The 115,343-nt window shown below is 54.0% G+C and carries 107 protein-coding genes, 1 tRNA gene and 1 riboswitch (2 of these 109 running past the window's edge); of the genes, 61 read left to right on the top strand and 47 right to left on the bottom strand.

The window, feature by feature from the left end:
• The 4 genes from CAP48_RS19380 to CAP48_RS19365 form a co-directional block, all read left to right on the top strand.
• Positions 1-1,161: the 3' portion of a mannose-1-phosphate guanylyltransferase/mannose-6-phosphate isomerase gene (locus CAP48_RS19380; RefSeq protein ID WP_100699505.1), read on the top strand. Its footprint begins 258 nt before the window's first position; 1,161 of the gene's 1,419 nt are visible here — the last part of the coding sequence; the start codon falls outside the window, past its left edge; it ends in the stop codon at positions 1,159-1,161.
• Positions 1,162-1,571: 410 nt separating this feature from the next.
• Positions 1,572-3,203, top strand: a complete 1,632-nt coding sequence (locus CAP48_RS19375; RefSeq protein WP_100699504.1) for a Hint domain-containing protein — start codon at positions 1,572-1,574, stop codon at positions 3,201-3,203.
• Between the two features lie 527 nt (positions 3,204-3,730).
• Entirely contained in the window at positions 3,731-4,651 is a 921-nt protein-coding gene (locus tag CAP48_RS19370) for a glycosyltransferase (protein ID WP_242444568.1), read from the top strand.
• Complete coding sequence (locus tag CAP48_RS19365) at positions 4,648-6,672, top strand: capsular polysaccharide biosynthesis protein (protein WP_100699503.1); 2,025 nt, start codon at positions 4,648-4,650, stop codon at positions 6,670-6,672. The genes CAP48_RS19370 and CAP48_RS19365 overlap by 4 nt, the downstream gene beginning before the upstream one ends.
• A 62-nt stretch (positions 6,673-6,734) precedes the next feature.
• On the opposite strand, the gene CAP48_RS19360 is transcribed toward CAP48_RS19365, so the two are convergent.
• The 5 genes from CAP48_RS19360 to CAP48_RS19340 all read right to left on the bottom strand — a co-directional run bounded on the left by CAP48_RS19360 (position 6,735) and on the right by CAP48_RS19340 (position 10,662).
• On the bottom strand, positions 6,735-6,959 hold the full coding sequence (locus CAP48_RS19360) for a hypothetical protein (protein ID WP_100699502.1): 225 nt from the start codon (positions 6,957-6,959) through the stop codon (positions 6,735-6,737).
• A gap of 160 nt (positions 6,960-7,119) precedes the next feature.
• Positions 7,120-8,055 carry a hydroxyacid dehydrogenase gene (locus CAP48_RS19355; RefSeq protein ID WP_100699501.1) on the bottom strand — a complete coding sequence of 312 codons (936 nt, stop codon included), beginning with the start codon at positions 8,053-8,055 and terminating at the stop codon, positions 7,120-7,122.
• Between the two features lie 26 nt (positions 8,056-8,081).
• Positions 8,082-9,080: a tripartite tricarboxylate transporter substrate binding protein gene (locus CAP48_RS19350; protein ID WP_100699500.1), complete on the bottom strand. Its 999-nt coding sequence runs from the start codon at positions 9,078-9,080 to the stop codon at positions 8,082-8,084.
• A gap of 64 nt (positions 9,081-9,144) precedes the next feature.
• A complete protein-coding gene (locus CAP48_RS19345; protein ID WP_100699499.1) occupies positions 9,145-10,320 on the bottom strand; it encodes a UxaA family hydrolase in 1,176 nt (391 codons plus the stop codon).
• A 60-nt stretch (positions 10,321-10,380) separates the two neighbouring features.
• Complete coding sequence (locus CAP48_RS19340) at positions 10,381-10,662, bottom strand: UxaA family hydrolase (protein ID WP_014752347.1); 282 nt, start codon at positions 10,660-10,662, stop codon at positions 10,381-10,383.
• Between the two features lie 195 nt (positions 10,663-10,857).
• On the opposite strand from CAP48_RS19340, the gene CAP48_RS19335 reads away from it, so the two are divergent.
• Positions 10,858-11,589, top strand: coding sequence for a GntR family transcriptional regulator (locus tag CAP48_RS19335; protein ID WP_100699498.1), 732 nt, complete (start codon positions 10,858-10,860; stop codon positions 11,587-11,589).
• Between the two features lie 491 nt (positions 11,590-12,080).
• Here the strand turns inward: CAP48_RS19335 and CAP48_RS19330 are convergent, their stop codons facing one another.
• From CAP48_RS19330 to CAP48_RS19310, 5 genes are all read right to left on the bottom strand, one after another.
• The gene (locus CAP48_RS19330; RefSeq protein WP_100699497.1) at positions 12,081-12,809 is read right to left on the bottom strand and encodes an enoyl-CoA hydratase/isomerase family protein; all 729 of its coding nucleotides are present in this window, start codon (positions 12,807-12,809) and stop codon (positions 12,081-12,083) included.
• Between the two features lie 118 nt (positions 12,810-12,927).
• Entirely contained in the window at positions 12,928-13,722 is a 795-nt protein-coding gene (locus tag CAP48_RS19325) for an IclR family transcriptional regulator (RefSeq protein WP_100699496.1), read from the bottom strand.
• A 203-nt stretch (positions 13,723-13,925) separates the two neighbouring features.
• The gene (locus CAP48_RS19320) at positions 13,926-15,122 is read right to left on the bottom strand and encodes a CaiB/BaiF CoA-transferase family protein (RefSeq protein ID WP_100699495.1); all 1,197 of its coding nucleotides are present in this window, start codon (positions 15,120-15,122) and stop codon (positions 13,926-13,928) included.
• A 15-nt stretch (positions 15,123-15,137) separates the two neighbouring features.
• Complete coding sequence (locus tag CAP48_RS19315; protein ID WP_100699494.1) at positions 15,138-16,145, bottom strand: tripartite tricarboxylate transporter substrate binding protein; 1,008 nt, start codon at positions 16,143-16,145, stop codon at positions 15,138-15,140.
• A 20-nt stretch (positions 16,146-16,165) separates the two neighbouring features.
• Positions 16,166-17,005, bottom strand: coding sequence for a CoA ester lyase (locus CAP48_RS19310; protein ID WP_100699493.1), 840 nt, complete (start codon positions 17,003-17,005; stop codon positions 16,166-16,168).
• A 198-nt stretch (positions 17,006-17,203) separates the two neighbouring features.
• On the opposite strand from CAP48_RS19310, the gene CAP48_RS19305 reads away from it, so the two are divergent.
• From CAP48_RS19305 to CAP48_RS19290, 4 genes are all read left to right on the top strand, one after another.
• Positions 17,204-17,401 (top strand): heavy-metal-associated domain-containing protein, encoded by a 198-nt coding sequence (locus tag CAP48_RS19305; RefSeq protein WP_100699492.1) that lies wholly within the window; start codon positions 17,204-17,206, stop codon positions 17,399-17,401.
• Positions 17,402-17,523: 122 nt separating this feature from the next.
• A complete protein-coding gene (locus tag CAP48_RS19300) occupies positions 17,524-17,940 on the top strand; it encodes a DUF411 domain-containing protein (RefSeq protein WP_100699491.1) in 417 nt (138 codons plus the stop codon).
• A gap of 159 nt (positions 17,941-18,099) precedes the next feature.
• Complete coding sequence (locus tag CAP48_RS19295) at positions 18,100-18,501, top strand: DUF305 domain-containing protein (RefSeq protein WP_242444567.1); 402 nt, start codon at positions 18,100-18,102, stop codon at positions 18,499-18,501.
• Positions 18,502-18,617: 116 nt separating this feature from the next.
• Complete coding sequence (locus CAP48_RS19290; RefSeq protein WP_100699490.1) at positions 18,618-19,508, top strand: LysR substrate-binding domain-containing protein; 891 nt, start codon at positions 18,618-18,620, stop codon at positions 19,506-19,508.
• Between the two features lie 77 nt (positions 19,509-19,585).
• Here CAP48_RS19290 and CAP48_RS19285 read toward each other — a convergent pair whose 3' ends face one another.
• From CAP48_RS19285 to CAP48_RS19255, 7 genes are all read right to left on the bottom strand, one after another.
• Entirely contained in the window at positions 19,586-20,311 is a 726-nt protein-coding gene (locus tag CAP48_RS19285) for an amino acid ABC transporter ATP-binding protein (protein ID WP_100699489.1), read from the bottom strand.
• Positions 20,312-20,332: 21 nt separating this feature from the next.
• Positions 20,333-21,028 (bottom strand): amino acid ABC transporter permease, encoded by a 696-nt coding sequence (locus CAP48_RS19280; protein ID WP_100699488.1) that lies wholly within the window; start codon positions 21,026-21,028, stop codon positions 20,333-20,335.
• Between the two features lie 12 nt (positions 21,029-21,040).
• Entirely contained in the window at positions 21,041-21,757 is a 717-nt protein-coding gene (locus CAP48_RS19275) for an amino acid ABC transporter permease (RefSeq protein WP_242444566.1), read from the bottom strand.
• A gap of 77 nt (positions 21,758-21,834) precedes the next feature.
• Entirely contained in the window at positions 21,835-22,716 is an 882-nt protein-coding gene (locus CAP48_RS19270; protein WP_100699487.1) for an ABC transporter substrate-binding protein, read from the bottom strand.
• A gap of 19 nt (positions 22,717-22,735) precedes the next feature.
• Entirely contained in the window at positions 22,736-24,322 is a 1,587-nt protein-coding gene (locus tag CAP48_RS19265; protein ID WP_100699486.1) for a rhodanese-like domain-containing protein, read from the bottom strand.
• Between the two features lie 68 nt (positions 24,323-24,390).
• Positions 24,391-25,551 carry a cystathionine beta-lyase gene (gene metC / locus CAP48_RS19260; RefSeq protein ID WP_100699485.1) on the bottom strand — a complete coding sequence of 387 codons (1,161 nt, stop codon included), beginning with the start codon at positions 25,549-25,551 and terminating at the stop codon, positions 24,391-24,393.
• Complete coding sequence (locus CAP48_RS19255) at positions 25,551-26,141, bottom strand: hypothetical protein (protein ID WP_100699484.1); 591 nt, start codon at positions 26,139-26,141, stop codon at positions 25,551-25,553. Before CAP48_RS19255 ends, metC begins: the two co-directional genes overlap by 1 nt.
• 142 nt (positions 26,142-26,283) lie before the next feature.
• On the opposite strand from CAP48_RS19255, the gene CAP48_RS19250 reads away from it, so the two are divergent.
• The 3 genes from CAP48_RS19250 to CAP48_RS19240 all read left to right on the top strand — a co-directional run bounded on the left by CAP48_RS19250 (position 26,284) and on the right by CAP48_RS19240 (position 29,150).
• Positions 26,284-27,144: a LysR substrate-binding domain-containing protein gene (locus CAP48_RS19250; protein WP_100699483.1), complete on the top strand. Its 861-nt coding sequence runs from the start codon at positions 26,284-26,286 to the stop codon at positions 27,142-27,144.
• A gap of 110 nt (positions 27,145-27,254) precedes the next feature.
• Positions 27,255-28,640 carry an MATE family efflux transporter gene (locus tag CAP48_RS19245; RefSeq protein ID WP_153045726.1) on the top strand — a complete coding sequence of 462 codons (1,386 nt, stop codon included), beginning with the start codon at positions 27,255-27,257 and terminating at the stop codon, positions 28,638-28,640.
• A gap of 57 nt (positions 28,641-28,697) precedes the next feature.
• A complete protein-coding gene (locus tag CAP48_RS19240; RefSeq protein WP_100699481.1) occupies positions 28,698-29,150 on the top strand; it encodes a PaaI family thioesterase in 453 nt (150 codons plus the stop codon).
• 24 nt (positions 29,151-29,174) lie between these two features.
• Here CAP48_RS19240 and CAP48_RS19235 read toward each other — a convergent pair whose 3' ends face one another.
• The 3 genes from CAP48_RS19235 to CAP48_RS19225 all read right to left on the bottom strand — a co-directional run bounded on the left by CAP48_RS19235 (position 29,175) and on the right by CAP48_RS19225 (position 32,035).
• Positions 29,175-29,573 (bottom strand): VOC family protein, encoded by a 399-nt coding sequence (locus CAP48_RS19235; RefSeq protein WP_161495310.1) that lies wholly within the window; start codon positions 29,571-29,573, stop codon positions 29,175-29,177.
• 155 nt (positions 29,574-29,728) lie between these two features.
• Positions 29,729-30,472: an AraC family transcriptional regulator gene (locus CAP48_RS19230; RefSeq protein ID WP_100699479.1), complete on the bottom strand. Its 744-nt coding sequence runs from the start codon at positions 30,470-30,472 to the stop codon at positions 29,729-29,731.
• A gap of 36 nt (positions 30,473-30,508) precedes the next feature.
• Positions 30,509-32,035 (bottom strand): CoA-acylating methylmalonate-semialdehyde dehydrogenase, encoded by a 1,527-nt coding sequence (locus CAP48_RS19225; protein WP_100699478.1) that lies wholly within the window; start codon positions 32,033-32,035, stop codon positions 30,509-30,511.
• A 100-nt stretch (positions 32,036-32,135) separates the two neighbouring features.
• Between CAP48_RS19225 and CAP48_RS19220 the strand changes: the two genes are divergently transcribed.
• The 7 genes from CAP48_RS19220 (at position 32,136) to CAP48_RS19190 (ending at position 38,424) form a co-directional block, all read left to right on the top strand.
• Positions 32,136-33,068 carry a LysR family transcriptional regulator gene (locus tag CAP48_RS19220; RefSeq protein ID WP_100699477.1) on the top strand — a complete coding sequence of 311 codons (933 nt, stop codon included), beginning with the start codon at positions 32,136-32,138 and terminating at the stop codon, positions 33,066-33,068.
• Between the two features lie 287 nt (positions 33,069-33,355).
• Positions 33,356-34,327 carry a tripartite tricarboxylate transporter substrate binding protein gene (locus tag CAP48_RS19215; protein ID WP_161495309.1) on the top strand — a complete coding sequence of 324 codons (972 nt, stop codon included), beginning with the start codon at positions 33,356-33,358 and terminating at the stop codon, positions 34,325-34,327.
• Positions 34,328-34,346: 19 nt separating this feature from the next.
• Positions 34,347-35,033, top strand: a complete 687-nt coding sequence (locus CAP48_RS19210; protein WP_100699475.1) for a methyltransferase — start codon at positions 34,347-34,349, stop codon at positions 35,031-35,033.
• Positions 35,030-35,983: an NAD(P)-dependent oxidoreductase gene (locus CAP48_RS19205; RefSeq protein WP_100699474.1), complete on the top strand. Its 954-nt coding sequence runs from the start codon at positions 35,030-35,032 to the stop codon at positions 35,981-35,983. Before CAP48_RS19210 ends, CAP48_RS19205 begins: the two co-directional genes overlap by 4 nt.
• Positions 35,984-36,210: 227 nt before the next feature.
• Complete coding sequence (locus CAP48_RS19200) at positions 36,211-36,963, top strand: IclR family transcriptional regulator (RefSeq protein WP_100699473.1); 753 nt, start codon at positions 36,211-36,213, stop codon at positions 36,961-36,963.
• A gap of 181 nt (positions 36,964-37,144) precedes the next feature.
• Positions 37,145-38,095, top strand: a complete 951-nt coding sequence (locus CAP48_RS19195; RefSeq protein WP_100699472.1) for a DnaJ C-terminal domain-containing protein — start codon at positions 37,145-37,147, stop codon at positions 38,093-38,095.
• Positions 38,092-38,424, top strand: a complete 333-nt coding sequence (locus tag CAP48_RS19190) for a chaperone modulator CbpM (protein WP_100699471.1) — start codon at positions 38,092-38,094, stop codon at positions 38,422-38,424. Before CAP48_RS19195 ends, CAP48_RS19190 begins: the two co-directional genes overlap by 4 nt.
• A 47-nt stretch (positions 38,425-38,471) precedes the next feature.
• Here CAP48_RS19190 and CAP48_RS19185 read toward each other — a convergent pair whose 3' ends face one another.
• Positions 38,472-39,404, bottom strand: coding sequence for a LysR family transcriptional regulator (locus CAP48_RS19185; RefSeq protein ID WP_242444572.1), 933 nt, complete (start codon positions 39,402-39,404; stop codon positions 38,472-38,474).
• A 166-nt stretch (positions 39,405-39,570) separates the two neighbouring features.
• On the opposite strand from CAP48_RS19185, the gene CAP48_RS19180 reads away from it, so the two are divergent.
• The 14 genes from CAP48_RS19180 to CAP48_RS19115 all read left to right on the top strand — a co-directional run bounded on the left by CAP48_RS19180 (position 39,571) and on the right by CAP48_RS19115 (position 58,015).
• A complete protein-coding gene (locus CAP48_RS19180; RefSeq protein WP_100699469.1) occupies positions 39,571-41,862 on the top strand; it encodes an NADP-dependent malic enzyme in 2,292 nt (763 codons plus the stop codon).
• A 345-nt stretch (positions 41,863-42,207) separates the two neighbouring features.
• On the top strand, positions 42,208-45,591 hold the full coding sequence (locus CAP48_RS19175) for a toll/interleukin-1 receptor domain-containing protein (RefSeq protein WP_100699468.1): 3,384 nt from the start codon (positions 42,208-42,210) through the stop codon (positions 45,589-45,591).
• Positions 45,592-47,334: an NAD-binding protein gene (locus CAP48_RS19170; RefSeq protein WP_100699467.1), complete on the top strand. Its 1,743-nt coding sequence runs from the start codon at positions 45,592-45,594 to the stop codon at positions 47,332-47,334.
• Positions 47,335-47,498: 164 nt separating this feature from the next.
• The gene (locus CAP48_RS19165) at positions 47,499-48,218 is read left to right on the top strand and encodes an ATP-binding cassette domain-containing protein (RefSeq protein WP_161495308.1); all 720 of its coding nucleotides are present in this window, start codon (positions 47,499-47,501) and stop codon (positions 48,216-48,218) included.
• A complete protein-coding gene (gene fetB / locus CAP48_RS19160) occupies positions 48,215-49,015 on the top strand; it encodes an iron export ABC transporter permease subunit FetB (protein ID WP_100699465.1) in 801 nt (266 codons plus the stop codon). Before CAP48_RS19165 ends, fetB begins: the two co-directional genes overlap by 4 nt.
• Before the next feature lie 516 nt (positions 49,016-49,531).
• Positions 49,532-50,500, top strand: a complete 969-nt coding sequence (locus tag CAP48_RS19155) for a tripartite tricarboxylate transporter substrate binding protein (protein ID WP_242444564.1) — start codon at positions 49,532-49,534, stop codon at positions 50,498-50,500.
• Positions 50,501-50,565: 65 nt separating this feature from the next.
• Entirely contained in the window at positions 50,566-51,072 is a 507-nt protein-coding gene (locus tag CAP48_RS19150) for a 2,4'-dihydroxyacetophenone dioxygenase family protein (protein WP_100699464.1), read from the top strand.
• Positions 51,073-51,074: 2 nt separating this feature from the next.
• A complete protein-coding gene (locus tag CAP48_RS19145) occupies positions 51,075-51,818 on the top strand; it encodes an SDR family NAD(P)-dependent oxidoreductase (protein ID WP_100699463.1) in 744 nt (247 codons plus the stop codon).
• Between the two features lie 23 nt (positions 51,819-51,841).
• The gene (locus CAP48_RS19140) at positions 51,842-52,567 is read left to right on the top strand and encodes an SDR family NAD(P)-dependent oxidoreductase (RefSeq protein WP_100699462.1); all 726 of its coding nucleotides are present in this window, start codon (positions 51,842-51,844) and stop codon (positions 52,565-52,567) included.
• 10 nt (positions 52,568-52,577) lie between these two features.
• Positions 52,578-53,390, top strand: coding sequence for an IclR family transcriptional regulator (locus tag CAP48_RS19135; protein ID WP_100699461.1), 813 nt, complete (start codon positions 52,578-52,580; stop codon positions 53,388-53,390).
• 544 nt (positions 53,391-53,934) lie between these two features.
• On the top strand, positions 53,935-54,957 hold the full coding sequence (locus tag CAP48_RS19130; RefSeq protein ID WP_100699533.1) for a 2-keto-3-deoxygluconate permease: 1,023 nt from the start codon (positions 53,935-53,937) through the stop codon (positions 54,955-54,957).
• A complete protein-coding gene (locus tag CAP48_RS19125) occupies positions 54,954-56,168 on the top strand; it encodes a four-carbon acid sugar kinase family protein (RefSeq protein WP_100699460.1) in 1,215 nt (404 codons plus the stop codon). The genes CAP48_RS19130 and CAP48_RS19125 overlap by 4 nt, the downstream gene beginning before the upstream one ends.
• Positions 56,165-57,208, top strand: a complete 1,044-nt coding sequence (gene pdxA / locus CAP48_RS19120) for a 4-hydroxythreonine-4-phosphate dehydrogenase PdxA (protein WP_100699459.1) — start codon at positions 56,165-56,167, stop codon at positions 57,206-57,208. Before CAP48_RS19125 ends, pdxA begins: the two co-directional genes overlap by 4 nt.
• Positions 57,209-57,229: 21 nt before the next feature.
• A complete protein-coding gene (locus CAP48_RS19115) occupies positions 57,230-58,015 on the top strand; it encodes a GntR family transcriptional regulator (protein WP_100699458.1) in 786 nt (261 codons plus the stop codon).
• Between the two features lie 278 nt (positions 58,016-58,293).
• Here CAP48_RS19115 and CAP48_RS19110 read toward each other — a convergent pair whose 3' ends face one another.
• Positions 58,294-59,148: a Sir2 family NAD-dependent protein deacetylase gene (locus CAP48_RS19110; protein ID WP_100699457.1), complete on the bottom strand. Its 855-nt coding sequence runs from the start codon at positions 59,146-59,148 to the stop codon at positions 58,294-58,296.
• 120 nt (positions 59,149-59,268) lie between these two features.
• Positions 59,269-60,159, bottom strand: a complete 891-nt coding sequence (locus CAP48_RS19105; protein ID WP_100699456.1) for a LysR substrate-binding domain-containing protein — start codon at positions 60,157-60,159, stop codon at positions 59,269-59,271.
• 168 nt (positions 60,160-60,327) lie between these two features.
• On the opposite strand from CAP48_RS19105, the gene CAP48_RS19100 reads away from it, so the two are divergent.
• Positions 60,328-61,869 carry an acetolactate synthase large subunit gene (locus tag CAP48_RS19100; protein WP_100699455.1) on the top strand — a complete coding sequence of 514 codons (1,542 nt, stop codon included), beginning with the start codon at positions 60,328-60,330 and terminating at the stop codon, positions 61,867-61,869.
• A 125-nt stretch (positions 61,870-61,994) separates the two neighbouring features.
• Here CAP48_RS19100 and CAP48_RS19095 read toward each other — a convergent pair whose 3' ends face one another.
• The 8 genes from CAP48_RS19095 to CAP48_RS19060 form a co-directional block, all read right to left on the bottom strand.
• Positions 61,995-63,200 carry a porin gene (locus CAP48_RS19095; protein ID WP_100699454.1) on the bottom strand — a complete coding sequence of 402 codons (1,206 nt, stop codon included), beginning with the start codon at positions 63,198-63,200 and terminating at the stop codon, positions 61,995-61,997.
• Between the two features lie 157 nt (positions 63,201-63,357).
• Entirely contained in the window at positions 63,358-64,593 is a 1,236-nt protein-coding gene (locus CAP48_RS19090) for a Rieske 2Fe-2S domain-containing protein (protein ID WP_242444563.1), read from the bottom strand.
• Between the two features lie 52 nt (positions 64,594-64,645).
• Positions 64,646-65,638 carry a tripartite tricarboxylate transporter substrate binding protein gene (locus CAP48_RS19085; protein ID WP_100699453.1) on the bottom strand — a complete coding sequence of 331 codons (993 nt, stop codon included), beginning with the start codon at positions 65,636-65,638 and terminating at the stop codon, positions 64,646-64,648.
• 18 nt (positions 65,639-65,656) lie between these two features.
• Entirely contained in the window at positions 65,657-66,520 is an 864-nt protein-coding gene (locus CAP48_RS19080; protein WP_161495307.1) for a fumarylacetoacetate hydrolase family protein, read from the bottom strand.
• Positions 66,521-66,735: 215 nt separating this feature from the next.
• Positions 66,736-67,713, bottom strand: coding sequence for a PDR/VanB family oxidoreductase (locus CAP48_RS19075; RefSeq protein WP_100699451.1), 978 nt, complete (start codon positions 67,711-67,713; stop codon positions 66,736-66,738).
• 109 nt (positions 67,714-67,822) lie between these two features.
• Positions 67,823-68,248 (bottom strand): bacteriohemerythrin, encoded by a 426-nt coding sequence (locus tag CAP48_RS19070; protein ID WP_100699450.1) that lies wholly within the window; start codon positions 68,246-68,248, stop codon positions 67,823-67,825.
• Between the two features lie 55 nt (positions 68,249-68,303).
• Positions 68,304-69,338 (bottom strand): tripartite tricarboxylate transporter substrate binding protein, encoded by a 1,035-nt coding sequence (locus tag CAP48_RS19065; protein WP_100699449.1) that lies wholly within the window; start codon positions 69,336-69,338, stop codon positions 68,304-68,306.
• A 90-nt stretch (positions 69,339-69,428) separates the two neighbouring features.
• Positions 69,429-70,181: an SDR family NAD(P)-dependent oxidoreductase gene (locus CAP48_RS19060; protein WP_100699448.1), complete on the bottom strand. Its 753-nt coding sequence runs from the start codon at positions 70,179-70,181 to the stop codon at positions 69,429-69,431.
• A 322-nt stretch (positions 70,182-70,503) separates the two neighbouring features.
• On the opposite strand from CAP48_RS19060, the gene CAP48_RS19055 reads away from it, so the two are divergent.
• The 4 genes from CAP48_RS19055 to CAP48_RS19040 all read left to right on the top strand — a co-directional run bounded on the left by CAP48_RS19055 (position 70,504) and on the right by CAP48_RS19040 (position 74,915).
• Positions 70,504-71,982: an NAD-dependent succinate-semialdehyde dehydrogenase gene (locus CAP48_RS19055; RefSeq protein ID WP_100699447.1), complete on the top strand. Its 1,479-nt coding sequence runs from the start codon at positions 70,504-70,506 to the stop codon at positions 71,980-71,982.
• 64 nt (positions 71,983-72,046) lie between these two features.
• Positions 72,047-73,288, top strand: a complete 1,242-nt coding sequence (locus CAP48_RS19050; protein ID WP_161495306.1) for a cytochrome P450 — start codon at positions 72,047-72,049, stop codon at positions 73,286-73,288.
• Positions 73,289-73,341: 53 nt separating this feature from the next.
• Positions 73,342-73,665 carry a 2Fe-2S iron-sulfur cluster-binding protein gene (locus tag CAP48_RS19045; protein ID WP_100699445.1) on the top strand — a complete coding sequence of 108 codons (324 nt, stop codon included), beginning with the start codon at positions 73,342-73,344 and terminating at the stop codon, positions 73,663-73,665.
• Complete coding sequence (locus tag CAP48_RS19040; protein WP_100699444.1) at positions 73,662-74,915, top strand: NAD(P)/FAD-dependent oxidoreductase; 1,254 nt, start codon at positions 73,662-73,664, stop codon at positions 74,913-74,915. Before CAP48_RS19045 ends, CAP48_RS19040 begins: the two co-directional genes overlap by 4 nt.
• 11 nt (positions 74,916-74,926) lie before the next feature.
• Here CAP48_RS19040 and CAP48_RS19035 read toward each other — a convergent pair whose 3' ends face one another.
• Positions 74,927-75,616, bottom strand: a complete 690-nt coding sequence (locus tag CAP48_RS19035; protein ID WP_100699443.1) for a Crp/Fnr family transcriptional regulator — start codon at positions 75,614-75,616, stop codon at positions 74,927-74,929.
• A gap of 289 nt (positions 75,617-75,905) precedes the next feature.
• Here CAP48_RS19035 and CAP48_RS19030 point away from each other — a divergent pair, with 289 nt between their 5' ends.
• Positions 75,906-76,457 carry a tyrosine-type recombinase/integrase gene (locus CAP48_RS19030; RefSeq protein WP_100699442.1) on the top strand — a complete coding sequence of 184 codons (552 nt, stop codon included), beginning with the start codon at positions 75,906-75,908 and terminating at the stop codon, positions 76,455-76,457.
• 100 nt (positions 76,458-76,557) lie between these two features.
• Here the strand turns inward: CAP48_RS19030 and CAP48_RS19025 are convergent.
• A tRNA-Phe gene (locus CAP48_RS19025) sits at positions 76,558-76,633 on the bottom strand.
• Positions 76,634-76,777: 144 nt separating this feature from the next.
• On the opposite strand from CAP48_RS19025, the gene hemA reads away from it, so the two are divergent.
• The 4 genes from hemA (at position 76,778) to grxD (ending at position 80,524) form a co-directional block, all read left to right on the top strand.
• The gene (gene hemA, locus CAP48_RS19020) at positions 76,778-78,052 is read left to right on the top strand and encodes a glutamyl-tRNA reductase (protein ID WP_100699441.1); all 1,275 of its coding nucleotides are present in this window, start codon (positions 76,778-76,780) and stop codon (positions 78,050-78,052) included.
• An 86-nt stretch (positions 78,053-78,138) separates the two neighbouring features.
• Complete coding sequence (gene prfA / locus CAP48_RS19015) at positions 78,139-79,224, top strand: peptide chain release factor 1 (RefSeq protein ID WP_100699440.1); 1,086 nt, start codon at positions 78,139-78,141, stop codon at positions 79,222-79,224.
• A 72-nt stretch (positions 79,225-79,296) separates the two neighbouring features.
• Positions 79,297-80,124: a peptide chain release factor N(5)-glutamine methyltransferase gene (gene prmC, locus CAP48_RS19010; protein ID WP_100699439.1), complete on the top strand. Its 828-nt coding sequence runs from the start codon at positions 79,297-79,299 to the stop codon at positions 80,122-80,124.
• Positions 80,125-80,194: 70 nt separating this feature from the next.
• Positions 80,195-80,524 carry a Grx4 family monothiol glutaredoxin gene (grxD, locus tag CAP48_RS19005; protein WP_100699531.1) on the top strand — a complete coding sequence of 110 codons (330 nt, stop codon included), beginning with the start codon at positions 80,195-80,197 and terminating at the stop codon, positions 80,522-80,524.
• Positions 80,525-80,534: 10 nt separating this feature from the next.
• Here grxD and CAP48_RS19000 read toward each other — a convergent pair whose 3' ends face one another.
• The 4 genes from CAP48_RS19000 to folB are packed head-to-tail and all read right to left on the bottom strand — an operon-like array spanning position 80,535 to position 83,653.
• Positions 80,535-81,326 (bottom strand): EI24 domain-containing protein, encoded by a 792-nt coding sequence (locus CAP48_RS19000; RefSeq protein WP_100699438.1) that lies wholly within the window; start codon positions 81,324-81,326, stop codon positions 80,535-80,537.
• Between the two features lie 30 nt (positions 81,327-81,356).
• A complete protein-coding gene (gene queF, locus CAP48_RS18995; protein WP_100699437.1) occupies positions 81,357-82,187 on the bottom strand; it encodes an NADPH-dependent 7-cyano-7-deazaguanine reductase QueF in 831 nt (276 codons plus the stop codon).
• Positions 82,188-82,195: 8 nt separating this feature from the next.
• Positions 82,196-83,248 carry a tRNA 2-thiocytidine(32) synthetase TtcA gene (gene ttcA, locus CAP48_RS18990; RefSeq protein WP_100699436.1) on the bottom strand — a complete coding sequence of 351 codons (1,053 nt, stop codon included), beginning with the start codon at positions 83,246-83,248 and terminating at the stop codon, positions 82,196-82,198.
• 24 nt (positions 83,249-83,272) lie between these two features.
• On the bottom strand, positions 83,273-83,653 hold the full coding sequence (folB, locus tag CAP48_RS18985; RefSeq protein WP_100699435.1) for a dihydroneopterin aldolase: 381 nt from the start codon (positions 83,651-83,653) through the stop codon (positions 83,273-83,275).
• A gap of 134 nt (positions 83,654-83,787) precedes the next feature.
• On the opposite strand from folB, the gene CAP48_RS18980 reads away from it, so the two are divergent.
• Entirely contained in the window at positions 83,788-84,693 is a 906-nt protein-coding gene (locus CAP48_RS18980) for an NAD(P)/FAD-dependent oxidoreductase (RefSeq protein WP_100699434.1), read from the top strand.
• Here CAP48_RS18980 and CAP48_RS18975 read toward each other — a convergent pair.
• Both CAP48_RS18975 and CAP48_RS18970 read right to left on the bottom strand, forming a co-directional pair.
• Positions 84,629-85,609 (bottom strand): helical backbone metal receptor, encoded by a 981-nt coding sequence (locus tag CAP48_RS18975; protein ID WP_100699433.1) that lies wholly within the window; start codon positions 85,607-85,609, stop codon positions 84,629-84,631. The genes CAP48_RS18980 and CAP48_RS18975 overlap by 65 nt on opposite strands.
• Before the next feature lie 3 nt (positions 85,610-85,612).
• Positions 85,613-87,490 carry a TonB-dependent receptor domain-containing protein gene (locus tag CAP48_RS18970; protein WP_100699432.1) on the bottom strand — a complete coding sequence of 626 codons (1,878 nt, stop codon included), beginning with the start codon at positions 87,488-87,490 and terminating at the stop codon, positions 85,613-85,615.
• A 66-nt stretch (positions 87,491-87,556) separates the two neighbouring features.
• Positions 87,557-87,717, bottom strand: a riboswitch (cobalamin riboswitch).
• Between the two features lie 148 nt (positions 87,718-87,865).
• On the opposite strand from CAP48_RS18970, the gene metH reads away from it, so the two are divergent.
• The 3 genes from metH (at position 87,866) to CAP48_RS18955 (ending at position 93,366) form a co-directional block, all read left to right on the top strand.
• Complete coding sequence (gene metH, locus CAP48_RS18965) at positions 87,866-91,642, top strand: methionine synthase (protein WP_100699431.1); 3,777 nt, start codon at positions 87,866-87,868, stop codon at positions 91,640-91,642.
• 35 nt (positions 91,643-91,677) lie between these two features.
• Complete coding sequence (locus CAP48_RS18960; RefSeq protein WP_100699430.1) at positions 91,678-92,496, top strand: helix-turn-helix transcriptional regulator; 819 nt, start codon at positions 91,678-91,680, stop codon at positions 92,494-92,496.
• 231 nt (positions 92,497-92,727) lie between these two features.
• Complete coding sequence (locus tag CAP48_RS18955) at positions 92,728-93,366, top strand: OmpA family protein (RefSeq protein ID WP_100699429.1); 639 nt, start codon at positions 92,728-92,730, stop codon at positions 93,364-93,366.
• A 122-nt stretch (positions 93,367-93,488) separates the two neighbouring features.
• Here CAP48_RS18955 and CAP48_RS20275 read toward each other — a convergent pair whose 3' ends face one another.
• Both CAP48_RS20275 and CAP48_RS18945 read right to left on the bottom strand, forming a co-directional pair.
• Entirely contained in the window at positions 93,489-93,644 is a 156-nt protein-coding gene (locus CAP48_RS20275) for a hypothetical protein (RefSeq protein ID WP_161495305.1), read from the bottom strand.
• Between the two features lie 579 nt (positions 93,645-94,223).
• Positions 94,224-94,712 (bottom strand): acyl-CoA thioesterase, encoded by a 489-nt coding sequence (locus tag CAP48_RS18945; RefSeq protein ID WP_100699427.1) that lies wholly within the window; start codon positions 94,710-94,712, stop codon positions 94,224-94,226.
• A gap of 318 nt (positions 94,713-95,030) precedes the next feature.
• On the opposite strand from CAP48_RS18945, the gene CAP48_RS18935 reads away from it, so the two are divergent.
• From CAP48_RS18935 to CAP48_RS18925, 3 genes are all read left to right on the top strand, one after another.
• On the top strand, positions 95,031-97,334 hold the full coding sequence (locus CAP48_RS18935) for a heavy metal translocating P-type ATPase (RefSeq protein WP_100699425.1): 2,304 nt from the start codon (positions 95,031-95,033) through the stop codon (positions 97,332-97,334).
• A gap of 24 nt (positions 97,335-97,358) precedes the next feature.
• Positions 97,359-97,751 (top strand): Cu(I)-responsive transcriptional regulator, encoded by a 393-nt coding sequence (cueR, locus tag CAP48_RS18930; protein WP_100699424.1) that lies wholly within the window; start codon positions 97,359-97,361, stop codon positions 97,749-97,751.
• A gap of 137 nt (positions 97,752-97,888) precedes the next feature.
• Entirely contained in the window at positions 97,889-99,514 is a 1,626-nt protein-coding gene (locus CAP48_RS18925) for an acyl-CoA dehydrogenase family protein (RefSeq protein ID WP_100699423.1), read from the top strand.
• Positions 99,515-99,552: 38 nt separating this feature from the next.
• On the opposite strand, the gene CAP48_RS18920 is transcribed toward CAP48_RS18925, so the two are convergent.
• The 3 genes from CAP48_RS18920 to CAP48_RS18910 all read right to left on the bottom strand — a co-directional run bounded on the left by CAP48_RS18920 (position 99,553) and on the right by CAP48_RS18910 (position 103,578).
• The gene (locus tag CAP48_RS18920) at positions 99,553-100,854 is read right to left on the bottom strand and encodes an NAD(P)/FAD-dependent oxidoreductase (RefSeq protein ID WP_100699422.1); all 1,302 of its coding nucleotides are present in this window, start codon (positions 100,852-100,854) and stop codon (positions 99,553-99,555) included.
• Positions 100,855-100,983: 129 nt separating this feature from the next.
• The gene (locus CAP48_RS18915) at positions 100,984-102,345 is read right to left on the bottom strand and encodes an esterase-like activity of phytase family protein (protein WP_100699421.1); all 1,362 of its coding nucleotides are present in this window, start codon (positions 102,343-102,345) and stop codon (positions 100,984-100,986) included.
• Between the two features lie 222 nt (positions 102,346-102,567).
• A complete protein-coding gene (locus CAP48_RS18910; protein WP_100699420.1) occupies positions 102,568-103,578 on the bottom strand; it encodes a tripartite tricarboxylate transporter substrate binding protein in 1,011 nt (336 codons plus the stop codon).
• A gap of 473 nt (positions 103,579-104,051) precedes the next feature.
• Here CAP48_RS18910 and CAP48_RS18905 point away from each other — a divergent pair, with 473 nt between their 5' ends.
• Together CAP48_RS18905 and CAP48_RS18900 are read left to right on the top strand one after the other, a co-directional pair.
• The gene (locus tag CAP48_RS18905) at positions 104,052-104,876 is read left to right on the top strand and encodes a sulfite exporter TauE/SafE family protein (protein ID WP_100699530.1); all 825 of its coding nucleotides are present in this window, start codon (positions 104,052-104,054) and stop codon (positions 104,874-104,876) included.
• Positions 104,877-104,904: 28 nt separating this feature from the next.
• On the top strand, positions 104,905-105,621 hold the full coding sequence (locus tag CAP48_RS18900; RefSeq protein ID WP_100699419.1) for a FadR/GntR family transcriptional regulator: 717 nt from the start codon (positions 104,905-104,907) through the stop codon (positions 105,619-105,621).
• A gap of 81 nt (positions 105,622-105,702) precedes the next feature.
• On the opposite strand, the gene CAP48_RS18895 is transcribed toward CAP48_RS18900, so the two are convergent.
• Together CAP48_RS18895 and CAP48_RS18890 are read right to left on the bottom strand one after the other, a co-directional pair.
• Positions 105,703-106,143, bottom strand: coding sequence for a T6SS amidase immunity protein Tai4 family protein (locus CAP48_RS18895; RefSeq protein WP_100699418.1), 441 nt, complete (start codon positions 106,141-106,143; stop codon positions 105,703-105,705).
• Complete coding sequence (locus CAP48_RS18890; protein ID WP_100699417.1) at positions 106,140-106,634, bottom strand: type VI secretion system amidase effector protein Tae4; 495 nt, start codon at positions 106,632-106,634, stop codon at positions 106,140-106,142. Before CAP48_RS18890 ends, CAP48_RS18895 begins: the two co-directional genes overlap by 4 nt.
• A gap of 137 nt (positions 106,635-106,771) precedes the next feature.
• Here CAP48_RS18890 and CAP48_RS18885 point away from each other — a divergent pair, with 137 nt between their 5' ends.
• Positions 106,772-107,701 carry a ZIP family metal transporter gene (locus CAP48_RS18885; RefSeq protein WP_100699416.1) on the top strand — a complete coding sequence of 310 codons (930 nt, stop codon included), beginning with the start codon at positions 106,772-106,774 and terminating at the stop codon, positions 107,699-107,701.
• Between the two features lie 34 nt (positions 107,702-107,735).
• Here the strand turns inward: CAP48_RS18885 and CAP48_RS18880 are convergent, their stop codons facing one another.
• Entirely contained in the window at positions 107,736-108,119 is a 384-nt protein-coding gene (locus CAP48_RS18880; RefSeq protein WP_100699415.1) for a hypothetical protein, read from the bottom strand.
• A gap of 272 nt (positions 108,120-108,391) precedes the next feature.
• Between CAP48_RS18880 and CAP48_RS18875 the strand changes: the two genes are divergently transcribed.
• The 8 genes from CAP48_RS18875 to CAP48_RS18840 all read left to right on the top strand — a co-directional run.
• Complete coding sequence (locus tag CAP48_RS18875) at positions 108,392-109,018, top strand: pyridoxamine 5'-phosphate oxidase family protein (protein ID WP_100699414.1); 627 nt, start codon at positions 108,392-108,394, stop codon at positions 109,016-109,018.
• A 315-nt stretch (positions 109,019-109,333) separates the two neighbouring features.
• Positions 109,334-109,807, top strand: coding sequence for a hypothetical protein (locus tag CAP48_RS18870; RefSeq protein WP_369806376.1), 474 nt, complete (start codon positions 109,334-109,336; stop codon positions 109,805-109,807).
• Positions 109,807-110,313, top strand: coding sequence for a hypothetical protein (locus CAP48_RS18865; RefSeq protein ID WP_100699413.1), 507 nt, complete (start codon positions 109,807-109,809; stop codon positions 110,311-110,313). Before CAP48_RS18870 ends, CAP48_RS18865 begins: the two co-directional genes overlap by 1 nt.
• Positions 110,314-110,722: 409 nt before the next feature.
• The gene (locus tag CAP48_RS18860) at positions 110,723-111,115 is read left to right on the top strand and encodes a nuclear transport factor 2 family protein (protein ID WP_100699412.1); all 393 of its coding nucleotides are present in this window, start codon (positions 110,723-110,725) and stop codon (positions 111,113-111,115) included.
• Between the two features lie 14 nt (positions 111,116-111,129).
• A complete protein-coding gene (locus CAP48_RS18855) occupies positions 111,130-112,500 on the top strand; it encodes an FAD-binding oxidoreductase (protein WP_100699411.1) in 1,371 nt (456 codons plus the stop codon).
• Complete coding sequence (locus tag CAP48_RS18850) at positions 112,500-113,312, top strand: transporter substrate-binding domain-containing protein (protein ID WP_100699410.1); 813 nt, start codon at positions 112,500-112,502, stop codon at positions 113,310-113,312. The genes CAP48_RS18855 and CAP48_RS18850 overlap by 1 nt, the downstream gene beginning before the upstream one ends.
• Before the next feature lie 398 nt (positions 113,313-113,710).
• Entirely contained in the window at positions 113,711-114,745 is a 1,035-nt protein-coding gene (gene tauA, locus CAP48_RS18845; protein WP_100699409.1) for a taurine ABC transporter substrate-binding protein, read from the top strand.
• Positions 114,746-114,819: 74 nt separating this feature from the next.
• Positions 114,820-115,343, top strand: partial view of a taurine ABC transporter ATP-binding protein gene (locus tag CAP48_RS18840; RefSeq protein ID WP_100699408.1) — the 5' portion only. Its footprint extends 292 nt past the window's final position; the window shows 524 of its 816 coding nt (coding positions 1-524); its start codon is at positions 114,820-114,822; its stop codon lies beyond the right edge, outside the window.

The raw sequence follows: 115,343 nt of genomic DNA, 5'->3' as shown, positions 1-115,343 counted from the left end.
CGCAATACGGCGCCGGCAGTTGCAGTAGCGGCACTGCAGGCGTATGAAATGGGGCTTGATCCACTATTGCTCGTCTTGCCATCAGATCACGTCATTGCGGACGCCGATCAATTTACCTTAGCGGTCAAGCTTGCTGCCGACGCGGCCGAGCAGGGCAAGCTCGTCACTTTCGGGATCAAGCCTACGCATCCGGAAACGGGTTATGGATATATCAAGCGGCATCCGGGAAGTGGTATTCAGCCAGTAGAGCAGTTTGTTGAAAAGCCTGGCCTGGCGGTCGCGCAAGAATATGTACACAGCGGGCGTTACGTCTGGAATAGCGGGATATTTTTGTTCAAGGCCAGTATCTATCTGGCCGAATTAAGAACGTATCGTCCCGATATTCTGTCGCTGTGTTATGAGGCGCTTAAGCAGTCCAGTGTGGATCTGGATTTTATAAGGCTGAACCGCGAGCTGTTTGAAAAAATCCCCGCAATATCCGTCGATTATGCAGTGATGGAAAAAACCACAAAAGCAGTGGTGCTGGAACTTGACGCTGGCTGGAGCGATATCGGCTCCTGGGATTCGCTGTGGGAGGCATCGCATCCAGATGCAAACGGGAATGTGAATGTTGGGGAGGTCATTTCCAGAGATTGTACGAACATGCTTACTCTATCGGAATCAAGACTCGTTGCAACGCTGGGCCTGGACGATATTATTGTTGTGGATACGGTAGATGCACTGTTGGTTGCGCATCGCAGCCGCTCGCAAGACATAAAGCAAATCGTCGCTGATTTGAAAAAACAGGGACATGTCGAGGCGACAGCTCATCGCAAAGTTTACCGGCCCTGGGGCACTTATGAGCTGATCACCGAGGGTGCGAACTTTAGCGTTAAGAAAATCATGGTCAAGCCGGGCGCAGCACTTAGTATGCAGACGCACCAGCATCGTTCGGAGCACTGGGTGGTCGTGGTTGGTACCGCTCAGATCACGAGGGACAATACGCTGCAGGTGCTTCATGCAAACGAAAGCGCATATATCCCGGTGGGCGTTCGCCATCGCCTGGCAAATATTGGCGAATCGCCTCTGGAGGTGATAGAGGTGCAGTCGGGAACCTACCTGGGGGAAGATGATATCGTGCGGTATGACGATGATTACGGCAGAGTGCCCGATCAGGTCTGAAAGGCCGGCCATCGTATGGCCTGGAGTGCCGAGTTAGTGACGTTGGCAAATCGTTGTTTTGTGAGCAGCCTGCCCATCGAAAAGTCATTTGACAGTCCTCGCAATGACAATTTTATTAGGTGTTTACCCTTGGAATATCCCTGAAAACAAGTAATTGTCGCAATAAGTAAAAATTCGAGACTATGGTAACTTGTTTCATTCAATTTCCCATGTAATAATCACATACGAAATATTTCAATTGGACTATCTTTGTCCTGGATATTTCCGCTCTACGGCAAATAGGGACGTTGTCTGAACCAAAGTCTGCTCCCAGCTTGCCGAGATATATCTGTATAAGCTAGTTGATGTGCTTCGAGTTGCAATTCATGCAACCAAAATTAATAAATTCAACTTTTATGGATAGGTGAATAATGGCTACAGTAAATTTAGATATTGGTGGAGTGTTACAACCCACTACAGCAACCGTTGATCAAAGTGATTACGATGGCGATACGCTGCTTAATGCACGAGCATTAAGCCCGACTACTACGTTGAACGTCAACAATTCAACAGGCAGCGATGATGTCCTCGAATTGCAGCAGACGATCTCAGTTGGTTTGCTTTCAACCAGCACAGTGAATTTGGGTGACGATGCGAATGTGAAACTGACCGGCCTGGCTGGCGTTAACGTTGGTTCTACGTTCAATTACAACCTTTCTGAGGGCTCAACCCTCGAAATGACATCGGACTTTCTGTCTCTGGGATTGGGAAATTCAATCAATGTAGACTTGGGTGAAGACGCCACATCGACTTTTATCTATGATTCTACTGGCATCAATGTCGAGCTCTCTGGATATCCTAACATCTCCGGTGTGACGGCAGGCGACCAGATTCAGGTTGTTGGCGCGACTAGCGGTGAGTATGTTAACGGCGATCTGATCTTTAAAAATGATCAGGGCGTTACGGTCGGCCGTTTCAATGCCGATGACCTGGACCCTGATTTGGTCAGATTTGAAGGCGGTAACATGACTTATGCTTGCTTCCTCAAAGGCACGCATATCGCGACACCAGAAGGCGACGTTCAGGTTGAAACGTTGAAAGCCGGCGACAAAGTGCTGACTGCTTCTGGCGGTGTTGCTACGGTGAAATGGCTGGGTCATCGTACGCTGTACAAAAGCCGTATTCCTGCCAAGGATGCGGTACGTGCATTTCCTATCCTGATCAAAAAAGACGCCATTGCAGACAATGTGCCACACGCTGATTTGATTGTTTCTCCTGGCCACCACCTGGAGTTCAACGGCGCGCTGGTTCCTGCCATGATGCTGGTCAATGGCCAGACAATCGTTCAGCAGTTTGAGCGTCGCTCGTTCGAATACTTCCACGTTGAGCTGGAGCAGTTCGATATTATCCTGGCCGAAGGCGTGCCTGCAGAGTCTTACGTAGATATGGGTAACCGTTCTATGTTCCAGAATGCAGACGAAGTTGCCATGAATCCGGATTTTGGACCATCAGAAGGCCGTCCGAACATCGAAGGTATTGTGATTGCACGTGAGGGCGCGATCGTTGAAGCCATTCGCAAGCAATTGCTGGCGCGTGCAGAACAGCTGACAGGTGCACAGCGCACGACAGATGCAGCCCTGTGCGTCGAAGTTGATGGTCACATTATCCAGGCAACGCCAGAGTTCGTCAAAGAAGGTGTATACCGCTTTGAACTGCCTGAAAATGCCGGTGACGTGCGTATCGTTTCGCGCTCTTCCCTGGTGCGTGACGTAACGCATCTGGCCCGCCGTGATATCCGTCGCGTCGGTGTTGGCCTCTCGGCAATTGCCTTCACAGACAGCAACGGTCGTCACGATATTGACCTGATGGACAGCCGTATCAGTGGCATGAACAAAGCCCAGGACGTTAAGGGGACTGCCATGCGCTGGACAACAGGCTCTGCAGTAATTCCAGCTGGCGTTATTCAGTCAGCCGGCAAAGCCACACTGGAGTTGACTGTGCTGCGTACGTACACGTACTGGTTGGACAACGCTTCTGAACAGGCAGCTGTAAAAGCGGCTTAAGACGAAGTTCCAGTCCGATTTGCGGGTTTAGTCGCTTTTTAACCAGGTCCGCTTTTCAGGCGCAGACAAATGGGCATGCAGAGTTTTCGGCATGCCCATTTTTTATGGTGTCCGTCACGGCGCCCATCATGGGAAATTCCTGCGGGCAACTTGCGGCGTACGTGGCTTGGCAGAACCGGCCTGGGCTGGCTCGCATGCCAGTGGTTTGGCAGGGTAGCGAAGGAACGAACTGGCGCTTATCCCGATTGTTGTTTGTCGTTGTCTATCTTTGCAATCATTGTACTGAGCAGTAAGAATAAACGTTACAATTATGACGTGCAAAAGAACAGGCGAATTGCCCGGTTCGTCGTCTAAAATAGCCCGTTGTCATAAATACTACATACGTGATAAGTTTTCTGAACTCTCTAAAGTCTCCGCTGGGAGGATCGCCAGTCCTTCCTGGCGGTTGCTTTGCCCATTTGAAAATCGCGTTGATCTCTGATGAATTTACGCGCGTATGTATCAGCCAAAACGCCCGTGTAAAGAACTTGTCGCCCCTCAACTACAAGCATTTGCTCAAATTCTGGAAACCCGATCTGGTTTTAGTGGAATCGGCCTGGAAGGGAATCGACGAATCGTGGAAATTTCAAGTCGCCAGCTATCCGGATCATCCCGAAAGAAATAATAAGTCTTTGAAAAAGCTGGTGAAATACGCCAGAAGCCGTGGTGTTCCGACGGTTTTCTGGAATAAGGAAGATGGCGTGCATTTCGAGCGGTTTATCGACTCGGCCCGCTTATGTGATTATATTTTTACCGTCGATGAGACTTGCGTGCCCCGTTACCGAGAGCAAGTGGCCGATAGCGTGTACGTGGGTACGCTGCCGTTCCCGGTTCAGCCGCTTTTTCACCGGTTTACCGGGTTTGATTTCAAATATCATACCGCGAACTTCGTGGGCAGTTACAGCCGTCATATGCACGATAATCGCCGGTATTGGCAGGATAATGCCTTTCAGGCATGTTCAGATTCCGGCCTGGGACTAATCGTTTACGATCGTAATTCGGACCGGAAAGCGGCGCATTACCGTTATCCAGCACTGCCTTGCGTGCAGGTGCGCCATGTCATCAAGCACGAAGCAACGGCCATGGTGTACAAGGACAACCTTGTCACGTTGAACGTCAATACGATCGTGGATTCACCCAGCATGTATTCGCGCCGCTTGATAGAGGCGCTGGCTTGCGGCGCAATCATTGTTTCCAACCCCAGCCTCTCAATGGAGCGCATGTTCAGCCAGTTCTGTCATATAGTCAATACCCGCGAGGAAATGATGGCTACGTTCGAGCGGCTCAAGCATGGTCCTTCGCCAGACGACCTGGAACGCGCCCGCGCCGGTGCTCATTTTGTGCTGGCCAATCACACCTGGGAAGATCGCTTGCGTCAGCTCGTGCAAACGCTGGGTTTGAGCGCATGACAGACAGGCAGCAGGTGATCTCTGGCAAAAGGGTGTCATTCTATGCTGTCAGTGCGCTGGACATCGGCCTTTGGCGCAATCGCAAGTTACCTGCATTTCTGGATGCTCCACTCAAAATCGCTTGCTTTGGAACGCCCAACGGGGCAGTGCGTCTGGGTTGGGGGCGCAAAAAGAGCGGCCTGAGGGCCGTGCGTATGGCCGCTGCGGCCGGGACGCAATGCTGTTTGCTCGAAGACGGGTTTTTGCGTTCTGTCGGCCTTGGTGTTGACGAACCTGCCTTGTCCCTCTTGTTTGATCACCAGGGGATCTATTACGATGCAGGCTGCCCGTCCTGGCTTGAGCATCTGGTTGCGCAACCGCTGGACGTGGCTGCTATTGCCCGAACCCAATCGCTTATTTCACTATGGCGTCGGCATCGCGTATCCAAATATAACCATTTACCCGAATTTGACGGTCCGTTGCCCGCCCGGTATGTATTGCTGGCAGACCAGACATTTGGTGATGCGTCGTTGCGTTATGGCCAGGCTTCGGCGCAAGACTTTACCGCAATGCTAGAGAGCGCGTTGCAGCAGCATGTCGATTGCAGCGTCCTGATCAAGGTCCATCCCGATGTGTTCGCAGGCCATAAAACAGGGCACTTTGATCTGGCATCGCTACAGAATCATCCTCGTGTCACGATTCTGGCGGATAACGTTCATCCGGTCCGGCTTATCGAACAGGCGCAGGCAGTGTATACCGTGACTTCGCAAATTGGGTTTGAGGCACTGCTTTGGGACACGCCGGTATTCACGTTTGGCATGCCGTTCTATGCAGGCTACGGGCTGACGACGGACGCGAAGGTTGCGCCGGCACGTCGCCAGCGCGCCTCACGCGAGCAATTGGTGCACGCCGCACTGGTTCGCTATGCGCGCTACCTGGATCCGGAAACCGGCGCATTGTGCGAGCCCGAGAGGCTGATCGAATGGATGGGATTGCAACGGCGCATGCGTCATCGTTTTGCCGCGCCCGTCTATGCGCCGAATTTTTCGCGTTGGAAAAAACCTATTGTGCAGCGGTTTTTTCAGGGTGCAGAGGTGCAGTTTTTGGAAAAGGCCAGTGATTTTCCCGGCGAAGGCACCTTGGCGGTCTGGGGGCGAGCTGCCGACACGCAGCAATTTGCCGACCAACGCGTGTTTCTAGAAGACGGGTTCCTGCGCTCGGTCGGTCTGGGCGCCGATCTGGTGCAGCCGCTGTCGTGGGTGATTGATCGCTCTGGCATTTATTATGATTCGGGCAGCACCTCGGATCTGGAAAATATTCTTCAGGCCTCAATCTTTGACGACGCGCTGCGTCAGCGTGCCAGGGCGCTTCGCGAACGGATTGTGGCGGCGAACCTGACCAAGTACAACGTCGGGTCCGGGCGATGGCAGCGTCCGGCCAGCGCCACGCGTGTGATTCTGGTGCCGGGTCAGGTGGAAACGGATGCGTCCATCAAGTATGGATCTCCCGTGGTTCGGCGCAATATGGATTTGCTCAAGGCGGTGCGTAATGCCAATCCGGATGCCTACGTCGTTTATAAGCCGCATCCGGATGTCGTGGCCGGCCTGCGTGATGCAGGGCAGAATGAGCAGCAGGCGTTGCAATGGTGCGATGAGGTGGTAGTAGATTGCCCGATTGGCGAGCTGTTCGCATTGGTGGATGAGGTGCATGTGCTGACCTCACTGGCGGGTTTCGAGGCATTGCTGCGCGGGCGCCGGGTGGTCACCTTTGGGCAGCCATTCTATGCCGGCTGGGGGTTAACACAGGACCAGTATCCGGTTGCACGCCGTACCCGCACATTGACGCTGGACGAATTGGTGGCAGGCGTTCTGATTCTGTACCCAGCCTACGTGAGCCGACGTTCAGCCCGTTACACCACGCCGGAAAACGCACTGGACGAATTGCTGGACTGGAAGGCGTCAGGAGTAAGCGCCATGCCGCCATGGCGCAAGGCGCTACGCCCTGTATTGGGGTTTATTGCCTGGCTCCGCGGCAAACGCTAGACCAGCCCACGCGCGTCTATCCGGTTGGCACAAGGCTTCGCGAGCGTGATTAATTCCCGTACTTAGCCGGGTCTGAGAGCCCGCTCTTCTATTTCCTGTTCGAACGATTTACCGCAGAGTTTGCAACGGTCTTCATAACTCGGATCGCAGGAGATCTCTATCATTTCATCGGCGTCTTCGAACGCGCTCATTTCAGAAACAGCACAGGCGTTGCATACCAGGACATTCGTATGTACTGCATTCAATTCTTCGGGTTCCTGACCTGAGTAGACAGAAAACATTTTCATATCGTCTCCATTATAACGAATTGAATTTCTTAGTATTTCTGTCATTATAGCGGCTTGGTCGGTATTTGAGTTATTGGTATTTTTGCCGTTGTCTGTGATTTCTGGCCTGCCTAATTCACATGAGTGGCGGCGCAACAGACCGTCAGTACAACTGTTTTCGTTATTTACCCTTCAAATACGCCATCACCTTCTCCGCAATCACACTCGACACCCGCTCATTAGCTTCTTCTGTCAAGCCGGCAATATGCGGCGTCAACATCAGGTTTGGCATATCGGGCAGGTTATTGTCCGCTTTGACCGGCTCATCTTCGAACACATCCAGGGCCGCGCCGCGTAGTTTGCCCGCCTGCAGGGCAGCCACCAGCGCCTGTTCATCCACAATCCCTCCACGCGAGGTGTTAATCAGGACTGCGTTCTCTTTCATCAGGCCGATACGACGGGCATTGAGCAAATGCCGGGTCTCCTTTGTCAAAGGCGTGTGCAGGCTGATCACATCGCTGTGTTGCAGCAGATCGTCCAGCGACATCGGCGTTGCGCCGGTTTCAGCCCAGATCGGGCTGTTGGTATTGATCATGGGGTCATACGCTGCAATCTTCATGCCCAGCGCGCTGGCCAGTGTCGCGGTGAGCCTGCCTATGCCTCCAAATCCGACCAGGCCCAATGTGCGTCCGGCCACTTCCAGGCCATGGTTTAACTGAGGCCGCGGCCAATTTCCCGCCCTTACCTGGCTACTGGCCATGTAGGCGCCGCGCAGCAACACGAATGTGGTGGCAATCACATACTCGGCCACCGCCTGGGCATTGGCGCCCACCGCAGGGTAGACCATGATGTCCTTTTCTGCGCACAGCTCCATATCGATATTATCCAGTCCCACACCCAGTCTGCCGACGACCCGCAAGTGTGGGGCGTTCGCCAGCAGTTCGGCATTGACCTGGGTGCGATTGCGCACAATCAGGGCAGAGGCATCGCTCAGGCTCTGACACAGCGTTTCCGGGTTATCGACAAGTTCCGGTCGATAGTCCACCTGCGCCACCTGGCGCAGGCGTTCCACTGCCGGTTCGTCCATGAATTCAGAGATGACGATTGTGTTGCTCATGTTAACGGCCATATTCCATTTGTGGTTTAATTGACTTTGATGTCTGCGTCTTTGATCGTTTTGGCCAGTTTCCCAATCTGGTCATGCAGATAGGTTTTGAATTGGTCTGGCCCCATTGGATCGGGGATGAAACCGAGCTTGATCAGTTGCTCACCCATGGCTTTTTCGCCCACGACGCCGGTGACCTGCTCGCTTATCTGCTTGATCAGGGCCGGGTCTGTGCCTTTGGGCGCTAAAAGGCCAGTGAAGTTGTCAACCATCAGTTTGGGCATTCCTGCTTCTGCAGTGGTTGGCACGTCCGGCACGGCAGCAGAGCGTTTGTCGGCTGTGAGCGCCAGCGCCCGCAACTTGCCTTGTTGTACATAAGGCAAAGACTCAGGATAGTTGGAGAACACAACATCCAGCTGGCCGCCAATCAGATCGATCATGGAGGGCGCGCCGCCTTTATACGGGATATGCGTCATTTTGGTTTTTGTCAGGTCCTGGAACAGTGCCATGGCGATATGCGGAGGCGTACCGGTACCGCTGCTGCCTACGTTCAGCGTTTTGTTCTTGGCGGTGTCTATCAGGTCCTGCAGGGTTTTGATGGGGCTGTTTTGCGGCACCACGACCATGATGGCAGAGGAGGCGATTTTGGCGACGGGGACAAAATCATTTTCAATGTCGTAACCGGCCTTTTGCCCGAACAGGGTCTTGTTGACGGCATGCGTCATGGTAATAGCCAGCCAGGTTGTGCCGTCCGGTTTGGCACGGGCCGCTTCCGATGCGCCCAGGTTGGCGTTGGCGCCGGCCTTGTTGTTCACCACAATATTCCAGCCGGTTTTATCGCCCACGCCCTTGGCGACCATGCGGGCGGCAACATCGGTCAGACCGCCCGGGGCAAACGGCACGATATAGGTAATATATTGATCCGGTTTCCATTCAGCCTGTGCCGAAGGGACCACAATCGCGGTCCCTGTGCAGAACAATGACAACACTGCGAGTTTAAGTATGCTGCGTTTTGTTGCGTTGTGACTATGCTTCATGGGGTGTCTCCTCCACGATTGTGATTGGCGGCCGGCCCGTTTTTTTTATGCCGGCCGTCCCGTTTTAGGCGCTCTCAAATAGCCGTGTCAGGACAAATTCGCGATGACCCAGTGCTTCGGCAGATGTCCAGCGACCGTTGGCGGTTGCCAGCATGCATTCGAGCAGTTTGTCTCCTGCCTGATCCAGGTTGATTTCACGCTGCAGCAGGCCAGAGGTGTCCACGTCAACGTGTTCCGACATGGTTCTGACTGTACGCGGGTTAGCGCATATTTTGATGACAGGGAGTATCGGATTGCCGATGACGTTGCCCTGGCCGGTGGGGAAAAAGTGCACCGCATAGCCCGAAGCCGCGCAAAGTGTAACCATTTCGGCGGCAGCCGACGAGGAATCCATGAACCACAGGCCCTTGCCAGTGGGCATTTCCGCCTTGTCCAGCACACCGTCCACCATGCATTTTTTGCCGATTTTCTGGATATTGCCCAATGCCTTTTCTTCAATCGTGGTCAGGCCGCCTGCGATATTGCCCTTGGTGGGTTGCGATTCGGACAGATCAGACGTTTTCCAGCGATTGATCATGTCCTGATAGCGATTGAACATGAACATGAAGTCTTCGCGCACTTTGTCGTTGGCACAGCGGGCGGCCACGATTTGCTCACCGCCGGTCAGCTCGGAGGTTTCACCAAACACAAGTGTGTTGCCGGTGGCATATAGCTTGTCAAAGGCGTCACCCACCGTCGGGTTGGCGCCACAGCCTGATGTGGTGTCCGATTCACCACATTTTGTAGAGACCCATAAATCGGAAATGGGGCATTCAACACGCTCCAGCGCCGTGGCGTAATGCACAAATTCCTTGGCTTTTTTGGACGCGCGCATAATCGTGTCGTGATCGCCATGCAGCTCGATGCTAAAGCCGGCTACCGGTTTGCCGGTTTGCGCGATGGCATCGACCACTTTTTTGGTCCAGCCCTCTTCAATGCCGATGACGACGACAGCAGCCACGTTGGGGTTGCATCCTGTGCCAATCAGCGTGCGAAAGTGCAGGTCCAGGTCGGCGCCAAATTGCAACCGGCCGTAAGGGTGAGGGATGCCGATTGTGCCCTTGATGTTGTTGGCAACAGCTTCCACCGCTGCATTGGAGATATCGTCAACAGGCAGAATCACAACGTGATTGCGTATCCCGACGCGCCCGTTGTCTCTTTTGTATCCGCGAAATGTGGTGTTTGAATCAATAATGGCCATGAGTAAATCCTTGCTGTAAGTTCTCAGTCGATAGCGGTTGCGGCAATGCGTTTGCCGTGCTTACCAGCGCTTGGTTTTGATGTTATGCACGTGGGCGTGGTCGCCGGCGCTGATGGGAGCCACCACTTTGCCGATATCGACGCTGTATTTGAAGACAGTATCGCCATCTTTCATGTCTACCAGCGCCACTTTGTGTCCGATAGGGATGTCCTGGGTGGCTTTGACAGTAATGATTTTGTCTTCTTCCATATTCCAGCAGCTCAGTTCCATTCCGGCGGTAATGCCTTCGACGACGGCAACGGCAACGGTGTCCTTTGAATCATGCAGTACGGCATGGATCATCGTTTTCTCCTTAAATTGACAATTGATATGAGTTCGATTGCGTAGCGATTTTCAATAAATAATAAATGCAATATTCATTCAAGTCAACTATATCATCTATATGAATATTTAGAAAACGGAAAGGCGTGAATTCTGCTGGCGTCAAAGGCGAAAGCCGTGGCATCATTCATGCAAGTCATTTAAAATTTGCCACCTATGAACAACAAAGATTTCTTTTTGCCGGGAACTCCCCTTTATTTCGCAGTCAAGCAGTCGCTGCTCGCAGCGCTGGCCAGCGGCGAATGGGTGCGTGGTCAGGCCATTCCGCCTGAGAATCAGCTGGCCGAAAAGTTCGGTGTCTCTATCGGTACGCTGCGCAAGGCGGTCGACGAACTGGTCAGCGAACATATTCTGATCCGTCACCAGGGACGCGGCACGTTCGTAGCCACGCACGAGAGTGATCAGCATTTTTTCAAGTTCTTCCGGATCCAGCGCAAGGATGGTTTCAAATCCTATCCCACAACACGTCTATTGAAATTTCGTCGGCGCAAGGCAACACGCGAGGCCAGCGAACGGTTGCAACTACCCAAAGACGCAAGCGTGTTCCATTTTTTCAATTTACTAAGCCTCAATAACGATCTGGTCATGATCGACGAGATCCAGGTGCCGGAAATTCTTTTTGCGACACTGACAGAGAAAAGCCTGGCAGAGCGATCAAGCACGCTATATAACTTTTATCAGAATAATTTTGGTATCAATATTATCGACACCCGGGAAAAGCTCAGTGTGTGTGTGGCCGATAGCGCTGTTGCCGACTGGCTGGAGATCGCTCAGGCGACGCCACTGCTATTGATCGATCGCACCGCCTACACATATCAGGATAGGCCTGTGGAGTGGCGCCAGACGAGGGTCAATACTGCCAAATACGAATACATCGCAAAAGACTGAAAGTGCTCAAATGAAACCGGCGTTAAATTGCTTCAAAACCAAACAGAGCACGGCGTTTATTAGCGAAGCATTGGTCTACGGCATTCCGGTACAAATGCAGCTGCCGCCCGCTTACGCGCCCGGGTATTGAGGCCTTGATGAGCAGGCGCGACCGGCTTGAAAATACCGCGCCAAATGACCACATTTCGTTAAAATCGCGTAATCAGTCATTTCAAAAATTAACCTGTGGTGTGTAAATGACAATGTTGATTGCATTATTTACAAAAAATGCTAAATAGGTGTTACAACGCGCCGGTAATCTGCGTTGTTTTGTATAGAATACGCTCCGTACGAGTGATATTCACCTATCCATCGTACTTTTGCGCCCTGGCTCTTAAAGAGCCAGGGCTTTTTTTGGCGCGCTTCGTGGGGGGAGTCCGCCTGTGGGACTACTTTGACGCCAGTTGGGAAGCGCATTCGTCAGTCCGGTGGGTTCCTGATGTGGCCTCAGGTTACTGAGCCGGTTTCAGGTAGGCGCGGATACGATCCTTTAGGCCCGGCGCTGCTGCAGAACGAACCAGCGCGGCCAGGTTCTCGTCCGATTCCGCCTGGCCGTACAGCACTCTGTATAGATTTTGGCGCGTGATGTCGGACAAGATCGCGTTATCGGTTTCCGCCTGTTCGATGATGCCCTGCCAGTCAGCTTGATCCTGCAAGGTCTGCATGAATCCTGTTTTGAGCGCCTCTTCGGCATCAATCGTGCGTGTACTTGACAGAATTTCCAGCGCGTTCTGTGTGCCCACAATATTCTGAAAGCGGCGTGTACCCAGGATCAGTCCGAATTTGATGCCTGGAAAGCGAAACGTCGTGCCATTGGCCGCAATACGGCGCTTGCATGAAGCAATAAGATCGGCGCCGGCGCCAAAATTACGTCCGTGACATAAGGCCAGTGTCATGGCAGGCGAGGTTGCCAGCAGGTCCAGCATGATTTCAATCTGCACGATTCGCCGCAACAGGTCGCCCTCGCTTGCCGTTTCCAGATCGCTAAAGTCAAACCCCGCGCAAAAGTTTTTGCCATTGCCCCGGAATACCAAGAGTGAAATATTTTCCTGATGAGCCTGCTGTATTCCTTCAGTCAGAGCCTGCACCAGGGCAGGCGACAGGGCATTCATTTTCTCGGGCCGGTTCAGGGTGAAAATCCATGACTGCTCCCGTCGTTCAATAAGTAAAGGCTCGTTCATGCATTCTCTCCCTGTGTAGTCATGCGCGACAGGACCTGTTCGTTGTGTTGGCCCAGTCGCGGCGGGCGGACAGCGATGCGTATTTTTACGCCTTGCAGCGTGGTTTCTTGCTTCATAGTTATTGGCTCACAGAGGGGTTCGTATTCGTTTGATTCGTTGAAATGGCGGGGACATATCCTGCCTCGCCGGAAATGTCGCGGGCAGCCGCCAGCACCAGCGGCGACCACCGTTTCATATTCTCGATAGTCAGTCTTTCCAGCGGCCCCGAGATCCCGAGCGCGGCGATGACCTTGTTGTGCCCGTCAAAGATCGGCGCGGCGATTCCTCCCACATTGCTGCGCCACTCTCCCCGGTTGATGGCAAAACCGGCGCGCGCAATATTGGCCAGTTCTTCTTTGAGTGCGGTCAGTGAGGTGAGGGTGTTCTCGGTATGACGGATGAGGTCGGCCGTATGGCGGTTGAGATATTCATCACTCTGGAAAGCGAGCATGGCCTTGCCGGTCGCTACCGCATGTGCCGGCGCGCGCCCGCCAATAATGGAATAGGCGCGAACTGGATTCGGGCTGTCAATTTTGTCTATGTAAATGACATCAAGCTGGTCTAAAACAGAAAGATGCACGGTCTCCCGTGTGTGCTGGGCGACGCGGCGCATGAGTGGAGTGGCAATTTTGCGCACATCCAGCCGGGCAAGTCGTTGTGCTGCCAGCTCAAAGACTTTCAGAGTCGGTTTGTAGCCGCCTGAATGGCTGCTTTTTTCCACGTACCCGGCCGCGATCAGAGTCTGCAGGGTGCGGTGCGTGTTGCTCCTGGTCAGCCCGGCTGCAACGGCAAGGTCATCAATCGTATTGGGTTGATCTTCCTGAGCGCAGATGATTTCAAATAGCCCCAGGCCTTTGAGCAGGGTTTTGTCCATGAAAATCTCAAGTAATGACGCTTTGGGTTCTGAGTTTTAAAAATCCGAACTGGAACCACAATTTCTCGACGGCTTTTCATTATATGCAATTTTATTTTTTATTCAAGAAATAGAATGGTTATCCTATATGTTGGGATTAAACGGCTGTTCCAGTCGGGAAAGAGAGTCGGCTACCGTGACCTTGTCACGAAGCAATTTCAGTATCAGCGCACGATGCCATGTTTTAGGAGGGTATTGATATCTTTTGCTGAATACCCGTATTCCGACAGTAACTCGCTCGTGTGTTCCCCGAAATCGGGCGCCGCCCGTTCCGTGGCGCAGGCCGCGTGATCCATTTTAATCAGGCCGGTAATGCTCTTGTATTTACCGATTTTGCTGTGTGAAAATTCGCGCACCAGGCCTTCGGCCAGTACCTGCGGGTGTTCGAACATATCATCAACCGGTCTGACCATGGCGCAAGGCACCCGGGTGCCAAAATGCGCTTCCCACTCTGACGCGCTGCGTTGTTGGAGCGCATTTCTTATGATGGGGATGATGATGTTGGCATGTTCGGCGCGCTTGCGCACCGTGTCGTAGCGTGCGTCCGTCGCCAGCCACTGCAGGCCCAGCAAAGTGCACAGTGCTTCCCAGAAGTGCGGGGTATTGGCCGACAGATAAATGAACCCGTTCTTCGTCGGATGGATGCCGGTGATGCCACCCGAGCGCATATCGCGTTCGATATTCTTCGGCTCGCCTTCTGCCCAGACCAGGCGCGTGGACTGCATGGTCAGCGCGCTGGCAAGTAGTGAGACTTCCACATACGAGCCCTGGCCGGTGCGCTCCCGCTTAAACAGCGCCGCATTGACGCTATTGGCGATCATCGCACTGGCGTAGAAATCAACAACAGAGCCATAGACAATTTCCGGCCCGGCTTTGCCCATCCCCTGTGAGTCGCAAATACCTGACATGGCTTGCAGCACCTGATCATATCCGGCATTGTCGGCCATGGGGCCGGCCGAACCATAACCGGTCATGGCGCAGTAAACCAGTTTCGGATTCAGTTGTGATAAGGCTTGGTAGTCAATTTTCAGGCGGGCCGGAACCTTGGGTCGGAAATTATGCACCAGGACATCCGCCTTACACACCAGTTTCAAGAAGATGTCGTAGCCTTCCGGGGTTTTCAGGTCAATGCTGATCCCGCGCTTGCCACGATTGACGCCGATAAACGCCCGGCTTTCATGTTCCAGCGTAGAGGGGTATTTGCGCAGATTATCGCCCTCGGGCGGTTCGATCTTGATCACCTGTGCACCCAGGTCGGACAGCAATGTGCAACCATAGGGGCCGGCGATGTAGGCGCTTAAATCCAATACCTGGATACCGGCCAAAGGCAATTCATTATTTGCTGAAACTGTTGATGTCATAAAGCTGATCCGTATCTATTTCTGTACATGAATATCGCTATCGCGGGCGACGTTTTTCCATAGTGTGATGTTTTCTTCGATTTCCTTGTCAAAATCGGCCGGCGTCATATACGCTGATTCTGCGCCCTCTCTGACAAAGAATTTTTGGAGTTCGGCATCGGCTGTGACCTGTTTGAGCGCATCATTCAGTTTTGTCACAATGGCGTCGGGTGTGCCTTTGGGCGCCAGAATGCCCCACCAGATCTTGAAGTTGTAGTTGGGTATGTCGTCTGCGATAGTGGGCAAATCAGGCGCCACCGCACTTTTCTGGCTGCTGGTCACACCCAGGGCAATGGCTTTGCCGGTGCCTACTGCCGGCAACAGCGACGGGCCGCTGGCGATCAACACATCGACCTGATCGCCAATCAATGCATTTGTTGCCGGCCCCATGCCCTTGAATGGAACGTGCGTCATGTCTATTTTGGCTAGCGAGTTCATCATTTCGGTCGCAAACTGGTTGCTGCTGCCAGGACCTGAAGACGAATAATTGAGTTTGCCCGGATTTGCTCTGGCATATTCAAGCAGATCGCTGACCTTGTTGAATCCGAGCGTTTTGCGCACGGCCAAAATAAACGGGCCTTCGGCCATCAGGCCCACGCCTCGCAGATCGCCAATGGGATCAAAGGGCAACGATGGCTGGATCGCGGCATTGGTTGTAAAACTGGAGGACACGGCCGCCAGTGTGTAGCCGTCCGGCTTGGCGCGGGCAACCTGCATGGTGCCGATAGAGCCGCGGGCACCGCCTTTATTCTCAATCACAACCGTCGTCTTAAGCAGTGTACCCAGCTTCATGCCTACGGCCCGTGCGAACGTGTCATTGGAGCCGCCTGGAGGATAAGGCACTACAAGCGTGATGGGCCGATCGCCCGGAAAGCTGGCGGGGTCGGCGGCAACGGCGGCGGCCGGCAACGCCATGACAGAGGCAAGCAATGTGGCGCTGGCCAATCTCGTAACGTGCTTATGGTTCAACGGATTTTTTCTCACTTTTGTCTCCTGGGGTTTTTCTATGATTCGCCGATTTGGCGCAGAATCATTTTTGCTTTGTTGATAAATGGGACATCAATCATCTGGCCGTCAAGGACATAGGCGCCATGACTGGCCTGGTCTGCCGACTCCACGATTTTTCGCGCCCAGTCAATTTCTTTGCGGGTGGGTGTAAATACTTCGTTTGCAATCGCAATCTGGGAGGGATGAATACAGGTTTTTCCCAGAAATCCGACAGATTTTGCCAGCAGCGCTTCCTGGCGATAGCCTTCGCTGTTGCTGATATCGGTATAGGCGCTGTCATAGGCATATATACCCGCGCTACCTGCTGCCAGTCGCACACTCATCATCACATGATGTACGGTGGCCGGTTCGTAGCGATGGATGCCCAGCGGTTCAAACAAGTCGCCAAGGCCTAGCTGCAAGCCGGCGATGCGCTTGTCTGTCGCCGCAATGTCCTCGGCGTTGACCAAGGCCAGGGCGGTTTCGATGTTGACCAGAATTGAGGGCGGTTTGTCCAAAACGGCGGCAAGGCTGTCAAAAGCCACGAAAAAATCCCGCATTTGCTCTGGCGACTCGATCTTCGGAATGTTGATCAGATCCACAGACTCCACCATGCAAGCCTTCAGATCCTCTTCGAACCAGGGAGTGCCCATGTCGTTGATACGCACGATGATGGTCTTTGTCTGTGATTCGGGTGCTACTGCGTGCAGAAAATCGCTTAATTGCTGCCGCGCCTGGTTCTTGTGAGGCTCCAGTACGGCGTCTTCCAGGTCAAACGAGATGCCATCGGCCTGACTGTGGATCGCTTTTTCGAACAATTCAGGTCGTGATGCCGGCACGAATAATTTGCTTTTCACTGTCTGCTCCTTTTGTATGCGCAGATCATAAGGCAGCGACGATAGAAAAAACGCCTCTATTTTTATCTTAAAAAGATAGATGTTCTATCTTTTGTGGGGTGCGGTCCGAGAGATGGGGGAGCGAAAGCGCTTGACCTTCCTACGGTGGCAAGGTTTATTCTTAAATCCGTAATCACTTCACCCTATAGGAACGATCGTATGCAATTTCACATCGAGAACATGACTTGCGGCGCTTGCGTGCGCAGAGTGACAGCAGCAGTCCATTCCATTGATCCGGCGGCCCAGGTCACGGCAGATGTGGGTGAGCACCGTGTACAGGTGCAGTCCGCTGGCACACAGGAGCAGCTTATGGCAGTCCTTGATGAGGCGGGGTATCCTGCGCGCCCCGTCGGCTAAACGGGCGCGGTCCAGGCGATGTCAATAAGACCCAGGCGATTGTGCGACAGCGTTTTCCATTGCCCGGGAACTGATGAAAGGTCAAAATCGGACAAAGGCCTATTGAATTTTGAGGTTGTTAAATGAAAACGTACGTAATTGCAGCAGCGCTTTTGACGGCTGCGTCCGGCGCCTACGCCAGCGACAAATCACTCACGGTGTATTTCGATCCTAATTGCGGTTGTTGTACCGGATGGGTTCAGCACATGCGCGAATCGGGCTTTGCGGTGAATGCCGTCAAGACAGGCGACATGGCTGCTGTCAAGCAAAAGCTGGGGGTGCCCGCAGGGCTTGAGTCCTGTCACACAGGCGTCATTGATACCACCGGACAAATTGTTGAAGGTCATGTACCGGCGTCCGTGGTGAATAAGCTTATCGCTCGCGAAACAACAACCGGAGTATCAGCGCCAGGCATGCCCGCCAATTCTCCCGGCATGGGGCCCATGGATGGCAATCTGGTCACAGTGGACTTCACCGGGCAACCGTTTTCCAGAGACTGATTCAGGAAAGTTGATCGAGGTTGACATGGCGCAGGCAGCGGTGCCCTCAAACGGTTTGGGCTTTGCCTGACACAGCCTGGCCGACGACGGCGCGGTGCCGCAGGCCGCGCGCAGCTTCTGCGTTTACATGTTATTTTTTAACCATTCCAGGGAATGATTATGCACAAAAAAACAGTACCAATCACAATTGGCTTTGTTTGTCGCCGCCTGTCTATCGCAGCGCTTATGGTGGGCCTGGCTGCTACGCCAATGCTGGCGCAGGCCCAGACAACGGGGCATGCGCATATGAGCGCGGGTGATGCCCCCCGGGATATGCATGGCTCCATGATGAACATGCAGCAGCAAATGGATTCAGTGAAAGCCTCGGGAGATATAGATTATGACTTTGCCGTTATGATGCGTATTCATCACCAGGGCGCAGTAGATATGGCTCGCATGGAACTGGCAAAAGGCAAAGACCCGCAAATGAAAGCCATGGCCAAAGAGATTATTGCTGCGCAGGAAAAGGAAATCGCCCAGTTCGACCAATGGATCGCCCAGCATAAGAAGCAACAACATTAAACAACATTAGTCCGGTCCAGGCGGTAACGCTGGTTTTTTAGGCAAGTCCATTCAAGCGGCGCGCGTATGACAAGCGTGCTGTGTTGCCACAACCGTCGGGAGTAGAATGGTTAGTTATGAACACTAACTTTATCCGCAGTTTTCTGCTGGTTCACCAGCTTGGCTCTATGGCACAGGCTGCACGCAAGCTGAATGTGACCCACGGTACGGTGGCGCAGCAGATTGCCTCGCTCGAACAGGAGATCGGCGTCGCGCTGGTAGCGCGTGCAGGCCGAACCGTTCATGTCACCGAGGCCGGCCTGCGTCTGATTGACCGGCTGGCTTTCATCGTGAGCGAAGTAGATGCATTACCGGGTCTTGCCAATTCAAATGAAATCCGTGGCGAGCTACGGATCGGCGCGGGCAATAGCGTGCTAAACAGCATTCTGCCCGATATTCTCAGTCTTCTGGTGCAGCGTTATCCCGAAGTGAATGTCGTGGTGCAGCCGGGCGTGTCGCCCGATTTCTATCGTGATATCGAGAATGGTAATCTGGACGCCGCTATCGCCATCGAGCCACCGTACACCCTGCCTAAAACGCAGCAATGGTTTTTGCTGCGTGAAGAGCCTTTCATGCTGCTCGCCTCGGAAGCGCACCGGGGGAAGAATCCGGCGCAGCTGCTGCGCTCAGAACCGTTCATTCGATATGACCATCATAGCTGGAGCGGCAAGCTGATCGAGCAATATCTGCGTGCCATGGCCATCGTACCGACCGAGCGTTTCGAGTTAAACGCAATTGAATCGATCGCACTTATGGTCAATCAGAACCTGGGCGTTGCGATTATTCCGGACTCGGCCAATTTGTATAAGCGTGACCTCAAAATCATCAAGCTGCCTTTGCCCGAAGTGAGTGCGCCCAGGCGCTTCGGCCTGGTCTGGTCGCGCAAATCGTCGCGCATTCGCTTGCTACAGGCTTTTCGCGAAGCGGCGCAGACAGCATATCAATCATTGAATGAAAGAAATCGTTAAAGCAAGGGCTGACGGTCTGCATTACGGCAAGCGGTCATGCATGTGCTTGCCGGTTACAGTGGCGCATTCTAATTTTCTCAGTGCAAAATATCAGCCATGAATTTGCGCGCTCGTTCGTGAGTGGCATTGGTAAAAAAATCGTTGGTGCTAGCATCTTCCAGAAGTTGCCCCTGGTCCATAAACCAGACTCGGTCGGCCACTTCTCGGGCGAAGTTCATTTCATGGGTGACGCAGACCATTGTCATGCCGTCGGCTGCCAGTTTTTTCATCACGTTCAACACTTCGCCTACCATTTCGGGGTCCAGGGCGCTGGTCGGTTCGTCAAATAAAATCACGGGCGGCTGTTGCGCAAGTGCCCTGGCGATCGCCACCCGCTGCTGCTGCCCTCCCGAAAGATTGGCTGGCATTTCATCTTTCTTGGCATAAAGACCAACCTTGTCCAGCAACGCCTCGGCGATCTCATAAGCCTGCTGTCTGGATTGGCCCGCCACTTTGATCGGCGACAAGGCCACGTTGTCCTTTACAGATAGATGGGGGAACAGATTAAAGTGCTGAAAAACAAAGCCGATTTTTGCACGCAATTGATTAATATTAACGCCTTTGTCGTTGATGCATTGGCCCTGGATGCTGATCGAGCCGCTTGCAATGTCTTCAAGCTTGTTGATTGTGCGGATCATGGTTGATTTGCCGGAACCGGATGGCCCGCAAACCACGACCACTTCACCGGCGTTGACTTGCCCATTGATATCGCGCAAAGCGTGGTAGTTCTTATACCATTTGTTAACGTTTTCAAATTTAATCATGATTAGTCTCCGTAATATGAGTCAGGTGGCCGAGCCCAGGCGCTTGGCATTCAGATGGGTTTCCAGAAGTTTTGCCAGTCTGGAAAGCAGTGCGCATATGAGAAAATAGAACAGCGCCAGCACAAGGTAGGTACGTAGCGTGCCAGTCAGTTCAATGCTGTTGATCTGCTGCGCCGAAAAAGCCGCTTCATTGACGCCGATGATATAGACGATAGAGGTGGCCTTGATCGTAGAGACAAATTGATTCAACAGCGACGGAATCATATTGGTCAGGGCTTGCGGAATCTGGATGGTAAACAGGGTCTGAAAATAGCCAAGCCCCATGGCTCGCGCCGCCTCTACCTGCCCGGCAGGAAGCGCCTGTAATCCTCCGCGGATGATTTCGGCCAGGAACGCCGACTCATAGATGATAATGGCCGATACGGCAGTCCAGAACGGCGGGATTTCTGTTTTCATGATCGTGGGTAGCAGGAAATACGCCCAGAAAATGATCATGATCAGGGGAATGGAACGAAACACGTATACCCATATCGTGGAAAGGCCACGAATGATTTTTATTTCGCAAGTTCTGCCAGTGCCGACCAGCAGCGCAATCGGAAAAGCGGCAGACAGACTGAGTGCTGCCAGAATGAGCGTTCCGGCAAAGCCGCCTATCGGTCCCTCCGGCCAGGAACCCACCAGGAACAGCATGCCGTAGGTATCAATAAAATCCAACATATAAATGTGCTCCTATCTTCTGAAGCTTGCCGGATAGCGGCGCGCAACTTGTGCGCCGAGCAGGGCAATCAGCAAGGAAATGGCCAGGTAAAGTACTGTCGAAATCAGAAAGATTTGGAAAGTCTGGAACGTAATATTTTCAATGCGCTTGACTTGATATGTCAGTTCGGTCACGCCGATGACCATGGCCAGGCTTGTGTCCTTGAACAGAATCAGGGAGCGGTTGATAATGGGTGGTACGGCGATACGAACCGCCTGGGGCAGCACAACGCACTGTAGCGCCTGCACCGAACTTAAGCCAACCGCCCTGGCCGCTTCCAGCTGTGTGCCGGCGATGGCTTTGATCCCCGAACGTATGTCCTCGTAATAATAGGCGCTGACATTCAGAGATAAGGCAATCAACGCGAAGGAAAATTCTGAGTTTCCCTGGTTGATCCACAGCTTGAGTGCTTTGGGCAAGACCTCGGGCATGCCGAAGTACCACACCATGATTTGCACCACGGTCGGCACATTTCTGTGATATTCCACATACAGGCTGATGATGGCGCGCACGATGCGCAAGGGAATAAGATTGACGGCTGTCAGCAGCAAGGCGACACAAAAACCGCAGACAAGCGCGCCGAAAAAAAGACGCAGCGTCACTGACAGTCCCGTTAGCAATAAAGCAACGGTTTCAGGATCCGAGAGCAGGGATAGCGAAAAATTCATGGTAAGCCAGGGAATGGTCATTCCCTGATCCTCCTGGTGGTGTAGTGCCGGGGTGGCTACCGCCACGCACCGGTCATGCGGATATCAATGGGTTGATGCTATTTGTTCGTACTGGAGTCCGATTGGGCAACGGGCACCACTTTGAACGAGCGTGTCAGCTTGTAGATGGACTCATTCCCTAGCCATTTATTGAATATCTGATCCAGCTCGCCAGACTTTTCCATCGCTGTCAGCGCCTTATCCACAGCGGCTTTCAGTTCGGGCTCTTCCTTGTTCATGATAATGCCGATATGCTCTGTGGCCGTGGGCTCATCCAGCAACACGGCAGGACTGTCGGTTTTCTGGGAGTCATTGGCAAACCGGATTAAGACCAGTTCGCCTGCGGTCATCGCCTGCACTTTGTCGTTTTGCAGGCCAAGATAACACTGGGAGATATTCTGATAAGTGAGAACGTCCGCGGCAGGTAAAGTTTGTTGCGCAATGGCGGCCGAGCTGGAGCCTGATGAAGCGCAGACTTTTTTTCCATCCAGGTCAGCCAGCGTTTTGATACCGGCGTCTTTTTTGACCAGCACCTTGATATTTCCCTGTAGATACTGCAAGCTGAAATCTACTTCCTCTGCGCGTTTTGGTAGCCATGCCACCGATCCGGCCACAATGTCCACACGCCCCATTTTGACCTCCGGGATACGGGCTTCGGTGGATAGCGGTTTATGCTGCAGTTTGACGCCCAGGTCATTGGCCACTGCCTGGCAGATATCGACATCGTATCCCACGTATTTACGTTGCTTCGGGTCCTGATAGCCGTAGGGAGAGCTGGCATTTTGCGTTCCGCAAATCAGGGTGCCACGGCTTTTGATATCTTCAAGGCGGTTTGCGAAAGCGCCGGTGCTCCATGTCGTGGCCAGCAAGGCTAGCAGCAGCCATGCGCTTTTGTTTCCCAAAGTGGGGCTTGTCGGGGTGCTGCGGTATTGTCTCTTCATCGTTCGCTCCGTTGGTGTTTTATTCAAATGAGAACGTCTGGCGTTCCAGGTCATCGATCTGCGATATGAGATTGGTTTCCCATTCCAGATATTGTCTTGCTGCTTCCTTGTTGCCCTGATGGCGGTCGTGAACAAAGAATAAAAAATCAATACATTGTTCATCCGGCAGTTCGGACTCGTTTGTGTTCGCTGCCAGGCCACTGTGCCTGATCTGTTCATTGTCCATGCAGGCGCAATATATTGCCGTATGTCCGTCGTGCTCAAGATCGGCTGCAAGAATTTGCAATTTTCCAGGGTGCTCGCCGATCAGTAGTATCGCTGTGTCTTTATCCTCGGGAACAACTGCCGCCATTGTCGGACGAATTGCCCACCTGGATCCCTGTAGCCGGAGTTGACGAAATTGCATACTGGGGCGCGTATCGATAATCTTTGCTTCGGGATGCGCAGCGACAAATGACGCTATCTGATCGCCGGCAAGAACCGTTGTGTGTCGCAGCACGGGTCGGGGCGAGACAGCAGGTGCTGTCATCTGCAGATTTTCCGGATTATTGAGTAAATAGACTTCCCAGCCCAGTTGCCTGAGCCAGCTGGCAATGACGGGTGCGCGCACGCCGTCGAAATCCAGAAGCACCAGCCGTGATTTTCTGACGCCCACATATTCGTCGGTTGCCTGGATAAGCTGGCCGCCCGGCGTATGCTGCACGCCTGCAGGCAGGTTGGTTTGCGTAAACTCTTCGGGGGTCCTGACATCGCACAGGAATGTTGTGCGGTCCGTTTGGGCCAGCCATTGCTGTACCTGCGCGACATCGACTGCCTGGACGTTGTAACGAGAGGCAATTGCTGCTGAGCGCTTTTGCAATATCGGCAGGTTTTTGTCCTGTATTGATGGCGGATATAGCCTGTCGGACTGATGCTCCAGCGGAAGATCGGCCAGATACCATCCTTGAGTGCCGTTCTCCAGCGCGTAGACTTTATTGGGAACGCCCAAATTGATCAGGGTTTGCGCGCCCACGATGCTGCGCGTGCGGCCCGCGCAATTGATGACAATGGTTGTTTCGGGGTCCGGTGCAAGTTCGCCTGCACGCAGCGCCAGTTCGCCGTTAGGACAGCATATTGACCCTGGAATATTCATTTTCCTGTATTCAGGCACCGGCCGGCCATCGAGCACAACGATTTTGTTGCCGTCATCGGAAAGTAGCGCCTGCAATTGCAGTGCCGATATTCTTGGTGTGTCGTAAACATGTTCTGCCAACTCGCCAAATGTTTTGCTGGGCAGGTTTACGCCAGAAAAGGTTGCGTAACCCGCGGCTTGCCACCCCTGTACCCCGTCTTGCAGGATGCTGATATCGTTATAGCCCAGGGCGCTTGCGGCAGCATACGCGCATTTGACCACTTCATCCTCATGCTGATTGCCATACATGACAATGCGTGTGTTTTTTCGGGGAACCAGTCTTTCGATTTCCAGTTCCAGTGCGCTATAGGGAACAGAGACAGCAAAAAAAAGATGGTTTTCTCCATATTGGCCATGCTCACGTATGTCCAGGACTGCGATCTCATTGGCGTCATGGATTTGTTTTTTCAGCGCGTGGGCGTTGATATATTTCATTTTCAGTTCTCGTGCCTTTCTTGAAGAAGGGTGATAAGTATTAGAGGTGCGATGGATCACGCAGCGGCTTATGTGATGCGGCTGAGCATGGTATCAAGGTCGCGTATCAGGTCTGCGGTATCCTCCAGACCGATATGCAGGCGTAGCAGGTAGCCATGGTCTTTGCTATGGCGCAGCCTGGTGCGACCCGGATCCACGGGAAGGACCAGGCTTTCAAAGCCTCCCCAGGATGAGCCGATGCCAAACAGTTGCAGTCCATCTATCGCCTGTTCAATTTTTTCCGAAGCAAGGCCTGGATCAAATTCAATGGTCAACAGTCCATTGGAACCGGTGGCATCTCTTTGCCACAGGCTGTGGTTTGCATCCCCTTGCAGGGCGGGGTGAAATACAGTGCGTATAGCGCTGTGTGTGCTTAGCCATTGGGCAATGTGCAGGGCACTGCTGGCATGACGTTGCAGTCTGAGTTCCAGCGTACGAAGACCACGCAGCACCAGGAAGGCGTCTTCGGCTGATACAGTCTGTCCGAGATTGATGCTGGCCTGTTCTATTTGCGCAAAGCAGGCCTGGCTGGCCGTGACAGAGCCCATCATCACATCCGAATGGCCTCCAAGGTACTTGGTCGCTGCCACAACTGAAATATCACAACCCAGGTTCAGCGGCTGATAGTTAATGCCGGAGCCCCATGTGTTGTCGGCGCAAAGCAGGATATTGCGTTGTCTGCACACCTGCGACAACGCCGGCAAATCGAGCATGTCATAAAGCAGCGAACCGGGCGATTCAACATAGACCATTCTGGTTTCTGGCCGCAACTGGCTAGCCCAGTCTGAATCAGTCGGTGCAAAGCTGCTGTATGTGACGCCAAACTTTGCCAGCTGCGACTCGCACAGCTGGCGCATTGGCTCATAGACGCCTTCTGAAATCAGCAGATGATCTCCTGATTTGAGGCATGCAAACAGGGCTGTGGCGATGGCAGCCAGACCGGTTGGAAAAAGCTTGCTCCGATAACCGCCCTCAATGGCGGTGATTGCGTCTTCCAGTGCGTAAACCGTTTCGTTGCCGCGCGCGCCGTACGACAATACTCTGTCGGTGTCGCGCTGCGCACGAACGGCGCGCCATTGAGCCAGATTGTCGAAAAGATAGGTGCTGCCTTTGACGATAGGCGTATTGGCCCATCCTGATTCAGGGCGCCCCAATGAGGCCAGTTGGGTTGCTCTGGAGACAACTGACATTAGCCCTGACTCCGTTGGGTCTTGACGCCAACATCCATGATCTTGCACGTGTTATTTGTGGTGTCGAAGGCCATGCGCTCTGTCAGGGTTTCCAGTGCTCGCCCATACATATGCAGGTGGCGGATATTGTCGTCTTCGATACGAACGGCATGAATATCATCGGGCATCAGGGCAATGCCATGACCGGGCTCTACCGCCTGCATGCCTGTTTGTACAACAGTTGCATGGCCAGGCACGCTGCCATCGTCAGTGCGTTCATACAGGTAGTTGCTTTCTACGCCTTCGACTGCGGCAATACAGGCCCAGGTCGTGTGGTTGTGCGGAACAATTTTTTTACCCGGCTTCATCACATTCAGATAAAGCGCGTAGCTGTTATCGGGTTCTGTATGAATAAGATAGCGCGCTTGCAGATCGTCGCCGGTGGGAGCCGGGTAGGTATCCTGTCCCCACCACTCTTTATGTGCCGCCACATCGATCAGCGCGTCGCGAATTTTGGCCAGCTTTTCCCGGTTCAATTCGTCTTTGCCCATGTCCTTGGCGATGTTGATCAGTTGCGCAACAGCGGTCTGCTTGTCTTGTGTCGAACTCATATATTTCTCCTGTGATTTTTCCAAAGTATAGATAGTTAAACGTGCATTTACTAATTAGAATTTTTTGAATTCATATAAGCAGTGCTAATATGTTATCTATGAGTCGTCTCCTTTCAAAGGCTTGTTTTTAAGGGTATTCCCTATGAATAATCTGGATCTTGGCTTGCTCAGAACCTTGGTAACTGTTGAAAAAACTAATACATTCTCGGGTGCAGCGCAGGTGCTGTTCAAAACGCAGTCGGCCATCAGCCAACAGATGCAAAAGCTGGAACAACAAATGGGATATCCCCTGTTCCAGAAAAAAGGGCGGCGCCTGGTGCTGACCATGCAGGGCAAACAGTTGGCTGAATACGGCAGGCGTTTGCTGGCGATCAACGATGAGGTGCTGCGCACGGTTGGTCAGCAGCAGATGGAAGGACAAATCCGTCTGGGTGCGACTCTGGATGTGGCTGACACTATTTTGCCGCTCATGCTCACTTATATTGCCCGGCAAGCGCCTCGGGTGAAGCTGGAGATCCAGGTCGATCGGAGTCCTTCGCTCATGATTTCACTGGAGGCCGGCGATATTGATCTGACGATTTCCACTCGCGATGATCCGGCCTTAAACGGATTTGTGCTGCGTACTTCGCCGACGGCGTGGGTCTGTGCCGCAGATTTTCCGTACAACCGCCGAGCTCCGTTGCCGCTGATCCTGGCTGACGAGCCCAGCATTTTTCGTCGACTGGCGCTTAGCGCACTGGAAGGCACGCAGATCAAGTGGCATATCAATTACCTGGCCCCGTCGCTTGTGGGAATCAAGGCGGCGGTGCGCGCCGGGCTCGGGGTGACAGTCAGAAGCGTTGAGTTTCTGGGGCCCGATATGCGAGTGCTTGGCCAGGCCGAGGGCCTGCCCCCACTACCCTTTGTGACTTATCGCTTGCTCACGCGCAAAGACACGATCAGCCCGCTGACGCTGCATATTTATGAAATGTTGCGTGCTCAGTTTGAATATGTTGATGGTTAGCAAGTGGAGTCGGCCACAGTGTCCTGTCTTGGTGTCAGGATGGCTGAAAAAAAATAATTTGAGATATCATGTGCTGATTCGAGTTTTTCGCGTGTCGCGTTTGGTGTGTTGTGAAAGCTGGTACTACCGTTAAAGAGATTTCCGTTCTCGCCTGGCCACTGGTTTTAATGCAGTTGGCTTCGATCGCTCTTACTACCACCGATTTGATCATGATGGGAATGCTGGGCGCCACGCAGATCGCCGCGGGTGGCATCGCCATTGCCCTTTTTGGATTGCTCAGAACTTCCAGTGTCGGACTGGTCACTCCCATGGGAAACTTGTTTGCGCAGACTTGGGCAAAAGGCGGTATCAGTGTCAGGACTCGTCTGGCCGGGCAAGTCAGACTGGGGCTATTGTTGGCAACGGCCTGTGGCACGCTGATGGTCGGGCTCATGCTTATCGCCTTTCCCTTTTTGCATTTTCTGGGCCAGGATCCGCAATTGCTGGCGCTGGGCTATTCGCTGCTGATATTTCTGGCTCCCAGTCTTATTCCGCTGCTGTGGTTGCAAGTGCTGCGCAATGCTGCGGTGGCGCTCAAGCGGCCGGGTCCGTTGTTGTTGATTACGCTGGTCGCTGTTTTGGTCAATATTGGCCTGAACTTGCTGTTTGTGTTCGGGGTCGGAACCTGGCCTGGTATGGGATTGCCGGGCGTGGGGCTGGCGACGCTTTTTACGCAAACGTTGATGGCAGTTGGGTTTTATGGGCTGGTTTGTCGTGATGCGCTGTTGGCCCCGGTTCTGCGGCTACCAACGCCGAGCTCAGTGTCATTGCGTTCAATCCGCTCGCGTCTGTTCATTCGCGATACCCTGAAGTTGGGAATCCCCACGGGCGCGGCTTATGCCAGCGAAGCGGGGTTTGTATCCGTGCTGACACTGGTGGCCGGCACGCTTGGTGCAGCCAGTCTGGCGGCTCATACGCTTGCATTCCAGTATGTCAATATTGCATTTATGGTTTCTATCGGTCTGTCTCATGCGGTTTCCATCCATATGAGCCATGCATTGCCGCAGGGCGATACAGCGCGAATGCGGTTACTGGCCCGGGCCGTTATCCTGATGGGCTTTGCGGCAATGGGCGTGGTGGCCCTCATATACGTGACAATTCCGGAAATGCTGATCGGGCTGTTTTTGAAAAACAACACGGCTAACGTGGCGGGTGTTCTTCATCTGGCCGTGCCTTTGCTGGCGCTTGCCGCGCTACTGCAATTTGCCGATTGTCAGCAGAACCTGGCGGTAGGCGCCATGCGCGGTCTTCTTAAGGCGCGCGACACGTTTTTCCTGACTATGGTCGGGTATTGGCTGATCGGGGTGCCGGTCGTGCTGGTCTTTACCTATGTATTTCACATGGGCGTCAATGGTATCTGGCTGGGATTTTTTATTGGGTTGAGCGCGACAGCATTCCTGTTGTGGCGACGGTTTTATTATTATGTGAGAACGATGGAGCGCAAGGCGCTCAATTGAGAAAACCCATTGGCGTATGCCAATGCTCAACGAACTTGATTTAAGGGATACGGACTGATGAACTCCGCTGCAAGCAATGAAGATGTGCTCAAAAGGGTGCGAGGCATTCTGGCCAGGCAGCCATTTAGCGCGCTATTGAAGACCGAAGCGACACAAGCGTCAGCCGATGGCAGATGTGAATTTCGCATTTCCATTGACGGCAATCTCATGCAGCATCTGGGTACGGTGCATGGAGGCGTGCTCGGGTATGCAGCCGATACTGCGCTTACCTTTGCGGCCGGTATTGCTTACGGCATTCCTGTTATCACGTCCGAATTCAAGATCAACTTCCTGCGCCCTGTGGTCGGAGAGCTGCTGATTGCAAGAGGACAGGTGGTGTACAAGGGGCGTTCGCAGGCGGTCACGCGTTGTGATCTATTTGGCGTCAAAGACGGCACGGAAAAACTGTGCGCAACGGCCCAGGGCACAATCGTCGTGCTTCCCGAGCCTGGCAGCCGACCCGCATCCTGAGCGCGCAGGCGGTGCTTCGCGTTTTTATGCGGATTGCGCCTCGCCATCGCGCTGTTCGACCACGTCTATGCTGAGGCCGGCTGGATCCTGCAACATGAAATGCCGCTGGCCCCAGGGTTCGTCCTTCAGGGGCAGAAAAATGTCGCAGTCCGGATTGCCGGCCAGACGCCGAAATTGCTGCTCGGCATTCTCCACTTCGAGACTCAGAACGATACCGGCCCCCGGGTAGGAACCTTGTAACTGGGGCGGCTGACTGGCGGTGTTTGGCGCCATGAACGCCAGCTCAGCCCCGCTAGTCTCGTGAACCAGGTGCACGTACCAATCTTCTTGAAAGACAACGGTAAAGTTAAAGTGCCGGGTATAAAAATCGGCACAAGCGTGCAATTTGTCAGTGATCACAATTGAATAGACTTTTTTCATCATGGGCTCCATGGCTCAAAGCCTTGATCATAGGGGCTCTTGCGGGGCGCGTATTGTATATTTTGGCCATTGCAGGCTATCCATGCAGTTTCATATAGCCCGATCATCCCAGACCATCCCAGTTCGTTCCTGGCCAGTCCAATACGTCTGCCATGTTATCAGCGGTATCGCTGCCGAAATGCCACAGGTGTAATACCCGTAATGCGCTTGAACTCTCGGATAAAATGCGATTGGTCGGTATACGCGTCAATGCGATGGGTTGCCAGCGCCTGATGAAAGCGCAGGATCTTCAAAAAGTCATGGGCAGAAAATCCGGTATTCTCGGGGAAAAGTCGTTGCAGCTGCCTGCGGCTGTATCCGGAAATGCGAACGAAGTCGTCCACACATGTCAATCTGTCGGAACAGGCCAGCAATTGGGGCATCCATCCCGCATCGTTAATGATGCCGTGCGTGGACAATTGACGGATAAAACATTGCAGAAGATGGTGCTGTTGTGCTTGCGCTCCATCGCGCAGCGCGTTGCACAGTTTGGCGATGTCGACCTCGCCCAGCGAATACAACGTCTGTGATTGCGCGATGATGTTCTTTGAATTGCGCCAGACGCCGGGGTAAAGCCGGATCCCGCAATAGTGAAACTGCCGCCCCAGATTCAGGTCAATCGCGCGGATGCCAGGCGACATGACAAGAACGGTTGGGTCGGCTTTGTCCGCCAAGTCAAATACCAGATCGATGCACGCATCCGGAACCACCAGATAATGGCAGTCGGCGGGCAAGGTGTATTGAGATCGCAATTGCCAGAGGCAATATATCTGCTTTCGGAATGCAGCATCAGGATGGTGTTCGTCATAAGAAACACCATCCTGCAGAAAGCGGGGAATGCCGGGTTGAATGGGCGCGTGCATGAACGCGAGTGTACCCGCCCGGCATGCAAAGTGACGTTATTTTGCTGTTGGCATGGCAAATTCGGCGCCTTTGTCTATACTTTGCGGCCAGCGCTGCATAATGGACTTCTGGCGTGTGTAAAAGCGCACGCCTTCTTCGCCGTAGGCATGCATGTCGCCAAACAGACTTTTCTTCCAGCCGCCAAAGCCATGCCATGCCATCGGTACGGGAATCGGCACATTGATGCCCACCATGCCAACCAGGATTCGGCGGGAGAACTCCCTGGCCGTATGGCCGTCACTGGTGAAGCACGACACGCCATTACCGAATTCATGATCGTTGATCAGGCTGATCGCTTCGCCCAGGTCTTTGACCCGGATGCAGGCCAGCACCGGACCAAAGATTTCTTCCTTATAGATGCGCATGTCGGCGGTGACGTTGTCAAACAGCGTACCGCCGGTAAAAAAGCCTTCCTCATTGCCGTCTACTTGGTGACCGCGTCCGTCAACGACCAGTTTGGCCCCTTCTTTCACACCAATCTCAATGTACGATTCGATTTTCTCCAGCGACTGGCGCGTCACGATAGGGCCCATTTCCGCTTTGGGATTCATGCCATCTGCAATAACAAGCTGTTTAGCCCTTTGGGCAACCCGCTCGACGATCGTATCGGCAATATCGCCCACCAGTACGGCCACCGAAATCGCCATGCAACGCTCGCCCGCCGACCCGTAGGCAGCGCCGATCAGGGCATCGACGGTGCGGTCGATGTCCGCATCGGGCATGATCACCATGTGGTTCTTGGCCCCGCCCAGCGCCTGCACCCGCTTGCCAAAGTGGGCGGCGCGTTCGCTGATGTAGTGCGCGATCGGTGTGGATCCGACAAAACTCACGGCCGACACATCTGGATGTTCCAGCAGGGCGTCCACCGCCGGCTTGCCGCCCTGGACGACATTGAAAACGCCATCGGGCAGGCCGGCTTGCTTGAACAGGCTTGCCATGAACAGGGAAGCGCTGGGATCACGTTCGCTGGGTTTAAGGATGAATGTATTGCCGCAAGCGATGGCCACGGGGAACATCCAGCACGGAACCATGCATGGGAAGTTGAAAGGGGTAATGCCGGCAACCACGCCCAGGGGCTGGCGGACGGTCCAATTGTCGATGCCCGTAGACACCTGATCGGTAAAGTCGCCTTTGAGCAATTGAGGAATGCCGCAGGCAAATTCAATCACGTCGATGCCGCGTGCGACTTCGCCCTGAGCGTCGCTAAACACCTTGCCATGTTCGGCCGTAATCATGGCGGCCAACGTATCGGCATGCTCGTGCATCAAGCCCAGAAAACGGTTCATGATGCGTGCCCGGCGGATAGGTGGGACATCGGCCCACCCTGCAGCTGCAGCCTTGGCCGCGCTGACTGCCTGATTCACCTCAGCTGCACCTGATAACACAACATGGCGTGTTGTCTGGCCGGTTGCCGGGTTGTATACCGCCTGTTTTTCCGTGGAAGTCGGTGTGACGGTGTTGCCGTTGATATAGTTGACGACATCGGCGCTGTCGGTAAAAGCGGGTGTGGATGGGCTATTCATTCGTGGCTCCTTTGTAATGTTCCCAGTATAGGCATGCGCGCGCGAGCGGATCAATACGCCGGATGTGGATTAATTGTTCAAAATAATGAACAATAGAGGTATGAAAACATTGAAAAACGAACCCTTGTGGTCCCATATCTACTGGCTTGGCATGCTGGAGGTCGCCGGCAGCTATACTGCGGCCGCGCAACGGCTGGGTGTGAGCAAGGCGGCGATGAGCCAGCGTATTCAGGAACTGGAAAGTGCGCTTGGCATTGCGCTGGTCCAGCGCACCACACGCAGCGTACGACTGACCGAAGCGGGACGCGAACTGGTTGCTGAAACTCGTCCGGCATTCAGTAGCATTGAAACCGGGTGTGCACGCATACGCGAACTGGCCGACACGCCGCAGGGTATTATCCGCCTGACTGCGCCGGTGGCGCTGGCCCGTCAGCAAATTATTCCGCGCCTGCCGCAATTTATGCGGCAGTACCCGCAAATCCGTATTGAGATCGAGTTGTCGGATCATATCAGCCCGCTGGCCCAGGAAGGTTTTGATTTGGCCATTCGTCATTCGTCCACAGTGCCGGAAACTTATGTCGCATGGAAACTGTGTGCCACTCGCACGCTGTTGCTTGCCAGCCGCCAATATCTGAAAATGCATCCGCAGCCCTTGCAGCCGCAGGATCTGGCAAATCACAATTGTCTTACCTATTTGCGGTCGGGCGCGCAGCCCGCCTGGCATTTTGAGCGCCGCAGATCGTCGTCGCGGCGGGTGAGCGTGCAGGTCAATGGCTCATTTGCAGCCAATAACAGTGAGACACTGCGGGAAATGGTGCTGGCGCATCAAGGCATTGCCCTGGTCCCGGATTTCTCCGTGGCGCGGGGAATCGATCAGGGCACGCTCATTGAACTGCTGCCGCAATGGCAGTCGGTCAGTGTATTCGGTGATCACATTTATGCGCTGCGCCCATACAGCCCGCATGTGCCGGGTATTATCCGCTTGCTGGTGGACTATCTGAAAAGCGCGTTTCGCGAACAATCTTTCCTGTAGCGTCTGCATCAGGGCGGGCAAACGCTGCCCTGCGTACCGCAGCCGGTTTGGCAGCTCGCCTTGCCGGCAGTTGTGGCCCGGCTCCAGCGACGCATCCTTGGTACATTTTCTGGCCGCCAGTCTGCCATTGCATATGTAATGTGTCCGCACGAACGATTGCCGGCATAGCCGTTGCATTGTCCAGTGTGCGTTGCATTGTACAAAACGACATTGCAAACAATGGATCGCACCGATAGCATTCGTTCAGCTTCAATGATCGTAATAATCAGAAAATGACGGAGACAACGATGAATACAGGCTCAAAACTGATATTGGCACTGGCGTGCCTGCTTGCGGTGCCAGCCGCTCACGCACAGGCTTATCCGACCAGAGCAGTCAAGCTCATAGTGCCATTCCCGCCAGGGGGCGGAACAGACTATATTGCCCGCGAGCTGGCGTTGCATATGGGTAAGCAGAAAAACTGGAATGTGGTGGTAGAGAACCGGCCCGGGGCGGGCGGAAGCGTGGGTCTTGCATCAGCCGCCAATGCAAGACCGGACGGATACACCATCGTGTTGGGGCAGACCAGCAATCTTGCCATTTTGCCGACGCTGCAACCCAAAATCCAGTATGACGCGGTAAACGGCTTTACACCGGTTGCCTTGGTGGCCGAAGCGCCGCTGGTCTTTGTCGGGCCCAAGCAGGCGACATATTCGAATGCCCAGCAATTTATCGAGCAGGTAAAGGATGCTGCGCCAAACAGCATGAATTTTGGCATTCCGGGCATTGGAACGGTGGCCCATTTGACGTCCGTGCTGTTTCAGCAAAAATCTGGCATCCAGATTGAAAATATCCCATACAAGGGCGCCGCCGACGGCATTCCTTCGCTGATTGGCAATCAGATTCAGGCGTATATGTCATCGGCATCCACCTTGACCGGTGCGATTGATGACAAACAGATCAAGCCGCTGGCCGTTACCTCCCTGGCTCGTATGAAGACCTTGCCCGACGTGCCGACACTGGATGAATCGGGCTTCAAGGGCTTTAACGCAACCACCTGGTTTGGCATTTTGGTGCCCGCAGCAACGCCTGATGAAATTGTGAGCGTATTGGGTCAGGCCATCCGAACGGCCATGGACGATAAAAAGTTCCAGGAACAGATCGAGAACTCCGGGGCGATGGTGGTTGATGGCGATCAGCGCGTATTTGCTGAAAGAATTAAAACCGACACCGCAATGTGGGCCGATGTTATCAATACCGCAAATATCACACTCAAATAATCAGGAGCAGCCAAGCGTCATGAAGGACTTACCATTTATTCGCAAGGACATTCGACGACCGGATCCGGAGCTGGTCAGGCGGGCTGCGCAGTATCAGGCAGCCATACTGGCCGACGTGGGCGGGCGTCGCGGCGCACTGGGCGGGCGCATTCAAGCGCGGGCCCCGGGAATGAAGATTGCCGGACCGGCATTTACGGTAGAAGTGCGCCCGGGCGACAATCTGATGTTTCATGCCGCGCTGGCCATGGCGCAGCCCGGAGATGTCATTGTGGTTGAGGGCAAGGGCGATTTGACTGCAGCCTTGTGTGGAACCATTATGGTTACCCAGGCACAGGCCGCAGGTCTGGCTGGCTTTATTGTTGATGGCGCGACCCGCGATACAGAAGAAATCGCCGCGGGCACGTTCCCGGTGTTTTCAGCCGGGACCAATCCGAATGGCCCCAGCAAGTCGCTTGGTGGTCGCATTAATTGGCCGATTACGCTGGCGGGTACAACTGTCAACCCAGGTGACTTGATCGTGGGCGACGATGACGGTGTGGTTGTGGTCCCCGGGCAAAATATCGAAGAAATCCTGGTGATGGCAGAGCAGAAAGTGAAGGCTGAAGCCCAAAGGATTGCGCAGATCCTGGACGGCAACCTTGGTGCACCCTGGCTGAACAATGCCCTTGTGCAGGCCGGTGTATTGCGACAGGGGGAAGTATTGTGACTGCGCCACGCCACAAGATCCTGGTCACTGGGGCGGACCTTGCTGTCCAGGCACTGCGAGTGCTGCAGGACTATGACGTCATTTATGCCGGCGCTTTGCCGACCGAACAGCAACTTATTGCACTTGTGAAAGCGCATGATCCCATCGGCATCATTGTGCGATACGGCAGAATTACCAGAAGGGTTATAGAACATGCGCGCAGCCTGAAGGTGATTTCCAAGCATGGCAGCGGGATTGATACGATTGATGTGGTTGCAGCCAAAGACAATGGTGTTGTTGTGCGAGCAGCGGCGGGTGCCAACGCTGCTGCAGTGGCCGAACATGCACTGGCGTTGCTGCTGGCGTGTGCAAAGTCCATTTCCCGACTGAATGCACGCATGCATGACGGGCACTGGGACAAAGCCAACCACAAGAACATCGAACTGCGAAGCAAAACCATTGGTTTGATCGGACTAGGCAGCATTGGTCGCAAGATGGCCGCAATGTGCCGCGCGATGGAGCTGAATGTGATTGCCTACGACCCCTTTGTGACGCAGGAGGACAACCTCGCCCTGGTACCCCTTGAACAAATCTGGTCCGATGCGGATTTCATCTCGCTGCACTGTCCACTGACCGATGATAACCGTAATTTGATCAGTATGAACACACTGGCCGCGTGTCGGCAGGGAGTCATACTGATCAACACCGCCCGCGGCGGCCTGGTCGATGAGGCGGCACTGCTGGCAGCGGTGCGATCCGGCCAAGTGTTTGCCGCCGGGCTGGACAGTTTCGCTAAAGAGCCGCCGGATAAAAATCATGCATTTTTCGGTGAGCCGCAAATTATCCTGAGTCCGCATATAGGCGGAGTCACAGGACAAGCTTATATCGATATGGGTGTGGCTGCCGCAGAAAATCTGTTGCGCAGTCTTGTGGATAGTGGTATCCATGAACGGAAAGAAGCAACGGCGTAGCGTGTCATTGGCATGACATGATCAAATGTCTATAAACTGACGAGTGTGACAGGCCACAAGAAGCATGCCGCCAGTGATTTAATGGTGGGTGTGCGTCCGGGGCCCGCAGTAATATTACATGGTACGTAGCAGGTAGTAGACGGCGCAAAGCGGCTCATGACGGGATGCGTAGCGGAACGCACGCGCTTTTGTGGTTTGGGCAGTGGATTGAGAGGAGGGCTGGTGTTTTGAAGAATAAAAAAGATCAGGAAAAAGATGGCGAGAAGGTGATTGCCGTGTCGCGCGCCATCAGCCTGCTTGAAAGTTTCCAGCCGGATGATGAATATCTGTCTCTGCTGCAACTGAGCACCAGAAGCCAGTTGCATAAGTCGACGGTATTGCGCATTGCGCGTACCCTGGCGCATCACCGCTATCTGGTGCAGCGAGAGGACGGCGCATGGCGCCTTGGGCCGGCGGCTGGCTGGCTTGGCGCGAGATACCGCTCGTCTTTTGATGTCTCGGCTGCGGTTGAGCCCGTCCTGCAGGAGTTGTCGGCCCTGTCCTCGGAGAGTTCCACCTTTTTCGTACAGGAAGGGGAGGCACGGATCTGCTTGTATCGCGTCGAAGGTCCGCAGGCAATACGGTTCCATATCAGCGTCGGCCAGGTACTGCCGCTGGACAAGGGCTCGCCGGGCAAAGTTATTCTTGCCTTTTCCGGAAAGCCCGGCCGGCAATACGATGTTATTCGCCGCAGCGGCTACTATATTTCAATTGGCGAGCGCGACCAGGATGTGGCAAGCATTTCAGCGCCCGTTTACGGCGTCAATTGGAAACTGCTTGGGGCCATCAGTATCTCCGGGCCCTCCAGCCGATTGTCCCGTTTCATTCTCAAGGGGTATGCCGAAACCCTGATCGCCAAGGCCAATAGATTGTCTCTGGCCCTGGGTGGCAAACACAAAGGTCTGTCGGCCGGCGCACAGCGGACTACCTGGCACCCGTAACCGCCACAGATTTGCCTGCGGCTCATACGAATTTGCCCCTTACTCATATCGCTTTTCCCACAACATATAACAATGGTGATTTCCTTGCCGGCAAGGTTGATCGCCCGAGATGGCGCAGCAGCAAATACTTGTTAAAATCGATTCAGCAAATTCGTAATGACATTGATACCGGCAGGTGCAAATGAAATACGTTGACTATTACAAGGTCCTGGGCCTGGAGCGCGATGCAACTGAGGCTGATATCCGCAAGGCATATCGAAGCCTGGCTCACAAATATCATCCCGATGTGTCCAAGGAACCGGATGCCGAGAATAAATTCAAGGAAGTTGCCGAGGCCTATGCCACGCTCAAGGATCCGGAAAAGCGCGCGGCCTATGATGATCTTGGTCGACACCAGCCGGGCGATGACTTTGTGCCGCCGAACCAGTGGCAGCAGCACTTTCATGAATCAACCGGTGATTTTTCCGATGTCGACCTGTCCGATTTACTCAAGGCGTTCGCCGAGGCGCAGCGCGAGGGTGCCGCCAATTACGCCCGTCGTCCAAGGCACGGAGAAACGTTTGAATTCACCATGCCGGTGACGCTGGAGCAGGTTTATAACGGGGCGGAAACGGAAATCTCGGTCGCGGTTCCGGATTATGATGCGCAGGGTCTCTTGCATCGTGTTCCCAAAACGTTCCGAATCCGGATTCCCAAGGGCGCGGCCGATGGGCAGCGGCTCAGGCTGGCGGGCAAGGGTGGTCAGGGTATGAATGGCGGTCAGCCCGGCGACCTATTTGTCACAATGAAGTTGCAGCCGCACCGGTATTTTCAGCTCGACGGAAACGATCTTACGCTGCAAGTGCCGCTGGCGCCGTGGGAGGCCGTGCTGGGCACGACAGTAGAAATTCCCACGCTGGGCGGTCCGGTCGCCTTGACCATTCCGCCCGGTACCGTCGCCGGACGCAAAATGCGCCTGTCAAAAAGAGGTATGCCGGGCAGCGGCGGCGTACAGGGCGATCTGTATGCCGTCATCACAATTGAAGTACCCGCAACGGTCACCGAGCGCGAAAAAGCCTTATATACCGAACTTGCTGCCGCGTCCTCGGCATTTGAGCCGCATCGGCAGCGCTTTGCAGGAGACCAATCATGAGTATACAGATCACCGAAACGATCTGGCTGAATCAGGACGAGCTGTGTTCGCTGCAGCATGTGGCGGCCGTCTCGGGACTGAGCGAAGCCGATATCATGGACCTGGTTGAAACCGGCGTGCTCTCGCCTGTCAGCGGACACGGCGGCTCCGACATGTTTTATTCCGAATGTATTGTCATGGCGCGCAAGGCCCGCCGGCTGCGCGAGGACTTTGAGTTGAATGCTGACGGCGTGGCGCTGGTGCTTAACTTGCTGCGTCGCGTGGATGCGCTGGAGTCGGAATTGGTGGCATTGCGTCCGATGCAGGCCCGGCGCCCGTCAGGCAACTAATCCGCCTGCCGGGTCGGTGTGCAGCCCGTGATGTGATCGATTCCAGTTCAATACTGATACCGTTCCTGAGAATAGGCAGAGCGGTGCTTTTCACAATAGCGCTTGAGCGATTGAGTAAAACGCAGATCAACCTCCCGCGTGTTCCGGTCTTTCAGGCTGAACAGGGCAATGGGCGATAGCGCCCACTGCAATGACCATGGCACTACGGCGACGCCCGCAATACGAACCAATTCTTCTGCAATATCGTTGGGAACGATGGACACCACATGGCCGCGGGCAGCAATAATCTCGCCTGTCAGTTTGGCTGAAAGGCTTTCTATCAACGGCTGCGGCGGAACCACACCGGCACTCAGGAACATATCGGCCACCTGCTCGCGCAGTGGCGCGGGGGCCGGCTCAAGAATCCAGTCAAGTTCCGCCAGATGGCGCCAGTCAGGGCGGCGCTGGCCAAGTCGCGCCGCCAGTTCTCGATTGGTAATCAGGCGCGGAGACTGGTAATAGAGTACCTCTTGCTGTAAACCGGTCATGTCCATTGAAGCCGAGGCGCGCCCGATGACAAAATCCAGCGCATGCTCTCTTAACATGGTCATCAGGCTGCGGCTGGTTCCATCGTGAATTGTCACTGTCATGCGCTGGCGAGCAGACACGGTATTCTCAAGGGCGGCGGAAAGCATTTGGCCCGGGATAAATGGAATGGCGCCCACGTGCAGATGGGCAACGCGGCCTGCATTGACCGCCACCATTTCACGCGAAAGCGCGCTGACATCATTAATCATGGAGCGGGCCCGCGCCAGCAGCACCTGTCCGGCAGCGGTGGGGGTCATGCCGCGTCCGGTGCGCTCAAACAGAGCAACACCGAACATATCCTCCAGTTCAGCCAGTGCGTGTGTAACGGCTGGCTGGCTGGTGCCCATGTGTTGGGCCACGCGGGTTAATGCACCCAGTTCACCGATGTGTAGCAGCAAAGTGAGATGGCGCATTTTGAGGCGCCCGGCCAGCCGGTGCTCAAGGATATCTGCGGTGGGAGTGTTCAAAGTTTAACCAGATATAAGGTATTTGATATATCAGTATCATAATTCAAAATAATTTACTTATAAAGTGGACCTACACTGCTTGAAGAATCTATTCTTCAGGAGGCTACTGCCCATGAGTACCATCGATCGCCAATCTGCTTTGGATTATCACGAATTTCCTGTGCCAGGCAAAATTTCCATTACGGCTTCCAAGCCGCTGGTCACCCAAAGGGACCTTGGGCTGGCGTATACGCCGGGAGTCGCCGCCGCCTGTGAAGAAATCGTGGCCGATCCGTTAAATGCGTTCCGCTACACGTCGCGTGGCAATCTGGTCGGCGTCGTCAGTAACGGCACTGCGGTGCTTGGCCTTGGAAATATCGGCGCGCTGGCCTCCAAGCCGGTCATGGAAGGCAAGGCAGTGCTGTTCAAAAAATTTGCCGGCCTGGATGTTTTCGATATCGAAATCAATGAGACGGATCCGGATAAGCTGGTGGAAATCATTGCAGGGCTTGAGGCCACGTTTGGCGGCATTAACCTTGAAGATATTAAGGCGCCCGAGTGTTTCGAGGTGGAGCGCAAACTGCGCGAGCGCATGAGCATTCCGGTATTTCATGATGATCAGCATGGCACCGCGATTACCGTTGCTGCCGCATTTATCAATGGTCTGACGGTGGTCGGCAAGGATATTTCAACTGCGAAGGTGGTGTCCTCCGGGGCAGGCGCCGCAGCGCTGGCGTGTCTGGATCTGATGGTGGATCTGGGCCTGCCGCTGGAAAATATATTTGTGACAGACATCGATGGTGTGGTCTATGAGGGGCGCGATACCCCCATGGGCCCGGAAATGAAGCGCTTTGCGCAGAAAACAGAGCATCGCACGCTGGCCGATGTGATCGAAGGCGCCGATGTATTCCTGGGCTTGTCCGCCGGTGGCGTCCTCAAGCCAGAGATGGTCAAAACCATGGCGGCACGCCCGCTCATTCTGGCGCTGGCCAATCCGAATCCGGAAATTATGCCGGACGTGGCCATGGCCGCGCGTGACGATGTGGTCATGGCTACCGGTCGCTCTGATTTTCCCAACCAGGTCAATAACGTATTGTGCTTCCCGTATATTTTTCGCGGCGCGCTGGATGTGGGCGCAACCACAATCACGCGGGAAATGGAAAAAGCAGCGGTCTATGCAATCGCGGGACTGGCCAAAGAAGAAATCAGCGATGTGGTTGCCACCGCCTATGGTGGATATGACTTGTCGTTCGGGCCGGAATACCTGATTCCCAAGCCTTTTGATCCCCGCCTGATTGTCCGGGTCGCGCCCGCTGTGGCCAAGGCAGCCATGGAAAGCGGTGTGGCAACACGTCCGCTGGATGACCTGGAAGCCTATGCCGAAAAACTGCAGCAGTTTGTGTATCATTCAGGCGCTTTCATGAAGCCGCTGTTTGCATCGGCCAAACAAATTGTCCGCGACGGCGGCAAGGCGCGCATTGTATTTACTGAAGGCGAAGACGAACGCGTATTGCGCGCCGTACAGGTTGTTGTCGATGAGAAACTGGCACGCCCGATTTTGGTGGGGCGTCCGTCCGTGCTGCTGGCCCGTATTGAAAAATACGGCTTGCGCTTAAAGCTGGGCGAAGATGTGGAAGTGACTAATCCCGAGTTTGATTCCCGCTTTCATCAATACTGGACCAATTACTGGGAGGTCATGTGTCGCCGTGGCATCACCAAGGAGATGGCGCGCGTGGAAATGCGCCGCCGCCTGACATTGATCGGCGCCATGATGGTTCATGTTGGCGATGCCGATGGCATGATCTGCGGCACGGTCGGCTCCTATCATGAGCATTTGCGTTTTGTTGACCAGATGATCGGTAAAAAACCGGGCACGACTTCGTATGCGGCCATGAATATTCTGCTGCTGGATCAGCGTATGGTGGCATTGGTCGATACCCATATCAACGACGATCCGACTGCGGAGCAGATTGCCGAATATACCTTGGAAGCAGCGCGGGTACTGGCACAGATGGATGTCGTGCCCAAGGTGGCATTGCTGTCGCGCTCGAACTTTGGTTCAGGTAGCTCGGCCTCGGGCGACAAAATGCGGCGTGCGCTGGAACTGGTACGTGCTCAAGACCCTGAGCTTGAGGTTGACGGTGAAATGCATGGCGATTGCGCACTCAACGAAGTGTTGCGCGAACGCATTCTGCCATCTTCGACCTTGAAAGGATCGGCCAACCTGCTGGTCTGCCCGAATGTCGACTCGGGCAATATTGCTTATAACTTGCTCAAGACCGTGGCTGGGGGCAATGTGGCGGTTGGGCCCTTCCTGCTAGGCGTTAATGCCCCCGTGCATATTCTGACGTCCAGCTCGACGGTACGGCGTATCGTCAATATGGCTGCGCTTACCGTCATTGACGCCAATCGCGTCGAAGGCTGATCGCCAGGGCTGTTTGCTGCGGTATTTCGTCTGTGTTTGCACCCGAATCGGCGGTATGTCGGTAAAAGGATGGCGGATAAGCAAGGCGGGCATGCAAACAGTGAAGGCGAATTTGCGCACAGGGACGGCGGGCTACACATAAAGAAAGTGGCTTGCGAATACGCAACGCGGACTTGCGAACAGGCGCATTCGCAGGTCCGCTCCGGTCACCCGCCCTCATCTTGCGTGTCCCATGTCGAATTCACAATCCGATACATCATTTTGCGGTAAACCGGGCCATCGCCTATTGTCTGGGAGACAGATCTAAAGTAAAACCAGGGCTTAGACCGGTCAGCACACGCTAATATGAATGAAGAAACGGCAGATAACCGGCTGGCCTATGCGGCGTTTATCAGTTACAGCCACGCTGATAACAGACAGGAGGGTCGCAAATGGGCAGACTGGCTGCATCACGAACTTGAAACCTATGAAGTGCCTGCCGAGCTGGTTGGCCGGCCCAATCGTGCTGGCAACCCGATTGCGGCACAAATCTATCCTGTCTTCCAGGACGAGAAGGAATTGTCGGCCAGCGCCAATTTAACTTCGGCACTGACGGCCGCACTGGACGCCTCCTCCTACCTTGTTTATCTGAGCTCGCCGCAGTCGGCTCGTTCGGTCTATGTCAGCCAGGAATTGCGCCGGTTCAAGCAAACAGGCAAGGGCAATCGGATTATTGCGCTGATTCTTGCGGGCGAGCCGGAATACGGCGCCGAGTCTTCCGCACAACAATGTTTTCCTGAGGTGCTGCGTTATCGCGTGGACGAATCGGGCAATATCGATCACAGTGTGAGCCAGGAGCCCATTGCTGCAGATGTTCGCCTGCCCGGTACAACGGAACAGGGTTTTACGACGCCCGAAGCGTATCGGCAATCTTTACAGAGTGATAAAACGCTTTCCCGAAAGGAAGTGGAGCGTCGCGTTCAGGCCTACAAGGATCGGCTTGACCTGGCCAAGCTAAAGATCATTGCCGGTGTGCTTGATGTGCCACTGGGTGATTTGACGCAGCGAGATCAGGCCTATCAACTGGCCAAGGCCAGGCGGCGCACGAAGCTGGTCAAGCGGATTGCGGTTGTGATTGGGATGCTGGCTGTCATGGCGATGGCGCTGGGTATATATGCCTGGACAGAGCGCAATGCTGCGCAAACCATGCTGTCACGCTCCTTGTTTCTGTCTGGCCTGAACAAGATTGAACAACGGGAAGTGGGGGAAGGAGCCGCGTATATGGCGGCCGCCGCACGCTACGGTAACGAACGGACCGCGCTATACCTGCAATCGATGCTGATGCGCCAGAACGGCATGACGCCAATGCCCCGGCTTGATTCAACCCCCGTATTCAGCCCCGACGGCCATTGGATTGCGGCGCTTAATGCGACGTCGAACGAGCAGCGCAGCCTGCAGATATGGGATGCATACACGCAAAAGCGGCATGCCATATTGACTGATGCCAAGGCCAACGCCTTTTCGAAGCTTGCATTTGACGGCCAGAACGCGCTGTACTTTATGACGGCGGACAACACCATCGCAAAATGGCAGGATGGCAAGCCGCAAGAGACGGTTTTTGAAGCGCCCGACGATTTGCGTATCGTCTCTTTTGCGCCGGCTGCGGATGGCAGATGGCTGGTCATCCAGGGCTGGCATGTCGTCGGCGGCAAGATGCAGTACATCAAGTCAATACTGTTCAATATGCAAGATGGGCAAACCGTCGTCGATCAGGCGCCGGAGCGACAACGCGAGGGCGGCAATACCCAACGCGTGCTGTTCGCTCCCCAGGGCAACGCCATTGCCTTTCACGAAACTGAGGACAATGACAACCGTGTGCGCGTGTATCCCGTGGATGTTGATGGGAAACTGCAGCAGGCAAGGGATTATGTGGTGCCGGCCGGCATTATCTGGGTAAGGTTCAGTCCGGATGCACGCCATGTGTTTGTTCGTGCGACCAACGGTCTTTACCATATTGACTTGCGGCGCGACGATAGCCAGATTGCCAAAGTGGCTGTCCAGCCGATTGCCGAAGATGTTTACTTCCCCGAAGACGGAGAGTTTTTTGTCGCGGTCTGGCAGAGTAACTACACGGTATACGATATGAACAGCAATGCGCCGGTGGCCTCTGGTGACGCGGGTGTTAGCCTGTCTGCCATGCTGCGTGATGAGGTGGCCAATGCGTCGCCCGATCTCACACAACGGGTGGAAAATCAGGAGGGGATATTTTTTCTGGTCACCGATCTGGCACCGCCATTATTACGCTCGCAATTGAATCTGGGATCTGATCTGTTGTCATTTCGCGCCATGCCAGATGGCAAAGGCGTTGCGGTTCTGAAAAAAAATAGCCATAACCTGCAGTACGCCGCGCTGGCTGGCACAGGCAAACTCACAAACTTCATACACAACCCGGAGCAGATTGACCGATTTGGCGTTGCCAGCGAACAGGACTATATCTACGCCATTTCTGTTCCCGAGCAGGGGGTGAGTACATTGCGATTTTATCGTGCAACAACAGGCAAACCGCTGGGCAAACCCTTGTCGGTCAAAGGCGTGATATCGTTCAGTCATGATGGCCGCAAAGTGTCCTCCCGGGTGGACGACCATAAAATGGCCATCTGGGAAATAGAGTCTGGGAAACGCTTGCAGACTTTTGGACTGCGTAAAAATGAGAAATATAAACTGTCTGCTGACTTGTCGACCATTCTGGTTCTGGAAGCGCCAAACCAGTGGCGAGTGCAGCATGTTGGCAACGGTCAGGTGCTGCACCGGGAGCAGACAGAGCTCAAGGGCGCCTATTTCACGCCAGACAATAAATACATGCTGGCTTTTTTCAACGGCAAGGCCCAGTTGTATGATCTGAAAGATTTTGTCAGCCGTCTGACGCTGCCGACTTCAGGAGATACGCCGAAGGCGCAATTGAGCCCGGACGGCAATATGCTGGCCATGGCCGAAGACAATAAATATATCCGCTTGTGGAACCTGGAGCGCAAGCAGGCCATCGGACAAAAAATAAGAAATGATGCGGCGGGCGGCTATTTGGAATTTTCCCGGGACGGCAAAGTGCTTTTCGCATCGGATCCGCTGGATATGCGCAATGACAAGGGCATTGCCATGTATGACACCAAAACCGGAATGCCCGTTGTGATGCCATTTGCCATCAGCCGCATAAACGACGTGGTGCTATTGCCCAATGGTAAAGATATCCTCACGCTGGATGCGCGCAGCAATCAGGCAGTCTTGAATGTTTGGGCGGTGCCCGATGCCTTGCTCGGTCCGGTGCAGGAGCTGGCCGACCAAAGTGAAGTTTACTTTAGCAAACGGTATGACAATGACGCAGCGGCAGTGATCGATGCGCCGACGGTGGCGCAGCGCCCTGAATCATGGTTCTTTCAGGATCCGTACATTCGTCCTCTGGTACCGGACTCTTCGGTGCCGCTGACAGCTTATATTGAAAAACAACTTCCCATACGCAATGTAGAGCAATTGCGCTTGATCTATAACTATTGGCGCTTTCACCCGTTAGCGCGGGCTGCGCTTGCCGTATATTTCAGTCGGAATAAAGACACTGCTTTTGTCGCCAACAGCCTGATACGCATGACCCGCCTGCAGCTGTCCAGGGTAACGGATCAAAGTGTCAGGCACAAAACCCTGGCCCTGCTTGGACAGGCGCAGAAAAACATGCAAGAAAACATGCAGGAGCAACCATAAATGAAACTATCTCGCCGCACCAAAAGCATTCTGGTCATGCTGGGCGGGCTCGCTGTCATCGTGCTGACCTGGAGCGGGCTGGGGCAACATTACCCACAGATCAATGAATGGCTTTATCTACCCGAAAGACTGTATCGAACACTACGAACGTTGATGGGCTCGGATCCCGTATCGTCGTCATTGCCGCCGGAAAACCTGCCATGGCAACTGACATTAGTCAAAATCGTGGTAACGCTCGCGTTGCTGGCCGGGATGTACCGGATCGCCCAAAAGCTCTTTGTTGAGTACTACACCCAGTTCCGACTACTGTTCAAGCGCAACCAGATACTGGTAATTGGTATCAACCAAAAGGGCCAGGCATTGCTGGGCGATCTGAAGCGCACCCACGATACAACGGGGGTGGCTATTGAGCTGAATGAAGATCACAGCAATGCGGGGGCGCTGCGGCGCGACGGCCATCTGGTTTATTTTGGCGATGGTACGCAACGCGCGGTGCTGCAGGATGCTGGGATTCGCAGCGCGCGATTTATGATTTGTTTTCTGAACAAAGAGCAGACCACCATCAACGTGGTACGGGCGCTGCATCAGATCACGCAAAAGCATCCGGAGAAGTATCAGGTGCGTTGTTTCCTGCATATAGGCAACGCCAAAGTCAGCGCCATGCTTCAGCAATCGGACTACTTTGAAGATGAAAAGAAAAACGGAATTGACCTGCGGTTCTTCAATCATCATCAGATGATTGCGCGGCAGTTTTTTTCGCGGCTTGCATATGAGTATGCCCAGCCTATGCGCGACCCAGATACTGTCTTTCGGCTGATTATCTTTGGCACCGGAGACACGGCCAAAGCCTTGCTGGTACAGGCGCTGCAGGTAATGCATACGATCAACCCGGCCTCGCCCGATATCATCGTGTATGGCGCCGACGCCGAGCGGACCGGCAGGCAACTGGCTGCCGAGTATCCTGGTGCGGCAATGGTGTCGTCCATAAAATATATGACGTTTGATGGCGCCTATGATCATATCCTGAATGAGTTCGTCATTGATCCACCGGACCGTCTTATCCCCATCGTGATTGTCGCATTCGACGACGATTCGGCCAATCTGAAACTGTCGCTGGAAATATTGCACGCGACGCCGGCGGCTGCATTTCGCGTATTCGCATTGAATTATCACAATGATGGCCTGAATGCACTGCTGCGGTCGCGGCAGAGAAAACTGAACCGCCTTACCTTTTTTGGCAGCCTGGAATCGGTGTGCCAGGTGGAGCTGATTACCCAGGAACGCCTGGATATCACGGCTCGCAGCATTCACGAAGACTATCTGCAGCAACTTGCACCGCCGCAGGGCTCGGTCAGCGAAAGCGAGGCCTACAAGCAATCGTGGGACCACTTGAACGAAGAGGCCAGGAACGCGAATCGTGCGCAGGCCGATCATATTGCTTACAAGCTGGCTATGTGCGGGAATCTGGCCGTCACGCAGGAGCGTGGAGCTGGCCTGCAGGAAACCTTGTCATTGACTGACGATCAGGTGCAGATGCTGGCGCAGGTGGAGCACAGACGCTGGATGGCACAACGTTACCTGGCAGGCTGGCGCTATGGCGCCCAGCGCGATGATCGCCGGCGTTTGCATCCTTCGCTGGTGGACTGGGCGATGCTTTCCGATGCTGAAAAACAGAAGGACCGAGACGCGATATTGCGTCTTGCATATCTTACGCGTCCCAATGGAGCCCAACCGACTGTCTGAGCCCGCCCGTAGCGCGCGCCGGCGGCGCTTTCGGTGTATATTGTGCCAGTTCCCGGTAAATGACGCACATCCAGTTTCACCGTGGCCCGATAGTGCTGCTGCAACGTCAGTGGCTATTTGACGGTTGTCTCGCGATGCCGTCGCCAACGATGGTAAGCATAGTAGTGGTAACTGACATTTCAGAAATAAAGACGAGTGCATTGCTGCAGGCAAGAAATCTCACTCGCAAGGACCCTGTAAACGGCCATATATTGCTGTATCCGGCAGCCTGCACCGTCAGGCGCGGTGACCGCATTGTGCTCTCGGGCGCCTCCGGGTCCGGAAAAAGTGTATTCGTACGAACACTGGCCTTGCTGGACAAGCCCGATGCTGGTGGTCTGATTCTGCGCGGCAAGGCGGTGCAACCGTCCGACGCCTGTCGCTACCGCGCTCAGGTTGCCTATATCCGGCAAAGCCCGGTGTTGCTGCATACCAGTGTCGAAGGCAATCTGACTTTTCCTTTCAAACTTGCTGTGAACCGGAATAAAAAATACGACAGGCACAAAATTGCACGGTTTCTGCAGGCCATTGACCGTCCATCCTCTTTTCTAGACAAGGATTCGGGCGCGCTGTCTGGTGGAGAAAAGCAACTGGTTTGCCTGTTGCGCGTATTGCAGCTGGATCCAAATTTTTTGCTACTGGACGAACCTACCTCGGCGCTGGATGAGTCTACGGCGCAACTGGTGGAAAAGCTGATCGATCACTGGATGCACATGAACAACCAGCAGACAGCGACACTGTGGATCAGCCACGACGAACAGCAAAAGGCTCGTGTCGGTAATCGTTTATGGCAAATGCAAAGTGGGCACCTCATGACCGATGAAACAGAGGGAATGGCTGAATGAACCTTGAATACATGGAAATATCAATCGGCGAAATCGGTCTGGCGGCAATGCTGATCCTGGCCAATGGGCTGATTTCAGTGTTCATGCGGCTAAAGCTGGAGAGGCAATTGTTCATTGCCTCTGTACGGATGGTGGTGCAGTTGTTTGCCATCGGTCTGATTCTCAAATGGGTGTTTGCGGCCGACAAATGGTATATCGTGCTGTCGATCATGACTGTGATGACGATTATTGCCGGGCTTGCTGCCAGAAACCGCAGTCGCATCCGTTACCGGGGCATGCAGTTCGATGCACTGTTTGCAATCTGGATTCCGTCGTGGCTGACCATGGCTATTGGGCTGGTATTGATTATGCGGATACAGCCTTGGTATTCCCCTCAATACGTGATTCCGGTGCTGGGCATGATCATGGGCAATACCCTGACTGGCGTTTCCCTGGGGCTGGATCGCATCACCAGCGAACTGACCCAGCGGCGCGATCATGTCGAGATGATGTTGTCGCTTGGTGCCAGTGGCTGGGAAGCCTATCGCGAAGCGGCGCAGACGGCGGTGCGGGCAGGCATGATGCCCACCATCAACAGTATGATGGTTATCGGACTGGTCAGCCTGCCGGGCATGATGACCGGTCAGATCCTGGCGGGGCAGGATCCTGAACAGGCTATCCGCTACCAGATACTACTGATGTTTCTGCTGACCGCCTCGTCGGCTATTGCCTGTGTACTGGCTATCCTGCTGGTTTATCGCCGCGTGTTCAGTCCACAGCATAATTTTCTGTATTGGAAGCTGCACGAAACCGCTTGAACGCAGGGGCAAGTTACCCATACGAAGGGCAGAGTTCCCGTCCGAACAGTAAGTTTGCGTACGAAGACAAGTCCCCATATGAAGAGCAAGTTCATATGGGGTGCTTGTTTCCCGTCACGACGTCTTGCAACTTACTCCAGCGATTGTCCGGCGGTATGTTTCATTTTTGGAACATACCGCCGGATTTTTTATGCACCGCGGAAAGTGCAGGGCTCGTGTAGCCGAAAAACGGCGTTTTCTGATTCATTTGTGATTATTTCAACCGTCATCAAGGGTTTCCCCTAGCTGGCTGGCCTGCGGAATCTCTATACACTAAATCCATAGTATAGAAATAAATCCATATTATGGATTTATGGGGTTGTGAACGAGGCAACGGGCGCCTGCTTTGTACCGTAGACCGTGCGCGAGCCGCTTTCCTGTCTTATTGCTCCCACATCGAATTTATTGAACCCCGTTCGAATCCTTATCAAATTTTTATTGAACCCCCGCTGTATATACCCAGGAGACAAATCCGTCATGATTTACCACCGTCGCGCCTTGCTTGCTTCGCTGATTGCCTGTGCCTCCCTGGCCACAGTGCCTTCTCTTGCCAGTGCTGCACAGGCCTATCCCACCCAGCCGATCACACTTGTGGTTCCGTTTCAGCCCGGCGGCGGCACTGATGCAGTCGCCCGCAGCTTTGCCAAGGCAGCGGAAAAGCATTTTCCCAAAGGCATGATTGTGCTTAACAAAGCCGGTGCGGGTGGCGCTGTAGGATGGAAATATGTACTCAATCAGAAGCAGGATGGCCATACACTGGCTGTGGTGACCGGCGAATTCGTGACATTGCCACTGCTTAACCTCTTTGATCGCTCCTACAAGGATTTCACGCCGCTGGTCCAGCTCAATGCTGACCCGACAACGCTGGTCGTGCATAGCGAGTCGCCCTACAAGTCGGTAGAAGAGTTTTTGGCTGCTGCCAAAAGCAATCCGGATGGCATGAATGTCGGCACGCCGGGAACGGGTGCCGTTTATGACGTTGCGCTCAGTGCGTTCGAGGTCAAGTCGGGAACCAAAGTCACCCACGTTCCCTATCCGGGGTCGGGACCGTCGCTCTTGGCGTTGCTTGGCAAGCAGGTAGACGCGGTGGCAACCAGTCCGGCCGAGGCGGCCGAATACGTTCGCAGCGGCAAAATGCGCCTGCTTGTAGTCATGAACGAGGAGCGTGTGCCCGAGTTCAAGGACGTACCGACAGCAAAAGAAAAAGGGATTGATGTCTCTTACGGTACCTGGCGAGGTGTTGCCGGCCCCAAAAATATGCCTGCAGAAGTAGTTGCGGTGCTCAAGGAGGCATTTGAGAAAGTGGCACAGGACCCGGCGCTGATCCAGTCGATTAAACAGCAGAATCTGGGATATGTGTACACCGATGGCGAGACATTTGCAAAGAAAATGGCAAGTGAAACCGAAGGGTACAGCAAGGTCCTCAAAGAGCTGGATATCAAGTAAGCAGCCTGTAATCAGAACTCACAGTTGACATATCGCCCCATTTGAACGGGGTCCAAGGAATTGTTATGACAGAACCCACTCCCTACCGTTATCCGAATCCTAAAGAGGCATTGAAAGACATTGTCGTGCCCAACGCCGTTCCCGAAGATGAGCGTATCTGGGTGCCGCAGGCCCCGAATGTCTGGTTTCGACCGCTCTGTTTGAACGTGTCGCAGGGTTACTGGATGAATCTGCTGCGCGTCAGAAAGTCCGGTGTACTCAGTTGTCACCGTCATCCGCAACCGGTGCACGGCTACGTGATCAAAGGCACCTGGCGATATCTGGAGCATGACTGGGTGGCCACCGAAGGCAGTTATGTTTTCGAGCCGCCTGGTGAAACGCATACTTTGTATGTGCCCGAGGATGTGGAGGAGATGATCACTATGTTCCAGGTCAATGGCATTATGTATTACGTGGACAGTGAAGGAAACCACACTGGCTATGAAGATGTATTTACCAAGCTTGACATGTGCCGCAAGCATTATGAAAGCGTTGGTCTGGGCGCCGACTATGTCGACCAATTTGTGCGCTGATCATGACTGCCAAAGCCATTTATGATTTTTCAGATCGCTATGCGATTGTGACTGGCGGCAGTAGCGGTATCGGACTGGACATTGCGCAGCATCTTCTGGCTGCGGGCGCCAACGTGACAGTCTGGGATCTGGAGGCACCGCCGCCTGCGTTGCAGCAGCAAGGCGTGTACTTTAACCGGGTTGACGTTTGTGATAACAGTTCTGTCGAAGACGCCTGCGAGGCCGTTGTTTCCCGTCACGGGCGGATTGATATGCTGGTCAATTGTGCAGGCTTTGCCGGTTCCACATTGCCGCTGGAGCAAACGGATCCGCAGCAATGGCAGCGCGTGATTGCGGTCAACCTGATGGGTGTTTACAACGTTTGTCGGGCGGTAGTGCCGGTGATGAAGTCGGGCAGGGCGGCGCGGATCGTGAATATCGCCTCACTGGCTGGCAAGGAAGGCACGCCAAACGCCTCGGCCTACAGTGCCGCCAAAGCTGGGGTGCTGGCGCTGACCAAGTCATTGGGCAAGGAACTGGCGCAAACCGAGGTGCGTGTCAACGCCATTGCCCCTGCCGCCGTCAATACGCAGTTGTTGCAGCAAATGTCGCCAGCCCACGTACAGACGATGATAGACAAAAGCCCGATGAAGCGACTGGGCGAGTGCAAAGAAGTATCAGAACTGACGCTGTGGCTGCTGTCGGCATCGTGCTCGTTTAGCACGGGGGCAGTTTTTGACCTTTCTGGTGGGCGCGCCACTTATTAATAATCGATAATGATGGAAAATCCATGAGTTTCAGAACAGATTTGCTTGAAGGAAAAACGGCAGTGGTCACCGGCGGGACCCAGGGTATCGGCCGCGCTATCGTAGAAGCGCTGGCCGGCCTGGGCGCAAGAGTATATGCAGCGGGGCTGCCGTCGACCAACCCCGAACCATATCACCAGGGCACGGTAACAGAGGTCACGCTTGATGTAACCAGTCAGGAGCAGGTCGATGCGTTCGCAAAGTCTGTCGACAACATTGATATCCTCGTCAACTGCGCCGGCATTATCGTCAGGACGGAAGAGTTCAAGCTGCCGGTATTCGAACGGGTTATTGATGTCAATCTGACCGGGACCATGCGTTTGTGTGAGGCCATGCGCCCATTGCTTGCCGCATCAAGCGGATGTATTGTAAATATGGCGTCGATGCTCAGTTTTTTCGGGGGCGGATTGGTGCCGGGCTATAGCGCCAGTAAAGGCGGCATCGCGCAATTGACCAAATCGCTCGCCATTGCTTATGCGGCCGATACCATTCGCGTAAATGCGGTTGCGCCTGGCTGGATTGCAACGCCCTTGACGCAAGCGCTGCAGAACGATGAGTCCCGCGCCCGGCCGATCCTGGATCGAACGCCGCTCAAGCGATGGGGCACCCCTGAAGACGTGGCGCTTGCAGTAATATTTCTTTGTTCGGACGCATCTTCTTTCATGACGGGTGTTATCATGCCGGTTGATGGTGGCTATATGGTAACTTGATTTTTTGATCATGACGACAACGACTTCTACGCAGAACAGAACCGCTCAACCAGTGGCTGGCACCGCTTCGTTTTCCAAATTCATGCGTGTACTGGACGCCATTGCAGGCAATACCGGTGCCGGTGTCACGATCCAGGATCTGAGCGTCTGCGTAGGTTATCCCAAGCCCACGCTGTACCGGATCGTCGATGCTCTGCTGGCTGAAGGTCTGATCATGAATAAAGGCGGACAGCTGTTCGGTCTGGGCCCGCGCCTGATCAGCCTGGCCAGCCAGGCATTGGAGAGCTCTGACCTGCGCAAGGTATGCCGAGAGCAATTAATGGCGTTGCGCGACCAGACCAGCGAGACTATTCATCTGGCGGTCCCGGTCAATGGGGCTATGACCTATATCGACAAGATCGAAAGCCCCCAGGCGGTGCGCATGAATTCCCGGCTTGGCAGCCAGGTCACCTTTTATTCCAGTTCAGTCGGCAAGGCGTACCTTGCTGCGTTGCCGGATGAAGCCCAAAGGCGCACGTTGATTGACGGCATCACATTTCAGAAATTCACAGACAACACATTGCCTTCGGTCCAGGCGCTATACCAGGAACTCCAAGACATCGAACAACAGGGGTTTTCAGAAGATCGTCAAGAGAACGAACGTGACATCTTTTGCTATGGCTGCGCCATTGTTGACAAGAACGCCCGTCCGGTTGCGTGCGTCAGCATCAGTATTCCCTTGTTCCGCATTGCCGCCGATCGTCGCCAAACCTATATCGAGCCGCTCTTGAATGCGTGCAAAGCCATTTCGCAAAAGCTGCGGCTGCTGGATATAGAAGCATAACAGCCGCCATTGCTGATACGCCGATGCTTGCCTGCTCCGTATCCTGTGGCCGCGCAGGCACGCGCCGAATCGAGAAATGCAGCTGGTGAGCATCTGACGGATTAGATTCGAAGAAGGATAACGATAAACCGATATTGACTAATCAATTTCGCGAATATGCGCCGTGACAATATACCGTCAAACGATACCGTCTAAATGATGCGCTATGAAATAGCCCAATAAATGCCGCGAACAATATCGGCCACTGAGTACCCGCCGACCGATAGTCTCAATCCCACGCGTTGCCGCTCAGTATTTGCGCATATGCTGAACATCAAATGACGCAAACCACAGTCGTCATAGCCGAACGAATAAAAAAAGCCCGTCGCAGCGGCGCCGGTTGACAATCCGATTTGAAAGGATAATAATCCAACCTGTACGTACAGGTTGTGCGTACAGGTTTAGCATGCAAAGTCATGGCAGAGATAAGAAGCACGATCACAACGCCATGCATCAGACTATTTACTTTCTTAAACCTCCCTGTGAAAAAAGGCTGGGTCGGATGATGACACAAGAGCGTTCTATATTCCCGATGTTCCAAACCATGCAGAAAATCCCTGGCGGATTGATGCTTATTCCGCTGATTCTGGGTTCGATATTGGGCACATTCGCCCCCGAAGCCCTGGGTATCGGCAGCTTTACCACAGCGTTGTTCCAAAACAGTGCGCTGCCATTGATCGCCTTGCTGATTTTTGCTACCGGTACACAAGTCAATATGCGTACCGGCGGCCCGATCCTGGCAACAGCGGGCACCATTCTTTTTTGTAAAACCATTATTCCGGCTAGCCTCATTGTGCTGCTTGGCAGCTTCGTGGGTATTGATGGCGTATGGGGTGTATCCATCCTTGCGCTGTTGGCTGCATTCGATAACAGTAATGGCGGCCTGTGGCTGGCGTTTACCGGTCAGTATGGCGATGCCAGAGACCGGGGCGCCTATGTGGCCAGTGCGGTGAATGACGGTCCGTTTTTCAGCCTGCTGTTTCTTGGGGCATCGGGCCTGGGCGATATTCCGCTAATCGCGCTTGTCGCAGCCCTGGTGCCCTTCCTGCTGGGCGTGCTGGTCGGTAACCTGGATGTGCAATGGCGCAAGGTGCTGGACCCTGTGCCTAATATTGTGATTCCGTTTTTTGCCTTTGCGCTGGGTACCGGCATTAATTTGTCGGCAATTGTCAGTGGTGGCACCACAGGCATTATTTTGGGCTTTTTGATCAGTCCGATTACCGGTTTTCTGGTCTACCTTGGCTACAAAATAATATTAAGACGCGGTGGCAAAAGCGGCATCGGCTTTGCGGCCGGCACAACGGCGGGTAATGCCATTGCGACGCCTGCCATTGTCGCGGCAGCCGATCCGCGCTTTCAGGTTTATGTCGAGACAGCGACCGCGCAGGTGGCGGCGTGTGTGTTGATTAGTTCGATAATGGCACCGCTGCTGGCATCCTATTTCCTGAAAAGATCTGGCGAATTAAAGCCGGTAGACAGTGGGATTGCAGACGCAGAGGCGACGACTGGGGAACCAGTGAAGTTATGAAACCGCAGATAGCAATCATTGCAGATGATCTGACTGGCGCCGGAGATTCGGCCGTACAGTTTGTTCGTTGTGGCTGGGAAACACAGTTGTATGTTGGTGGTTCCGAAGAGGCTTTTGCACTGGGCGATATGCAGGCGCAGGTGGTCTCGGTCAATAGCAACAGCCGTGCAATGACTGCGCAGGCTGCCGCAGAAGCCGTCGAGCGCGAAATGCAGACTTTTCGCAGGCATGACGTTCGTCATGTTTTCAAGAAAGTCGATTCTACCTTGCGTGGCGCTTTTGCGGCAGAAATCGAGGCAGCTCGCCGACAGTGGCACGACAATGCAATCGCCGTGGTGTGCCCGGCCTATCCGGATACCGGACGGACATTGGAAAATGGCGTGTTGCTGGTCAACGGCAAGCCCGTTACCGAGACCTCAGCCGGGACAGATCCGGTGACGCCGGTAACGGAAAGTTGCGTACCAACCATACTGGGCGGGGCGCTGGTCAGCCCCATGCCGAGCGATACGCCCGCCACCCTGGCGCAGAAAATCGGCCAAGCGGGGCCGATCGTAGTCGTCGATGCCAGTACCGATGCCGATCTGAAGCGCCTGGCGCAGGCCATTGTCCTGCTGGGCGAGCGGGCGTTGCCGGTAGGTGCAGGCGGACTGGCCATGGCCATGGCTGCCGCCTGGGCCAGCAATCCGGATTCAGGTGAAATTGTGCTGGCCGTGGTGACCTCTCAGCATAGCGCAACACGCGCACAGGTCGTGGCTTTGCAGGGGCAGGGTGCGACGGTGCTCACGCCAGAGCCGCAAGTGCTTGGCGATGAGACCCAATGGCAGCAATGGCAAGCACAAATGCTTGCCCAGGGCATTGGTGTCGATGACGGTAGTCGCGTTTTGGTATTGCTGGCCCCATCCAGGCAAACGCCGGGGTTGTCGGCGGCAACGGTTGCCCAACGTCTCGGCCAGTTTGCGCTGGCAATCGTGCGCAAGGGCAAGGTCCGCGGACTCATTGCTACCGGTGGCGATGGCGCAGAGCAGGTGATGGCGGCCCTGCAGGCAACCGGTATTCGCCTGATTGATGAAGTGTCTGGCGGTGTTCCCCTGGGCACGCTGATCGGCGGGGAGTATACCGGCATGCCCATAGTGACCAAGGCCGGTGGCTTTGGTTCGGAAAATGTATTGATTCAGGCTGCAGAGACCCTGACGAAAAGGAAATTCAAATGAGTACGAAAAAATTACCAGTGTTGGCGGTCACCGTTGGCGACGTTGCCGGTATCGGACCTGAAATTACGGCCAAAATGCTGCTGAACCATCCAAGGCTGCGCGATATTGCATGCTTTGTCGTGATCGGTGATGTGGCCGCATTGCGCCGGGCGGTTCGCGAACTGGACGGCGACCAAAGCAAGGTCAGGGAAATTGCGACCCCAGCCGAGGCCACCAACGAAGCGGGCACCATTGAAGTTATTCAGGTCGGGCCTTCTCTTGAGAATGTCGAGCTGGGCAAGCTGGATGCGCGTGCCGGCGCCGGTTCTGCGCTGTTTGTCATGAAGGCATGTGACCTGGCCCGCAAGGGCGAGGTTGACGGCATTGTCACTGCGCCGCTCAATAAGGCCGCCATGCATCTGGGCGGCCATAAATGGCCTGGCCATACCGAATTGCTGGCTCACGAGTTCGGCGTAAAGAATTACTCCCTGGTGTTGTCGGCCGGAGACTTATATGTGTTTCATGCAACCACGCATGTGTCGCTGCGCCAGGCGATAGACGATGTGAACCCCAAACGCATGGACGATATTTTGCAATTGGTACACGCTTTTTCCCGTGCGCTGAACCGCCAGGACGAGCCTATTGCCGTCTCGGGCCTTAACCCCCATGCTGGAGAAAACAATATCTTCGGTACGGAAGATAGTGCTATATTAACGCCTGCCATCGAGCGGGCCAACGCGGCGGGTATCAATGCGGTAGGCCCCATTCCGGCCGATGCGCTGTGGCCGCAGGCCGTGCGCGGCAAATGGAAATTCCTGGTGGCGTGCTACCACGATCAGGGACATGCTCCGTTTAAGGCCGTGTATGGCGATGATGGTGTGAACATCACCGTCGGCTTGCCGGTTGTGCGGGTGTCTGTCGATCACGGCACGGCATTTGATATTGCCGGCAAAAACATGGCCCGTGAAGAAAGCCTGATTCTGGCCGCAGAGCGCGCTGCCAGTCTTTCTCTGGGCTGGTCTTCGGTGTGGGAAGCGGCTTCAAAATCTGAAGGGGTATAGTTTTATTTTGGCGGAAATATCGTGCTTTATCTGAAGAAAATCGACGAGAAAAACAAGGGTAAAGAGGCGTTGTACCGGCAGGTTGCCAATAGCCTGAAAACCGCCATATCCGAAAACCGGTTGCCTCCGGGCAGCCCGATCCCGAGTGAAAACGCACTGTGCGGGCATTTTAATGTTGCGCGCAGTGTCGTGCGCCAGGCGCTGTCTCTGCTGGTCGATGATGGCTTTATCCTGAAACAGGCAGGCCGCGCCTCGGTGGTCGCTCCCCGGATGAAACATCGGCGTAATCTGCAAAATTCGCTAAGCCTGCACGCTCAACTTGAACGCGAAGGCACGCGCCTGCAAACATCTGTGATCCGCCTGGAAGAGGCGGCCTTCCCGGCTGAAGTTGCTGCGTTCTATGGCGACATTAAAGGGCTGCTGCTTGAGCGCGTGCGGTATATTGATGATGAGCCGATTTCATATGTGAAGACCTGGCTGCCCAAAGAATTCGCTGCGCTAAGCACGGTGGACCTGACCGACAAGTCGCTGCACCGTCAGATGATGGAGCGCTTCAGGCGTGGGCCGCAGCAGGGCCGCAACCAGATTCAGACGGTGCCCGGCGACAGGATACTGGCCAAGTATCTCAATGTGAGAAAAAGCGATTCACTGCTTCAATTGCAGGCGTGTTATTACGATCAGCATGGGCTGCCGCTGGAATGGTTTACCGCGTGGCATCGGGCAGACCGCGTCGTTTTCGATATTGCTGTTGATGCGTCTCTTGATAATAATATCCAGGTCAAGGACTTTGAGTCGGCGATCAAATAGCTTTGCCGTTGGCGCATGTCCGCCGGCAACGGCAAACGCCGGCGGTCGATGGCCGGGCACAAGTCGTTTTCAACAATTTAATGCCCTGTAAGCGGCTTGGCGTGGGTCACTATCTGGCACAGGCGACTTTAAGTGATCCTATGCCAGGCAAATCGTTTTCAACTATTCCATGGCACGCGGATTGTTTATCGGGACTCACTGTCAGGGCGCACACTTCTTGCAATGACGTCTGGCAATTATCCGGATCAGCGGCCAGATGTGTCCGTGCCCGAGCTTCTTCACTTACAACCAAAAAAGCCCAGTTTTTCCAGCGCGATTCGGATCTGGCTTAGCGCCTCTTGCGCGCCCATGGCCAGCGCTACATGTTTTGTTCCCTTGTCCACCGTCGCTTCGTGAACATTGATACGAACCATTGGCGCCTTCTGGCGTTCGCCAAAATAGCGCACCGTCGCAATGGCAGTGCCCGCACCCAACTCAACAATGACAGGGTGCCGGGTTCTTTTCAACCACGCCTGCAAATGCTGATGCTGACGGCGGCTGCGGGTATCGACCCAATGCCAGTCATTGAACATCATGATGTTGGGCCGCGCCACCGAGCCGCAATGCGGACAGCGCGGCGGCAGATTCACTAGTCGGCCTTGTTCCATGTCGACCTGGGGTTCAAACTCATCTGCCGGCCAGATATCCTGACGACAAGTTTCTGTGCACTGCAAGTGGTGAATTGATCCGTGGCATTCCACGATCTGCTCCGGCGCAAACCCCGCTTTCTGAAATTGTCCATCCACATTGCTGGTAAACACAAATGCATTATTGGGCATTTGCGATGCGATCTGCTGCAGAACTTGAAACCCCGCATGAGGTGTTGTATTGCGATACAGGGCCAGTCGGTGACCATAAAAGCCCCAGGCCAGTTCGGGGCGTTCGGGAAAATAAACGGGGGAGGCGATGTCCTCGAAGCGAATGCCCGAGGCGCGAAGTGCCGGGTAATGACGCCAGAAGCCTTGCGCGCCGCGAAAATCCGGCAGCCCGGAATCTACCCCCATGCCCGCGCCGGCGGTAATAAGCAGCCCGTCGGCCTCACTGATTAGCGTGGCCGCGTTGTGTATGCGGGCCTGTTGTGATGAAGAAACCATGGGCGGCGAAAACGGTCAATGTAAAGGGCTGGAAGCGAAGATCTATCTTCCCATATTTTCAGAATATGCGCCGCTGAAAAATGACGATGAGCCGGATTACTTTCTTAAAAACAGATTGCTCTAGGCTTTAGCCGTTGTAAGAATCCATTCTCGAAATGCATCAAGCGGGCCACTATGTTGCATATTGTTAGGATGTACAAAGTAATAGGAATCTTCGGCTTGAATGGATAACTCATGGGCACGAACAACGCCGTTGGACCACACTACATCTGGGACCAGAAAATCGGGAACTAGAGCAATTCCCAATCCCGATTCAGCAGCCTTAACCAACATAGAATGAAGCTCGAACCCAACAGACTGTACGGGCAGCGAATCTGTCGGGATATTGGCTGCGGTAAACCATTGTTGCCATGACTCGGGCCGTGTTGTTGAGTAGAGCAAAGGATATTTGAGCACATCTTCCGGCTGTTCAATACAGTCACCAATAAGCTCCTTGTGTGCAATCACGATCATTTTTTCACTGAACAAAAAATCTGCTGTTGCTCTTGGCCACACAGGTTTTCCATGATGGATTGCCGCTTCGAAGTGCTCTTCTTCAAACGAAAACGGGTGAGTACGGACTCCTAAATTGACTCTGATATTTGGACATTGGGCATAGAAACCTGATAGCCGGGGAATTAACCATTCCACAGCGAACGTTGGCAATACTGCGAGCTCCAGGCTACCTTCACCTGAACCATGTGCGGCTATTGATAGTGTGTCTTGCTCGATTGTTCCAAGAACTTCTCTGACTTGTTTGCTATAAAGACGTCCCGCTTTGGTCAGCTCGACGCGTTGCTTGACGCGCGCGAAAAGTCTGATATTCAGATTTTTTTCCAAGCCATTAACTTGCCGCGAAATGGCACTTTCTGTCAGGTAAAGCTCTCGCGCCGCCAGTGCAAAACTCTCATGGCGTGCCGCTGCTTCAAAAGCAATCAACGTTGCCATGGGCGGAATTCTAATTTTCTTCATAGTCTTTACCAGAACTCATTACACGACAATTTTATATCGCTTTACGACTTACTGCCAGATTGAAATAATACAGTTGAATAACGTCGGTTAACAGGTCGTTTTAAAAGTATAACGGCAGGCCGCGACACAGTCCCGAATCTCCCTTAATGAGTAAATTGGAATTTTGATATGAATGGTGCACATAGTTTGGTTAAGACATTACTGAGTTCAGGTGTAGATACTTGCTTTGCAAATCCTGGGACAAGTGAAATGCACTTTGTTGCTGCGCTGGATCAAGTACCAGGAATGAAATGTATACTTGGCTTACAGGAAAATATTGTCACAGGAATGGCAGATGGCTATTATCGGATTGCTCGTAAACCCGCGTGCACACTGTTGCACTGCGGGCCGGGTTTGGCAAACGGTATGGCGAACCTTCACAATGCGCGTCGCGCGCGCAGCGGAATAATTAATATTGTCGGGGATCAGGCGACATTTCACCGCCCATTTGATGCACCGCTAACAGCTGATACCGATAGTATGGCCAGAACGGTCTCCCAGTGGGTGCAAACAAGTACCCGGTCCGACGAGTTGGGTCGGGATGCCTCCATGGCCGTTCGTGCTGCAAAAACGTATCCCGGACAAATTGCAACGTTGATAGTACCGGCTGACATTTCATGGGAGGAAGCAGCGGTTGTATCGGAACCCATTGCGCCTGCGCCACCGCCAGCCACTGATTTTAATGTCATTGAAGTTGCCGCAAATATACTTCGCAACAATAACAATGTATTGATCTTACTGGCGGGAACCGGATTGTCAACACAGGCCCAGTTGCTCGCCTGGCAGATTGCCAATGCCACTGGTGCCGCCGTACTTGCAGACTATGTCATACCCTCTATTGCGCGTGGACGTGGTCGCATGCAATTGGAACGTGTTCCTTATTCCAATACATCTGCAATCAAAACGCTTGAGCGATACGAGCATATCATTCTGGTCAATGCCAAAGCGCCGGTAGGTTTTTTTGGGTATCCTGGAATGCCCTCAAGACAGTACTCTGCCCGTGCGCAGGTGCATGTCCTGACGCGAGCGGATCAAGACCCGATTTTGGCTCTGCAGGAGCTGGCAAAAATACTTGATGCGCCAGCTATCGATATTCCGGACCCCGGCCCACGACCGCTTCCGTCCAAGGGAAGCCCTACAGCCGAAAAACTGGCGCAAACGGTGGCTGCGCTCATGCCGGAGCACGCTATCATCTCTGACGAAAGCATTTCCTATGGCAGAGACTTTTATCGATTTACTCACGCGGCGCCACCGCACGACTGGTTGCATCTGGCTGGCGGAGCAATTGGCGATGGGATGCCGGTCGCAACAGGCGCGGCAATAGGAGCCGGCAAGCAGCGGCGTGTCATCAATATTCAGGCTGATGGTTCAGCGATGTATTCATTACAATCCCTTTGGACACAAGCGAGAGAAAAACTGCCAGTTACAACGATCATTCTTAATAACAGTAAATACAATATTCTGATTGGTGAATATGAGAATGTTGGCGCGGCGCCCGGCGCCACCGCGATGAGTATGCTGGATATCGGCAATCCGAATCTGAGCTGGGTTAAGCTTGCCAACGGGATGGGCGTCGAAGCAGCGAAAGCGACCACACTGGAGCAATGTGCCGATCTCATGCAAAACAGTTTTAAAAATACCGGCCCGTTTTTGATAGAACTCATGATATGAGTCATCCGGGTGCGCTGAAAGCGGTTCATTAACGTACTAATATTCCACAACGATTTGTGCATGTTCCCGGGTCATAAGGCTGGCCCGGGAACGTTTCAATATGGCTGGTGATTATTGACCGCGAACTAGAAGAGGTGATGTATCCCGATCCCGACTAGCGTTGATTTCAATCTGACGTTCTCCTGATTATCAAATTTCAACCTTCCTGAACCATAAGATGCGACGGCGTACAAGCTGGTCCGTTTGGACATATTGTGTAAATAGGCCAAACTGTAAATGTCGAGCCGTCCTTTCGCGCCATCAAACGCATCCTCTGTATTTTTTGTGGCACTACCCTGATAGGAAAAAAGAATCTTTCCTTGATCGCCCACTGGCGTAGTCAGGCCCACGAGCCAGGCTTGCTGCCGGTAGCCATCAGTCTGAGCGTAGTCCAAGCCATGGATAGAGCTGACAGGATCTTTAACCACAGTAAATTTATTGAAAGCACCATTTAGCCCGGTGCTGCCAGGCCCTTTCTCTACAACTATATCGTTTGATGCCGCGCCGTGAACCTGGCCATATCCCAAATGCAGCTTCACCAGATCAAAATCATATGATCCAAACAGGTTCCACATGTGCGCGGTTCCTTTGGTTTCTTCGCCCGCCTCACGGAAATTGGTACGAAAACGATCGTAAGATGCGCCGATCACTAGCGGACCCTTCGCATAGTTTGCGCCCAACGAGATCCAATTTGACGTATCCCCGCTATGCACGTCATCCATTCCATCGCCGGTTGTCGTCTTTGTATTCTTACCGGCATAGACCATGCCAAAAGTGAACCCGGACAGTTCAGGCGAGACATATTTAATTGAATTGTCCATACGCGCGTTGGTGGAGCTGCCAAAAGCGCCATTCAGAACCCCGGCTTGCTTGAAGCCGACTGCAAATGGGTCGATTGATGCAATAAATTTGGCAGCAAGGTTATATTGACGTCCGAATGTCAATGCGCCCCAGCTTTTACTTTGTAAACCAACGAACGCTTGTCGTCCGAACAAACGACCCCCGATCGTGGCATTACCATTTCCCAGGTCAAAGCCGTTTTCCAGCTGGAAAATCGCACTCGTGCCGTTACCAATATCCTCAGCGCCTTTTAACCCCCAGCGGTTACCCTTATTAACGCCATTGACCACCCCGATTTCCCGAGTTTTGTTCCATTGGTCACCCTGGCTGACTCGCGTTTGCTGGTAGCCTATCCCCGCATCGACCAATCCGTATAACGTAACTGACGTCGCTGAATGGGCGACTCCGGCAATGCCGGTAGTCAGCACTGCAATAAGCAAATTTCTTTTCATTGGAACATGTCTCCCGTGTACTTTTTTATTGAATTGATTGTGATTTTTTGGGACTTGTCTTAAGGCGCAGAAACAGACACAGCCCCACTGCCTGCAAAAAGAATGAACTCTCACACCGCGCGTTTTCGCACGGTGCAGAAAGTTCATTTTTTGCCGATTAATTTGCTGCTGTTTCTTCCTTGTACTGAAACAAAGTCGATCCGTTTTCAATTCGACGCCACTCCTTGGTCGGTTTGCCATTACGAATCGCCTCGAGTTCCCGGAAAAGAATTCGTCGTAAAAATGCAATGCCTTGATCGGATACGCCCAGACATTCGTGGACACGATCGGCAATTTCACCCTGGCCGACCAGGACAACATAGTCTTGCGCGCTGGTTAGGCGTACTAATGGATCTTCTGGGTAGTTTCCTGCGAATAAATCGTCGTGGTGGTCGGTAGAACAATAGTCTTCACACCCGTCAAAATATTCGCTAATTTTTGCGTCTGCGTCCGGTGTCGTCGAAGGCACAGCTCGCAACGAGACACGAAGGGTATGCGTATCGTCAATCGGAACCATCCAGTTGGCCGTTTCAATCCATGCGCCGCCTTCATGGACGGCAGGTATGGAAACGTGATTACCATAGGGGAACGTCCAGTCGCTTACCCGTACCTGAGTTTTTCCGTCGATTACGCGAACAGCGGTCTGCTTGATTCCCGCCGATGTTTCCTCGTAACTGAGCGTTGGCACCTGATCTGTGATGGCATCTCCGAATACGCCCACTTTGCCCATTTGGTGCGCGAAGCTGACATGCACTGCGTCCAGTGAGTTTTCGGCATGCTGCAGCCAGTTACATGGCCATATTTCCTGACGTTGAAAGAGTAAAACGCCATCTTCTTCAAATTTTGGCTTGCGATACAAGTCGAATTCAGGCGCTTCCCCCTCTCCCAGGTATGCAAAAACGACGCCACAGTATTCGTGAACAGGGTACGAGTTGACCCGGATGCTTCCATGACTACCCGCACGCTCTGCTGGTCTGTCAACACATTGCCCGTGAGCGTTGTACTTCCAGCCATGGTACATACAGCGTAATTCGTCCCCTTCGACCCAACCCGTGTGCAACTTGGTCAGGCGATGAGCACAACGGTTCGCCAGCAAATGGGCTTTTCCGCCTTCCCCGCGATACAGTGCCAAATCTTCACCTAAAAGCCGAACAGCACGGGCTTTTCCCGGGTCAATACTTCTCGATAGCGCGATGGGATGCCAGAATTTTCTGAGCAATTCACCCATCGGGGTGCCGGCAGTGGTTTCTGCCAACGGCTTCATTCTGTCGGAGAGTTTTTGAAGGCGTTGCTGTTCTGATGTCTGCGTTTGCTGCTTGTCTAGTTTCTGAGAACTTGAATTGTCGAGCGTCATTTGAGTGTTCCTTCCAGTTGCTAAAGATTCATTGAGTGTTAGCCAATGAGCCTTAAGTTAATGAGACTTTTGTTTGGTCGATGACCGTTTTCCATCTGACAATTTCTCTGCTTAGAAGCGCGTTCGCCTCATCTGCCGTACCTAACTGAACTCGAACGCCCAATTCGGTAAGCCTGTTCATCACATCGGGTTCACCAATTGCAGAATGGATATGTTTGTTTAAATATTGAACGATGGTATCCGGGGTATTGTTGGGCGCAACGATCATTCCCCACGATGCGACATTGAAATCCGTAAACCCCTGCTCGGCCAAAGTTGGCACTGTCGGTAAAATCTTTGAGCGATCCGCATTGGAAATCGCGAGCGCCTTGATCAGACCATTTTGTATCTGCCCCAGCATAGGTGGAACAAATTCAAAAGCCAGCTCAATATCTCCCGAAGCCAGTGCCGCCGAAACAGCCGAGGCCGTTTTATATGGCACAATTGTCATTTCAATACCGGCCATACTTTTGAAGGTTTCCGCAGTCAAATGCTGAATTGTCCCCAGCAGACTGATCCCTACCATCAAGCCGCCCGGGGTCTTGCGGCTCTTGTCCAGAAAATCGCCGATATTGGACAGCGATGAGTTTTTTCCCGTGACAAGGATGACGTCGTTGCTCGTGATGGTGGTAATCGGCGTAAAACTTTCAATAAGATTGAACGGCTGAGGTTTGAACAATGTCTGGCTAATGGCTGAGCCGGCTCCCATGTACATGAGGGAATACCCATCGGGTTTCGCTGACCCGACGTGTTTGACGGCGCTGATTCCGCCTGCTCCCGGACGATTTTCCACCACGATTTGGGTCCCAATGGATGCACCCAAATGTTGGGCGAGCAGGCGTCCGATGATATCGGCTGTATTGCCTGGTCCGACCGGTAAAACGAGGGTAATCGGATTTATCGGATATTCATTTTTCGCGTGGGCTGCCGACATTGCTGTGCCCGAGATAGCGAAGGGGAGTGCACCGATAGCCTTAATAAGCGCTCTTCTGCTGACGTGTTTCATTATGATTTGAATCTCCGGTCAAGAGACGGTAACTTTCAGGGCGTCCAGACCACTGACTTCGAATTCCAGTCTATCGCCACTTTTTAAGAACCGGTTGCGCGCGACACCTACGCCCGCTGGCGTTCCGGTTGCAATCACGTCTCCCGGCAAAAGCTTCATGTATGAAGAGAGCGTGGCAATGATCTGTTCGGTCGAAAATATCATTTCGCTCATCAGTTCCGACTGGACAGTTTCGTCGTTCAAACGAGTTGTGATTCTAAGGTTTCTATCGCGCAGTTCTGATAACACCTTCGTTCCACAGGTAATGGTCGGCCCTATTGCAGAGGCTGCGTCAAGCGCCTTGTTCGCTGTCCAGTCCGGCCAGAAGGCCGTAGGCGGGTTCGCATCACCAAGGGGGACTTTGCCAAGATCACGTGCACTTCCGTCATTGAATGCGCAAACGCCAGCGACAAAATCGAGCGCATTTTGCAACGTCGCGTTTTTACACTCGCGACCGATAACCACTGCAATCTCGCCTTCATAGTCGAACTTGGAAGTCAATTGACTATTGGGATTAAGTAGCTCACCATGCCCCACAAAATTAGACGGCGCTTTATAGAACATCAGTGGACGTTGTGGAGGGGCGGCCTTTGCCTCGGCTCCATGGGCACGATAGTTAACAGCGATGGAAAAGATTCGAGCATGTGGATCCAACGGTACAAGTAACTTAGTGTCCGACGCGGTAACTCGCCCAACAGCAGCAATATCCGATTCGAACAAACTCAGTACGTAAGGCAGATCGTCGTGTTCATGAACTATCTCGATAAAGTCGTTATCGGGTCGCCCAATGACTATCTTTTCGTTGACTTGATAGCGTCCAAGATTGAAATTTTGTTGACTCACATTTATTCCTTTTGTGATAAATTTTGATTACCAATTATGGGTGCTAAATGCAGTCTTTTGCCAAGCAAATAACGCGTTAACTGTTGTGTTTGTTTCTATTGACTGAAAACGGGGGATTCCATGATGTATATTGAAAAAAACTGCGCACTATCACAGTTGTGATAGTGCGCAGTTAACTATACGGATCGGTATAAATGAATCTTGAAAGGGCCGTGTTATAAGTCCAGCTCAATTTCCGACGATTTCGAACGGGAACAGCAAATCAACATGACTTTCCCCGAGTCTTTTTCCTCCTCGGTCAATACGAGGTCTCTGTGATCGGGCTCGCCCTTAAGAACATTGGTCATGCAGGCACCACAAATTCCGCTCATGCACGAATAGGGAACATCCACACCTTCATCCAGTAGCGCCTCAAGAATGGTCGTATCCTTATCAACCGCGACCGAGCGCCCGCTCTTAGCGAGTAAGACGTTGAAGGCTTGGTCTGTATGTCCGGCCATTTTCGATGGAGTGGCCGGCACGGCGAAGTATTCCCGATGCACTCGGTCTTGCGCGATGTGAAGTTCAGTCACTACTTGCTCAAATGCCTCGAGCATCCTGACAGGGCCACAACAGTAGATATGCGCTCCCGTCGGACAGCTGCCTACAACGCTTCGCAGATCCATATACCTGCCCGACGGTTCTTGATCAAAATACAAATGGCATTCTGACTGATCCGGCTGCTGTAGCATTTCGAGCTGTTCAACAAATGCAGCGTTAACGCGTTCGCGCGCTGCGTAATGCAGGGTCCATGGCGAGCCCAGCTGAGTCAGTCGCTGAATCATGCTCCAAAGTGGCGTGATGCCGATCCCGCCTGCAATAAATACTGAGTGATTCGCTGACTCATTCAACGGGAAGGTATTGCGTGGCTCCGAAATCGACAAGCATGTCCCAACACGAAGCGTATCATGCAGATAACGCGAACCGCCTTTTCCATGTTCGTCCCGATTTATGGCGACAACATAGCGATGGCATTCTCCTTCCGGATTGATTAGCGAGTAGCTCCGAGATAGTTCATCCGCGAAGTGGATGTCTATATGTGCGCCGGCCGAAAAGCGTGGCCACGCAGAGCCCTCTAGCGGTCTGAATTCGAAGGAGTGGATGCCGCTGGCAACATACTCAATAGAATGTAATCTTGCTTTAAGTGTATTCATATTATGATAATGCCTGGTCGATTGCGATTGCGCCATTCGGGAATGATTGCAATCGTCTTTAAGGTGACATTTTTCCTGTTAATTTTCTGTCTGGAATCCTCGCTCTATATCAGGCAAACACTATCGGAGATCCGCCGAATCGAGCCTGACTTCGTACAGATGCCAGGCCGGAATCCATTTCGCGAATATGCTCTGGCAACCACCTCAGCAGTTCCATCGCCAGACTAGACAGCATTTGGTTGGCCTTTTCCGATGTGGTCGCTGGATCGCGCAATATCTCGAGCACTTCTTCAAGCGATTTCAACACTAATGCATGCTCATCTAGATGACAAACACTGTTGTTGCCTCCCAGTCGTCGAAGGTCGGCGTCTTCCAGAGAGAAGTGCTCACGAGCCGCTGTATAAAGCGCTTCCAGCGCAAGCACATTCCTGTCGTTCGGTACATCCAGGAGCGCCTGGCTCAGGCGCATGAGTTCGGAATGATCCCGGTCTAACTGGGCATCGCCCAGGTTGATTTCTGTATGAGTGTCGAACATTTAGATGCAGCTCCACAACTGATATTTCACTGGATGATGGGGTATAAGTTGTCAATCAATTTTTGAGTAAATTGAATTCTTTGAGGACATCTCCCCAGCGGTTGTACTCATTGGCGACGAATTTCTGAAAATCAGCCGGTGTCTTCATCGGCGCGGTCAGACTGGCTGACTGCAGAAAAATGGCTTTTACTTCCGAATTATTAGAGACGTTTACCAGCGCCGCATTGACCTTGTCAATCACAGCTGGCGGCGTTTTGGCCGGAGCGAATATGCCGAGCCAGGAATCGACGGCAAATCCTGAATAGCTTTCAGCGACAGCTGGAATGTCTGGAAATTCTGCGAATCGTTCCTTCGATGTCACCGCCAGAACGTTCAGGCGTCCGCCTTTTAAAAACGGAACGAATGGCCCCAAATCCGACGCGACGCCGTCAATCTGGCCTCCTATCGCATCGTTAATTGCGGCACCCAGGCCCTTGTAAGGCACCGTTTCAAACTTCGCGCCCGTAAATTTATTCAATTCTTTTACCATCAAATCCGGCGCACCGCCGATGCCCGGGACACCAAGCATGACCTGACGTGTTTTTGACAGCTCGACCAGGGCTTTGAAGTTTTCAACTTTCAGGGACGGGTTTATTGCGACTGCCATTGGACCTTTCGTTACCATATTGATACCCACTATTTCTTTAACGGCGTCGAATGAGTCCGCGGTTTTTTGAGTTTGAGGCCCAACAATAGAAGCGCTTGGTCCTCCAAACATTAAGGTGTAACCGTCAGGCGGTGCTTTCGCGACATACCTCGTGCCGATAACGCCCGTTGCACCGGGCTTATTCTCAACAATGACCGGAACCCCCAGCTCATCTGAGAGGGACTTGGCGACAATTCTGGCGCCAATATCGACTGATCCACCAGAAGATGCACCCGCGATTAGTGAGATAGGGCGATTTGGATAGGCTTCGGCAAATACAGAGAGCGGCGCCAAACCGAGCAAAGTTATGCCGCCAATCAATAGATGTCGACGAGTTCTCTCTGTCGCACAGGGTATATACTTAACAGCGGTCTTGTTAGGATCAGTCTTTTTTTTATAAAACATAATGTCTCCCAATATATATTGGCTATACAAAATTCGAGTTTTGAATAAAATACACAGCAGTGCTTATAGCAAATACAATTTTGGCTATATTCACGACATGGTGATTCCACCGTCGACAATGAGGTTCTGACCGGCGAGCATGCCGGCGTCGGAGCTGGCAAGGAAGGTTACCGCGCCAGCAATATCGTCAGGAGAAATATCCCGCTGTACCGCACGCTGACGCCGAATGTCTTCCCGCAGTTGATCTCGTGATGCGCCGCCGGCCAAAATTCCATCGCTCTGTGTAAATCCTGGCGAAACCGTGTTTACCCGTACACCGTACTGGCCAAGTTCACGCGCCAACGTTCGAGTCATTGCCGCCACGGCAGCTTTACTGGCAACATAATGCAGAAAGCCGGGCGTACCTTTAGAAACAACCGCAGATGCAATATTGACGATATTTCCTTCGCCCGCTGGTTTCATGTAACGCGCGGCGGCGCGGCAGCAGTACCATACTCCCTCCACATTTACACTGAAGACTTTCTTCCATTCTTCCGGCGTAATCTCGTCGAATGGCGTTTTGGTCAGTGTTGTATAAATCCCGGCATTGTTAACAAGCACAGATACGCCACCCGTTTTTTCGGCCGCAAAAGCCATCATGGCGTCTACCTGGTCGGCGTTGCTTACATCTACATCGAATCCCAGGGCATCGTGCCCCAGTTTGCAAGCGGCCTCTTCCGATCCGCGCAGATCGGCGATAACCACTCGTCTGCCCATGGCTGCAAAGCTTTGTGCAATCGCATAGCCAATTCCTTGCGCAGCGCCAGTCACTACAACGGCTTCACCTTTCACTACATTATTCATTATTGAGCCTCTCTACACCCTCCTGAACTCCAACGTCCCAGGCAGGAGCAGGAAGTCTATCACGCACTATTGCGTCAGCGCAGACGCCAAACGCAACAAAAAAGACAATCCCCGCAAATTGACTCAAATAAATTCTTCCGAACAAATTTCGATCGAAATATCTGTTATTCGATGGGCGATAGCAAAGTCAAACAGTATCAATGCGGACATTTATACAAACATAAACCTTGTATTGGCTATCAGCGCTGGCGATACTGCCCTATCACAGATAGACCAAGCTTAATTTGAACATTGCACCAATATAAGTGATAAGAAATTACAGATGAAAAATATAAATCCACAAGCCATACCAGTGATTCCTGACATTCAATATCCGGCTATAGGGCTGCATATAGACGGCCAATGGGTCTATGACCGCCCGGCTTTTGCTGAAGTGGTCAACCCCAGTTCCGAAGCCATTTTGGGCCAAGTACCACAAGCGTCTACCGAGGATATATCTGAAGCACTCGTTTCTGCTGAACGTGGCTTCCAGGTTTGGAAAGACACAGCGCCCCAAAAGCGGGCGTCAGTCATATTACGTGCTGCGCAGATCGTACGAGAACGGTCCGAATCGATTGCGCAAATTCTTACGCTTGAACAGGGCAAACCGATAGTCGATGCCAGAAACGAAATTGCGAGGGCCATTGGCTTTCTCGAATGGGATGCTGCGCAGGCACAGCGCCTTTATGGCAGTATTGTTCCCGCCGGCCGACAAATGCAGCAGATGGTACTTAAACAGCCGATTGGTCCGGTCGCCGCATTCACGCCCTGGAATGTTCCTATCGGTTCTCCTGCAAGAAAAATGAGCGGCGCACTCGCTGCCGGCTGTTCTGTCGTTATCAAAGCCGCCGAAGAAACACCCGGTACCGCTTGTGCCTTTGTCCAGTGTTTTCTGGATGCTGGCTTGCCTGCTGGCGTTGTCAACCTGCTGTTCGGTAACCCGTCTGTGATCTCCTCCATCCTGATCGCCTCTCCAATTATCAGAATGGTGACATTTACAGGTTCCGTTGCGGTTGGAAAGCATTTAACGCAACTGGCTGCTGCAGTCATGAAACCGGTGTTAATGGAACTCGGTGGCCATGCACCTGTTTTGATAGGTTCAGACGTTGACGCTGCGTCGGTGGGGCGATTGGCGGCCAGCGCAAAAATGCGCTTAGGGGGGCAAGTCTGTGCCTCACCAACACGATTTATCATTCATCGTAAATCCTATGATCAATTCGTGGACTCATTTTCTCAGTATGCCAAAACGTTACAGGTTGGTGACGGTTTCGAATCCGGAGTCCAGATGGGCCCTTTGATCAATCAAAAAAGACTGGACGCAATAGACGAGCTGGTGAAAGATGCAGTAGCACGTGGAGCAAAACTCACTGCTGGTGGCCGTCGCATTGGTACGCACGGTTTTTTTTATGAGCCCACTGTGCTTGCTGACGTGCCCGCAGACGCCAAAGCAATGACTAGCGAACCCTTTGGGCCGCTTGCTTTGTGCGTACCAATGGATGACCTGGATGAAGGCATTGCTCTTGCCAACCAGATTTCAGTCGGGCTGTCCGGGTATGCATTCACCAACTCACTTGATGAAGCCGAACGCTTTTCGCGGGAACTTGAGTGTGGTGTTTTATCGATCAACCATTTCGGCATGAGCGGCCCGGATACACCATTTGGTGGCGTTAAGGAAAGCGGTATCGGCCGGGAAGGGGGTGCACAGAGCCTGGATCCATACACCATCACCAAAACCGTTTTGCAACGGACCGCTCGCGTTTGATCAAAATAATTCTCCACATTAAATATTTAATAAGAAATGACAAAGGTATTAAAAGGAAATGGAAATGCTATTACAAGTGCTGCAACCAACAACCAGCCTGCAACTTGACGAAATCAATCTAGCTGATCCGGACTTTTGGCTTAGAAATGATTTTCATGGCGCACTTGCTCTTCTACGCAGGGAAAAGCCGATTTCATGGCACGAACATCCGGAATCCGGCAAAGGGTTCTGGTCGCTGGTGGACTATGACGATATTGCTGAAGTGAACAAAGACTGGGAAGCCTTCACGAGTAAGTATGGCGTTCGTGTCTACCATGATGCCAATACAAAAATTCGGCCTGGGACAGGCGCACTGATCGAACTTGACCCGCCGGATCATACCGTTAACAGAAAACGTGTGAACAAGGCATTCATGCCGCGCCAAGTGGGCCAGCTGGAAGGATACGTACGGGAGAAAGCGCGAGAACTCGTGTCAAATTTTTCTGATGGTCAGGAAATAGATTTCGTTGATGATCTGGCCGCCATTTTGCCATTCGAAATTGTAAGTGACCTTGTTGGCGTTGACCCCGCGGATCGCCCTCGCTTGCTGGAACTATCTAAAATTGGCCGATCAGAACATGAACCCGAATATGCCGATAAACCGGATGCCCCGCAGCAGGCCGTTCTCGAGCTGAGGGAGTACGGCATCAATATCGCTGCTAAACGGCTACTTGACCCCAAGGACGATCTCATTTCAGAGCTTGCTCAGGTCAGAGTTGATGGTAAGCCGCTGGACAAAGTAGAGCTCGGTGGATACTTTGGTTTGATGATTGCCGCAGGGAGTGGAACAACGCGCGCAGCGATTTCGCATGGAATGCTTGCATTCACGCAATTTCCAGAGCAGCGCCGCCTGTTCATCAACGATCCGTTAGCGCACGAAAGAACAATGGCCGAGGAAATCATTCGCTGGGCAACGCCCATCAAGCATATGGGTCGCATTCTTACGCGAGATATCGAATTCAAAGGCGTACAGATGAAGAAAGGGCAAAAAATTGCCATGTGGTTTGTTTCCGCCAACCGGGATCCCCGACTCTTTGCCGATCCATTCAAATTTGATATCACGCGAGAATTGAGCCCCCACCAGAGTTTCGGAGCGGGGGGGCCACACTTTTGCATGGGCGCACACATTGCGCGCCGCGAAATCTGGATGCTTTTCCAGGAGCTGTTTGCGCGGTTTCCAAATGCACAAGTTATTGCAGATCCAGTTCGGGAGAGGTCACTGCAATCGAGTGGTTTTAAACACATGCAAGTTCGTCTGTCCAGTTAAATTCGCGTTTTCATTAAAGATACAGATTCATTAATTTTTGGGAATGGAATACTATGCCAAATGTAATTTTTATGGATTCCGATGGGACCTCGACATCTGTCGATTGTTCAGTTGGAACAAGTTTGATGAAAAGCGCGCAGCTTCGTGGGATTGGTGGTATTTATGGCGATTGTGGGGGCGAGCAGATGTGTGCGACCTGTCATGTGTATGTCGATGAAGCGTTTCTGCATACCTTGCCGGAAATATCTGATGACGAAGACGAAATGCTTGACGCCACCGCTGCAGATCGTATGTTTAACAGTCGCCTGTCGTGCGCCATCATCATTAAACCAGAACATGAAAACATGATTGTTCATCTTCCGAAGTTTCAGCGATGAGTCGCGTCGTCATTGTCGGCGGGGGTCACAGCGGCGTTGAACTGGCTTTCAGTCTGAGACAGCTTGGTTACACGGGCGCAATTGCCGTGCTCGAAAAAAGTTCATTCCCACCTTACGAACGCCCACCCATGTCCAAATCCTGGATCAGCGGCACAGCCGGGCCGGATGAGTTGGCATTACGTAACCAGAATGCCTTTGCTCAATCCACAATTGATCTGATGCTCAATTGTGAAGTCAATAGTATCGACCGGAAGCAGCAGACCGTGACAACGAACGACGGCGTGATTGAGTACTCAGTACTCGTGCTGGCTCTGGGGTCAAGTCCAAGACAGCTTCGAATTACCGGTTCTGAACTCTCTGGCTTGCATCAATTTCATACCCTGGAACACGCGCTTGCGCTAAGAGATGATCTTGCACGAGCAAGTCGGATAGCTGTCATTGGTGCCGGGTTCATCGGTCTGGAGTTCGCTTCAGCCGCAGCAAAACTCGGCAAACCTGTCGTGATCCTGGAAACGGCTGCGCGAGTGATGCCCAGAACCGCAAGTGAGTTAACCGCTTCCTATGTCCGCTCCCGACATGAAGTGAGCGGCACAGACTTTCGCTTTAATGCCTCCGTGCTGGAAATACGGGGCCAGGCCGGACGGGTGAAGGAGATTGTACTCTCTGATGGTACCTGTGTAGAGGCTAATCTTGTAGTACAAGGTATTGGTGCGAATCCTAATGGCGAGTGGACTGCCGATCTCGGCTTGAACTTCGACAATGGAATTGTCGTCGATACCTGCTTGCGAACTAACGACCCGAATATTTATGCAATTGGAGACTGCGCACGCTTTGTCGATGAAGAGGGCCGCTCTGTGCGACTGGAGTCAATTGGTAATGCATGTGATCATGCCCGGCGTGCCGCAGCTGCCATAGCAAATACACCCGTGCCCCCGATTGAAACCCCATGGTTCTGGAGCAATCAAGCTGGTGTTCGTTTGCAAATGGCCGGTCGAATTGACCGGGTAGAGGACTGGCTGCTTACGGGTTCGGTCGAGACAAACGCATTCAGCATGCTTGGCTGGAGAAACCGGAAACTGGTCTATGGAGAATCTGTTAACTGCCCGGGCGATCATGTCGTCATCCGCAACTTACTTGCTACTGATACAGTCCCAACACCGGAAAAACTTAAGCCCATTTCCGGAATGGGCTTAAAGGCAGGGATCAAATTTTTGGCACAACAGCAAGCCGAATCCGGCTCGGTCTATTGAAAACGGGCTGGCTATCCCAGATGCACCGTCATTTCTTCAAGTTTACCGATATTGCTAATTAAAATTTGTTTATATTTGATGCTAATTGCCCCCTCCGATTCCATATCACGGAGTACCCTGTTAATCACCTGGCGCCGCGTACCCAGCATCGTGGCAATTTCCTCTTGAGACAGGTTCACCGAGGAAACGCTGCCAGCACGAATGCTTTTTTTATATATAGTATTGAGAAGTGTGGCGACTCTTTCGCGAGTCGATAGTATGGCAGCGCCTTCATACCTGTTGAGCGCATCACGATGGCGATTGACCATGGCACTCATTAAAGAAAAGGCAAGATTGCCATCATGACTGAGTATGTCTCGCAACAATTCGCCCGGAATACGAACCAGAACCGTTTTCTCTCGGCATTTGACCGTATATATGTGAGGCGATTGGGTGATGACGGGCCCGATGCCGTGGAAATCTCCCGGCAAGTGTATCCCAGCAGTGAAATTACGCCCTGCTGGTATTTCCCGTATTAGCTGCATCGAGCCGGAAGCGAGTAAATACACATAGGTCGGGACGTCATTAGTCAGGTGAATAATTGTATTTTCTTCGACCGTGATTGAGTCGGATGCCTGAACGAGCCGCGAGATCGCCGCTGTTGGCCAATTGGCAAAGAGTTCCGATTGCGAAATTGCCAGCCGAACTAATGTTTTTTCCATAATAGCAAAACCAGTTAGATGCCGTATTTACGACTCCCCAGATGCATCTGGCGGCCAAGCGATCTGTGCGAACATCCCACGTGGTAGCCAGCCAGTTACAGTTTCAAATCGTAGAAATGCAGCCGCATGACGAGGGAAGCGCCTAAAGACCGAATATGACATATTCTAACATGACGGCATTGTAATTCGTTACAACTGGACTACCCAGGAAGTTAGGACACATGCCAGTCTCACGCCACAGCCTTCTCGGAGCTCCTGGTGGCTTGGGCGCCGACACTCCCGGTGACCAATGAGAGCGTGGCTTGTTAAATCACCAATGTTGTCCACATATGAAGAGGCAAAAGTGACTATCCGATGGCTCACTAAATACGATACTAAAGTGCTGCTGTCGCACATCGAACTTGAATGGATGAATCAGGTTTGTCGGTTTGCGTCTGCAACCGGTGCGCGTGTAACTGAAATATTATCGCTGACTTTGTATAAGGTGGATACTGATCGGGCCATGGCGTGGATGACCAATGATCTAGCAAAAAATGGTAGATCGATACCTATGCGGTTTAACAATGAGGTACTCGTTTTACTCGAACAGAGGAAGGCTTTAAAAACGGAATGGTGCTTTACCCGAGAAAATGGCATCAAGGTCAAGCAGGTGGGTAAGAGAATGATTGGTCGCGCAGTGAAACTGGCGGGTAGGAAACCGCTCAAGTTTTATGATTTGCGGCATATTTGGGCAAACTGGCATGTTCAGTCATGGACGCCGCTTATGTTGCTCAAGGAGTTGGGTGGTTGGGAACCATTCAGATGGTGCAAAAGTATGGCTATCTGGATGCGGGCCATTTAGCCGTTACGTGGGAGTGACCGAATTCATGACACACTCCAATCACAAACAATAAAAAAGCCGCTTGATGCAGCGGCTTTTTTATTGAATCGAAATAGGGTTTTGGTGGCCTGGGGCAGAATCGAACTGCCGACACAAGGATTTTCAATCCTCTGCTCTACCGACTGAGCTACCTGGCCAACAAAGAACGAAATAATACACTAGTTTTTGGCTTGTGTATATATTTTGCAGCCTTCTTGACATAAATATTTAAAAAACATGCGCGGAAGGACTATAATCACACCAATACCAGATCATAAAAGAAAATTCAAGATATTACGGCCATGTCACTTGACGTTCTTACCTTCGGTTTGAATCATCATTCGGCGCCGGTGTCAGTGCGCGAACGGGTTTCCATGCCCGAACAGCTACTGCGCCCGGCGCTTGACGGCTTGCGTTCGGCGTTCGGCTCCCGGGTGCAGGAAGCCACGATTCTGTCTACCTGTAATCGTACCGAGATCTACTGTGCGGCCCAGCCCGAAGTGGCCGAGCATATTCCGTCATGGCTGGCCGACTTCAATTCGCTTGAAGCCAACGATCTGCGCCCGCACCTGTATCAATACAATAAAGACTTGGCGGTACGCCACGCCTTCCGTGTTGCCAGCGGGCTCGATTCCATGGTGCTCGGAGAGCCGCAGATTCTGGGACAAATGAAAACCGCGGTGCGCGCAGCAAGCGATGCCGGGTCACTGGGCACTTTGCTGCATCAGCTTTTTCAGAAAACCTTCTCGGTAGCCAAGGAGGTTCGTACGCAAACGGCCATCGGCGCCCAATCGGTGTCCATGGCGGCCGCATCGGTGCGGCTGGCCCAGCGGGTGTTTGGCGATCTGTCCAAAACCCGGGTATTGTTTATTGGCGCCGGTGAAATGATTGAGCTGTGTTCGACGCATTTTGCCGCGCAAAAGCCCGCCTGTATGATCGTAGCCAACCGCACGCGAGAGCGTGCGGAAACGCTCGCCTCCCGGTTCGATGGCAAGACCATGAAGCTGGCCGACCTGCCCGAGCGTTTGGCCGAATTTGACATTGTGGTCTCCTGTACGGCCAGTTCCCTACCCATACTGGGCCTGGGGCTGGTGCAAAAAGCGTCCAAGTCGCGGCGTCATATGCCCATGGTTATGATAGACCTGGCTGTGCCGCGCGATATCGAGCCCGAAGTGTCGCAACTGGATGACGTCTATCTGTACTCGGTCGACGATCTGGGCCGTTACGTGCAAATGGCCAGTGATTCGCGCCAGGCAGCCGTGGTTCAGGCTGAAGCCATTATTGACAGTCGTGTTCAGAATTTTATGCACTGGATGGATTCCCGTGCCGTTGTGCCGGTCATTCGCAATCTGAATGAGGGAACCAATGCCATGATGCAGGCCGAGCTGGATCGCGCCCGTCGCCTGCTGGCCAAAGGCGAAAGCGCAGATCAAGTGCTTGAGCAGTTTGCCCGCAGTCTTACCCAGAAGTACCTGCACGCCCCTATGGTGGCGCTTAACCGAAGCCAGGGCGATGATCGCGCCGCGCTCATGGATATGCTGCCCCATCTCTTTCCGTATCAGGATTCCAGTCATTAGCGACGCTCTTGTCCGTTAGCATTGGCGGTGGCGCTAAGCAGGCGTCGCCTTTTTCCTGAACACGCCGTTTTCTCCCAATATTCGTTATGAAACCATCAATGCGCTCCCGTCTGGAGCAAATCTCGCATCGCCTGATCGAAATCGACGCGCTGCTTGCCGAACCCGATATCGCCGGTGACATGGACCAGTTTCGCAAACTCTCGCGTGAACGCGCTGAAATCGATCCGGTAGTCTTGCTGTTTCGCAATTATGAGGCCACTGAGTCAGACTTGCAGGCCGCCACGGAAATGGCTTCGGATCCGGAGCTGCGCGAAATGGCAGAAGAAGAACTGAAGCTGGCTAAAGCACGCCTGGAAACGCTGCAAGAGCAATTGCAGATGCAGCTGTTGCCTCGCGATCCGGATGACGCCCGCAGTGTGTTTCTTGAGGTGCGGGCCGGCACCGGCGGCGATGAAAGCGCCATTTTCAGCGGGGACGTATTTCGCATGTATAGTCGCTATGCCGAGCAAAAGGGTTGGAAGGTCGAAATTATCTCCGAACATGCCTCTGAAATGGGCGGCTATCGTGAAATCATCGCGCGGATCGATGGCGACGGCGTCTACGGCCGGCTCAAGTATGAGTCTGGCGCGCATCGTGTGCAACGGGTCCCCGAGACGGAATCGCAGGGTCGGGTTCATACGTCGGCCTGCACGGTGGCAGTGTTGCCCGAGGCCGATGAGGTCTCTGAAGTGGTGCTTAACCCGGCTGACCTGCGGATCGACACCTTCAGGGCCAGCGGCGCCGGCGGCCAGCATATCAACAAAACCGATTCGGCTGTGCGTGTCACGCATATTCCTACAGGTATTGTGGCTGAATGCCAGGATGACCGATCACAGCACAAGAACCGCGCCCGCGCCATGAGCGTGCTGGCAGCGCGCATCAACGATATTGAACGTCAACAGCAGCAGCAAAAAGAGGCCGCCGAACGCAAGAGTCTGGTCGGCACGGGGGATCGTTCCGAACGCATCCGCACGTATAATTATCCGCAGGGCCGGGTCACGGACCACCGAATCAATCTGACTTTGTATAAACTGGCACAAATCATGGAAGGCTCGCTGGACGAACTCACCGGAGCGCTCATTGCTGAGCGACAGGCCGAACTTCTTGCAGCTCTGGGTGATGATTCCCTATAAGCAACATGCAATACTGAATATTGGTTACATCATGCAGTCGGTCTGGCACCGGCAGTAGTAGAAGGAGCAGGAATGGCGCTGGCCATCACGATTGAATCTTTGACGCGAACCAGTGGGCTCCCGCCGCTTGAGACCCGGATGCTGATCGGGCTAACGCTCGGTGTGTCGCGTTCCTGGATGATTGCACACGACCGTGATCCCCTGAGCGACGAACAGGTGGCGCAAATCCGCGCCCTGATCGAGCGGCGCCTGAGCGGAGAGCCCATGGCTTATATCATGGGCGAGCGCGAATTCATGGGTCTGGCATTCGAGACGTCTGCGGCCGCGCTCATTCCCCGTCCGGAAACCGAGCTGCTGGTAGAGACGGCAATAGAGTATGTGCGCGAGAACCCTCGGGCCAATGTGCTCGATCTGGGGACAGGAACCGGCGTGATTGCAGTATCAATTGCCCGGTTTTGCCCGGGTGCGCTGGTGCTGGCAACTGACAAAAGCCCGGATGCCCTGGCGCTGGCCCGACGCAATGCGCAAAAGCATCGCACGGCCAACGTGCGTTTTCTGGAAAGTGACTGGTTTGACGGGATTCCGCAGCAGGCGTTTGACCTGATTGTGTCCAACCCGCCTTATATCCGCCGCCACGATCCGCATTTGCAGCAGGGTGACCTGCGTTTTGAGCCCCCGATGGCGCTTACGGACTATTCCGATGGTTTTGCCGCCATCCGTCGCATCATTGCCGGCTCACGCGCTTATCTGGCCAATGGCGGCTGGATGTGGATCGAGCATGGATGGGAGCAGGCCGAGCATGTCCGCTACATGCTGGCCAAGGTAGGCTTTACGAACATTGAGTCCCGCAATGATTTATCCGGTATTGAGCGCATTTCCGGCGGGTGCTTCATGATTTAGCGTTAAACTGTTTAAAGAAACGGCCAGATGATTGAACTGGTTTCTTTCAATGCTGACACAGGTGATTACAATGAGCGAAGTGAAGAATTTTATCCGCGAGACCGTTACAGAACACCCGGTTGTGTTGTTCATGAAAGGCACGGCTCAGTTTCCGCAATGCGGTTTCTCTGGCAAGGCCATCCAGATTCTGCGTGAATCCGGTGTAAAAAAACTGGTCACAGTCAATGTGCTGGACGATCAGGAAGTGCGCGAAGGCATCAAGCAGTTCTCCAACTGGCCGACCATCCCCCAGTTGTACGTCAAGGGCGAGTTCATTGGCGGTTCGGATATTGTGAGCGAAATGCACGCAAGCGGCGAACTCAAGTCTGTGCTGCAGCAGGCCGGCGCGTTTGAGTCCTGAGGCGACAAGCTCAGGGCAGGCGGCCTGTCACGCGAGTGTTGCCTTCAATAGTCAATTGCTGCTGTGCCCGGACCGCCTTGACTGCCATCAATCCATAATGCGTACACACCAGTATGGAAAAGACGGGCATCACGAAGCCGGCAAACGGGATTAGCGCGATTGCCGCGCAAATCAGGCCGATCGTCCAGAAACCACGACTGTAATTGCGCAGAACATAGGCCCGCTCTTGGAGCGTGGCATGCTCTACGATGGCGTCCAGCCGCGTCATATGTGAAAACGCATACGCCCCCCAGAATAATGAAAGGGCGATGCCTGCAAAAGGTATCAGCCATAGTGGCAACGTAATCAGCCAGCCAACCACGAAGATGGTACTGACCTTTATGGTGTTGGCCAGGCTGGTCACGGTGGCGTTTTCGCCTTCTCTTTGCAGTTCCGGATAATTGGTTGTGCTGATGGCCTTCAGGGCCATGGGCATGACAAGAATCGCGGCAGCCGCCAATCCTGCAATCCCGCTGACGACCAGCAATGCGACAAATGACAGCACACCGGTGAACCAGTCGCTCATTGTGGCAAATCCCCAGCCCGACAGTCTTGTGGACACCGACTGGAACCAGCCCCAGTGCATGGCCGTGTTATCCAGCCAGTTATCCAGCGGCCCCCAGACGAAAACCAGCAATATGATGGCCGTCATCAGGGCAATGACAAATGGCAAGATGATGGCAAACAGCATGGAAGGGCGCATTTGTGTCGCCAGACCTTTGCTGAATGCGGCAGCAACACTGACATAGGGGGCTTGTTTCATGGGTACGACCAGCTTTTGGGATGGTTGAAATTACTGACGGGCGTTGCGGCCGGCAGAAGGGGTAAAATCGGCCTCTGTGCTGCGCCACGGGTTAATATCCAGACCGCCGCGTCGCGTGTAGCGGGCATATACGGTCAACGCCTGGGGGGCGCAAACCTGCATGATATCGCAAAAAATCTGTTCCACGCACTGTTCATGAAAGCCATTGTGCCCGCGATAGGAAACAATATATTTGAGCAGTGACGCGTGATCGATCGCCGCGCCCGTGTATTCGATTTGCAGGCTGCCCCAGTCGGGCTGGCCGGTTACCGGGCAATTGGATTTGAGCAGGTTTGAGCGCAAGGTTTCATGACGCGATTGGGACGCATTGGCCTGTAGCAAGGTCGGATCCGGGTGATAGGCGCAAACGTCAATGTCCAGGGTGTCGAGCAAGGTTCCGTGCAGCTCGCCCAGCGCCTGGTCGGCAAAGTCGGCAGCGTTAAAGAGCGTTACGTCAACCGGTCCGCCCGCCGCCTTGCTCAGGTCTTGTTGCATAGCAGCCAGCAGAGCATCACTGTCCGGCAGCGTTGTCTGGTTGAATGAGTTCAGATAAAGCTTGAACGACTTTGATTCAATAATATGCGTGGTGTCGGCGGGAAAACCAAAGCGGGCCAGGGCCACTTGTGGCTTGCCCTTAGTATTCAGCCACGACAGCTCGTAGGCATTCCAGATATCGGCGCCATGCCAGGCCGGGTGCGGCCGCAGATTCAGGTGCGCGCGCCCCGCATCGCGAGCAATGGCAAACAGCAGCGACGGGTCATAATGCTCGGCGTATTCGGTTTCTTTTCCCAGTGGCGCGTGCAGCAAGGTCGGATCTGACATGGAATGACTCACAGTGATTGAATGCGGATCATACGCGCACGAGATGAGGCCCCGGTTGTGGCGGTGCTTGCCACGTGTGCGTCGGCGTCGTGGGCTGATGCGGAACGGTGGCGATCATGATGATCGTCTTGGTTGTCGGGATCGTCAGGATGGCCGGTGTTATCGCCAGCCTGCGCCAAGTCGGCGGTGGTATCGGCAAAGGTTTCCGTGTCGAACGCCTTGTCACCATTCTCGTTGGCAATGCCGGTAGGCCGCAGGCCAGCGAAGTCAAACAGATTACGGTCCATCAGGTGCGAGGGCGCGATTGCGGACAATGCCTTGAAGGTATTCCAGACTTTCTTCGGACTTTCCTTTTCCCATGCAGCAATCATGCGGCTGACTTCCTTGCGCTTGAGGTTTTCCTGCGAGCCGCAAAGATTACACGGAATGATCGGGAACTGTTTGAGTTCCGAATAGGCGATCAGATCCTTTTCAGCGATATAGGCCAGGGGGCGGATCACGGTATGCCGGCCGTCATCGGAAACGAGTTTGGGCGGCATGGATTTGAGTTTGGCCGCATAAAACAGATTCAGGAAAAAGGTCGCCAGAATATCATCACGGTGATGACCCAGTGCGATCTTGGTTGCGCCCAGCTCGCTGGCAACGCGGTATAGGATACCGCGGCGCAGGCGCGAGCAAAGCGAGCAGGTGGTCTTGCCCTCGGGAATCAGCCGTTTGACAATGGAATACGTATCCTGGTTTTCGATATGGAAAGGCACGCCCCGTTCGGTGAGATAGTCCGGCAGGATATGTGCAGGAAAGCCTGGCTGTTTCTGGTCCAGATTCACTGCGATAATATCGAAATGAATGGGAGCGCGCTTTTGCAGCGCCAGCAGGATATCCAGCATGCTGTAGGAGTCTTTGCCGCCCGACAGACACACCATGACTTTGTCGCCGTCTTCGATCATGTTGTAGTCGACAATAGCGGTGCCGGCCTCGCGCATGATGCGCTTTGTCAGCTTGTTATCGTGTTGGCGCTGTTTCAGTGCAGCCTGATGGCTGGCGTTGGCAACTGATGTCATGATGGTGGCGTATTTGTATCCGGTTTAGGATGTGGCAGGAACATCTGCGCGATTGGCCTCAACTTCAATGCCCACGGCGGCGCAATCGGAGAAAGCCAGGGGTTTGCCGATACGCAAGCGTACGCGGAAAACCTCTGGGAAGTCATTCAGGATGCGCTGCATAACCATGTCGCCCAGCGTTTCCACCAAATGCACGTGCGCGCGCGTACATTCCTCGATAATGGCTTCGCGCAGCTTGCGATAATCCAGCACGCTGCGAATATCGTGATCGTTGACCTGCTGGCCAACGTGCATATCAATATCGGCGTCAATGTGCAATGGCTGGGTGGCGCGCAGTTCGTGCTCCAGAATGCCAATACGGGCATCAAGCGCGAGCCGGGTGAAAAAGATACGGCGAGTGGTCATGTGAAATCGGTAAAAAGGTGCCGGAAAAATCCGGTTTTTATTAGAGACGCTATTGTAGTGTTTTAGTGTTGCAGCCGGGGGTACAATAGGGTTTGTTTAGATAAATTCATGATTAAACGAGGATTTTTCCCCAAATGCAGCAGGCTGTCTACGATGCAATTGTGATTGGTGCAGGCCCGGCCGGAGCTTCCTGCGCCGTCTGGCTGGCCCATATGGGATTTTCTCCCCTGGTTATCGAGTCCAGTGGTCGGGCCGGCGGCTTAAGTGCAAGCAATCCGTTTGAAGATACCTGGAATGTGACGGCGCCGGGCTTGACGGGTGAAGAAGTCGCCGCCAGAATCAAACTGAGCCTGGACAGTGCGCGCGTGCCGGTGCTGCTCAATTCACACGTGACGCGGATTGAACGCGAGCGTGGCGCAGGCGGCAAGGATCAGTTCAAGGTGTATTTCGGTGCAGATCTGCCGCTGTGTGCCCGCTATGTCGTTATTGCAAGCGGGGTAGAACCCAGAAAGCCGCCCGAGTGGGAACAAGACCACTATGAGAACGTGCTGGTGGGTCCGGGCAAGCACGTCGCCAATTATGAATTTGCCCTCAAGGATGTAGCCATTCTGGGCGGCGGCGACAATGCCTTTGAAAACGCCCTTTTCCTGAAAGAGCGCGGCGCCAAGTCGGTACATATCTATGCGCGCACGCTGCGATGCCAGCGGCACTGGATGAAATTTCTCAACGAATCGGACGTGACCACCGGCGCCTATACTTTTGATCCCGAAACGCGCCAGGTCAATGGCCGTGCCTACGATGCGGTGTTGATCCTGTACGGATTTCGTGCCCGATTGCAAGGCATGGAAGATCTGGGCCTCGATTGCAATGAACTGGGTTATGTGCGCACCGATTTTGAGACGACACAAACCAATCTGCCTGGGATTTATGCCATTGGTGAAGTCACGCATAGGCAGCATCCCTGCGTGGTGACGTCTATGGCAGATGGCGTGGTGGCGGCAAAGGCGATTCAGAAGCAGCTGGAGCAAGGCGACGCCTGATTCGGTCAATCTTGCTGCATAAGGCTGGCAGGCTGCGAATCAGCCTGTCTGTCGGGCGAAAGACAATGTCGGGATTCATGCCGATCAGTTGATCGTGCTGCAGTGCCAAGTCCATGGCCGCAAAATAGCGACCGATCTGGTTTTTGTTATGTTCGCTGCTGTCGCTGTCTTTGATCTTGTCATTGTGATTGTCGTTGTTTGCAACGCCGTCATTGGCGGCAAAGAGCACAGCCTGGGGCTGCGCAAATAACAGCTGTTCCCGGCTGACAACCGGGGCTGGCGTCGTCAGGGTTTCAAATGCCGATACTGCACCGCAGGCATGCAGGGCATCAATGACAAACGAATTGGCGCCGAGCGTATACAGGGGCTCTTGGCTGATCATCACGAAGGTTTTTATCCTGGCCGCATTTTGGTATCGCTGACGCGTGGTTCTGACGACTTTCCGCAACTGCTGTGTGGTGGCGCGCGCAGCTGCCTGAGTACCAAACAGTGCGCCCAGCTCCTCAATATCGTTAATAATGGCGTCCAGGCTGGCTGGCGCCTGATAATGCATCGGAATATCGAGTTTGCGAAGGGCAGGGTACAGATGTTGGCTACTCTTATAGCCCCAGGCCAAAATCACGTCGGGCCTTAACACCGCGATTCGTTCGACATTGGGCCTCACGCCGCTGCCCACTTGCGGCAAGCGTGCCGCAGCGGGCGGGTAGTTACTGTCTTGGGCAACGCCCAGCAGATGCTCGCCAGCCCCTGCGGCATAGATGAGTTCGGTCAAATGTGGCGACAGGCTGACCGCGGTTTTTTGTGTCGCATGTGCTACGGATGCAGCGCTGGCAAACAGGCATAAGAGTGCCGCAAGCACAGTTCCGATTCTTGCAACCGTCATGAACGGCAAAGAAGGGCGCTTGCGGCAGGACATGGTTTACATCCGGAACGCAAGGTTCAGGAATACATTGGAACCGGCCGAGTTGTAGCCATATGAAGTTTCATATTTTTTGTTCAATGCATTGTTCCAGTACACCTGGGCTTCCACGTTTTTGCTAAACGCATAGCTGGCACGCAGGTTCAAAACGCCAAAACTGCCCAGTCTTTTTTCCCGCGTATTGTCCTTGTCGTCATAGCGTCTGCCAGTATGGACAAAGTCTGCGCCGACTGTGGCCCGACCGAAAGTATGATCTGCGCCGATTCGATAGACCTGCCGTGCGCGGCGTATCAGCAGCTTGCCGGTTTCACGGTCCTTGGGGTTCATGAAGTCTGCGCCGGCGTACACCCCGGTATTGTCAAATTGATGTTCTGCATTAATTGAAATACCACGGATTGTGGCCCGGTCTACGTTCTCGGCGGTGCAGTTGGACATCTGGTCACAGACATAGCCATCGATAAGATCCCGATATCGCGTTTGCCAGGCGTTGACAGACAGCGAAGTACTATCTGTTTTCCATGACGTACGCAATTCAATATTGCGCGACGTTTCCGGTTTGAGGTTCGGATTGCCTTGATAGCCAAAACTAAGCGGTGTGTACAGATCGGCGAAAGTGGGAACACGATAGCCGGTGTTGCCGGCAAGCCCGGCTGACCACTGCTCTGTAATGTCAAAATCATAGCTCAGGCTGCCTGTCGTCTTGCTCTCATAGCCCGAGACATTGTCATTGCGCACACTGGCCTGGATATGATGGCGATCGAAATCACCACGGTAGATCAGTCCGACTGCGTTAGTGTGGCGCTTGTCCTGTTCGTAGGTGGTGGTGCCAAATATGCTTTCGTCTTTGCGCTCCAGTATCAGCGACAAGCGGTTCTGGCGGTTGAGCGTGAAGTTATTCTGCCACGAATAAGTGCGCTGTATGCTGCCCAGCACCGAGTCGCCATATGACGCTCGTGAATCATACACGTTGCGATTTACGCTGACCTGCAGCACGCTTTCCCACCAGCGCGTCAACTGGTTATTGCTGGTGACGGCAACCGATTGCTGGCGCATGATGCCAAAGGTGTTGGTATCGTAGGCGCCGCTATCGAAGTCGCCGTGTGTGTAGCCGTTATAAAAGGACACGCCCAGGCGGTTGCCGGGTTTCCAGGTGTAGCCCAGGGCACCCGATACGGATGCCTGTTCATAGCCATCATGATCCGGATTGTAGGTAAACGTTCCCAGTTTTTCCCGCGTCGCATTAAAACCGTCGCTGCTGGCATAGCTGCCCGCTATGCGGTAGTCCCATCCGTTGCTGGCGCCCGACAGGCCCAGACCAGCCTTGAACAGGCTGTGTGTGCCCATGCCGATGTTGCCAAAAACACTTAGTGGCCTGTCCTGTTCATTACTGCGCGTAATAATATTAACAACGCCGCCCATGGCGTCAGAACCATACAGGCTGCTGGCTGCACCGCGCAAAATCTCGACACGCTCAATGGTGGCCGGGTCCATGGCGCTCAGATAGGTGCTGCCGGTCGCCGGATCATTGATGCGCTGGCCGTCCACCATGACTAGGGTCTGTTGCGGGCTGGCGCCGCGTACGAAAATGCCCGACAGTGTCTGTGGTCCGCCGAGTTGGTAAGTCTGTATCTGTGGCTGACGGCCAAGCAATTGGGTCAGCGACTGGGCGCCGGAATTGCGCAACATGTCGTTTGTGATAACACTGACATCGCCATAGACGTCCGACAGGGGCTGACTAACGCGTGCAGGCGTGGCAATAATGGTGTCAAGACGAGCAAACGGGGTGTCTGGAGAGAGTGCCGTAGGGGAAGACTGCGCCATAACGGTGGCAGGCAGAACCGCCAGGGCAAGCGCCATGGGGTTGAGAGAGAACGTCATATGTCATACCGGTAAAGATGCGCGACCCCGCACATCAGGTTCGAATGGAAGCTGTCCGAATCAACAGACCAGCGGCAGTTTCAGGGCCGATGTCGGGCTGCAGGCCAAAGCCTGATTACCGTTGCGGGGGCAGCACAGGTTGCAGCGCAAGATTGCGTGTCCTGTTTCCCGTTTATCATTCACTTCATGCACCGCATGATGAATGCACCCTGAACGCGCAATTGTAATTGATTGGTACCGGTCATGACAGTTGCAAACCTGTTTTCCATGTGCTCACTCGCTATTTGACAGCCGTTTGCAGGGGTTTGCCGGTAGTGCGGTTGCAAATCCGCTACAATTTTGCATTGAATTCAACTATTTAGATCGAGTCTTAACGTGTCTTATCCTGCCTTGCCGTACCCAGTCGAATCCTATACCTCCGGTGCCCGTTTTGTACAGGAGCTGCAAAAGGGGCGGATTCTGGTGCTGGATGGGGCCATGGGGACCATGATCCAGCGTTACAAGCTGAGCGAGACCGATTTTCGCGGCCAGCGTTTTGCCGAGCATCATCAGGACGTCAGAGGCAATAATGAATTGCTGTCCCTGGTTCGCCCCGATATCATCAGTGAAATTCACGAACAGTATCTTAAGGCCGGGGCTGATGTGATCGAGACCAATACCTTTGGTGCGACATCGGTAGCCCAGGGTGATTATGATCTGGCTGATCTGGCCTACGAACTGAATCTGGAGTCGGCACGACTGGCGCGGCAGGCCTGTGATGCGTTCAGCACGCCGGCGCATCCCCGGTTTGTCGCCGGTGCGCTCGGCCCACAGCCCAAAACCGCATCCATCTCGCCCGATGTCAATGATCCGGGGGCGCGCAATATCACCTTCGAACAATTGCAGGCCGCCTATGAGGAACAACTGAACGGGTTGCTTGATGGTGGCATTGATATTGTCCTTATCGAGACGATTTTCGATACCTTGAACGCCAAGGCCGCAATCTTCGCAGTGGAAACGATATTCGAAGTGCGCGGTATCCGTCTGCCTGTCATGGTGTCGGGAACAGTGACCGATGCTTCAGGCCGTATTTTGTCGGGGCAGACGGTGGAAGCGTTCTGGAATTCCGTGCGTCATGCGCGGCCGGTCACCATTGGACTCAACTGCGCCCTGGGTGCCGCGCTGATGCGTCCATACATTGCCGAACTGTCAAAACTGTCCGATACCTGGCTCTGTGTCTATCCCAATGCCGGCCTTCCCAATCCCATGAGTGATACCGGGTTTGATGAAACGCCAGAAGATACCTCGTCCCTGCTGGAGGAGTTTGCCAATGCGGGATTTGTCAATATGGTCGGAGGCTGCTGTGGCACCACGCCGGAGCATATTGCCGCCATTGTGCAGAAAGTGCAGCAGTTGCCTGCGCGCACCGTACCCGATGTGCCAGTCAAGACTCGTCTATCGGGCCTCGAAGCTCTTAATATCGATAACGAATCGCTGTTTGTGAACGTGGGCGAACGCACCAACGTGACTGGCAGCAAGATGTTCCTGCGCCTGATTCGCGAAGAAAAATTCGATGAGGCGCTGTCGGTTGCGCGTCAGCAGGTAGAAAACGGTGCCCAGGTCATCGACGTCAATATGGACGAGGCGATGCTCGACTCCAAGGTGAATATGCGGCGCTTTCTGAACCTGATTGCGTCCGAGCCGGACATTGCCCGCGTGCCGATCATGATTGACAGTTCCAAGTGGGAAGTGATCGAAGAGGGCCTCAAATGTGTACAGGGCAAGCCGATCGTCAACTCGATTTCCATGAAGGAGGGTGTTGAACCTTTTCTGGCGCATGCCAGGCTCTGCCGCAAGTACGGTGCTGCTGTAGTCGTCATGGCATTTGATGAAGAGGGCCAGGCCGATACGCTGCAGCGTCGCAAGGACATTTGCGGCAAAGCCTACCATTTACTGGTCGATGAATTGGATTTCCCGCCGGAAGATATTATTTTCGACCCTAACGTTTTCGCGATTGCGACGGGGATCGAAGAGCATAATCATTACGCTGTGGATTTCATCGAAGGCACGCGCTGGATCCATGACAATCTGCCGCATGCACGCATCTCTGGCGGGGTCTCCAATGTGAGTTTTTCGTTCCGCGGTAACGAAGCCATGCGCGAAGCGATTCACACCGTGTTTTTGTATTACGCCATCCAGCAAGGCATGACCATGGGCATTGTGAACGCCGGTATGCTCGGCGTGTATGCCGATATGGATCCGAAAACGCGTGACCTGGTCGAGGATGTGATTTTGGATCGTCAGGTGCCGGTGGGCAAAGCCGACCCGGGCGACGAGCGCACGCCGACCGAACGTCTGGTGGAGTACGCCGACGAAGTCAAGGGCAGTGGCACCAAAAAAGAAGCGGATATGACATGGCGTGAACAGGAGGTGGAAAACCGCCTGTCGCATGCATTGGTCCACGGGATCACGCAATTTATTGTTGAAGATACCGAAGAGGTGCGCCAGAAAATTGCCGATCGCGGCGGGCGCCCCATCGAAGTGATTGAAGGGCCGCTGATGGACGGCATGAACGTGGTGGGGGATTTGTTCGGCGCAGGCAAGATGTTCCTGCCGCAGGTCGTCAAGTCTGCCCGGGTTATGAAGCATGCCGTGGCGCATTTGATCCCGTTCATTGAAGAGGAAAAACGCCAGATCGAAGCGGCCGGCGGCGATGTCCGCGCCAAAGGCAAAGTGGTTATTGCAACTGTGAAGGGCGATGTTCACGATATTGGTAAAAATATTGTGACTGTGGTTTTGCAATGCAATAACTTCGAAGTCGTCAATATGGGCGTGATGGTGCCATGTGCGCAAATCCTGGCCAAAGCCAAAGAGGAAAAAGCCGATATTGTCGGACTGTCCGGCCTTATTACGCCGAGCCTGGAAGAAATGGCCTATGTGGCCTCTGAAATGCAGCGTGACCCGTATTTCCGTGAAAACAATATCCCATTGCTGATCGGCGGCGCAACCACCAGCCGCGTGCACACGGCAGTCAAGATCGCACCGCACTATGACGGACCGGTCATCTACGTTCCTGATGCCAGCCGGTCGGTCGGCGTGGCCACCAACCTGGTCTCCGACCAGGTGGAAAGCTATCTGGCACAAGTGCGCGAAGAATATGAACTAGTTCGCCAACGTCATGCCAATCGCAAGGCAACGCCTATCATCCCGTTGGAAGAGGCTCGCAAGGGGGCGCCGGCCATTGACTGGAGCAACTATACGCCGCCGCGTCCGAAATTTCTGGGGCGGCGCGAGTTCAAGAATTTCGATCTGGCGCAAATCGTGCCTTTCATAGACTGGACACCGTTTTTCCAGACCTGGAGTCTGTTTGGCCAGTATCCGAAGATTCTGAAGGATGACGTGGTCGGCGAGCAGGCGCGTAAACTCTTTGAAGATGCGCAGGCCATGCTAAAGAAAGTGGTGGAGCAGCGTTGGCTGAGCGCAGGCGGCGTCATTGCGTTCTATCCGGCCAATAGTGTCAATCACGAAGAAATCGAAGTTTATGACGATGAGTCGCGTGAACAGGTGCTCTTCACCTGGCGCAACCTGCGGCAACAAAATGCCAAGCGTGAAGGCGTGGCCAACAAGTGCCTGGCCGACTACATCGCACCCAAGGAAACCGGCGTCAAGGACTATATCGGTTTGTTTGCCGTTACCGGCGGCATTGGCATCGAAAAGCACGAGCAACGGTTCGAAGCCGATATGGACGACTATTCGTCGATTCTGCTCAAGGCCCTGGCAGATCGTTTTGCTGAAGGTTTTGCCGAATGCATGCATGCGCGCGTGCGTCGCGATCTTTGGGGCTATGTAGCGGATGAAAATCTGGACAACGAGGCGCTGATTGCTGAAAAGTACCAGGGCATCCGCCCGGCGCCGGGCTATCCCGCCTGCCCCGAACATCGGGTGAAGATCGATATGTTCAAGGTCTTGCAGACCGAAGATATCGGCATGCAATTGACCGACGGCATGGCGATGTACCCGGCCTCCAGTGTCTCCGGCTTTTATCTGAGCCACCCGGCTTCGAGCTATTTCAATGTGGGTACTATCGGTCAGGACCAGTTGCAGGATTATATTGCCCGCAGCGGCCTGGCCGAAGAAGATGTCCGCCGTTCGCTGATGAGCGTGCTGGGGTAATCGCAAGTCAGCTAGCATAACCAGGCAGGAGTGGTATGGCCGACAAACAGGGAGCATTTCGCAAGCAGGCACTGGGTGCGTTTGTGCGCACTATCCGGGATCGAGTCACACCGCAACAGGCCGGGATCGCCGGCGGTCAGCGCCGCCGCACACCGGGTCTGCGCCGCGAAGAAGTGGCCCAGCTTTGTGATATTAGCGTGACCTGGTACACCTGGATTGAACAGGGGCGTGATGTCTCTGTGTCGGCCGCGGTCTGGGCGCGGCTGGCCACGGTATTGCAAATGAGCAGGGCAGAGCGCGCCTATCTGTTTGAATTGGCCGACCTCAGCGATCCGGACCATGGCAGCGCTGTGGTCTCGGTCCCGACCGCCTCGCTACAGGCCTGCGTCGATAGCATCAATGCGCCTGCGTACATTCTGGACCGGCACTGGGATGTGCTGGCGTTTAATGCAGCACTGGACGAGGTGTTTGCCGGATGGATGAGTGCCCAGGCGCAACCCAATCTCCTGCGTTTTATTTTCCTGGATGCACGGGCGCCCGACATTGTCGTGGACTGGGAAACGCGCGCTCATCGGGTCGTGGCCGAATTGCGTGCAGATATCGGGGCCTATCTGGATGAGGCTGAAACCTCCGGTCTCATCGATGAATTGCTGGCCGGCAGTCCGGTGTTTGCCCATTGGTGGGCGCGGCAAGTGGTCGTCGAACGCGAAGGCGGCCTCAGGGAGTTCAATCACCCGCAATCCGGTATCCGGCAATTCGAACAAATCACTTTTCGCCTGGCCACCCAGTCCGACTGCAAGCTGGTGATGCTGCTGCATCAAAGCATTTGCCACGATATAAAAGGGTCCCGATGATCGCTTGCGCTTTGGCGGATGCTCGGTTATTGTATTGACACCATCAAGGTTGCCGCGCTCGTCCGTTCTGATTGCCGATGCGCGCCGTGGCACCCCGCTCTGTCGTATGACAGAATGAGTCGGATTGCTGTCGGTCGGGCCCGGGTGGAACAGGATATGCAATATGGCTGATTTTCAGGCTGGATATTCAGATTTTTTAGTACAGCAAACAAATCCAATAAGGAGAAGTCAATGATTATTCATCGAACTCGAATCGCGGCAGTACTGGTGGCCGGCGCGCTGACGGCAGGATGTGCAACGCAAGGCGGCAATACCGCTGCAGGTACCGGTGTTGGGGCAGCGCTGGGCGCAGGCCTGGGCGCACTCATTGGAGATTCCTCCAAAAGCGCGGGCATTGGCGCCGGTATTGGTGCTGTTGGCGGTGCCATCGTCGGATATAACTGGGATCGCATCGTTGGTCGCGTGAATGACGCCGGCGGCAAAGAGCTGGGCATCTCCACCACGAAAATGCCAGATGGCAGCCTCAAAGTCAATATTCCTGAAGGCGCAACCTTCGACACTGCAAAGTATGATTTAAAACCTGCGCTGTTCCCGGTTCTGGATGCGCTGGCGCAGTCTATGAGCGAGAGCCAGCAATTGCGTCTGAAATCCGTAGGACACACTGACAGCACCGGAAAAGCGGCATTCAATCAGCAGCTTTCGGTTAATCGAGCGCAAAGTGTCGTCAATTACCTCAGCGGAAAAGGTGTCAACTCCAGCCGCATGAGCATTGAAGGGCGCGGGCCCAACGATCCGATTGCAGATAATGCAACCGCAGAAGGCCGCACGCAGAATCGTCGGATCGAACTGTACCTGTACGCCGTCAAATAAGTCTGGCCCGCTGCATCTGCAGCCGCCATTTAAGAAAAAGCCCGCTGACCGGTCTTATCACCGGCAGCGGGCTTTACATTTCAGATCAGCAGTGGGATCTGCTATGGACGGCTGTCAGAAAATTATTTTTCCGAGTGCATACGCATTTGCGGGCGATGCATGGCGATGCTCAGCTTGAAACCTGTCGGTTTTGCGGGCGTATTCACAGCAGCATGCTGCTGGTTATTGTGATTGTTTTGTGTGCCAAATTCCTGGCGAAAACGTGTTAGTAATTTCATTATGTTTTCCTTTATTATGAGATTATTGTTGTTGGTTTTCTGCGCCGAAGATAATCCGGCTCAGCTATGCATAGCGTAGCCGATATTTATTGCAGAATCATGATTGCGCCGCCAATCTTTGTAAGTGTGGGCATATAGCGCATCAAATTGTTAATTGTGCACTTGGGATGATGATTCCGCAGGGTATGGCGGGCCTTCAACCACAAGCAATATAACAATGACGATATGGAGTTCTGTCTCGCGTTGCGGTGTCGTGAGAAGGACCCGCAAACTTAGTAAGAATAATTATTCAGTATGAATTTGGTATAGCATACCGGCAGCGTGGCGTTTGGCGTTGTGATCGCCAGACCCGGGGTCAAATTCCGGTATGTGGCCTGCCGGGCGATGCCCCGGTTTTTATGCGCGAGCGATTGCGTGCAAGCCAACAGAATTTCAAACTGCCAATAAATAGATTGCCAAAAATAATTTGCAAAAATACTACTGTTCAAATTACCAATACAAATACGTCATGGTAGCTGGCGATAGTACCAGTAACTTTTGAGTATGTCAAGCTAAATTATTGATTTGTCTATGGGTTTTCTAGGATCCGGCCGTGGCGTGAATCACGCCGTACCGTTGCTCAAGCTCCCGGCGCAGAGTCCGTCGCATTTTGGCGGCTTCAAATCGGCAATGTTCGACATCATTTGAAGGCGTCAGCGGCGGCACTGGCACCGTTTTGCCATCGTCGTCCACGGCAACCATGGTGAAAAAGCAGCTGTTGGCATGGCGGATCTGCTTGCTGCGGATATTTTCCGTGACTACTTTGATGCCGATTTCCATGGAGGTATTGCCGGTGTAGTTGACCGAAGCCAGGAAAGTGACCAGCTCCCCCACGTGAATGGCCTGGCGGAACATCACCTGATCGACCGATAGTGTGACAACATAGCGGCCAGCATATCGGCTGGCGCAGGCGTAGGCAACCTGGTCAAGCAGCTTGAGAATGGTGCCGCCGTGGACATTACCCGAAAAATTGGCCATGTCAGGTGTCATCAATACAGTCATGCTAAGTTGATGATTGGGCAGGTCCATGTCAGAGGCATCCTGTAAGAGTTGCAAAGGCGACAGTGTACCGATATTGTGCGCCTGGCGCTATACAGGCGCATCAAATCCTTTTTCAGCCAGAGGCAGTTTAAACCGGCTTGAGCATGTTGAAACCAGGCGCAGCGGGGCGCTTGACCTTCCCATCATGGTAAGCTTTATATTGAAGAACATCAGCCGTTACCACGTTCGCGCTGTCAATAGTAGCCAGCCAGGGGCCGGGATTGGTCGTGATGACTGGGACCAGGGCGTACGCCGCTGCCGAGAGCAGGCCAATAAACGGCAAATTTCTTCGAAAAGGACGCAATCATGAGTGCCAATATGAATTCCCGCGCGATAGCGGGCCATCCTGTCCCCGGGGCGCAGGACGACAGCAGTCTGATGGAACTGTCGGTTGCCGGGATGAGCTGCGCCTCTTGCGTGCGCCATGTTGAGAAGGCGTTGGCGGCGGTGCCGGGCGTGCAGGCAGCGAGCGTGAACCTGGCCACTGAAAGGGCGCAGGTGCGTGTTCCTTTGGGCATGGATGGGGCGCTGCTGACTCAGGCGCTAGAGCATGCCGGCTATGAGGGGCAGATTGTCCGCAATCCCCAGCAAAGCAGTGCTACGCAGGGCGAAAGACGACAGCAAGAGCGGACCTCTCTCAAACGAGATCTGTTGCTTGCCGTGATTCTGGCGTTGCCGGTCTTTATCCTGGAAATGGGTGCACACGTATTTCCAGCTTTCCATCAGTTCATCGCACAAACCATTGGCACACAAAGCAGCTGGTATATCCAGTTTATTTTGACCAGCGCGGTGCTTGCGGGCCCCGGACGCCGCTTTTTCGTCAAGGGGATGCCGGCGCTGCTGCGTCTTGCGCCGGATATGAATTCACTGGTTGCAGTGGGAACCTCTGCGGCCTATCTATATTCAGTGGTGGCCACCTTCGTTCCGGCATGGCTGCCCGAAGGCACCGTGAATGTTTACTTCGAAGCTGCGGCGGTGATTGTGGCGTTGGTGCTGCTTGGCCGCTATCTTGAAGCGCGGGCGAAGGGAAATACGTCGGAAGCTATCCGGCGACTGGCGGGATTGCGAGCCAAGACGGCCAGGGTACGGCGCGGCGATTCGATCAGCGAAATCCCCATTGAGCACGTCATCGTCGGCGATGTGATCGAATTGCGCCCTGGCGAGCGCATCCCGGTTGACGGGCAGGTCACAGCAGGCAGCAGTTTCGTGGACGAGTCCATGATCAGCGGCGAGCCGATGCCGGTGGAAAAAATGCCCGGCGCATCAGTGGTGGCAGGCACCGTCAACCAGAACGGGGCGCTTAGTCTGCGCGCTACCGGTGTCGGTGCCGATACCGTGCTGTCGCAGATCATTCGCATGGTTGAACAGGCGCAGGGAGCAAAGCTGCCGATCCAGGCCGTCGTAGATCGCATTACCATGTGGTTTGTCCCGGCGGTTCTGTCAGTTGCATTAATTACCTTTGTAATATGGTTGATGTTTGGACCACAACCGGCCTTGGGTTTTGCGCTGGTCAATGCCGTTGCCGTGCTCATTATCGCCTGCCCCTGCGCTATGGGCCTGGCAACACCGACTTCGATTATGGTGGGAACGGGCCGCGCCGCGCAATTGGGTATCTTGTTCCGCCAGGGCCAGGCGCTGCAAACGCTGATGGATGTGCGTGTGGTTGCGGTCGATAAAACCGGTACGCTGACCCGCGGTTATCCGGAGCTGAGTGACCTCACCTTGGCAGAGGGTTTCGAGCGCAACGAGGTACTGGCATTGGTGGCTGCTGCAGAAAGCCGTTCCGAGCATCCGATAGCCCGCGCTATCGTGGCTGCGGCAGAGAAACAAGAACTATTGCTGGCGCCAGTGGAGAAATTTGAATCGCTGACCGGGCTTGGTCTTCGCGCGCAAGTGGCAGCGCGGCAGATCCTGATCGGCTCGGACCGTTTAATGCAGCAGCACAATCTGGACCCTGCGGCATTTGCGTCGGTGGCGGACAAGCTTGCCGATGAAGGCAAGACGCCGCTTTACGTCGCCATCGATGGCCGGCTCGCTGCGATTGTTACCGTAGCCGACAGCCTTCGTGATACGACTGGCCAGGCCATTGCGGCCTTGCATAAACAGGGGCTTAAAGTGGTCATGGTCAGTGGCGACAATAAACGCACGGCGCAGGCCATTGCACGTCAGTTGAATATCGATGATGTGGTTGCGCAAGTGATGCCGGACGCCAAAGCCAATACCGTGCGGCGCCTGCAAAAGACACACGGGCCGGTGGCATTTGTCGGCGACGGCATTAACGACGCGCCAGCCCTGGCGGTCGCTGACGTCGGGATTGCAATCGGATCGGGTACCGATATTGCGATGGAGTCGGCGGACGTGGTGTTGATGTCAGGCGATCTGACACACGTCTCGCAGGCGATTGCCATGTCGCGGGCGACCATGCGCAATATTCGCCAGAACCTGTTCTGGGCCTTTGCCTATAATGCAGCGCTGATTCCGGTCGCGGCCGGGGTATTGTATCCCTACAATGGTGTATTGATGTCGCCCATCTTTGCCGCCGGCGCCATGGCGCTATCCAGCGTCTTTGTCGTGACCAATGCCTTGCGGTTGCGCCGCTTTGCCGCCTGACTGGAATCTTCCGGGGAGAATGAAGTGAACATTGGAGAAGTGTCGGCCGCCACAGGTGTAAGCGCCAAAATGATCCGCTATTACGAGAAAATTGGCCTGATCGGGGCCGTCAATCGCAGTGATTCGGGCTATCGGCAATATACCGTGCAGGAGCAGCGCATGCTTGCCTTTATCCGGCGAGCACGCGAACTGGGATTTTCGCTTGAGCGCATCAAAACCCTGATTGGCCTTTGGGAAGATACCTCACGGCACAGCGCAGATGTCCGGCAACTGGCGCGCCAGTACATTGACGAACTGGATGAAGACATTGCAAAGTTGCGCACCATACGCAATGAACTGGCCTATTTGGCTGACCATTGCCATGGGGACGACAGGCCAGATTGCCCCATCATAGAGAGGCTGGCCAAGGGCGACTGAGCCGAAGTGTTCCCGACGCTGCCCAGGTATGCTACAGTCAATATACAGTGCCTTTGGCACTCAGGTTCCGGCTGCTGTGCGGCTAGCAGGCCGAGACGGCAGCGGGTATTGTGATCCACTTGCTGACGGAGGCTCACATGGTTACCGCAACATTCATTACCCCGGACAATCAAGTCCCCGATCTGAAAAACTATAACCTATTCGATTGTGATCCTGCGTTGCACGAAGCGCTGGATGCGTTCTCTGCTGCGCAGGCTACTGAAGCCTGCCGCCATTATGGCGAGCGGCTGGGGTCCGAACAGGTTCTGCATCTGGCGCAGGTGGCCAACCAGAACATACCCCAGGCCGCAATTTTCACCAGAACCGGCGAGCGCCAGGATGTGGTGGTGTTTGATCCGGCCTGGCACCAGCTGCTGACTATGCTGTTTGACGTGGGCGTGCATTCCTCTGCATGGCAGGACGGTCAGCATGTGCGCAGAGCGGCGCTGTTTTATATGCATGCTCAAACCGAGGCCGGCAGCCTGTGTCCGGTCACCATGACATTTGCCGCCGTCGCTGCGTTGCAGGGCCAGCCGTTGTTTACGCAATTGGCACCTCTGTTATACAGTCGTGATTATGATGGTGCCAACGCACCCGTTTCGCACAAGCGCAGCATGATGATCGGAATGGGCATGACCGAAAGACAGGGCGGCTCTGACGTGCGCAGCAACACCACGCGCGCCGTCGCAAGCAGTCAGGCAGAGCCTGTTTATGAACTGCATGGACAGAAATGGTTTTTCTCTTCTCCCATGTCCGATGCGCATCTGGTGCTGGCCTATGAGCAGGACCAGTTGAGCTGCTTTTATGTGCCACGCTGGCACCCGGACGCCAGCCTGAACTCGGTGCATATCCAGCGGCTGAAGAACAAGCTGGGCAACCGTTCCAATGCCAGCGCAGAAGTGGCCTTTGCCGGCGCCTGGGCGCTACGGGTGGGAGAGTCCGGGGCAGGGGTGCCCACCATTTTGCGCATGGTCAACCAGACGCGGCTCGATTGCGTGCTGGGCAGCGCCGGGTTGCTGCGGCAGGGACTGGTGCAGGCCATGCATCACGTCCGCTATCGTATGGCATTTGGCAAGCGACTGGCGGACCAGCCGCTAATGCAATCGGTACTGTGCGATCTCGCCCTCGAAAGCGAAGCAGCGCTCTGGCTGGGTATGTCGCTGGCCAATGCCGTGGCAAAACCGGATGACCCCTTGCAAAAGGCATATCTGCGCATTGTCGCGCCCGCCGCTAAATTCTGGGTCTGCAAGCGCAGTATCGCGGCCATCGCCGAGTGCATGGAAGTGTGGGGTGGTAATGGTTATATTGAAGATGCGCCGCTGGCGCGACTGCTGCGGGAAGCACCGGTCAATTCGATCTGGGAAGGCTCGGGCAATGTGATGTGCCTTGATCTTTTGCGGGCCCTCGCCCGAGATCCCGATGGAGCTGCGCTCTTGCTGGAACAGCTTGCTGAAGATTGTCGTGCCGATCCTGTGTTGTCACAGGCCATGTCGCAATTGCAGCAGTGGTTGTCAGAATCGGGACAGGTGCTTGAAGCCAGGGCGCGCGAAGTTGCGCAGCGATTGGTCCTGCTGGTGCAGGCGACGCTGCTCTACCGGCACGCGCCTGCATGGCTGGCAGAGGCGTTCGTGCGCGCGCGTTTCGAAGAGCATGCCGGCGTATTTGGCGCTTCAATCTACACCGATGCGGCCGCGATACTGGAGCGGGCATATCGTCCTCAATAACCCGCATCACCCGCCTTATTGGTGACGCGGAGGAACAGTCAATGCAGCTTGACTTTGGGGGTGCTGCGTTTGAGCAGCAGGCGGCCCAGGGCGACAGCGCCGGTACGCGCGATACCCAGGATCGCCATGTGATGCATCAGGTGCAGGCTCATGTACATCCAGCGTGCCAGCAGGCCTTCCACGAAAAGGCTTTTACCGGTCAGCACGCCCATCAGGCTGCCCACGCCCTTACTATGTCCCACAGATACAAGTGAGCCATAATCCTTGAACACGAATGGCTTGCTGCCAGTTGCCGTGCCTTTGATGCGGGCCGATAGCTCTCCGATCAGGTAATCGGCCTGCTGATGGGCAACCTGCGCCCTGGCCGGCAGATAGCGTCCCGGCTCCCATTCGACCTGGGCACAGTCGCCCATGGCGTAGATAGACGGATCGCTGGTGCGCAAGGTTCGGTCGGCAATCACCTGATTGATTTTGTTGGTCTCCAGACCCAGTCGTGTCAGGAAGGTGGGGGCCCTGATGCCCGCTGCCCATACTGTCAAATCGGCCGGATACTGATTGCCATTGGAATCGGACAGACTCTTTTCCTGGACAGAGGCCACCAGGACTGATGTTTTGACAGTAATGCCGCGTTGCTTGAGCAGCTTTGTTGCTGCGGCCGACGTTTTTTCCGGCAGCGCCGCAAGAATGCGCGGACTGCCTTCGAGCAGCGTAATGTGAATGTCGTCTTCCGGATTCAGTTCGTTGATTCCATAAAATCCCAGATTTTTTCCCGCCTCCAGCAGCTCGGCAGCCAGCTCAACACCCGTTGCCCCGCCGCCCACAATCGCAATATTCAGGCCTTGGGCCGGATCCGTTTTTTTACGCTGGTCGGCCGCGATCAATTCACGTAGAAATTTCAAACGGAATTTTTCCGCTTGTTCGGTCGAATCCAGTGCGGTTGCGTACTCTTGCGCGCCCGGTGTGTTAAAGAAATTCGAGCGGCTACCTACCGCAAGCACCAGCGTGTCATAAGGCAGATCCCTGTCGGGAAAGATTTCTTCGCCTTCGCTGAACACTGGTTTGACGTGAATGCTGCGGCTCTGGCGATTAATGCCGTCCATTTGACCAGGAACAAAGGTAAACCCATGATCTTTTGCCAGCATCGCGTAGGAGAGTCCTTCACGATGGATATCCAGCGTGCCCGATGCCACTTCGTGCAGCGACGGTTTCCAGATATGAAATACCCCTTCGTCGACCAGAAAGATGTGCCTTGGGCCGAATTTGCGTCCGAGCTTGGCGGCCAGTTCAAGACCGCCCGCGCCGCCTCCCACTATGATGATTCGGTGTTCCTGCATTTGCATCGTAATGTCCTGAAGTTTCAGTTGAAATAGAACGACTCTGCTTCATTCTATTAGAAAACCATGAGGATTGGCAGTTAAAGCCGACCTGTACGCGTCAAGATCGGCTTGGCGACGCGTCTGGTCAGCAGCTTATTTGGCCTGTAGCAGCTCGGGTGTTTTCAGCAGGATCAGTTCATTATCGTCCTGTTTGTTGGGTTCGCGGCTGGATGAAAAGGGAAAGTTGTTATCATTACCCACGATAATGTGTTCGCTATCGACAATATCCACGTTCTCGATGGTAAAGAACGGGAACTGCAGCACGCCGTCAGTCAATGGCTTGCGCGCGACTTTGGATGGATCGGCAATGTTCAGTAAATCGATATACGCCACTTTACGCACAGCCTTGCCGGCACTCTGCGGGCCGAACTCGACTTTGTAAACACGTTTGAATTTGGGCAGATCCGAAAAGCATGACTGCGTATCACCGCCTTGTTTGCATGCTTTGTCCGGCGTGCCTTCGCCATTGTCCCGTTCGATGATCAGGCCTGTGGTGGCGTCGATCATATTGAAGTCGCCAATCGCATGATGCTCGGCTTCCAATGGGTACAGCCAGTGGCGACCCGTCCATTTTTCCGCGGCGACATCAAACTCAAGCATGCGCAGTACGGTTTTTCCATCCGCCGTCTCCCAGGTTTTCTGACTGTCGTCCCAGACCGGTCCTTCCAGCAGCGGATATAGAAACTTGCCATCGGCCGAGGCGGCCATGCCTTCATACCCCTTGGAGCGTTTCAGATTGACATCTTTATAGCTTGCGTTCGGTGCGCCGGGGGTCGCGACCTGGTAATGGTCGGGCGACTGGATTTTGCGTCCGTCAATCTGCGTCTCGAAGATGGCCTGTACCTTGCCCTCCAGATCAGCCTTGATCAGGAACGGCCCAAATTCCTCGCCAATCCACAGGGTGTCGCCGATAATCTGAAAGCTTTCCGGATCAAAATCCGATCCTGTCAGGTATCTGCTTGTCGTGCCTTCGTGCACAATCCGAAAGGGAACGTTCTTGTCCGGATCGCTCAGGAATACGGATTTAATATGTTCAAACTTACCGGATTTCCAGTCGATTTTGTACTGGTTCAGATAGAGCATGGAGTCCGGAGAATTCGCCTTGTTGCCAGAGCCATTATCGGTCAGAATCCAGACGCTGCCGTCTTTCATGACCTGGATGCCTGAATGGCCCTGTAGCGGCTGGCCCTGGATAGGCAGACTGATTCCAGTGTGGCGACCATTAGATTTTCCCATGACAGAAGCCAGTTGTTCTACGCGGTTGCCGGTGGTGTATTTGCCTGCAAATTCCAGGTCTTCGGGAGCGTTCTTCGGCGCCGGGATGGTGCTGCTGGCCGGCAATACAGCGTGGCCTTCAAGAACAGCCGGCACCTCGGTTTGTGCCTGAGCCAAACCGGTAATGGTGGCCAGTCCAAGCGCAAGTGCTATCGTCGAAAAACGGAATCGGATTGTCATGGAGTGCTTCCTGCATGAAGTTGGAAAGCCGCAAGGATAAAGCACCATTATGACAAGTGTGTGTAAGCAGGAAGACAGGGCTCGCTCGCGCCACTGCGCGGGCAAAGCCGGTCTGCTTGTGCTAACAACATCTGCGAAGGCTAAAGCGAACAGCTAGGGCTAAAGCTACTACGTAGGTCGAAAGCCGTCGGGGAGGGCTGGACTGCGCTACGCGTGCCAAAGCTATTGGGGTTCAATGCCGGCATCGGTCACAGCCTTGCGCCAGAACACGTGTTCGTCAGCAGTGATTTTTTTCAGCTCCTGGTCGTCGCCGAATTTCAATTGCGCTCCCTGGGCCGCCATTGCGCTGATCAGCTGCGGCGCTTTCAGACTGCGGTCCAGGGCGTCCGCAAGTTTCTTGACGATTTCTGCCGGTACGCCCTTGGGCGCGAACAGCCCAAACCGGTTTTCCGCCAGCACGTTTTCTGCACCGGCTTGCTTGAGCGTGGGAATATCCGGAAGCAGACTGAGGCGCTCGGTTGAGGCGACCGCAAGAATTTTAAGCTTGTTGCCTTTTACCAATGGCATGGATCCGGTGACGCTGTCGAACATCATGACGGCAAGGCCATTGACGACATCCGGTAACGCCTGGACGCTGCCTTTATAGGGAACGTGCGTAATATCAAGTTTGTATTGCGCCTTGAACAGCTCCCCTTCCAAATGTGAAAGCGTACCTACGCCTTGCGAAGCGAAGTTGTAGGAGCGCGGCTTTGCTTTTATGTATTCGACAAGCTCCTGGACTGACTTGACGGGCAGGTTTTCAGGCACCACCAGCGCATGAGGCACTGATCCGATCAGGCCGATTGGAACGAAATCTTCAACCAGATGGGCTGCCTGATTGCGGTAGATAGCCGCAGCAATGGCCTGGTTGGACGTGGCCGCCAGATACAGGACGTAACCGGTGGGTGCCGCCCGGGCCGCTGCTGTCAGGCCGATGGCGCCGCCGGCGCCTGGCCTGTTTTCCACCACAACAGGCTGGCCCAGTTCGCGCGATAGCTGATTGCCGATAGCTCGAGTAAGCACATCGGTTGCCCCGGCTGGCGGGAAGGAAATAATGACTTGTATCGGACGATCAGGATAGGCGGCAACCGCTGGCGTCGCACAAAGAAACAGAAGCACGGCACCTGCGCAGCCGCAAGCACGAAGCACTGTCCTGATCGCCGCCAAGGTGTGCATTACTGGGGATAACATCATTACGACCTCCGGAAATCTTGATGGTTAAGACGGGGACTGAGATGAAAGACAACAATAAGGCAATGGGAAAATCTGGCCGAGACGCATTGCGCCGCTGGATGGCCGATCAATTTGCTTTCGGCCAATGCCATTCGTACTGCTGTGGCGACAGCATGCAGTGGCTGCCTACTGGGCCCGACCATTGCTGCAACCCTTTGTCCTGAACGTCTTTGGGATTTCAGACATTCTTCAATCGGGTAGCTCCCGGCAGGAACCATTCACCGAATGCGTACGGGCATGAGGGAAGGGATCAATAAGGAACCATTCGTTTTGCGATTTGCAGTTGTTTTAATTATGGCACCATCTTTCTGTAAATGGAATTATTTATTTCATATTAAATAATTAATTTGGATAATAGGGAAAAAACGATTGGATTCGGTCTAAAAATGGTTCATTATGGTACCATTTCGATCTCACTGATTCCGGAGCATCCCATGCAATACAATATGGAGACCATCACGTTATTTATACTCGCCATATTGGCATCAGGCATTATCGCCGGGCTTATTGCCGGATTGCTTGGCGTAGGCGGCGGTATTGTTCTTGTTCCGGTGTTGTTCTATTTATTTACATTGTTGCAGGTCGACGAATCAATTCGGATGCATATGGCCGTGGGTACCTCGCTAAGCACCATTGTTGCGACGGCGATTTCCTCGACCCGGGCTCATCTGGCCAAGGGATCCATAGACATCGGCTTGCTCAAAAGTTGGGGCCCTTGGCTCTTGTGTGGCGCGATAGCCGGTATGAGCGTTTTCGGTGCGGTCGATTCCGGTTTTCTCTCTATCGTCTTTGCCGCCGTAACGCTGATGGTTGCGGTGTATATGCTTTTTGCCAAAGAGCCCACGCAGGAAACAACTGATAAATTCCCAAAGGGCGTCGTACGGGGGCTGTTAGGTCTTGTGGTTGGCGGGGTTTCATCGATTATGGGAATCGGCGGCGGAACGCTTAGTGTGCCCTTGCTGACTGTATTTAAGTACCCTATGCGCCGTGCCGTGGGGACCGCGGCGGCGATCGGGCTTTTGATTTCCATACCCGGCGCAATTGGTGCGTTTTTAAGCGGCCTGGGCAATCCGAATCTGCCGCCATTTAGTGTCGGATATGTGAATCTGCTGGCTTTTATTGTTTTGGTGCCCGTCACAGGGTTTGTCGCTCCATATGGCGCACGCATTGCCCATGCGATCAAACCGGTATATCTGCGCCTGGCCTTTGCCGCTTTTTTATTATTCAATTCAATAAACATGTTTTTAAGCGTACTTTGAAATCAAAGAAGCATTCAGGATAAAAACGATGCAGCCGTCCTTTTCATTGGTACAAAAGCGCTCCGACAGAGTGTTGCAACTGCTGCGGGAGCGATTGGATCAACACGATGCGACCCAGGGCTGGCGCCTGCCGCCCGAACGTATCCTGGCCGCTGAGCTCAACGTCAGTCGGCGTGTACTGCGCGAAGCATTGCAAAAACTCGAAGATGAAGGCATGATCCAGCGCACGCCGGGACGCGGTACGGTTATCGTCGATCCCGCTCAGGCGCCGCTGCCGCCAGCGGCCGTCGATATCCGGCAATACACCAGCCCGGTTGAATTGATGGATGCACGCTTTGCCCTGGAGCCGGCGATCGCCGCGATTGCTGCGGCACATGCAACATCTCGTGATATCGATGAAATGCGCCTGTGTATCAGCAAAAGCAAAAACGCAAACGCCGATCACCGGGAGTGGGAAAAATGGGATGGTGCCATGCATGCAGCAATTGGCCGCGCGACGCATAACGAATTGCTTGTACGATTCTTCGATATGTTGACGGCGGCTCGTGAACAAACGGCCTGGGGGAAACTGCGCAAGGCCTCGCTCACGCCGGAGCGCCAGGCTTTGTATATCCGCCAGCATACCCTTATTGTGACTGCAATCGAAGAGCGAAGCCCCGAGAAAGCAGCGCAGGCCATGCGCCAACACCTGTCGACGGTACGGCGCACTATGTTCGATCAGCTTGACGAGCACGAATCTGATTGATAGGGCGGAGCCCTTGCGGATTTGTGGCCGGCTATGAATCTGTCCGTTGGTATCGACAGGCGCCACGGCACGGAATTGCGTTCACGGTTTTATATATTTGGCTGCCAGGGCGTCCAGCGCTTTGCTGTTGAACAAATCGATGCATTTCATGGACTCATAACTTCCACCCGTAGAGCCGCTGCGTGTCGTATTCTTCAGAAATTGGTCTACCAACGCCTGGGCAGCTTCATTGGCTTGAAGCGGAACGCTAGAGTATTCCAGATACGCTGCAGCTGTGTTGCTCCAGTCTTCTTCCAGCGCAGCACTGCCAGCCTGTTTGCTTAGTGTTGCACCGCATCGTGCCAGTGTCCAGTATTTGAAGAGTTTGATCTGGTTACCGGGAGTTTTCAGTTCGTCCTGGGGAAGGCGGGTGAACGATTGCATCGGGCCAGTATCGTGGGCGGCCTCTGCCGCATATACCGCACTGCCGGTTATGCAGCCGACCGCGCATAGTATGGTAATAAAGCATTGTCTGCTGTTCATTTCAATTCCCACAGATAGGCTCTTTCAGGCACGAAGGTCCCGTTGTCCGGGTCAGCATGCAAATGGCAGGAATCGGCGCATTGGCTGCCATTCCAGAGCGTGATGTGGCCGGCTGCATTATCCCAGCCATGGCCCTTCACGACGAGCAGCCCTTTTTTGCCTGTCAGTTGCGCCGGTGTGGGCGCGCCGCTTATTTCAATATCGGCTTTGCCAAATGTGTGTTCCAGAAAACGGATCATGTCATTGACGCGATGCATATACCATTGGCCATCGGCACCGCTGCTGGCTGCAAAGCCGGCAGCATTCGAAGGGATGCGGATGCCGCTGCGATTAAGCACATAGCTCATGCGGATCGGGCATGCGTTACGAAAAATCAGGCTCTCGGTATTGAATTTGACCTTTCCTCCAATCAACTCGCCAACCATTCTGACGGGTTTGTTTACCTGGGCGAAAGTGTTCCATGCGTGGTCGAATTTTGGTCTGGTGGCCATTGGGCAGTCTCTGGTTTGTATGCTCGGCAATGCTAGAGTATCGCATATTGTCGCTGCAGAAAATTCATATTTCAGATGGCATTTTGTTACTATGTGAATGATTGTCCGCATCCGGTTTTCAATATATTAAGGTAAAAATGAATACGCACGACATTGCACAACGGTCTTTGTGGCAGGCTTGGGTGCTGCAGGCGCGCAAGAACCCGCGCGTCACTGCAGGTCTGATCGCAGCGGGCGTCTGCTTGCTGCTTTTGTTGCTTGCCGGCTCGTACCGTGCCATGACTTCGGTGGACGATGCTGCTTTCGATTATGCACTGATCGGCGGTTTCGCCGGATTTGGCGCCACTGCGCTGGGCGCGGTAGCAGTGTTTGGCCTGCGCAGCGTCCCCATTCGTACTCAGGACACCATGCTGGGATTTGCTGCCGGCATGATGCTGGCAGCCAGTTCGTTTTCCCTTTTGCTTCCGGGCCTGGAAGCGGCCCAGGAAATCACGGGCAGTGCGCTGCTGGGCTCTGCCACTGTTGTTGTGGGACTGGGGTTGGGCGTGCTGTTGATGCTCGGACTGGATTATTTTATTCCGCATATGCACCAGGAAGTGGGTACGCAAGGGCCCGAATACAAACGTCTTAACGGGGTCTGGCTGTTTGTACTGGCGATTATCTTACACAACTTGCCAGAGGGCATGGCGATCGGCGTCAGCTTTTCCCAGGGCGATATGAAGGTTGGGTTGCCTCTGACCACGGCCATCGCCATCCAGGATATCCCGGAAGGGCTGGCTGTGGCGCTTGCACTCCGGGCAATCGGCATGTCAACCGGGCGCGCGTTCTTGCTTGCGGCAGCTTCCGGTCTGATGGAACCGTTAGGGGCCATTGTGGGAGTGGGGATGTCCAGCGGGATGGCGCTGGCGTATCCGGCCAGCCTTGGACTGGCAGCGGGCGCAATGATATTTGTGGTATCCCATGAGGTGATACCGGAAACCCATCGCAATGGTCACCAGACTTTTGCCACCATCGGCCTGATGGTCGGGTTTGCCGTCATGATGTTTCTGGATACCGCGCTGGGCTGATATACCCGCTCGCGGCATCCGCCCGCGATGATGGCTAGGGTTTGATAACGTGCCAGACGTCTTTGACCCCGTCGCCGGTCATATCGCCAGGCTTGCTGTCTTTTTTGAATAGATACAGCGGTTGTCCCTTGTATGTCCATTGAGATTGATCATCATCACGCTTGATCACCTCATAGTCACCGGACTTCTCGTCCTCTGCAGTGGCCATCAGGGGCGGCCAGTTCTCTGCGCATTGACCCGAACATGCGCTTTCCCCCGGTGTCTCTTTATCCTTGTCAAAGGTATATAGCGTCATGCCGTTGCTGTCGACCAATATGCCGTTTTCTGTTTTAACCGGTGGTTCTGCAGCCAGGGCTGCGTTGCTGATAAATCCCACGCCAGCCAATGCGAGCACACCGGACAATAGTGCTTTTTTCATGAGCAGTCTCCTTGAAGATGATCGCCACCAACGACGATACATAGCAAAGGATACGCCTTCTCGGATCAATTGCATATGACATGACAGATGCCCGGCGCTTTTTTTGTGTATGCCTTGCGTCGCTACCAATTTCGCACTGTCGCACCCGTGGCATCGACTGCCGCATCCTGTCGCTGTCCGGTTACCCTCGCTCCCGGTCACATGAACGCAACGCGCAGGGCGTAGTATAGTAAGGCTGTGCTAGCTTTCGCATTTTTTCGGAGAAACCGACAGTGGCCCATGATAATTCCTACCGTATCGGCAATATTGATCAGTTGACGGCTTTGTTTGGCGCGGCCAGCGAGGCGTCTCTGAAAAAGGAAGTGGATTATATCCATCCGCTATACCGGCCTTTGATTGAAGCCTCGCCTTTTGCCATTTTGGCCACTAGCGGTCCCGATGGCCTGGATGCGTCACCACGGGGCGATCCGGCCGGTTTTGTTCAGATTGAAGATGAACACACGCTGCTGTTGCCGGAACGACGGGGAAATAATCGTATCGACAGCCTGCGCAATTTGCTTGATGATCCCCGCATTGCCCTGCTTTTTCTTGTTCCTGGCCTGGGAGAAACGCTGCGCGTCAATGGTACGGCGCATATCAGCATTGATCCGTCATTGCTGCAGCGCCTGGCCATGCACGATAAGCCACCACAATGCGTCATTGTTATGAAAGTCGAACGCGTCTATTTTCAGTGTGCTCGCGCCATCCAGCGCTCCGGGCTGTGGAATCGAGCGCCCGAGCGAGGCGAAATGAAGGTGCCGACTGCGGGCACCATTTTGGCAGGACTGACCCAACATCAAATCGACGGCCAGAAGTATGATCGGGAACTGCCGCAGCGGCAGCGCGATACGCTATATTGAGCTGCCTATGTCGGGTGTGTTTGAAGCCCTGCCGTGCCTAAGCGCAAGCATACAAATCAGCGGCAGTACGGCGGTGCAGAAGCGCACCAACATCTGATTACAACTTCCTGACGCTTCTTTATGTGCAATCAACGTGCTTAGATAATATAATGTGTTTTGTCAAAAAACCATTGTAAGCACCTGATTTTGCGCATATTTCACCGGCGGCTATTTTCCGTCTTTCCCACCGTTCTAAGGAACTGCATCGCAGCGGCCAGCGCCCGGCGCCCGAATTTTCCTGCCCGAGCCCTGCGTTTGACTGCGATTTCGCTTGTCATGGGGCTGGCGGGCTGTCAGTCCCTCGTGCTAGAGGGCTCTTCGGCGGGCGCGGGGATTGCCAGTGCGGCCCTTGCCCAGAAGGTCACCGACAACGCGGCAATCACGACCGGCATCGGCGTTGGCGTACAAGCGGCCACTCGCAGCGCAGTGCAATATGTCCAGCGCGAAATGCACGGCTATACCCAGGAGGTAATTGCCACTGCGGCCGGCAAACTGAACGAAGGCGACGTGGCCAACTGGAAGTCTATCCATTCCATTCCCATGGAACCCGATGAACAAGGGCGGGTAACGGTCAGTCGCGTTATCAGTCAAGGCCTGCTCGAATGCAAGGAAATCGTCTATTCTGTCGATAGCGAAGAAAATTCGGTACCTCGCAACGAGTTCTATGTGGCTTCCATCTGCAAAGATGGCGCTCGCTGGGCGTGGGCAACGGCAGAGCCGGCCGTCAGCCGTTGGGGAGCCTTGCAGTAATGCGGGTACCAGCGCGAATTATCGCAATCACACTTATCATTGGTGCCTTTGGTGGCCTTGCCGGTTGTTCAATGATCGCGACGCTACCGGGCATTACGGCCGGTGCGGCGACATCTTCGGTAACGGGCAACCCCGCCCTGGGGCTGACCGTTGCAGTGGCCACTAATGCAGCAGTGGATGCTGGCGTCAAATATGTGATGAAGCGGTTCAGTGCGGCGGAGCAGCAGGAAATTGCAAATGCGATAGCGCAAAGCGTACCTGGACAAGAGCGGCGCTGGCAGGTTGAACAGCCGGTGCCTTACGGCAACAACAAGGGTCGCACAATTGTCGTCAGTGAATCGGTCAACGCATTGACCACATGCAAAAAGGCATTGTTCTCGGTAGAGGATATCGCGGACGGCAAAACAGTAGAGCGCTGGTATACGCTGGATGTGTGCAAAAACGGGCAGTACTGGCTGTGGGCGCAGGCAGAACCGTCAGTCAAGCGCTGGGGATCGCTGCATTGAGCATCCGCGTCTCATACGCGAACACATTGCGACAACAGATAGCTCCAATGGCGTGTTCCGGTGGCCGATTCAACGTGGCGATCACTGAGCCATAGCGAGCCAGGGTGCTTGATCTGGAGCGCTGCAATGGACGAAAACTGGACTTCACTTCGGCTGCGGAATCCGCTTGCGTTTCGTTGCGGCGCACCAGATTAATGCAATGCACAACCGCCGCAAAGCACAGACATCGTAAGCTGGCAGGCAAACCGGCGGAAAAAGAGGATGCCGCCTGGTAAGGGTGTGCCAATCTGACATTGTGGATCAAAACAGGCCCACAAGACTGGACTCAACGAAGTGAGGGAACTGGATCTAGACCAACGAGTCAACTTCTTCTATCTTTGATCGACATATCAAAGCAGGAGAATACAAAATGAATAACGAAGTCAATATCCAGACCCTTGAAGCCTTTTCCCAGGCATGGAACGACCATGACATTGACGCCCTGATGTCATTCATGCATGACGACTGTGTTTTTGAAATGGTGGCGGGCGATCAGGTCTGCGGCAATCGAATTGAAGGGCGGGAGGCTGTCAGAAAGGCCTTCGCGGCCGCCTGGGAGAATATTCCCGATGCGCAATGGCGCAATGGCAGTCACTGGGTCAGTGGCGATCGTGGCGTATCGGAAACCACATTTACGGGTACCCAGAAGGACGGATCGCGCATCGAGGCGAACATGGTCGACCTGTTCACTTTCAAAGACGGAAAAATTCTTGTTAAAAACGCATTTCGCAAGAACCGTCCTGCGATTGCGGCCGGAAAATAGGCGGGAGCATCGTCATGGCAACTCTGATGCGTGCATACGATCCGCTGTTCGATCCCCTTACCGATACTCCGACGCAGGGCCAGCAGTACGCACCGACGTACTGGGTTGCGACAGCCGGAGAGCCCCCGCCCGATGACGGGCCGGCACCTGACGGGCTTATTGCGGACGTGGTTGTGGTAGGTTCGGGTTTTACCGGACTGTCCACCGCGCTTCATTTGGCGCAGGACCATCAGGCCGACGTTGTCGTGCTGGAGGCCAATGCTGCTGCCTGGGGATGTACCAGCCGCAATGGCGGACAGGGACAGAACGCGATGGGTCGCCTGTATCGCTCTCAGTGGCTTGCCAAATGGGGCGAGCAGACGGCAAAGCGCCTGGATGCGGAAATACGCTCCGGTTTCGAGTATTGGGAATCACTGGTGGCGCAATTCGATTGTGATGCGCAAACAGGTGGCCACCTTTACACGGCGCACCGGGACAAGAAAATTGATTTTCTGCGCAACGAAAGTCGGGTGATGAATGACGTATTCGGCTACAAGACGCGCATGCTCAGCCGTGGTGAACTGCATGAAGAATATGTGAATGACCAGGAGGCAAAAGCCGCGTTATGGGAGCCCCAGGGTGTCGGCGTGCATCCGCTGAAGCTGGCGTTTGGCTATCTGCGCCGGGCTCGCGAACTCGGCGTTAAGGTGCATACCTCTAGCCCGGTGATAAGAGTGGAAACGCGCGATGGCCTGCACCACCTGCATACACCAGGCGGTATTGTCAAGGCGCGCAAGGTGGCATTCGCCACAGGTGGTTATACAACTCAGGGCGTGCATGCAACGACACGTTCCAAACTGATGCCGATTCAGTCCAATTCCATGGTAACTCGTCCGCTGACACCACAGGAGCTGGCTGAGGCTGGGCTGAAGTCTACCGTATTTATCACGGACACCCGTACGCTCCGATTTTATTACCGGCTGTTGCCGGACGGTTCCGTGCAAATTGGCAGTCGCAGTGCCATTACGGGTAAAGACGCAGCGAACCCGAAACATCTGGAGCTGCTTAAAAAGGGCCTGTACCGCAAGTTCCCCTCACTCGAAGGCGTGCCTGTGGCCTATAACTGGAGTGGATGGGTTGATGTCAGTCACGATATGATGCCGCGCATTGTTCAGCCCGACCCAGCACTGTCAATTTATTACTCATTTGGTTATGGCGGTAACGGCGTGTCGTCGTCGGCATGGGCAGGGCGCCGGCTGGCACAGCGGATCGTGGGGCAGGACGGACTGCAGTGGGACCTTCCCATCTACAATTCACCGCTGCCTGGACATCTTTTTTCTCCTTTCCGGCGCATCGGACAGGCCATGCTTTATCACTGGTATTACCTGAGAGACGAGGTGATCTGATGAAACCCCGCCATTGCTCGCGCTACAAATCTGCAGGTTTGGCCATTACCGTATTCCTTTTTTTGATGCTATACGCAGTGATGCCGCCAGGCGCCCGATCAGCGCGGGCAGAAACGCTGGTGGTTGCCACCGATACCGCCTTCCTGCCGTTCGAGTTTCGTGAGGCAGGAAAATATGTGGGGTTTGATATTGATCTTCTAAACCTGATCACGCGTCAAATGGGGGTCTCCTACTCACTGCTTCCCATGGACTTTTCCAACATCTTTGCGAACCTGACAGCGGGCAAGGTGGACATGGCCATTGCCGGCATTACCATCACGCAGGATCGTGAGCGCAGCGTCGACTTTTCAGACCCTTATTTTCGCAGTGATATTTCTCTGGTCGTGGCCAGTGACAATGGCACGATCAACAACTTCGCTGATCTGGCCGACAAACGGATTGGCGTAAAACGCGGCACTGATGCTGCCGATTATGTGAGCCGGACGTTGCCGCAGGCCAAAGTCACATATTTCCAGAACATGGATGCAGGTTTTCCGTATCTGGAGGTGGCAGCGGGCAGGCTGGATGCGCTGGTTCACGATACGGCAAATGTGCGCTATTACAGTCAGCATAAAGGTCAGGGCCTGATTAAGGTGGCCGATAGCGTTGCGACGCAAAATGATTTTTACGCAATAGCGATGCCAAAGAACAGCGCCCTGACGTCGCGCGTGAACAACGCATTGCGCCAGACCATAAAATCCGGAGACTACGCCGCAATCTATCGCAAGTGGTTTGGCGTGGCGCCTGAACCGGACAGACTAATGATTCGCTGATTTTCCAGCAAACAGCACAGGACAAAACAAGGCAAAAACAACACCGGGCAGTATCCGCCAAGGGCCGCGCGACAAGACAGTACTCACAGGAACTAACCGTAGCAGCTGACAGAAATAACCATAGAAGCAACAGACAAAAGTCACCGATGGAAGTACCGACGGGACCGACAGAAGTCACCGATAGAAGGAACGGGCAGATGAACCGACAGAAGCAACCGCAGAAGTCATCAATCTAAGTCTTTGACCGAGAGCACCAGGAGAGCAGTACAGGAGGGAGCAGCACAATAGACAAGAGACATACCGCAATTGCAATATGAATAAATCTATAAAAAACTCATCGTTGCGCATATCAGGCGCACTTACTACAACGTTGTAAACCACCGTTCATGGAGACAAACATGAAAAACACGTTTCTGAAAAAAATGCTGTGTATCTCAGCAACCGTAGCAACGCTTGGCTGGAGTGCCCACGCAGCCGCGCAAGAGGAAGTCACGATAGGCTATCAACAGATTGTCGGACCTTATGTGTCGGCCATCGCCATGAAAAAATTCGACGAACCGCTAAAGGCTGCCGGATACACCGTGAAATGGCGTCAGTTCAGTTCAGCCGGCGATATTTCCAGTGCACTGGCTTCGGGCGGCATTCCGATTGGTGTCCTGGGCTCTACCGGTATTGCGGCGGCTGCCACTCGCGGCGTGGATATGCAGCTGTTCTGGATCCTGGATAACATCGGACATTCAGAAGCGCTCGTGGTTCGTAAGGATTCGGGCATCAGCAAGCCCGAAGACCTCAAGGGCAAGCGCATTGGCGTGCCATTTGTGTCAACGTCGCATTTTCATCTGCTCGTCGCGCTCAGTAAAGTATGGAAAATGAATCCACGCGACGTGCGTATCCTGAATATGCAACCGCCGCAGATCGTGGCCGCCTGGCAGCGTGGCGATATTGACGCAGCCTATGTGTGGCCACCAGCGTTGACGACGTTGCTGAAGGACGGAACCGTGCTTACCGACTCCGAGGAAGTCGGCAAGTCCAGTGTGCCAACGTTCGACGGCATTGTGGTTGACAAGGGGTGGGCGGAGAAGAATCCTAAATTCATGCAGGCCTACACCAAGGTCCTGGCCGATGCCTACAGCGATTACAACCAGAATGGCGCCAAATGGACACAGGACAGTCCAGAGGTCAAAGGTATTACGCAAATGATCGGTGGCGATTCCAAGGATATCCTGGAAGCGATGAAAATGCTGGTTTTCCCGACGCTAGAAGATATGGCCTCTGATACCTGGCTGAGCGGTGGCGCCAATTCCGGCGCAGCCAAGGCACTTACCGAGAGCGCCGCGTTCCTGAAGGAGCAAAAGCAGATCGACTCTGTCCTTGACGACTATAGCGGCTTTGTAAACGCAAGCTGGGCAGAGCAGGCCGCAAAGCAAAAGTAATTGCGGATGCCATATGCGTGAAAGGTGGGCTGACCACCTTTCACTGAACAAAAGTGTAGTTGGAGACAAACGCAATGCAAACTGTAGCCGAAAACTTGTATGTAAAAGATGTCAATGTGGTGTATCCCGGGATTCGCCAGAATGACAGCGTACTCGCGCTCAAGGACGTCAATCTGACCATCGACAGCGGCCAGTTCGTCGTCGCGCTTGGCGCCTCGGGTTGCGGCAAGACAACCTTTCTGAACCTGCTGGCCGGGTTCATGTCGCCCACATCCGGTTCGATCATGCTGGGTAACGAACCGATAGCCGGTCCCAGTGCCGATCGTGGCGTGGTGTTTCAGAAACACGCGCTGCTGCCATGGCTCAATGTCATCGACAACACGGAGTTCGGGCTCAAGTTGCAGGGTGTACCCAAGGCGAAACGGCACGAAATTGCGGCACGTAATTTGGAGCTGGTGGGCCTGAAGGACTTTCACCAGCATATGATTTATCAGCTTTCTGGCGGGATGCAGCAGCGGGTCGGAATCGCCCGCATTCTGACCTGCAATCCGGCCATGCTGTTAATGGATGAACCCATGGCCGCGCTGGATGCGCTGAC

The sequence above is a fragment of the Advenella sp. S44 genome, assembly GCF_002810445.1.
Lineage (GTDB): Bacteria > Pseudomonadota > Gammaproteobacteria > Burkholderiales > Burkholderiaceae_B > Advenella.
This window is presented reverse-complemented; position numbering and strand designations above follow the sequence as displayed.

Coding starts and splice junctions, on each gene's coding strand:
- hemA (WP_100699441.1), top strand. CDS start 76,778: ATGTCACTTGACGTTCTTACCTTCGGTTTGAATCATCATTCGGCGCCG.
- CAP48_RS18880 (WP_100699415.1), bottom strand. CDS start 108,119: ATGAAAAAAGCACTATTGTCCGGTGTGCTCGCATTGGCTGGCGTGGGA.
- CAP48_RS19090 (WP_242444563.1), bottom strand. CDS start 64,593: ATGACGCTCGACAATTCAAGTTCTCAGAAACTAGACAAGCAGCAAACG.
- CAP48_RS19180 (WP_100699469.1), top strand. CDS start 39,571: ATGAGTACCATCGATCGCCAATCTGCTTTGGATTATCACGAATTTCCT.
- CAP48_RS20275 (WP_161495305.1), bottom strand. CDS start 93,644: ATGAAATTACTAACACGTTTTCGCCAGGAATTTGGCACACAAAACAAT.
- CAP48_RS19340 (WP_014752347.1), bottom strand. CDS start 10,662: ATGATCCATGCCGTACTGCATGATTCAAAGGACACCGTTGCCGTTGCC.
- CAP48_RS19070 (WP_100699450.1), bottom strand. CDS start 68,248: ATGTTCGACACTCATACAGAAATCAACCTGGGCGATGCCCAGTTAGAC.
- CAP48_RS19040 (WP_100699444.1), top strand. CDS start 73,662: ATGAGTCGCGTCGTCATTGTCGGCGGGGGTCACAGCGGCGTTGAACTG.
- CAP48_RS19190 (WP_100699471.1), top strand. CDS start 38,092: ATGAGTATACAGATCACCGAAACGATCTGGCTGAATCAGGACGAGCTG.
- CAP48_RS18855 (WP_100699411.1), top strand. CDS start 111,130: ATGGCAACTCTGATGCGTGCATACGATCCGCTGTTCGATCCCCTTACC.
- CAP48_RS18890 (WP_100699417.1), bottom strand. CDS start 106,634: ATGGCCACCAGACCAAAATTCGACCACGCATGGAACACTTTCGCCCAG.
- CAP48_RS19105 (WP_100699456.1), bottom strand. CDS start 60,159: ATGAAGAAAATTAGAATTCCGCCCATGGCAACGTTGATTGCTTTTGAA.
- CAP48_RS19295 (WP_242444567.1), top strand. CDS start 18,100: ATGCACAAAAAAACAGTACCAATCACAATTGGCTTTGTTTGTCGCCGC.
- CAP48_RS19275 (WP_242444566.1), bottom strand. CDS start 21,757: ATGACCATTCCCTGGCTTACCATGAATTTTTCGCTATCCCTGCTCTCG.
- CAP48_RS19240 (WP_100699481.1), top strand. CDS start 28,698: ATGAACTCCGCTGCAAGCAATGAAGATGTGCTCAAAAGGGTGCGAGGC.
- CAP48_RS19270 (WP_100699487.1), bottom strand. CDS start 22,716: ATGAAGAGACAATACCGCAGCACCCCGACAAGCCCCACTTTGGGAAAC.
- CAP48_RS19335 (WP_100699498.1), top strand. CDS start 10,858: ATGAACAACAAAGATTTCTTTTTGCCGGGAACTCCCCTTTATTTCGCA.
- CAP48_RS19365 (WP_100699503.1), top strand. CDS start 4,648: ATGACAGACAGGCAGCAGGTGATCTCTGGCAAAAGGGTGTCATTCTAT.
- CAP48_RS19225 (WP_100699478.1), bottom strand. CDS start 32,035: ATGAATAGCCCATCCACACCCGCTTTTACCGACAGCGCCGATGTCGTC.
- ttcA (WP_100699436.1), bottom strand. CDS start 83,248: ATGACATCAGTTGCCAACGCCAGCCATCAGGCTGCACTGAAACAGCGC.
- tauA (WP_100699409.1), top strand. CDS start 113,711: ATGAAAAACACGTTTCTGAAAAAAATGCTGTGTATCTCAGCAACCGTA.
- CAP48_RS19220 (WP_100699477.1), top strand. CDS start 32,136: ATGAAAACATTGAAAAACGAACCCTTGTGGTCCCATATCTACTGGCTT.
- grxD (WP_100699531.1), top strand. CDS start 80,195: ATGAGCGAAGTGAAGAATTTTATCCGCGAGACCGTTACAGAACACCCG.
- CAP48_RS18980 (WP_100699434.1), top strand. CDS start 83,788: ATGCAGCAGGCTGTCTACGATGCAATTGTGATTGGTGCAGGCCCGGCC.
- CAP48_RS18970 (WP_100699432.1), bottom strand. CDS start 87,490: ATGACGTTCTCTCTCAACCCCATGGCGCTTGCCCTGGCGGTTCTGCCT.
- CAP48_RS18895 (WP_100699418.1), bottom strand. CDS start 106,143: ATGAACAGCAGACAATGCTTTATTACCATACTATGCGCGGTCGGCTGC.
- CAP48_RS19140 (WP_100699462.1), top strand. CDS start 51,842: ATGAGTTTCAGAACAGATTTGCTTGAAGGAAAAACGGCAGTGGTCACC.
- CAP48_RS19250 (WP_100699483.1), top strand. CDS start 26,284: ATGAATAATCTGGATCTTGGCTTGCTCAGAACCTTGGTAACTGTTGAA.
- CAP48_RS18915 (WP_100699421.1), bottom strand. CDS start 102,345: ATGACAATCCGATTCCGTTTTTCGACGATAGCACTTGCGCTTGGACTG.
- CAP48_RS19300 (WP_100699491.1), top strand. CDS start 17,524: ATGAAAACGTACGTAATTGCAGCAGCGCTTTTGACGGCTGCGTCCGGC.
- CAP48_RS19355 (WP_100699501.1), bottom strand. CDS start 8,055: ATGAGCAACACAATCGTCATCTCTGAATTCATGGACGAACCGGCAGTG.
- CAP48_RS19290 (WP_100699490.1), top strand. CDS start 18,618: ATGAACACTAACTTTATCCGCAGTTTTCTGCTGGTTCACCAGCTTGGC.
- CAP48_RS19035 (WP_100699443.1), bottom strand. CDS start 75,616: ATGGAAAAAACATTAGTTCGGCTGGCAATTTCGCAATCGGAACTCTTT.
- CAP48_RS18870 (WP_369806376.1), top strand. CDS start 109,334: ATGGGGCTGGCGGGCTGTCAGTCCCTCGTGCTAGAGGGCTCTTCGGCG.
- CAP48_RS19195 (WP_100699472.1), top strand. CDS start 37,145: ATGAAATACGTTGACTATTACAAGGTCCTGGGCCTGGAGCGCGATGCA.
- CAP48_RS19350 (WP_100699500.1), bottom strand. CDS start 9,080: ATGAAGCATAGTCACAACGCAACAAAACGCAGCATACTTAAACTCGCA.
- CAP48_RS19065 (WP_100699449.1), bottom strand. CDS start 69,338: ATGTTTTATAAAAAAAAGACTGATCCTAACAAGACCGCTGTTAAGTAT.
- CAP48_RS19345 (WP_100699499.1), bottom strand. CDS start 10,320: ATGGCCATTATTGATTCAAACACCACATTTCGCGGATACAAAAGAGAC.
- CAP48_RS19145 (WP_100699463.1), top strand. CDS start 51,075: ATGACTGCCAAAGCCATTTATGATTTTTCAGATCGCTATGCGATTGTG.
- CAP48_RS18960 (WP_100699430.1), top strand. CDS start 91,678: ATGGCCGACAAACAGGGAGCATTTCGCAAGCAGGCACTGGGTGCGTTT.
- CAP48_RS19030 (WP_100699442.1), top strand. CDS start 75,906: ATGAGAGCGTGGCTTGTTAAATCACCAATGTTGTCCACATATGAAGAG.
- CAP48_RS19210 (WP_100699475.1), top strand. CDS start 34,347: ATGAAGGACTTACCATTTATTCGCAAGGACATTCGACGACCGGATCCG.
- CAP48_RS18865 (WP_100699413.1), top strand. CDS start 109,807: ATGCGGGTACCAGCGCGAATTATCGCAATCACACTTATCATTGGTGCC.
- CAP48_RS18850 (WP_100699410.1), top strand. CDS start 112,500: ATGAAACCCCGCCATTGCTCGCGCTACAAATCTGCAGGTTTGGCCATT.
- CAP48_RS18910 (WP_100699420.1), bottom strand. CDS start 103,578: ATGATGTTATCCCCAGTAATGCACACCTTGGCGGCGATCAGGACAGTG.
- CAP48_RS19235 (WP_161495310.1), bottom strand. CDS start 29,573: ATGATGAAAAAAGTCTATTCAATTGTGATCACTGACAAATTGCACGCT.
- CAP48_RS19305 (WP_100699492.1), top strand. CDS start 17,204: ATGCAATTTCACATCGAGAACATGACTTGCGGCGCTTGCGTGCGCAGA.
- CAP48_RS18860 (WP_100699412.1), top strand. CDS start 110,723: ATGAATAACGAAGTCAATATCCAGACCCTTGAAGCCTTTTCCCAGGCA.
- CAP48_RS19230 (WP_100699479.1), bottom strand. CDS start 30,472: ATGCACGCGCCCATTCAACCCGGCATTCCCCGCTTTCTGCAGGATGGT.
- CAP48_RS19285 (WP_100699489.1), bottom strand. CDS start 20,311: ATGATTAAATTTGAAAACGTTAACAAATGGTATAAGAACTACCACGCT.
- CAP48_RS18900 (WP_100699419.1), top strand. CDS start 104,905: ATGCAGCCGTCCTTTTCATTGGTACAAAAGCGCTCCGACAGAGTGTTG.
- CAP48_RS19075 (WP_100699451.1), bottom strand. CDS start 67,713: ATGAATACACTTAAAGCAAGATTACATTCTATTGAGTATGTTGCCAGC.
- CAP48_RS19375 (WP_100699504.1), top strand. CDS start 1,572: ATGGCTACAGTAAATTTAGATATTGGTGGAGTGTTACAACCCACTACA.
- CAP48_RS19100 (WP_100699455.1), top strand. CDS start 60,328: ATGAATGGTGCACATAGTTTGGTTAAGACATTACTGAGTTCAGGTGTA.
- fetB (WP_100699465.1), top strand. CDS start 48,215: ATGAACCTTGAATACATGGAAATATCAATCGGCGAAATCGGTCTGGCG.
- CAP48_RS19045 (WP_100699445.1), top strand. CDS start 73,342: ATGCCAAATGTAATTTTTATGGATTCCGATGGGACCTCGACATCTGTC.
- CAP48_RS19050 (WP_161495306.1), top strand. CDS start 72,047: ATGCTATTACAAGTGCTGCAACCAACAACCAGCCTGCAACTTGACGAA.
- CAP48_RS19055 (WP_100699447.1), top strand. CDS start 70,504: ATGAAAAATATAAATCCACAAGCCATACCAGTGATTCCTGACATTCAA.
- CAP48_RS19360 (WP_100699502.1), bottom strand. CDS start 6,959: ATGAAAATGTTTTCTGTCTACTCAGGTCAGGAACCCGAAGAATTGAAT.
- CAP48_RS19255 (WP_100699484.1), bottom strand. CDS start 26,141: ATGAGTTCGACACAAGACAAGCAGACCGCTGTTGCGCAACTGATCAAC.
- CAP48_RS19215 (WP_161495309.1), top strand. CDS start 33,356: ATGAATACAGGCTCAAAACTGATATTGGCACTGGCGTGCCTGCTTGCG.
- pdxA (WP_100699459.1), top strand. CDS start 56,165: ATGAGTACGAAAAAATTACCAGTGTTGGCGGTCACCGTTGGCGACGTT.
- queF (WP_100699437.1), bottom strand. CDS start 82,187: ATGTCAGATCCGACCTTGCTGCACGCGCCACTGGGAAAAGAAACCGAA.
- CAP48_RS19095 (WP_100699454.1), bottom strand. CDS start 63,200: ATGAAAAGAAATTTGCTTATTGCAGTGCTGACTACCGGCATTGCCGGA.
- CAP48_RS19170 (WP_100699467.1), top strand. CDS start 45,592: ATGAAACTATCTCGCCGCACCAAAAGCATTCTGGTCATGCTGGGCGGG.
- CAP48_RS19150 (WP_100699464.1), top strand. CDS start 50,566: ATGACAGAACCCACTCCCTACCGTTATCCGAATCCTAAAGAGGCATTG.
- CAP48_RS19155 (WP_242444564.1), top strand. CDS start 49,532: ATGATTTACCACCGTCGCGCCTTGCTTGCTTCGCTGATTGCCTGTGCC.
- CAP48_RS19060 (WP_100699448.1), bottom strand. CDS start 70,181: ATGAATAATGTAGTGAAAGGTGAAGCCGTTGTAGTGACTGGCGCTGCG.
- CAP48_RS18885 (WP_100699416.1), top strand. CDS start 106,772: ATGAATACGCACGACATTGCACAACGGTCTTTGTGGCAGGCTTGGGTG.
- CAP48_RS19130 (WP_100699533.1), top strand. CDS start 53,935: ATGACACAAGAGCGTTCTATATTCCCGATGTTCCAAACCATGCAGAAA.
- prfA (WP_100699440.1), top strand. CDS start 78,139: ATGAAACCATCAATGCGCTCCCGTCTGGAGCAAATCTCGCATCGCCTG.
- CAP48_RS19175 (WP_100699468.1), top strand. CDS start 42,208: ATGAATGAAGAAACGGCAGATAACCGGCTGGCCTATGCGGCGTTTATC.
- CAP48_RS19265 (WP_100699486.1), bottom strand. CDS start 24,322: ATGAAATATATCAACGCCCACGCGCTGAAAAAACAAATCCATGACGCC.
- CAP48_RS19330 (WP_100699497.1), bottom strand. CDS start 12,809: ATGAACGAGCCTTTACTTATTGAACGACGGGAGCAGTCATGGATTTTC.
- CAP48_RS18905 (WP_100699530.1), top strand. CDS start 104,052: ATGCAATACAATATGGAGACCATCACGTTATTTATACTCGCCATATTG.
- CAP48_RS19185 (WP_242444572.1), bottom strand. CDS start 39,404: ATGCGCCATCTCACTTTGCTGCTACACATCGGTGAACTGGGTGCATTA.
- CAP48_RS19000 (WP_100699438.1), bottom strand. CDS start 81,326: ATGAAACAAGCCCCCTATGTCAGTGTTGCTGCCGCATTCAGCAAAGGT.
- CAP48_RS19325 (WP_100699496.1), bottom strand. CDS start 13,722: ATGGACAAAACCCTGCTCAAAGGCCTGGGGCTATTTGAAATCATCTGC.
- CAP48_RS18935 (WP_100699425.1), top strand. CDS start 95,031: ATGAGTGCCAATATGAATTCCCGCGCGATAGCGGGCCATCCTGTCCCC.
- CAP48_RS19085 (WP_100699453.1), bottom strand. CDS start 65,638: ATGAAACACGTCAGCAGAAGAGCGCTTATTAAGGCTATCGGTGCACTC.
- CAP48_RS19125 (WP_100699460.1), top strand. CDS start 54,954: ATGAAACCGCAGATAGCAATCATTGCAGATGATCTGACTGGCGCCGGA.
- CAP48_RS18920 (WP_100699422.1), bottom strand. CDS start 100,854: ATGCAAATGCAGGAACACCGAATCATCATAGTGGGAGGCGGCGCGGGC.
- CAP48_RS18925 (WP_100699423.1), top strand. CDS start 97,889: ATGGTTACCGCAACATTCATTACCCCGGACAATCAAGTCCCCGATCTG.
- CAP48_RS19110 (WP_100699457.1), bottom strand. CDS start 59,148: ATGGTTTCTTCATCACAACAGGCCCGCATACACAACGCGGCCACGCTA.
- CAP48_RS18975 (WP_100699433.1), bottom strand. CDS start 85,609: ATGTCCTGCCGCAAGCGCCCTTCTTTGCCGTTCATGACGGTTGCAAGA.
- CAP48_RS18945 (WP_100699427.1), bottom strand. CDS start 94,712: ATGGACCTGCCCAATCATCAACTTAGCATGACTGTATTGATGACACCT.
- metC (WP_100699485.1), bottom strand. CDS start 25,551: ATGTCAGTTGTCTCCAGAGCAACCCAACTGGCCTCATTGGGGCGCCCT.
- CAP48_RS18955 (WP_100699429.1), top strand. CDS start 92,728: ATGATTATTCATCGAACTCGAATCGCGGCAGTACTGGTGGCCGGCGCG.
- CAP48_RS19320 (WP_100699495.1), bottom strand. CDS start 15,122: ATGACATCAACAGTTTCAGCAAATAATGAATTGCCTTTGGCCGGTATC.
- folB (WP_100699435.1), bottom strand. CDS start 83,653: ATGACCACTCGCCGTATCTTTTTCACCCGGCTCGCGCTTGATGCCCGT.
- prmC (WP_100699439.1), top strand. CDS start 79,297: ATGGCGCTGGCCATCACGATTGAATCTTTGACGCGAACCAGTGGGCTC.
- CAP48_RS19280 (WP_100699488.1), bottom strand. CDS start 21,028: ATGTTGGATTTTATTGATACCTACGGCATGCTGTTCCTGGTGGGTTCC.
- CAP48_RS19135 (WP_100699461.1), top strand. CDS start 52,578: ATGACGACAACGACTTCTACGCAGAACAGAACCGCTCAACCAGTGGCT.